Annotated in this window: 98 protein-coding genes and 8 pseudogenes; 53 read left to right on the top strand and 53 right to left on the bottom strand. The window is 67.4% G+C overall.

The features are described from left to right. Nucleotides 1-44: 44 nt before the first annotated feature. The gene (locus tag HGB39_RS20915) at nt 45-758 is read left to right on the top strand and encodes a GntR family transcriptional regulator (protein WP_005256056.1); all 714 of its coding nucleotides are present in this window, start codon (nt 45-47) and stop codon (nt 756-758) included. A 16-nt stretch (nt 759-774) separates the two neighbouring features. Here HGB39_RS20915 and HGB39_RS20910 read toward each other — a convergent pair whose 3' ends face one another. The 5 genes from HGB39_RS20910 to HGB39_RS20890 all read right to left on the bottom strand — a co-directional run bounded on the left by HGB39_RS20910 (nt 775) and on the right by HGB39_RS20890 (nt 6,014). Further along, nucleotides 775-1,659, bottom strand: coding sequence for a hydroxymethylglutaryl-CoA lyase (locus HGB39_RS20910; RefSeq protein WP_005571251.1), 885 nt, complete (start codon nt 1,657-1,659; stop codon nt 775-777). Nucleotides 1,660-1,687: 28 nt separating this feature from the next. Further along, nucleotides 1,688-3,013, bottom strand: a complete 1,326-nt coding sequence (locus tag HGB39_RS20905; RefSeq protein WP_005571248.1) for an SLC13 family permease — start codon at nt 3,011-3,013, stop codon at nt 1,688-1,690. 81 nt (nt 3,014-3,094) lie between these two features. Then, the gene (locus HGB39_RS20900; protein ID WP_005571247.1) at nt 3,095-4,315 is read right to left on the bottom strand and encodes a CaiB/BaiF CoA transferase family protein; all 1,221 of its coding nucleotides are present in this window, start codon (nt 4,313-4,315) and stop codon (nt 3,095-3,097) included. A gap of 183 nt (nt 4,316-4,498) precedes the next feature. Continuing rightward, complete coding sequence (locus HGB39_RS20895; RefSeq protein ID WP_005571245.1) at nt 4,499-5,146, bottom strand: IclR family transcriptional regulator; 648 nt, start codon at nt 5,144-5,146, stop codon at nt 4,499-4,501. A gap of 172 nt (nt 5,147-5,318) precedes the next feature. Continuing rightward, a complete protein-coding gene (locus HGB39_RS20890; RefSeq protein ID WP_005571243.1) occupies nt 5,319-6,014 on the bottom strand; it encodes a FadR/GntR family transcriptional regulator in 696 nt (231 codons plus the stop codon). A gap of 79 nt (nt 6,015-6,093) precedes the next feature. Here HGB39_RS20890 and HGB39_RS20885 point away from each other — a divergent pair, with 79 nt between their 5' ends. The 3 genes from HGB39_RS20885 to HGB39_RS20875 are packed head-to-tail and all read left to right on the top strand — an operon-like array spanning nt 6,094 to nt 8,935. Then, nucleotides 6,094-6,849: a (Fe-S)-binding protein gene (locus HGB39_RS20885; RefSeq protein ID WP_043792367.1), complete on the top strand. Its 756-nt coding sequence runs from the start codon at nt 6,094-6,096 to the stop codon at nt 6,847-6,849. Then, nucleotides 6,846-8,327, top strand: a complete 1,482-nt coding sequence (locus HGB39_RS20880; protein WP_005571241.1) for a LutB/LldF family L-lactate oxidation iron-sulfur protein — start codon at nt 6,846-6,848, stop codon at nt 8,325-8,327. The genes HGB39_RS20885 and HGB39_RS20880 overlap by 4 nt, the downstream gene beginning before the upstream one ends. Then, complete coding sequence (locus HGB39_RS20875; RefSeq protein ID WP_005571240.1) at nt 8,324-8,935, top strand: LutC/YkgG family protein; 612 nt, start codon at nt 8,324-8,326, stop codon at nt 8,933-8,935. Before HGB39_RS20880 ends, HGB39_RS20875 begins: the two co-directional genes overlap by 4 nt. A gap of 43 nt (nt 8,936-8,978) precedes the next feature. On the opposite strand, the gene HGB39_RS20870 is transcribed toward HGB39_RS20875, so the two are convergent. Continuing rightward, complete coding sequence (locus HGB39_RS20870) at nt 8,979-9,800, bottom strand: alpha/beta hydrolase (RefSeq protein ID WP_043792365.1); 822 nt, start codon at nt 9,798-9,800, stop codon at nt 8,979-8,981. Next, a complete protein-coding gene (locus tag HGB39_RS20865) occupies nt 9,797-10,813 on the bottom strand; it encodes a PHP domain-containing protein (RefSeq protein ID WP_005571238.1) in 1,017 nt (338 codons plus the stop codon). The genes HGB39_RS20870 and HGB39_RS20865 overlap by 4 nt, the downstream gene beginning before the upstream one ends. A gap of 157 nt (nt 10,814-10,970) precedes the next feature. Between HGB39_RS20865 and HGB39_RS20860 the strand changes: the two genes are divergently transcribed. Beyond that, nucleotides 10,971-13,040 carry a PhoX family protein gene (locus HGB39_RS20860; protein WP_005571236.1) on the top strand — a complete coding sequence of 690 codons (2,070 nt, stop codon included), beginning with the start codon at nt 10,971-10,973 and terminating at the stop codon, nt 13,038-13,040. Nucleotides 13,041-13,082: 42 nt separating this feature from the next. Here the strand turns inward: HGB39_RS20860 and HGB39_RS20855 are convergent, their stop codons facing one another. The 10 genes from HGB39_RS20855 to HGB39_RS20810 all read right to left on the bottom strand — a co-directional run bounded on the left by HGB39_RS20855 (nt 13,083) and on the right by HGB39_RS20810 (nt 27,404). Beyond that, on the bottom strand, nt 13,083-13,895 hold the full coding sequence (locus HGB39_RS20855; RefSeq protein WP_005571235.1) for an NmrA family NAD(P)-binding protein: 813 nt from the start codon (nt 13,893-13,895) through the stop codon (nt 13,083-13,085). A gap of 4 nt (nt 13,896-13,899) precedes the next feature. Then, nucleotides 13,900-15,849, bottom strand: a complete 1,950-nt coding sequence (locus HGB39_RS20850) for a hydantoinase B/oxoprolinase family protein (protein ID WP_005571234.1) — start codon at nt 15,847-15,849, stop codon at nt 13,900-13,902. Beyond that, nucleotides 15,846-17,948, bottom strand: coding sequence for a hydantoinase/oxoprolinase family protein (locus HGB39_RS20845; protein ID WP_064080193.1), 2,103 nt, complete (start codon nt 17,946-17,948; stop codon nt 15,846-15,848). The genes HGB39_RS20850 and HGB39_RS20845 overlap by 4 nt, the downstream gene beginning before the upstream one ends. Before the next feature lie 182 nt (nt 17,949-18,130). Further along, the gene (locus tag HGB39_RS20840) at nt 18,131-18,787 is read right to left on the bottom strand and encodes an SRPBCC family protein (protein ID WP_005256040.1); all 657 of its coding nucleotides are present in this window, start codon (nt 18,785-18,787) and stop codon (nt 18,131-18,133) included. Continuing rightward, a complete protein-coding gene (cutA, locus tag HGB39_RS20835; RefSeq protein ID WP_005569711.1) occupies nt 18,784-21,282 on the bottom strand; it encodes an aerobic carbon-monoxide dehydrogenase large subunit in 2,499 nt (832 codons plus the stop codon). Before cutA ends, HGB39_RS20840 begins: the two co-directional genes overlap by 4 nt. Further along, nucleotides 21,279-21,923 (bottom strand): (2Fe-2S)-binding protein, encoded by a 645-nt coding sequence (locus HGB39_RS20830; RefSeq protein ID WP_037203495.1) that lies wholly within the window; start codon nt 21,921-21,923, stop codon nt 21,279-21,281. The genes cutA and HGB39_RS20830 overlap by 4 nt, the downstream gene beginning before the upstream one ends. Before the next feature lie 2 nt (nt 21,924-21,925). Next, the gene (locus HGB39_RS20825; RefSeq protein WP_005569712.1) at nt 21,926-22,837 is read right to left on the bottom strand and encodes an FAD binding domain-containing protein; all 912 of its coding nucleotides are present in this window, start codon (nt 22,835-22,837) and stop codon (nt 21,926-21,928) included. 76 nt (nt 22,838-22,913) lie between these two features. Next, the gene (locus tag HGB39_RS20820) at nt 22,914-24,341 is read right to left on the bottom strand and encodes a uracil-xanthine permease family protein (protein ID WP_005569713.1); all 1,428 of its coding nucleotides are present in this window, start codon (nt 24,339-24,341) and stop codon (nt 22,914-22,916) included. Nucleotides 24,342-24,505: 164 nt separating this feature from the next. After that, complete coding sequence (locus HGB39_RS20815; protein ID WP_005569714.1) at nt 24,506-26,209, bottom strand: PucR family transcriptional regulator; 1,704 nt, start codon at nt 26,207-26,209, stop codon at nt 24,506-24,508. Between the two features lie 91 nt (nt 26,210-26,300). Continuing rightward, nucleotides 26,301-27,404: an XdhC family protein gene (locus HGB39_RS20810; protein WP_005569715.1), complete on the bottom strand. Its 1,104-nt coding sequence runs from the start codon at nt 27,402-27,404 to the stop codon at nt 26,301-26,303. A gap of 183 nt (nt 27,405-27,587) precedes the next feature. On the opposite strand from HGB39_RS20810, the gene HGB39_RS20805 reads away from it, so the two are divergent. Continuing rightward, nucleotides 27,588-28,775: a CaiB/BaiF CoA transferase family protein gene (locus tag HGB39_RS20805; RefSeq protein WP_005569716.1), complete on the top strand. Its 1,188-nt coding sequence runs from the start codon at nt 27,588-27,590 to the stop codon at nt 28,773-28,775. A gap of 23 nt (nt 28,776-28,798) precedes the next feature. On the opposite strand, the gene HGB39_RS20800 is transcribed toward HGB39_RS20805, so the two are convergent. Then, nucleotides 28,799-30,160: an amidase gene (locus tag HGB39_RS20800; protein ID WP_005569717.1), complete on the bottom strand. Its 1,362-nt coding sequence runs from the start codon at nt 30,158-30,160 to the stop codon at nt 28,799-28,801. A gap of 142 nt (nt 30,161-30,302) precedes the next feature. On the opposite strand from HGB39_RS20800, the pseudogene HGB39_RS20795 reads away from it, so the two are divergent. Next, nucleotides 30,303-31,469, top strand: a pseudogene (locus tag HGB39_RS20795) (MFS transporter); the annotation flags it as partial. A gap of 11 nt (nt 31,470-31,480) precedes the next feature. Here HGB39_RS20795 and HGB39_RS39920 read toward each other — a convergent pair. Continuing rightward, nucleotides 31,481-32,326: a hypothetical protein gene (locus tag HGB39_RS39920; RefSeq protein WP_005569719.1), complete on the bottom strand. Its 846-nt coding sequence runs from the start codon at nt 32,324-32,326 to the stop codon at nt 31,481-31,483. A 141-nt stretch (nt 32,327-32,467) separates the two neighbouring features. Further along, nucleotides 32,468-33,907 carry a proline--tRNA ligase gene (proS, locus tag HGB39_RS20785; protein WP_005569720.1) on the bottom strand — a complete coding sequence of 480 codons (1,440 nt, stop codon included), beginning with the start codon at nt 33,905-33,907 and terminating at the stop codon, nt 32,468-32,470. Nucleotides 33,908-34,193: 286 nt separating this feature from the next. Here proS and HGB39_RS20780 point away from each other — a divergent pair, with 286 nt between their 5' ends. The 3 genes from HGB39_RS20780 (at nt 34,194) to HGB39_RS20770 (ending at nt 37,419) form a co-directional block, all read left to right on the top strand. Beyond that, nucleotides 34,194-34,574, top strand: coding sequence for an SHOCT domain-containing protein (locus HGB39_RS20780; RefSeq protein WP_005256028.1), 381 nt, complete (start codon nt 34,194-34,196; stop codon nt 34,572-34,574). A 114-nt stretch (nt 34,575-34,688) separates the two neighbouring features. After that, on the top strand, nt 34,689-35,510 hold the full coding sequence (locus HGB39_RS20775; protein WP_005566739.1) for a class II glutamine amidotransferase: 822 nt from the start codon (nt 34,689-34,691) through the stop codon (nt 35,508-35,510). A 304-nt stretch (nt 35,511-35,814) separates the two neighbouring features. Next, nucleotides 35,815-37,419: an MFS transporter gene (locus HGB39_RS20770; protein WP_005256026.1), complete on the top strand. Its 1,605-nt coding sequence runs from the start codon at nt 35,815-35,817 to the stop codon at nt 37,417-37,419. Nucleotides 37,420-37,517: 98 nt separating this feature from the next. Here HGB39_RS20770 and HGB39_RS20765 read toward each other — a convergent pair. Next, a pseudogene (locus HGB39_RS20765) lies at nt 37,518-37,961 on the bottom strand (M24 family metallopeptidase); the annotation flags it as partial. A gap of 204 nt (nt 37,962-38,165) precedes the next feature. On the opposite strand from HGB39_RS20765, the gene HGB39_RS20760 reads away from it, so the two are divergent. Further along, nucleotides 38,166-38,591, top strand: a complete 426-nt coding sequence (locus HGB39_RS20760; RefSeq protein WP_005566743.1) for a hypothetical protein — start codon at nt 38,166-38,168, stop codon at nt 38,589-38,591. A gap of 341 nt (nt 38,592-38,932) precedes the next feature. On the opposite strand, the gene HGB39_RS20755 is transcribed toward HGB39_RS20760, so the two are convergent. After that, on the bottom strand, nt 38,933-39,544 hold the full coding sequence (locus HGB39_RS20755; protein ID WP_248950018.1) for a class F sortase: 612 nt from the start codon (nt 39,542-39,544) through the stop codon (nt 38,933-38,935). Nucleotides 39,545-39,636: 92 nt separating this feature from the next. Beyond that, the gene (locus HGB39_RS20750) at nt 39,637-41,001 is read right to left on the bottom strand and encodes an ice-binding family protein (RefSeq protein WP_210752881.1); all 1,365 of its coding nucleotides are present in this window, start codon (nt 40,999-41,001) and stop codon (nt 39,637-39,639) included. Between the two features lie 790 nt (nt 41,002-41,791). Between HGB39_RS20750 and HGB39_RS20745 the strand changes: the two genes are divergently transcribed. Continuing rightward, on the top strand, nt 41,792-42,055 hold the full coding sequence (locus HGB39_RS20745; RefSeq protein ID WP_005568967.1) for a hypothetical protein: 264 nt from the start codon (nt 41,792-41,794) through the stop codon (nt 42,053-42,055). 284 nt (nt 42,056-42,339) lie between these two features. Then, nucleotides 42,340-43,020: a TetR/AcrR family transcriptional regulator gene (locus HGB39_RS20740; protein WP_005568968.1), complete on the top strand. Its 681-nt coding sequence runs from the start codon at nt 42,340-42,342 to the stop codon at nt 43,018-43,020. Nucleotides 43,021-43,381: 361 nt separating this feature from the next. Here the strand turns inward: HGB39_RS20740 and HGB39_RS20735 are convergent. Continuing rightward, a pseudogene (locus tag HGB39_RS20735) lies at nt 43,382-44,218 on the bottom strand (formate/nitrite transporter family protein). An 844-nt stretch (nt 44,219-45,062) separates the two neighbouring features. On the opposite strand from HGB39_RS20735, the gene HGB39_RS20730 reads away from it, so the two are divergent. Next, nucleotides 45,063-47,108 (top strand): TerD family protein, encoded by a 2,046-nt coding sequence (locus HGB39_RS20730; RefSeq protein WP_005568969.1) that lies wholly within the window; start codon nt 45,063-45,065, stop codon nt 47,106-47,108. 128 nt (nt 47,109-47,236) lie between these two features. On the opposite strand, the gene HGB39_RS20725 is transcribed toward HGB39_RS20730, so the two are convergent. Continuing rightward, on the bottom strand, nt 47,237-47,893 hold the full coding sequence (locus HGB39_RS20725) for a maleylpyruvate isomerase N-terminal domain-containing protein (RefSeq protein WP_005568970.1): 657 nt from the start codon (nt 47,891-47,893) through the stop codon (nt 47,237-47,239). A 34-nt stretch (nt 47,894-47,927) separates the two neighbouring features. On the opposite strand from HGB39_RS20725, the gene HGB39_RS20720 reads away from it, so the two are divergent. Beyond that, nucleotides 47,928-48,590, top strand: coding sequence for a class I SAM-dependent methyltransferase (locus HGB39_RS20720; protein WP_005254368.1), 663 nt, complete (start codon nt 47,928-47,930; stop codon nt 48,588-48,590). A 17-nt stretch (nt 48,591-48,607) separates the two neighbouring features. Here the strand turns inward: HGB39_RS20720 and HGB39_RS20715 are convergent, their stop codons facing one another. Next, complete coding sequence (locus HGB39_RS20715) at nt 48,608-49,219, bottom strand: TetR/AcrR family transcriptional regulator (RefSeq protein WP_005568973.1); 612 nt, start codon at nt 49,217-49,219, stop codon at nt 48,608-48,610. Here HGB39_RS20715 and HGB39_RS20710 point away from each other — a divergent pair. Then, nucleotides 49,196-49,768: a DUF2867 domain-containing protein gene (locus HGB39_RS20710; protein ID WP_043790913.1), complete on the top strand. Its 573-nt coding sequence runs from the start codon at nt 49,196-49,198 to the stop codon at nt 49,766-49,768. The genes HGB39_RS20715 and HGB39_RS20710 overlap by 24 nt on opposite strands. A 14-nt stretch (nt 49,769-49,782) precedes the next feature. Here HGB39_RS20710 and HGB39_RS20705 read toward each other — a convergent pair whose 3' ends face one another. Continuing rightward, on the bottom strand, nt 49,783-50,718 hold the full coding sequence (locus HGB39_RS20705; protein ID WP_005254365.1) for an RNA polymerase sigma-70 factor: 936 nt from the start codon (nt 50,716-50,718) through the stop codon (nt 49,783-49,785). A 205-nt stretch (nt 50,719-50,923) separates the two neighbouring features. Between HGB39_RS20705 and HGB39_RS20700 the strand changes: the two genes are divergently transcribed. The 6 genes from HGB39_RS20700 (at nt 50,924) to HGB39_RS20675 (ending at nt 54,981) form a co-directional block, all read left to right on the top strand. Continuing rightward, nucleotides 50,924-51,409, top strand: coding sequence for a carboxymuconolactone decarboxylase family protein (locus tag HGB39_RS20700; RefSeq protein ID WP_005568977.1), 486 nt, complete (start codon nt 50,924-50,926; stop codon nt 51,407-51,409). Nucleotides 51,410-51,486: 77 nt separating this feature from the next. Beyond that, nucleotides 51,487-52,152 carry a HEAT repeat domain-containing protein gene (locus HGB39_RS20695; protein ID WP_081276521.1) on the top strand — a complete coding sequence of 222 codons (666 nt, stop codon included), beginning with the start codon at nt 51,487-51,489 and terminating at the stop codon, nt 52,150-52,152. A gap of 14 nt (nt 52,153-52,166) precedes the next feature. Continuing rightward, nucleotides 52,167-53,246, top strand: coding sequence for a MerR family transcriptional regulator (locus HGB39_RS20690; RefSeq protein ID WP_005575063.1), 1,080 nt, complete (start codon nt 52,167-52,169; stop codon nt 53,244-53,246). 221 nt (nt 53,247-53,467) lie between these two features. Next, complete coding sequence (locus tag HGB39_RS20685; RefSeq protein WP_005575062.1) at nt 53,468-54,103, top strand: hypothetical protein; 636 nt, start codon at nt 53,468-53,470, stop codon at nt 54,101-54,103. Then, on the top strand, nt 54,100-54,468 hold the full coding sequence (gene gvpJ / locus HGB39_RS20680) for a gas vesicle protein GvpJ (protein ID WP_005575060.1): 369 nt from the start codon (nt 54,100-54,102) through the stop codon (nt 54,466-54,468). Before HGB39_RS20685 ends, gvpJ begins: the two co-directional genes overlap by 4 nt. A gap of 90 nt (nt 54,469-54,558) precedes the next feature. Beyond that, nucleotides 54,559-54,981 carry a hypothetical protein gene (locus HGB39_RS20675; RefSeq protein WP_005575058.1) on the top strand — a complete coding sequence of 141 codons (423 nt, stop codon included), beginning with the start codon at nt 54,559-54,561 and terminating at the stop codon, nt 54,979-54,981. Nucleotides 54,982-54,985: 4 nt separating this feature from the next. Here the strand turns inward: HGB39_RS20675 and HGB39_RS20670 are convergent, their stop codons facing one another. Beyond that, nucleotides 54,986-55,765 carry a DUF899 domain-containing protein gene (locus HGB39_RS20670; protein WP_005575056.1) on the bottom strand — a complete coding sequence of 260 codons (780 nt, stop codon included), beginning with the start codon at nt 55,763-55,765 and terminating at the stop codon, nt 54,986-54,988. Nucleotides 55,766-55,888: 123 nt separating this feature from the next. Here HGB39_RS20670 and pip point away from each other — a divergent pair, with 123 nt between their 5' ends. After that, nucleotides 55,889-56,845 (top strand): prolyl aminopeptidase, encoded by a 957-nt coding sequence (gene pip / locus HGB39_RS20665; protein ID WP_043794202.1) that lies wholly within the window; start codon nt 55,889-55,891, stop codon nt 56,843-56,845. 28 nt (nt 56,846-56,873) lie between these two features. On the opposite strand, the gene helR is transcribed toward pip, so the two are convergent. Together helR and HGB39_RS20655 are read right to left on the bottom strand one after the other, a co-directional pair. Next, nucleotides 56,874-59,018: an RNA polymerase recycling motor ATPase HelR gene (helR, locus tag HGB39_RS20660; protein WP_005575052.1), complete on the bottom strand. Its 2,145-nt coding sequence runs from the start codon at nt 59,016-59,018 to the stop codon at nt 56,874-56,876. A gap of 4 nt (nt 59,019-59,022) precedes the next feature. Next, nucleotides 59,023-60,252 (bottom strand): glycosyltransferase, encoded by a 1,230-nt coding sequence (locus HGB39_RS20655; RefSeq protein ID WP_081276522.1) that lies wholly within the window; start codon nt 60,250-60,252, stop codon nt 59,023-59,025. Between the two features lie 344 nt (nt 60,253-60,596). On the opposite strand from HGB39_RS20655, the gene HGB39_RS20650 reads away from it, so the two are divergent. The 5 genes and pseudogenes from HGB39_RS20650 to HGB39_RS20635 all read left to right on the top strand — a co-directional run bounded on the left by HGB39_RS20650 (nt 60,597) and on the right by HGB39_RS20635 (nt 63,965). After that, nucleotides 60,597-60,881 (top strand): ClpB D2-like domain containing protein, encoded by a 285-nt coding sequence (locus HGB39_RS20650; RefSeq protein WP_005575050.1) that lies wholly within the window; start codon nt 60,597-60,599, stop codon nt 60,879-60,881. A 31-nt stretch (nt 60,882-60,912) separates the two neighbouring features. Next, nucleotides 60,913-61,563: pseudogene (locus HGB39_RS20645) on the top strand (DUF1345 domain-containing protein). Between the two features lie 71 nt (nt 61,564-61,634). Next, nucleotides 61,635-61,859, top strand: a pseudogene (locus HGB39_RS38880) (bile acid:sodium symporter); the annotation flags it as partial. A gap of 106 nt (nt 61,860-61,965) precedes the next feature. Beyond that, the gene (locus HGB39_RS20640; RefSeq protein ID WP_005575048.1) at nt 61,966-62,586 is read left to right on the top strand and encodes a bile acid:sodium symporter; all 621 of its coding nucleotides are present in this window, start codon (nt 61,966-61,968) and stop codon (nt 62,584-62,586) included. A gap of 113 nt (nt 62,587-62,699) precedes the next feature. Further along, nucleotides 62,700-63,965, top strand: coding sequence for a hypothetical protein (locus tag HGB39_RS20635; RefSeq protein ID WP_043794198.1), 1,266 nt, complete (start codon nt 62,700-62,702; stop codon nt 63,963-63,965). Nucleotides 63,966-63,980: 15 nt separating this feature from the next. Here the strand turns inward: HGB39_RS20635 and HGB39_RS20630 are convergent, their stop codons facing one another. Further along, on the bottom strand, nt 63,981-64,727 hold the full coding sequence (locus tag HGB39_RS20630) for a glycoside hydrolase family 25 protein (RefSeq protein ID WP_005575045.1): 747 nt from the start codon (nt 64,725-64,727) through the stop codon (nt 63,981-63,983). Between the two features lie 47 nt (nt 64,728-64,774). Further along, nucleotides 64,775-65,839 (bottom strand): agmatinase, encoded by a 1,065-nt coding sequence (gene speB, locus HGB39_RS20625; protein WP_054246475.1) that lies wholly within the window; start codon nt 65,837-65,839, stop codon nt 64,775-64,777. A gap of 108 nt (nt 65,840-65,947) precedes the next feature. Between speB and HGB39_RS20620 the strand changes: the two genes are divergently transcribed. The 4 genes from HGB39_RS20620 to HGB39_RS20605 all read left to right on the top strand — a co-directional run bounded on the left by HGB39_RS20620 (nt 65,948) and on the right by HGB39_RS20605 (nt 70,601). Then, the gene (locus tag HGB39_RS20620) at nt 65,948-66,568 is read left to right on the top strand and encodes a helix-turn-helix domain-containing protein (RefSeq protein WP_005575041.1); all 621 of its coding nucleotides are present in this window, start codon (nt 65,948-65,950) and stop codon (nt 66,566-66,568) included. A 93-nt stretch (nt 66,569-66,661) separates the two neighbouring features. Further along, nucleotides 66,662-68,119: an amino acid permease gene (locus tag HGB39_RS20615; RefSeq protein ID WP_005575039.1), complete on the top strand. Its 1,458-nt coding sequence runs from the start codon at nt 66,662-66,664 to the stop codon at nt 68,117-68,119. Next, nucleotides 68,116-68,916, top strand: coding sequence for a carbon-nitrogen hydrolase family protein (locus HGB39_RS20610; protein WP_005575037.1), 801 nt, complete (start codon nt 68,116-68,118; stop codon nt 68,914-68,916). Before HGB39_RS20615 ends, HGB39_RS20610 begins: the two co-directional genes overlap by 4 nt. Further along, nucleotides 68,913-70,601: a flavin monoamine oxidase family protein gene (locus tag HGB39_RS20605; protein ID WP_005575035.1), complete on the top strand. Its 1,689-nt coding sequence runs from the start codon at nt 68,913-68,915 to the stop codon at nt 70,599-70,601. The genes HGB39_RS20610 and HGB39_RS20605 overlap by 4 nt, the downstream gene beginning before the upstream one ends. Before the next feature lie 52 nt (nt 70,602-70,653). On the opposite strand, the gene ggh is transcribed toward HGB39_RS20605, so the two are convergent. Genes ggh through HGB39_RS20590 form a run of 3 tightly spaced genes read right to left on the bottom strand, consistent with a single transcriptional unit; the run spans nt 70,654 to nt 74,174 of the window. Continuing rightward, nucleotides 70,654-71,991, bottom strand: coding sequence for a glucosylglycerate hydrolase (gene ggh, locus HGB39_RS20600; RefSeq protein WP_005249245.1), 1,338 nt, complete (start codon nt 71,989-71,991; stop codon nt 70,654-70,656). Nucleotides 71,992-72,037: 46 nt separating this feature from the next. Then, nucleotides 72,038-72,865 (bottom strand): class I SAM-dependent methyltransferase, encoded by an 828-nt coding sequence (locus HGB39_RS20595; RefSeq protein ID WP_005575034.1) that lies wholly within the window; start codon nt 72,863-72,865, stop codon nt 72,038-72,040. Beyond that, the gene (locus HGB39_RS20590; RefSeq protein ID WP_005575031.1) at nt 72,858-74,174 is read right to left on the bottom strand and encodes an amino acid permease; all 1,317 of its coding nucleotides are present in this window, start codon (nt 74,172-74,174) and stop codon (nt 72,858-72,860) included. The genes HGB39_RS20595 and HGB39_RS20590 overlap by 8 nt, the downstream gene beginning before the upstream one ends. A 131-nt stretch (nt 74,175-74,305) precedes the next feature. Here HGB39_RS20590 and HGB39_RS20585 point away from each other — a divergent pair, with 131 nt between their 5' ends. From HGB39_RS20585 to HGB39_RS20565, 5 genes are read left to right on the top strand one after another with little or no spacing between them, the layout of a single operon-like run. Continuing rightward, nucleotides 74,306-74,512, top strand: a complete 207-nt coding sequence (locus tag HGB39_RS20585; RefSeq protein WP_005575029.1) for a heavy-metal-associated domain-containing protein — start codon at nt 74,306-74,308, stop codon at nt 74,510-74,512. 55 nt (nt 74,513-74,567) lie between these two features. Beyond that, nucleotides 74,568-75,458: a DUF8832 domain-containing protein gene (locus HGB39_RS20580; protein ID WP_005575027.1), complete on the top strand. Its 891-nt coding sequence runs from the start codon at nt 74,568-74,570 to the stop codon at nt 75,456-75,458. Continuing rightward, nucleotides 75,458-77,728 (top strand): heavy metal translocating P-type ATPase, encoded by a 2,271-nt coding sequence (locus HGB39_RS20575; protein WP_005575025.1) that lies wholly within the window; start codon nt 75,458-75,460, stop codon nt 77,726-77,728. Before HGB39_RS20580 ends, HGB39_RS20575 begins: the two co-directional genes overlap by 1 nt. Then, on the top strand, nt 77,725-78,045 hold the full coding sequence (locus HGB39_RS20570) for a metal-sensitive transcriptional regulator (RefSeq protein WP_005254339.1): 321 nt from the start codon (nt 77,725-77,727) through the stop codon (nt 78,043-78,045). Before HGB39_RS20575 ends, HGB39_RS20570 begins: the two co-directional genes overlap by 4 nt. A gap of 36 nt (nt 78,046-78,081) precedes the next feature. Then, nucleotides 78,082-80,169, top strand: a complete 2,088-nt coding sequence (locus tag HGB39_RS20565) for a heavy metal translocating P-type ATPase (protein WP_005575024.1) — start codon at nt 78,082-78,084, stop codon at nt 80,167-80,169. 26 nt (nt 80,170-80,195) lie between these two features. On the opposite strand, the pseudogene HGB39_RS20560 reads toward HGB39_RS20565, so the two are convergent. Continuing rightward, nucleotides 80,196-80,875 (bottom strand): annotated as a pseudogene (locus HGB39_RS20560) (DUF2252 family protein); the annotation flags it as partial. Between the two features lie 214 nt (nt 80,876-81,089). Between HGB39_RS20560 and HGB39_RS20555 the strand changes: the two are divergent. The 6 genes and pseudogenes from HGB39_RS20555 to HGB39_RS39915 all read left to right on the top strand — a co-directional run. Continuing rightward, nucleotides 81,090-82,124: an extracellular solute-binding protein gene (locus HGB39_RS20555; RefSeq protein WP_005575022.1), complete on the top strand. Its 1,035-nt coding sequence runs from the start codon at nt 81,090-81,092 to the stop codon at nt 82,122-82,124. Between the two features lie 42 nt (nt 82,125-82,166). Beyond that, nucleotides 82,167-83,225 (top strand): ABC transporter ATP-binding protein, encoded by a 1,059-nt coding sequence (locus HGB39_RS20550; RefSeq protein WP_005254336.1) that lies wholly within the window; start codon nt 82,167-82,169, stop codon nt 83,223-83,225. Then, a complete protein-coding gene (locus tag HGB39_RS20545) occupies nt 83,222-85,021 on the top strand; it encodes an ABC transporter permease (protein ID WP_005575021.1) in 1,800 nt (599 codons plus the stop codon). Before HGB39_RS20550 ends, HGB39_RS20545 begins: the two co-directional genes overlap by 4 nt. A gap of 20 nt (nt 85,022-85,041) precedes the next feature. Beyond that, on the top strand, nt 85,042-86,394 hold the full coding sequence (locus tag HGB39_RS20540) for a class-II fumarase/aspartase family protein (RefSeq protein ID WP_064080310.1): 1,353 nt from the start codon (nt 85,042-85,044) through the stop codon (nt 86,392-86,394). Nucleotides 86,395-86,409: 15 nt separating this feature from the next. Next, nucleotides 86,410-87,453: a LacI family DNA-binding transcriptional regulator gene (locus tag HGB39_RS20535; protein WP_005570716.1), complete on the top strand. Its 1,044-nt coding sequence runs from the start codon at nt 86,410-86,412 to the stop codon at nt 87,451-87,453. Further along, a pseudogene (locus tag HGB39_RS39915) lies at nt 87,420-87,932 on the top strand (recombinase family protein); the annotation flags it as partial. The gene HGB39_RS20535 and the pseudogene HGB39_RS39915, both read left to right, overlap by 34 nt. Nucleotides 87,933-88,138: 206 nt before the next feature. Here HGB39_RS39915 and HGB39_RS20525 read toward each other — a convergent pair. Further along, on the bottom strand, nt 88,139-89,824 hold the full coding sequence (locus HGB39_RS20525) for an FAD-dependent monooxygenase (protein WP_005570712.1): 1,686 nt from the start codon (nt 89,822-89,824) through the stop codon (nt 88,139-88,141). Nucleotides 89,825-89,861: 37 nt separating this feature from the next. After that, nucleotides 89,862-90,824 carry an MBL fold metallo-hydrolase gene (locus tag HGB39_RS20520; protein WP_005249229.1) on the bottom strand — a complete coding sequence of 321 codons (963 nt, stop codon included), beginning with the start codon at nt 90,822-90,824 and terminating at the stop codon, nt 89,862-89,864. A 192-nt stretch (nt 90,825-91,016) separates the two neighbouring features. Here HGB39_RS20520 and HGB39_RS20515 point away from each other — a divergent pair, with 192 nt between their 5' ends. Next, a complete protein-coding gene (locus HGB39_RS20515) occupies nt 91,017-91,172 on the top strand; it encodes a hypothetical protein (protein WP_005570711.1) in 156 nt (51 codons plus the stop codon). 42 nt (nt 91,173-91,214) lie between these two features. Here the strand turns inward: HGB39_RS20515 and HGB39_RS20510 are convergent, their stop codons facing one another. The 5 genes from HGB39_RS20510 to HGB39_RS20490 form a co-directional block, all read right to left on the bottom strand. Then, complete coding sequence (locus HGB39_RS20510; protein WP_005570710.1) at nt 91,215-91,790, bottom strand: dihydrofolate reductase family protein; 576 nt, start codon at nt 91,788-91,790, stop codon at nt 91,215-91,217. 204 nt (nt 91,791-91,994) lie between these two features. Beyond that, the gene (locus tag HGB39_RS20505; protein WP_005254328.1) at nt 91,995-92,480 is read right to left on the bottom strand and encodes an SRPBCC family protein; all 486 of its coding nucleotides are present in this window, start codon (nt 92,478-92,480) and stop codon (nt 91,995-91,997) included. Between the two features lie 3 nt (nt 92,481-92,483). Further along, on the bottom strand, nt 92,484-92,825 hold the full coding sequence (locus tag HGB39_RS20500; protein WP_005561850.1) for an ArsR/SmtB family transcription factor: 342 nt from the start codon (nt 92,823-92,825) through the stop codon (nt 92,484-92,486). A gap of 69 nt (nt 92,826-92,894) precedes the next feature. Next, a complete protein-coding gene (locus HGB39_RS20495; protein WP_005561849.1) occupies nt 92,895-93,410 on the bottom strand; it encodes a putative immunity protein in 516 nt (171 codons plus the stop codon). A gap of 111 nt (nt 93,411-93,521) precedes the next feature. Further along, the gene (locus HGB39_RS20490) at nt 93,522-93,788 is read right to left on the bottom strand and encodes a helix-turn-helix domain-containing protein (RefSeq protein WP_005254325.1); all 267 of its coding nucleotides are present in this window, start codon (nt 93,786-93,788) and stop codon (nt 93,522-93,524) included. A 96-nt stretch (nt 93,789-93,884) separates the two neighbouring features. Here HGB39_RS20490 and map point away from each other — a divergent pair, with 96 nt between their 5' ends. Beyond that, entirely contained in the window at nt 93,885-94,673 is a 789-nt protein-coding gene (gene map / locus HGB39_RS20485; RefSeq protein WP_005561847.1) for a type I methionyl aminopeptidase, read from the top strand. Nucleotides 94,674-94,796: 123 nt separating this feature from the next. On the opposite strand, the gene HGB39_RS20480 is transcribed toward map, so the two are convergent. Next, nucleotides 94,797-95,849 (bottom strand): YeiH family protein, encoded by a 1,053-nt coding sequence (locus HGB39_RS20480; protein WP_005561845.1) that lies wholly within the window; start codon nt 95,847-95,849, stop codon nt 94,797-94,799. A 101-nt stretch (nt 95,850-95,950) separates the two neighbouring features. Here HGB39_RS20480 and HGB39_RS20475 point away from each other — a divergent pair, with 101 nt between their 5' ends. After that, complete coding sequence (locus HGB39_RS20475) at nt 95,951-96,856, top strand: LysR family transcriptional regulator (protein WP_005561844.1); 906 nt, start codon at nt 95,951-95,953, stop codon at nt 96,854-96,856. A 7-nt stretch (nt 96,857-96,863) separates the two neighbouring features. Here the strand turns inward: HGB39_RS20475 and HGB39_RS20470 are convergent, their stop codons facing one another. From HGB39_RS20470 to HGB39_RS20460, 3 genes are all read right to left on the bottom strand, one after another. After that, nucleotides 96,864-97,595, bottom strand: a complete 732-nt coding sequence (locus HGB39_RS20470; protein WP_005561843.1) for a sulfite exporter TauE/SafE family protein — start codon at nt 97,593-97,595, stop codon at nt 96,864-96,866. Between the two features lie 49 nt (nt 97,596-97,644). Further along, on the bottom strand, nt 97,645-98,613 hold the full coding sequence (locus HGB39_RS20465; RefSeq protein WP_247607462.1) for a phosphotransacetylase: 969 nt from the start codon (nt 98,611-98,613) through the stop codon (nt 97,645-97,647). Between the two features lie 149 nt (nt 98,614-98,762). Next, nucleotides 98,763-100,133, bottom strand: coding sequence for an aspartate aminotransferase family protein (locus HGB39_RS20460; RefSeq protein ID WP_005254320.1), 1,371 nt, complete (start codon nt 100,131-100,133; stop codon nt 98,763-98,765). A 220-nt stretch (nt 100,134-100,353) separates the two neighbouring features. Here HGB39_RS20460 and ald point away from each other — a divergent pair, with 220 nt between their 5' ends. Both ald and pdxR read left to right on the top strand, forming a co-directional pair. Continuing rightward, nucleotides 100,354-101,475 (top strand): alanine dehydrogenase, encoded by a 1,122-nt coding sequence (ald, locus tag HGB39_RS20455; protein ID WP_005561841.1) that lies wholly within the window; start codon nt 100,354-100,356, stop codon nt 101,473-101,475. Nucleotides 101,476-101,578: 103 nt separating this feature from the next. After that, nucleotides 101,579-103,042 (top strand): MocR-like pyridoxine biosynthesis transcription factor PdxR, encoded by a 1,464-nt coding sequence (pdxR, locus tag HGB39_RS20450; protein WP_005561840.1) that lies wholly within the window; start codon nt 101,579-101,581, stop codon nt 103,040-103,042. A 61-nt stretch (nt 103,043-103,103) separates the two neighbouring features. Here pdxR and HGB39_RS20445 read toward each other — a convergent pair whose 3' ends face one another. From HGB39_RS20445 to HGB39_RS20435, 3 genes are read right to left on the bottom strand one after another with little or no spacing between them, the layout of a single operon-like run. Next, on the bottom strand, nt 103,104-104,708 hold the full coding sequence (locus tag HGB39_RS20445; RefSeq protein ID WP_005561838.1) for an amidohydrolase: 1,605 nt from the start codon (nt 104,706-104,708) through the stop codon (nt 103,104-103,106). Further along, entirely contained in the window at nt 104,708-106,204 is a 1,497-nt protein-coding gene (locus tag HGB39_RS20440) for a sodium:solute symporter family protein (protein ID WP_005254316.1), read from the bottom strand. Before HGB39_RS20440 ends, HGB39_RS20445 begins: the two co-directional genes overlap by 1 nt. Then, a complete protein-coding gene (locus tag HGB39_RS20435; protein ID WP_005561835.1) occupies nt 106,201-106,458 on the bottom strand; it encodes a DUF3311 domain-containing protein in 258 nt (85 codons plus the stop codon). Before HGB39_RS20435 ends, HGB39_RS20440 begins: the two co-directional genes overlap by 4 nt. Before the next feature lie 179 nt (nt 106,459-106,637). Here HGB39_RS20435 and HGB39_RS20430 point away from each other — a divergent pair, with 179 nt between their 5' ends. Continuing rightward, nucleotides 106,638-107,864, top strand: coding sequence for a PucR family transcriptional regulator (locus HGB39_RS20430; RefSeq protein ID WP_005561833.1), 1,227 nt, complete (start codon nt 106,638-106,640; stop codon nt 107,862-107,864). Here HGB39_RS20430 and HGB39_RS20425 read toward each other — a convergent pair. After that, entirely contained in the window at nt 107,814-108,569 is a 756-nt protein-coding gene (locus HGB39_RS20425; protein WP_005561832.1) for a sulfite exporter TauE/SafE family protein, read from the bottom strand. The genes HGB39_RS20430 and HGB39_RS20425 overlap by 51 nt on opposite strands. Before the next feature lie 163 nt (nt 108,570-108,732). Beyond that, nucleotides 108,733-110,541: a sulfoacetaldehyde acetyltransferase gene (xsc, locus tag HGB39_RS20420; protein ID WP_005561831.1), complete on the bottom strand. Its 1,809-nt coding sequence runs from the start codon at nt 110,539-110,541 to the stop codon at nt 108,733-108,735. Between the two features lie 199 nt (nt 110,542-110,740). On the opposite strand from xsc, the gene HGB39_RS20415 reads away from it, so the two are divergent. The 4 genes from HGB39_RS20415 to HGB39_RS20400 are packed head-to-tail and all read left to right on the top strand — an operon-like array spanning nt 110,741 to nt 114,996. Beyond that, nucleotides 110,741-111,574 (top strand): IclR family transcriptional regulator, encoded by an 834-nt coding sequence (locus HGB39_RS20415; RefSeq protein ID WP_005265605.1) that lies wholly within the window; start codon nt 110,741-110,743, stop codon nt 111,572-111,574. A gap of 10 nt (nt 111,575-111,584) precedes the next feature. After that, the gene (locus tag HGB39_RS20410; RefSeq protein WP_005265606.1) at nt 111,585-112,553 is read left to right on the top strand and encodes an AAA family ATPase; all 969 of its coding nucleotides are present in this window, start codon (nt 111,585-111,587) and stop codon (nt 112,551-112,553) included. Between the two features lie 10 nt (nt 112,554-112,563). Continuing rightward, the gene (locus tag HGB39_RS20405; protein ID WP_005561830.1) at nt 112,564-114,270 is read left to right on the top strand and encodes a cobaltochelatase CobT-related protein; all 1,707 of its coding nucleotides are present in this window, start codon (nt 112,564-112,566) and stop codon (nt 114,268-114,270) included. A gap of 42 nt (nt 114,271-114,312) precedes the next feature. Further along, nucleotides 114,313-114,996, top strand: a complete 684-nt coding sequence (locus HGB39_RS20400) for a phosphonatase-like hydrolase (protein ID WP_005561829.1) — start codon at nt 114,313-114,315, stop codon at nt 114,994-114,996. 78 nt (nt 114,997-115,074) lie between these two features. Here the strand turns inward: HGB39_RS20400 and HGB39_RS20395 are convergent. Further along, a pseudogene (locus HGB39_RS20395) lies at nt 115,075-115,343 on the bottom strand (pyridoxal 5'-phosphate synthase lyase subunit PdxS); the annotation flags it as partial.

The raw sequence follows: 115,343 nt of genomic DNA, 5'->3' as shown, positions 1-115,343 counted from the left end.
CCGAGCTCACAACTATGATTGCGGTCGAGATCAAAACCTGAGGAGTGGACTTGACCAGCTCGAATGCCCTTCGCGGCGATGCGCATTCCCGCCTGGCCGCTCACCGCGGCCTGCTCGAACGCACCAGCAGGACCACCCGGGTGGCCGGCATTCTGCGGGACGCGATCATCGACGGAACGTTCCGACCAGGGGCGCGTCTCTCCGAACCCGACATCTGCGCCGCCCTCGACGTCTCCCGCAACACGGTGCGCGAGGCCTTCCAGATCCTGATCGAAGACCGACTGGTCGCGCACGAACTCAACCGCGGCGTCTTCGTCCGCGTGCCCACGGCCGAGGACATCACCGAGCTGTACATCTGCCGCCGCGTCGTCGAATGCGCGGGCGTCAACGGATTCGACCCCGCCACAGGCGACCTGTCGCGCGTGGCCGAGGCCCTGGACCTGGCCGACGAGCGGTACGCCGTCGAGGACTGGACCGGAGTCGGCACCGCGGACATCCACTTCCACAGCGCCCTCGCGAGCCTCAACAACAGCAATCGCATCGACGAACTCATGCGCAGCGTGTGGAACGAGGCGCGACTCGTCTTCCACGTCATGGACGACGCCCACCGATTCCACGGCCCGTACCTCACCCGCAATCACGAGATCTACGACGCACTGGTCGCGGGCAACACCGAAGCCGCAGGTCAGCTACTCAAGACCTACCTCGAAGACGCCGAGGCGCAGATCCTGGGGGCGTACCGCCCCGTGAGCGGTTGACGAGTCCAGAGACTCCTCAACCACGCACGGGCGCGAAGCGCGAGAGCTGCGGTGAGGCTGCGAGGACACGCTTGACCAACGATGCTGCGGCGCTGACCTGCGCCTGATCGATGCCGGTTTCCACATCATGACTGTGAAAATGCGCGACCAGCTCCTCGGTCGCGAGGTTGCCGTGTGCGCCCGGCGCGAAGGGGCACCCGCCGTATCCGCCGACCGCGCTGTCGAAGTGTGCGATCCCCAGATGGCGTGCCGCCTGCAGGGCGGTGGTGAGCGCTTGGCCGTCGGCGTTGTGCAGATGCAGTCCGATGGTGATGTCGGGCAGTGCTTCGCACACGGCGCCCACCGCGGTGAGCACGTGCTCGGTGGTGGCGGTGCCCAGGGTGTCGGCCAGCCCCAGGGCGCGTATCCCCATGGCTGCGAACTGTTCGGCGACCTCTACCAACCGGGTGGGTGAGACGGTTCCCTCGAACGGGCAGACGAATGCGGTGGATATCCCGCCGAGGAACCGTTGCTCCGGGTAGCGGGCCACCGCCTGGGACAGGTCCTCGAGGGCCTGTGCAGCAGACTTGCCGGCGTTCGCTCGGCTGTGTGCGGAACTGGCCGATGCCGCGATGTGCACGACGTCGACTCCGGCTGCCACTGCACGGTGGACCCCGGTGGCGTTCAGTGCCAACGCGCTGACCTGTGTGGTGGCGCGGTAGGGCTGCAACCGGGCGATGAGTGCGTCGGCGTCGGCCATCTGAGGAACGCGGGTGGGCGAGACGAAGGACACGGCTTCGATCTGCCGGACTCCGGCTGCCACCAGCGCGTCGGCGATGGTGAGTTTGTCGTCGGTGGCGACGAGGACGTTCTCGTCCTGTAGACCGTCGCGCAGGACGACGTCGGTGATGGTGACGGGCATGCGAGAACCTTCTCGAGAGGGCAGGGGGTCAGAGCGAGGTGGGAACGACGATCAGGGCCCAGGCCACCAGCGGGGCGAGGAGCACGACCAGGCCGCAGTAGGCCAGGACGCTGCGCTGGAACCGTTGACGGTCTTCGACGTCGGCCTCGGCCACCACGATGGATCCGTTCGTGGCGAAGGGGCTGACGTCGACGACGGTGGAGGCGAAGGCCAGCGCGATGATGAATCCCAGCGCGCCGAGTTCCCCGGCGGCGAGCATGGGTGCGGCCAGCGGCAGCGCGATGCCCAGGGTGCCGATCGAGGAGCCGACCGCGGAGATGATCGCGGCGGCGTACAGCAGGATCAGCGCGGCGGCGAGAGGGGAGCCGAGGTGGGTGGCGGCGTCGCCGAGGAAGTCGAGGGTGCCGTTTTGTTTGAGCACCGTCATGTAGGTGAGCATGCCGCACACCAGCACGACGGCCGGCCACGCCACCTTGTCTTCGATCCGGGGCATCTTCTTCGGGGCCATCAGCAGCAGGACCGTGCTGATACAGATCGAGCTGACTCCGACGTCGACGTTGAAGGCCACCGAACCTACTGCCAGGAGCAGGATTCCGATGAGCGTCGCGACCCGTTCCCGGTTGAACGGGGTGTGGCCGATGACGTCGACGTCGGGCAGGACGGCGGTCGCGGAGGCGGTGCCAGATCCCGGGCTGGGATGGGGGCGGGTCGGTGCGCCTGCGCTGGCGCCGGTGATCTCGTCACGGTCTTCGGGCAGCTCGTGGAGCAGGTCGCGGCCGTAGATGGCGAACAGTACGGCGAGGAACAGGGTGTTCAGTGCGAAGGGAACGATGAACAGCAGCATCGGGTTCGCCTCGTACCCGGCGGATTTGATCAATCCGTTGACGAAGGCACCGTAGATCGTGATGGGCGAGAACGCGCATCCCAGAGCGCCGTGGTTGATGGCCATGCCCATCAGCAGGGGGTTGATCTTCTTTTTCCCGGCCAGCCGCATGGCGATGGGGGCGAGCATGCCTGCCGCCATCGGTGATCCCAGGGCCATCAGCGCGCCGGAGAGCAGGAACATCATCCACACCAGCGCCCAGCGCCGTCCGTGGACCAGGCGTAGGGCCGATTCGACGATGATGTTGATGGTGCCGTTGGCCTTGGCGATGGCGAACAGCAGGGTGATGCCGGCGACGATCAGGAAGATGTCACCGGGAAATGCGTCGACGATGTCGTCGATCGGGATCCCCGACACCCATCCGCCGACGAGGAAGGCGCCGGCGAAGGCGAGGATGCCCATGTTGATCGGCACCTTGGTGGCGATGGTGAAGATCAGTACGAGGGCGAGGATGGAGATGGCGTAGACCATGGGACCGTGTTCTTTCCGTGCGGGGCAAACGGGAAAGGTGCGGCTGCACCAGGGAGCAGAGGGGCGGCGGAAGCCCGCGGGTCAGATGACGCCTGCCGTGCGCAGTGCGTTCAGGCGCTCGGGCGTCAGGCCCAGCATCCGGCCCAGTACCGGCTCGGTGTCGGCACCGAGATCAGGCCCCAACCATCCGACTTTCGTTGCCTGGCCGTCGAACTGAGGTACCACGCCGGGGAAGCGCACCTCCTCGGACGAGCCGTCTTCGACGTCGACCTTGAACGGCTGGATCATCCCGCGGGCCAGATAGTGCTCGTCGGAGACGATGCGGGCAGCGTCGTAGACGTCGCTTGCCGGGACACCGGCGTCGGACAGTTCGGTGACCACGTCTCTCGTGGATCTGGTCGTCGTCCATGCCACGATCGCCTCGTCGAGAACGTCTTCCCGTAGGTAGCGTTTGGTGCCGTCGACCAGGTCGGGATCACTCGCCAGGTCCGGGCGGCCGACGGCGTTCATCAGCCTGGCGAAGACTCCGCTGGCGTTCCCGGCGATCAGAACCGAGCCGTCGGCACACGGGTAGGAGCCGCTGGGCACCACACCGGGAAGATTGCCGGCGGTGCGCTCGCGCACCATGGCATAGGCGTCGAAGTCAGCGGTCAGCGACTCCATCGCCATGAAGACCGATTCGTAGAGTGCGACGTCGGCGACCTTGGGTCGCGGGTGGTCGCCGCCGCGGGCTTTGGCCAGAAGCATCATCAACGCGCTGACCGCGCCGTAGAGACCGGCGAGGGTGTCGCCCAGCGGTGCTGCCGGACGCACCGGCTCACGGTCGGGATAGCCGGTCACATACCGCAACCCACCGAACGCCTCAGCGACGCCACCGAAGCCGGCGCGCTGCGCATAGGGGCCGTTCTGGCCGTAGCCGGAGATCCGGACCAGGGCGATGTCCGGGTTGGCTGCCTGTAACTGTTCGGGTCCGATGTTCCAGCGTTCGAGTGTGCCGGGGCGAAAGTTCTCGATCACGACATCGACGTTGGTGGCCAGGTCGAGCACCAGCTGCTGCCCCTCGGCGCTCTTCAAATCGAGCGTCACCGATCGTTTGTTGCGGGCGATGGTGCGATACATCATCGAGGTGGTGCCCCTGCTGCGACGCCAACCGCGCAGCTCGTCACCACCGTCGGGACGTTCGATCTTGATGACCTCGGCGCCGAAATCAGCCAGCAGCCGAGTCGCGAAGGGCGCTGCGATGAAGTTGCCCAGTTCCAGGACAGTGATGCCGTCGAGCGGACCTGTGGTGGCGTTGTTCATGACGCTCCGATTCCTGTCGGCGATGCGATCAACCTTCGTGATGACCCATTATTTGGGTCATTGTGGCCCGAATAATGGGGCAACCATAGTGCTCCGGGTCACAGAGCGCAACGATGCATGCCGGCCGGCACAGGTCGAGACGACAAGAAGAGACGCACCCGCCGCGGCGAGCCGGCGTCCGGGTCAGGAGTCGAGAAGTGACTTTTCGATGCGATGAGCGGCGTCGATGGCCGAGGGACCGAGGCGGGGGCCGGGATCGTCACCGAGCCGGTGCAGTGGGCCCGACACGCATACCGACGCGACGATCTCGCCGTGTACTCGTACCGGTGCACTGACCGAGCCGAGGCCGGGAACCCGCTCGGAGAGCGTCTGCCACCAGCCGCGGCGTCGCGCGACGGGGTCGTTGTCGAAATCGCCGGCCAGCACGTGACCGCTCGACCCTTCCGCCAGCGGAAATGTGGTGCCGACCGGCATGGTGGCCCGTAGTTCGTTCGACGATTCGACACTGGCGGCGCACAAGCGCAGGTCACCGCGCCGGACCCACAACTGCGAGGACTCACCGGTGCCCTCGCTCAGCTCCCGAAGCACCGGCATGGCGATATCAGTCATCCCCGCCGCAGTGAAGCGATACCCGAGCCAGTATCGGCCCTCGGCATCTCGCCGCAGGTAGCCATAGTGCGCGAGCTCGGCCACGAGACGTTGGGTGGTCGACTTCGACAAGCCGACAGTGCGCGCAAGCTCGCTGGTGATCATCGGTCGTAACTCGACGGCGTCGATGATGGCGAATGCGCGCGACAAGACACCGACCGTCTTGCGCTGCTCGTCCGCCATGGCCCGATTCTCCCCACGAAACCACGCCCGCGAACTGCATGGTGTTGCCGCTTGTGTCACACGATCCTAGCTTCGAGCACCAGCGACACGACGGATCACTGGTCTGGTCACCTCTCCAACTCGGCGGCGGTGCCGATGCTGTACTCGCCCAATCGCCGCCCGCCTCTACACGTCACCCACGCACGGGTGCGAAACGCCCGTAGAAGCCCTCGATGTGCTCCCGTACCAGGCCGGCGGCCTCGGCGCCGTGTCCGTCACGAAGGGCGGCGACGATGCCGCGGTGCTCGCAGCGGAGGTGGGTCGCGACCGCAGGCCAGTCGTCGAGGAGCGGAACGGCCTGCATGACGTAGCCGTGAATGGAGTCGCGGAGCGAAACCATCATCGCCTCGACGAGGACGTTGCCCGCGAGTCCGGCCATCGCGACGTGCAGGTCGGCGTCGAGCCGGTGGAACGCCTCGGGTGAGAGCCCCTCGTCGTCCATTGCGTCGAGCAGTGTGTCGATGGCCGAGAAGTCGAGGTCGCGGGCCTGCCCGGCGGCTTCCTGCACCGCCCACGACTCGAGCAGCGTTCGCGTCTGGACCACGTCGCGGATGGGCAGCGTGCGCGTCGCCATGTGCAGTCGGAGGGCCGCGCCGATGGATGCGGCCGGGTCGGCGGCCACGATCGCGCCTGCGTCCGGTCCGGACCCGACGGCGGTGCGGACGATGCCCATCGCCTCGAGCACGCGCATGGCCTCGCGGACGGACGAGCGTCCGACGCCGAGTTCCTCCGCGAGTGCGCGTTCGGCCGGCAGGCGACCGCCGACGGTGAGTTTGCCGGCCGCCAGATCCTGCTCGATGCGGTGCAGGACGACCTCGTGTGTGCGCACGATCAAAGTTTACCTGGTGTGGTCTGACCACAGTGCGCTACTGTGGTCAGACCACAGCCCAGCCCGGTTGGAGTACCCGATGAGAATCGCCCTGTTCGCCACGTGCCTGGCGGATGCCCTGTTCCCCGAATCCGCTGAGTCGACGGTCCGTCTCCTCGAGCGGCTCGGCCACGAGGTCGTGTTCCCGCCGAAGCAGACGTGCTGCGGGCAGATGCACGTCAATACCGGCTACCAGGCCGAGGCGCTGCCGCTCGTCCGTCACCACGTGGAGGCGTTCGAGAGCGGACCGTCCTGGGACGTCGCGGTGGCGCCGTCCGGTTCCTGCGTCGGATCCGTCCGGCACCAGCATGCGATGGTCGCCCGCCGGTACGGCGACGAATCGCTCGCGACGCGCGCCGAGGAGGTCGCGTCCCGGACGTACGAGCTGTCGGAACTGCTCGTCGACGTCCTCGGTGTCACCGACGTCGGCGCCTACTACCCCCACCGGGTGACGTACCACCCGACGTGCCATTCGCTGCGGATGCTGCGCGTCGCCGACAAGCCGCTGCAGCTGCTTCGCGCGGTGCGGGGGATGACGCTGATCGAGCTCCCCGCGGCCGAATCCTGTTGCGGTTTCGGCGGAACGTTCGCGCTGAAGAACTCCGAGACGTCGACCGCGATGCTCGCCGACAAGATGGGCAACGTCCTGAGCACGGGCGCCGAGGTGTGCAGCGCCGGCGACTCGTCCTGTCTGATGCACATCGGCGGCGGACTGTCCCGGCTGCGCAGCGGGGTCCGAACCGTCCATCTCGCCGAGATCCTGGCGAGCACCGAGAAGATCGGGAGCAACGCATGACCACGTTCCTCGGCTCACCCACCTTCCATGCGGGCACCGGAAACATCCGGGGCACAGAATCTTTCCCCGACGCGGCGCGGAAATCACTCGCGGACACCCAGCTGCGCGCCAATCTCGGCGCGGCCACCACCACCATCCGCAACAAGCGCATCGCCGCGGTCGCCGAGGTCGACGACTGGGAGGAACTGCGCCGGGCGGGCAGCGCCCTGAAGGCGGACGTGATGGCGCGGCTCCCCGAACTGCTCGTGCAGTTCGAGGAGAACGTCACCGCCCGCGGCGGCACCGTCCACTGGGCGCGCGACTCGGAGGAGGCGAACCGGATCATCACCGACCTCGTGCGGGCCACCGGCTCGGACGAGGTCGTGAAGGTCAAGTCGATGGCCACTCAGGAGACGGGCCTCAACGAGCACCTCGAGGAGAACGGGATCGCGGCGATCGAAACCGACCTCGCCGAACTCATCGTCCAACTCGGCGAGGACAAGCCGAGCCACATCCTCGTTCCCGCCATCCACCGCAACCGTGCCGAGATCCGCGAGATCTTCCTGAAATCGATGCCCGGCATCGACAAGGACATCACCGACGACCCGCGGGCGCTGGCGATGGCCGCGCGGGCGCATCTTCGGCGAAAGTTCCTCTCCGCGAAGGTGGCGATCAGCGGCGCGAACTTCGGGGTCGCGGAAACCGGGACCCTCGCGGTGGTGGAGTCGGAGGGCAACGGGCGGATGTGCCTCACCCTCCCCGACACCCTCATCACCCTCATGGGCATCGAGAAACTGGTCCCGACGTTCACCGACCTGGAGGTGTTCATGCAACTGCTGCCGCGGTCGTCCACCGCCGAGCGGATGAACCCGTACACCTCCATGTGGACCGGGGTGCATCCCGGCGACGGCCCGCAGAACTTCCACGTCGTCCTCCTCGACAACGGTCGCACCAACGTGCTCGCCGACGAGGTCGGGCGTTCGGCGCTCCACTGCATCCGCTGCAGCGCCTGCCTGAACGTGTGCCCCGTCTACGAGCGGGCGGGCGGTCACGCGTACGGGTCGGTGTACCCCGGCCCGATCGGCGCGATCCTCAGCCCGCAACTCACCGGGACCACCGGTCACGACGACCCGAATGCCTCGCTGCCGTTCGCGTCGACGCTGTGCGGCGCCTGCTTCGATGCCTGCCCGGTGCGCATCGACATCCCCAGCATCCTGGTGCACCTGCGCGCGGAACAGGTCGACTCCGAGCGGCACGGACTTCCGGGCGGCCAGGACCTCGCGATGAAGGCCGCGGGCTTCGTGATGGGGTCGGAGAAGCGGTTCGCCGCCGCCGAGACGGCGTCCAAGATCGGCCGGGTGCTGGGCGGCAAGAAGGGGCGCATCACGTCGCTGCCGTACCCGGGGTCGAAGTGGACCGCGAGCCGCGACCTCCCCTCACCGCCGAAGGAGACCTTCCGACAATGGTGGGCCCGCACTCACGAGGACACGACACGATGACCGCACGCGAAGAGATCCTGACCCGGATCCGGTCGGCGCTCGCCGAAGCGCCCGCCCCCGAACCCGTTCCCCGCGACTACCACCGGCAGCCCGCGTCGGGACCCGGGGACGTCGAGTTCTTCGCCCACACCGTCGACGACTACCGCGCGCAGGTCCACCGCGCCGAGGAGGGGACGGTCGCCGAGGTCGTCACCGGGCTGATCGCGGAGGGGGCGCGCGCCGTCGTCCCGCCGGACCTGCCGCTGTCGTGGCGGCCGCGACGTGACGTCGTCGTCGACGGGGAACCCGCCGAACTGTCGACGCTCGAACTCGACGCGCTCGACGTGGTCGTCACCGGCTGCACCCTCGGGATCGCCGCCACCGGGACGATCGTGCTCGACGGCGGCGCCGGTCAGGGGCGGCGGGCGCTGACCCTGGTCCCGGATCACCACATCTGCATCGTGCGCACCGATCAGATCGTCGACACCGTGCCGCAGGCCTTCCAGACCCTCGACGCGACCAAGCCGCTGACGTTCATCAGCGGTCCCAGCGCCACCAGCGACATCGAACTCAACCGCGTCGAGGGCGTCCACGGTCCGCGGACGCTGGACGTCGTCATCGTGCGCTGACGCGCCTGTGCGTGGCCCGCGAGTGCAGAGACTCGTCAACCACTCACGGGGCGCGGAGCGCCCTCGCGGCCAGATCGGCGGTGGCGCGGACGATCTCCGCGCCGCCGAACATCACGTCGTCGTTGTGTCCCGCCCCGGCCAGCACGACCGTTTCCACCGGGCCGAGCGCCGCATCGGCCACGCGTGCACTCTGCTCCGGTGGGACGACGATGTCGGCGGTGCCGTAGACGACGGTGGTGGGCACATCGATGCGTGCGACGTACTCCGCGACGGGGAATCGATCGCGCAGCAGCAGCCGGACCGGCAGGAACGGGTAGTGCGCTGCGCCGACGGACGCGAGGTCGACGAACGGCGACCGGAGCAGCAGGCCCGCCGGTGGATGCTCGGTGGCGAGTTCGGTGACGACGCCGGTGCCGAGGCTTTCCCCGAAGTAGAGCAGCCGCTCCGCCGGCACGCGACGCTCGTCGACAAGGTATCGGCGGGCCGCCCGGACGTCGAGTGCCAGCCCGTCCTCGCTGGGGTGACCGGGGTTGCCGCCGTACCCGCGGTAGTCGAAGAGCAGCGAGGCGAAACCGGCGGCGGCGAGGTCCGACGCCAGCAGCGCCCGGTCGGCCCTGTTGCCGGCGTTCCCGGCGGCCACGAGCACGGTCATCAGCGGATCCCCGCTCGCGGGTGGGACGTACCAGGCGCCGAGTTCGAGGCCGTCCGACGTGGTCAGCGTGACGTCCTCGGCCCCGGCGATCAGCCGGTCCGCGGGCGGCACCGGGGAGGGGTCGGGGTAATAGATCAGTCGTCGCTGCAACACCCACACGGCGGCGACCAGCAGAGCCACGACGACGAACGCCCCCACGCCGACGCGGATCATTGCCGAATCGGTGTTCCGGCCCACTCCAGCAACTCGGCGACGGGCAGGGTGTTGATCACGTCCGACGGCTCGACTCCGCGTTCGGCGGCGCGCTCGCAGGCGTAGCCCTGCCAGGCGAGCTGACCGGTGGTGTGCGCGTCGGTGTCGATGGAGAACTTGCACCCGCTGTTCAGCGCGAGGTCGATCAGGCGTCCCGGCGGGTCGCGGCGCTCGGGGCGGGAGTTGATCTCGACCGCGGTGCCGTACTCGCGGCACGCCTCGAATACCCGTTCCGCGTCGAACTTCGATTCGGGCCGCGGCCCCCGCGCACCCTCGACGAGCCGGCCGGTGCAGTGCCCGAGGACGTCGACGTGCGGGGACTTCACGGCCTGCAGCATCCGCTTGGTCGTCGTCGCCCGGTCGGTGTCCAGGTGCGAGTGCACGCTGGCCACCACGATGTCCAGGTCGGCGAGCAGGTCGTCGTCCTGGTCGAGGGAGCCGTCTACGAGGATGTCGACCTCGATGCCGGTCAGCACGCGGAACGGCGCGAGCTCCGCGTTCAGTTCGGCGACGACGCTCAGCTGGGAGAGCAGCTGCTCCGACGACATCCCGTTCGCGACCGTCAGTCGCGGCGAGTGATCGGTGATCGCGCAGTACTCGTGGCCCAGGGCGGCCGCGCGGCGCATCATCTCCCGGATCGGGCACCGGCCGTCCGACCAGTCGGAATGGGTGTGCAGGTCGCCGCGGAGCGCGTCGAGCAGCTCCGTGCCGCCGAGGCCGATCGGCTCGGCCGCATTGCGCAGGTACGTCAGGTACAGCGGCACCGACTCGGCGCACTCACGGATGATCGCCGCGGCCTCGGACCCGATGTCGGGCGGCGACACCCAGCCGCGCTCCTCCAGATCGGCCAGCGCGTCCTCGTCCGCGTACGTCAGCACGTCGGCCGCCCGCCGGAATGCGGCGATCCTCGGTGCCTCGTCACGCGAGCGCTCGAGCCAGAACGCAATTTCCCGCAGCGCTTCGACGGGGTCCATCTTTCAATGGTGCACGGCTGCCGGGCTGCTGGCTAGGAGCAATTTCTGCCAGAACTTAGGCTCCCCTCGTTGTCCACACGTTCATACAAATGTTCCCTTCGTCTCGCTTACGACTTCTACGGTGCCGGAGTTGTCCACATTCGAATCGGGAGCCACGGTGAGCTTGAAACCCCTCGCACTGTTCGTCAATCACGACGGAGTGTCCTCGCGCGCGTCCGTCACCTGTCAGTACAAGTGCGGAAACGCGTGCTCCCACGACGTGCCCAACACCTCGCACGGCGAGTACTTCCGTGACATCGCCCGTACCGCGCTGTCGCGGCGCGGGATGCTGCGCGGGACGGGGATGGCCGTCCTCGCCGTCGGCGCGGGCAGTGCGCTGGTGGCCTGCTCGGACGACTCCGGCAGCGGAAGCGTCTCCGGCACGGGCGGTTCTGACGGTTCCGCGCCCGCCGGGACGAACTTCGACGCCGTCGCCCCCAACACCGAGGACGCCCTCGTCGTCCCCGAAGGGTACGAGCAGGCCGTGGTGATCCGCTGGGGCGACCCGGTGCTGCCCGGGGCTCCCGCGTTCGACTTCGACAACCAGACGGCGCAGGCGCAGGCGCAGCAGTTCGGGTTCAACAACGACTTCGCCGGACTCCTGCCTGTCGAGGGCCAGCCGAACACCTTCCTGCTGGTGGTCAACCACGAGTACACCACCGAGCCGTTCATGTTCAAGGGCTACGACGCCGAGAACCCGTCACCGGAGCAGTTCCAGACCGCGCTCGCCGCCCACGGACTGTCCGTGGTGCAGGTGAAGGGCGAATCCGCCTCGGGCACGCTCACTCCCGACTTCGGACCGTACAACCGGCGCATCACGGCGACGACGGAATTCGTCGTCACCGGTCCCGCCGCGGGCAGCGACTTCCTGAAGACGTCCGCGGACCCGACGGGCACGAAGGTGCTCGGCACACTGAACAACTGTTCGGGTGGCGTGACACCGTGGGGAACGGTGCTGTCGGGGGAGGAGAACTTCAACCAGTACTTCGCGAACGCCGAACTGGTCACCGATCCGGCCGTTGCCGCACGGCTGAAGCGGTACGGCGTGGAAGGCGCTGCGTCCGAGCGCAAGTGGGAACGGTTCGACAAGCGTTTCGACCTCATACAGGAGCCGAACGAGGTCAACCGCTTCGGCTACGTCGTCGAGGTCGACCCGTGGGACGCGGCGTCCGCACCCGTCAAGCACACGGCACTGGGCCGGTTCAAGCACGAGGCCGCCACCATCCACGTCACCGACGACGGCACCGTCGTGGCGTACAGCGGCGACGACGAGCGCTTCGACTACATGTACAAGTTCGTCTCCAGCCGCAAGGTGATGGACGGCAGGAGTCAGGCCGCCGTGCGCCACAACATGACGCTGCTCGACGCGGGCACACTGTACGTCGCGAAGTTCAGCGGCAACTCGGCGGACGAGATCGACGGGTCGGGTGCGCTGCCGGCGAGCGGCACGTTCGACGGCACCGGCGAGTGGATCCCGCTGCTGCGCACCGGTGAGGACGGCCGGGGTGAGTCGCTCATCGACGGCATGAGCGCCGAAGAGGTGGCGGTGTTCACCCGTCAGGCCGGCGACAAGGTCGGTGCCACCAAGATGGACCGTCCCGAGGACTTCGAACCCAGCCCGACGACCGGCAAGGTGTACGTGGCGCTGACCAACAACACCAAGCGCGGCGTCGACGGGGCGGCAGCGGCCGACGAGGCCAACCCGCGGAACAACAACAAGAACGGCCAGGTCCTCGAACTCACCGACGACCACGCCGGCACCGCGTTCACGTGGAACCTGCTGCTCGTCTGCGGTGACCCGCAGGAGGCCGACACCTACTTCGGCGGCTTCGACAAGGAGAGCGTCAGCCCGATCTCCTGCCCCGACAACCTGGCGTTCGATCCGCACGGCAACCTGTGGATCTCCACCGACGGCAACGCGCTGAAGTCCAACGACGGCCTGTTCAGCGTCGTCCTCGAGGGCCCGAACCGGGGGGAGACCAAGCAGTTCCTCACCGTGCCCAAGGGCGCCGAGACGTGCGGTCCGATCGTCGGCGACGAGCGGGTCACGGTGTGCGTGCAGCACCCGGGGGAACTGGACGACGCCAGCGCCGACAACCCGGCGTCGCACTGGCCCGACGGCGGCGACGCGCAGCCGCGTCCCGCCGTCGTGGCGGTGTGGAAGTCGGGCGGCCGGATCGGCGTCTGACCCCAGGTGAGTGGCAAAGTGTGCCCCAGCACGCTTTGCCACTCACATGGCGGGGGTGGGCGGACGCCCGAGCAGCGACTCGAGCAGCGCGCAGCCCGCGAGGAACCCGTACCGATCGTAGAACTCGAACATCGCGGCCAACCGGGCGCGACCGTCGTCCGTCAGGTTCCGCCCGTGCCGCGACATCCATTCGTCGACGGACACCTGGTTCACCGACACCGGCCCTCCCGACCGGTCGCACAGATCCCGGACGCTGAGGGCCTCCGGGCCGCCGAGTTCGTAGGTGGCGCCGTGGTGGATGTCCGCGCCCTCGGCGAGGATGCGGGCCGCCACCTCCGCGACGTCCGCGAGTGCGACGAACGAGAACGCCGCGTCGGGACTGTAGGGCAGTTCGACGGTGGTCGCCGTGCCCGCCAGCACGGCCGCGAAATTCTCGGCGTAGGCGCACGGCTGCAGGACGGTCCACCGGAGCCCGCCGAACGTCCGGAGCGCGTCCTCGCACCGCGCCTTGTCGACGTGGTGGGGCATGAGCGGGGTGTACGGCCAGGCCACGGAGTGGTAGACGAGATGCTCGACGCCCACCGACGCTGCGGCGCCCATCGCGTTCCGCAGCAGCGCCGGCTCGTCGGGGTGCACGTTGGGGGCGATGAAGTACACGCCGCGGCAACCCGACAGCGCCTCGTCCAGTCCCGTACCCGTTTCGAGGTCGACGGCGAAGTCGCCGGGACGCCGGGCGGTGTGCACCACCCGGCGTACGTCGGCGAGCCCCTCGAGCGCCGCCACGACGGCGGCTCCGGTCTTCCCCGCGGCGCCGATGACGGCGATCTCGGCGCCGCGGGAGAGTGACTCGGTCATCGGATCACCGGTCGATGAAGTCGAACTCGGCGAATTTCGCACCGCCGGAGAGGCGTTCGTAGCCGGGACCGCGGTCGAAGAACGGCTCGTCCAGACCGCGGTCCGCGCGCATCTGCTCGCGCAGCGCCTCGGTGGCGTCGACGTCGGCGACCGGTTCCCCGGTCGCCGACGCGAGCACCACACCGTAGTCGACGCGTGCGCCCTCCGCGGACACCTTGCCCCACAGCACGTCCCGGACGACTTCCTCGATCGGACGGTCGAGCGGGTCGCCCCAGCCGCCGCCACCGGTGGTGCGGATGCGCACCACTTCGCCGGCCTTGATCGGTTCGGCGTCGGTCAGCGCGTCGAACTCGCGCTCGTTCGGGCCGCCCGGGTCGAGGACCACCGAGAAGGGGCGTCCGGCCTTGCCGCCCTTGACTCCCCAGCAGGAGAGGATCGAGCGGTCGGCGATGGACATGAAGTTCGCGTCCTTGAGCATCCGGATGTGCTTCTCGTAGCCGAGGCCGCCGCGGTAGCGTCCGGCGCCGCCGGAGTCCTTCGCCAGGCCGAGCTTCTCGACGATGAACGGGAACCGGCTCTCGGTGAATTCGGTCGGCAGGTTCCGTGAGTCGGGGACGACGTGGATGGTGTCCTCACCGTCCGCGTAGTGCCTGCCGCCGGACCCGCCGCCGAGCACCTCCCGCATCAGGTACGAGTGCCCGTCGAAGTCCTCGCCGTACACCCCCGTGTAGCGGATGGTCTCCTGGTCGGCGGGCATGTTCCCGTCGACGGCCTTGGCGACGACGCCGGCGAGCACGCCGAGCAGCCGCAGGATCACGAACGTCCGGGCGTTGGTGGGCGCCGGGAAGATCGGGGTGATCAGTGTGCCCTTCTCCGGGAACTTCATCTCGATCAACGGCACGACACCCTCGTTGACGTCGAGTTCCGCCATCCGCTCGGGACTGTCGGCGAGGTTGCGGAGGATCGGCGCGAGCCACTTGATGAGGAAGTTGCCGTCGGCGTAGTCACCGCAGTGGTTGATGGGACCCTTGGCCTGCGGGCCGGTGCCGTTGAAATCGAGGATGAGGCGTTCGCCGCCCTCGTCCTCGGGGCCGGTCTTGGTGAGCGTGATCCGCTGCCGGTGCAGCATGGGCTCGTCGACGCCGTCGTGTTCGGCGTAGTCCTCCCACGTGTACTCCCCCTTGGGGATTTTGCTGAGGATCTCCCGCCGGTACGTCTCGGTGGTCGCGTCCATCATCGCGTCGAAGCAGGCCTCGACGGTGTCGCAGCCGTACCGCTCGAACAGCTCGGTGAGGCGACGGGCGCCCATGAGGCACGCCGAGCACTCGGCGTCGAGGTCGGCGGCCAACGCGTCGGGCATCCGCGAGTTGCGGGTCATGATGCGCAGCGCCGCCTCGTTGGGCACCCCCTGATCCCACAGCTTGATCGGCGGGACCATCAGGCCCTCCTCGTACACCGTGGTCGCACCCGAGGGCATCGATCCCGGGCAGCAGCCGCCGATGTCGTCGTGGTGGCCGAACGCCTGCACGAACGCGACGACGGACGGTTCCGTATCGCCCGGCCGGGTGGCGAACACCGGGACGGTGACGCAGAGGTCGGGGAGGTGGCCGATGCCGCCTTCGGACAGGTAGACGTCGTTGTGGAAGTAGACGTCGCCGGGCTTCATCGTGTCGAGTGGGAAGTCCCGCGCCACCGGATGCACCAGCGCCGAATACGAACGGCCCGTGAGCTTCCGGAGGTTGCGGTCGTGGATGCCGGCACGGAAGTCGTGCGCGTCGCGGATCATGGGGGAGCGGGAGGTCCGCGAGATCGACGTCTCGACCTCCATCTCGACGCTGGCGAGGTAGCCGGCGACGATCTCCACCAGCACCGGGTCGGGCGTCGTTCCGTCGACCGGTGTCAGCCGGTAGGGCTTGACCGCCTGCACTGCAACGGGTTCGGTGGTGACGGTCATCGGTTCGCTCCGTTCGAGTCGGCGATCTTGGTGATGCGGATGTTTCCGAAGGTGTCGATCCGCGCCTGGAAACCGGGGTGCACGGGGATGGTGGAGCTGAATTCCTCGATCACCGCGGGACCTTCGAGGACGTCGCCGGCGCCGAGCCGGGCCCGGTCGTAGACCTGGGTGGTGACCCACTCGTCGAAGTACGCCGGACGGGTGCCGGTCACGGCGGATTCGGCTCCGGTCCCCGCCGCGATCTCGTTCAGCGTGGGGCGCTTGATCGGGCCGATGCCGCTGACGCGCAGGTTGACCCACTCGACGTGCTGGTGCGGGTCGCCGCGGAAGTCGTAGCCGTACAGCTCCTGGTGTGCCTGGTGGAACCGTTCGGCGGCCTCGTCCATCAACTCCTGCGTGACGGGACCTTCACCGACGGGCACCCGGACCTCGAAGGCCTGGCCGAGGTAGCGCAGGTCCGCCGAGCGCGCGTACTTGCGCTCCGCCTCGCCGAAGCCTTCGTCGGCGAGTGCGCGTTCCGCCTCGGCGGCGAGCGCGTCCAGCCCGGACTGCAGTTCCTCGATCTCCAACCGGTCGTGCCTGCAGACGTGGGTCTGCACGTAGTCGTTGCGGACGTCGACCGTGAGCAGACCGAATGCGGACACGTTGCCCGGGTTCAACGGAACGAGGACGTCCTTGAGCCCGAGGATGTCGACGAGCCGGCAGGCGAGCAGCGAACCGGATCCGCCGAACGTCACCAGCGTGAAGTCGCGGACGTCGAGACCGCGCTTGACCGTGATCTGCCGCAGCGCGTTGGCCTGGTTCCACGCCGAGACCTCGAGGATGCCGGTGGCGCACGCCTCGAAGTCGAGCTTCAGCTGGTGGGCGAGCTGCTCGACGCCCTTGCGGGCCAGTTCGGTGTCGAGGGGAATCTCGCCGCCGAGCAGGTGGGGTGGGATCCGGCCGAGCAGCACGTGGGCGTCGGTGATCGTCGGCTCACTGCCGCCCTTGCCGTAGCAGAGCGGGCCGGGGTCGGCGCCCGCCGACTGCGGTCCGACACGGAGCGTGCCCTCAGGGGTCTGCCAGGCGATGGAGCCACCGCCGGCGCCGACGGTGACGACGTCGATCATCGGGATCTTCGACGGGTACGCCCCCACCCGGCCCTCGGTGGTGAGCGCGGGTTCACCGCGGACCACGACGGTGACGTCGGTCGACGTTCCGCCGCCGTCGCACGTGAGGACCTGCTCGACACCCGCGACACTCGCGATGAGCGCCGCACCGAGCGCGCCGGCCGCGGGGCCGGACAGCACCGTCGTGATCGGCTGGTGCACGACCTCCTTGGCGGAGAGCACGCCACCGTTCGACTTCATCACGTAGAACGGGATGTCACGGGCTTCGCCCTCGTCGGAGGAGAACTCGCGCAGCCGGTTCGCGATATTGTTCACGTAGTTGCGGATGTTCGGCTTCACGGCCGCGTCGACCAGCGTGGTGATGGACCGCTCGTATTCGCGGTACTCGCGCAGCACCTGGCTGGAGATGCTCACCGTGGCCTCGGGGTATTCCTCGAGCAGAAGATCCCGGACGCGGTTCTCGTGGCTCGGGTTTGCGTACGAGTGCATGAGGCACACGCCGATGGTGCGGATGCCCCGCTCGGCGAAGAACCGGGCCGCTTTGCGGACGTCGTCCTCGACGAGGGGGCGGATCTCGCTGCCGTCGAACGCCAGCCGGCCGCCGATGGTGCGGACGCGGTCGGCGGGGACGATGCGGTCGGGCTTGACCCAGAAGTAGGAGTTGCCGTAGCCGTCGGGGACGGACTGGCGGGCGATCTCGAGGACGTGCTCGTAGCCCTCGGTGGTGATGAACCCGAGGTTCTCGACCTTGCCTTCGAGGAGCTTGTTGGTGGCGACGGTGGTGCCGTGGCTGACGGCACCGATCGCGTCGCCGGTCTCGCCGAGCTTGGCGAGCACCTTCTCGATTCCGGTGAGGAATCCCTGCGCCGGGTCGGCAGGCGTCGAGGGTGTCTTGGTGGTGACGACGGCTCCGGACTCCTCGTCCACAGCCACGACGTCGGTGAATGTTCCGCCGGTGTCGATACCGACCCGAATCTTTCTGGATTCCACGATTCCTCCTGGGCTCGTCTCGCGTACAGCAATTGCACCGCGTCCGCCGCCCGGTTTCTTTGTCACATATCGCCGAACTCACCGGTCCTCGTTCGGCGCTGCCCGCGACCGGAGGCCCCGGACAGACGACAGCACCCCGAACCGGACGGTTCGGGGTGCTGTGTGACGAGGTGTTCGCGACGCTACTTCGAGCAGGTGCCCCGCACGAGGATGCCGCCGACGAGAACACCGGCGAGGGCGATGCCCGCGCCGAGTGCGGCCGACGCGAGAACGGTTGCCGTGGAGGTGCCCTCGGGCACCCGCACCCGCGCTGCGGCCGCCGCGGGAACCGGGGCCGCCCCCGCGACGCCGGCGACCGCCGGAACCTCGCCCGGCGCCGCCGCGACCTCGGCCGCCGGGATGCCGTTGGCGATCACGCCGTCGATGCCCTTGAAGAACACCCCGGCCATCTTCTTCGCGACGCCGGTGATCATCCGCTGCCCGACGCCGCCGACCATGCCGCCGACGACGGCGTCCGCGTCGTAGCTGAGCAGGGTGCCGCCGTCGCGTTCCTCGAGCCGCACCGTCACGTCGGCCTTGACGGTGCCGGGGGCACCGGCTCCCGATGCCGTCATCACGAACGACTCGGGCCGATTCTGCTGCGACAGAATCACTTCGCCGTCATAGGTGCCCTTGATGGACGCGACACCCGCCGTGATGGACAACTTGTAATGGTTGTCGCTGAGCTGCTCGAGGGCCTGCACCCCGGGGATGGTCGCCGCGAGGACCCGTCCGTCCTGCAGATTGTCGTACACGGCCTCCGGTGGGGCCGTCAGTAGGGCGGTGCCGGCGATTCTCATTCGTTCTCCTTGCTCTGTGACGACGCGTGCGCGAGGCGAAGCTCGAACAACTCTGACGGGGATATCGGCATGGAGGTGATCGGGATGCCTTCGGCGTCCTCGATCGCTGCCGCGATGACGGCGGACGTCGGGATCACGCCCGCCTCGCCTGCGCCCTTCATCCCGAGGGGATTGAGGCCGGACGGGGTGACGGTGTGGTCCATCTCGAGCGAGTCGGGCATCTCGGTGACGAACGGCATCAGGAAATCCATGTACGACGCGTTGAGCATCTGGCCGTGCTCGTCGTAGACGATCTTCTCGTACAGCGCGCCGCCGACACCCTGCGCGACGGCGCCCATGACCTGGCCCTCGACGATCCGCGGGTTGATGACGTTGCCGCAGTCGTGGATCACGGCGTACCGCCGCACGTGGATCTCCGCCGTCACCGGATCGGTTTCGACGATCGCCGCGTGCACGCCGGATGCGAACGTCGACGTCGGCGGCGAGTAGTAGCCGGTTGCCTCGAGCCCGGGTTGTTCGCCCTCCCGGACCGGCGGAATCGTCATGTCCGTGTCGGCTTTCGCGAATCCGGTGGCCTGCCTCGACGCGTCGTCGAACGCGTAGCGCAGCGGGTTCGACAGCACGGCGACCACACCCAGCGAGATGGACGTGCCCTCGGCGCCGGGCAGCGTGCCGATCTTGCACACGTGCCCACCGCGCAGTTCCAGTTCGGCGGGATCGAGGTTCAGCGCCTCACCGGCGATCGTGCGGGCCTTCTCCGCCACCATCTGCGCGGCCACGTGGAACGCCGAACCCGACATCACGGCGCCGCGGGACGCGAACGTGCCGACGGCATAGCCGAATCGGCGGGTGTCGCCGGTGACGATCTCCACGTCGGTGACCGGCACGCCGAGATCGTCCGCGACGATCTGCGCGAACGCCGTCTGATGGCCCTGACCCTGGGTCGTCAGACCCGTTGCGGCCTTGACCTTCCCGGACGTCTCGACGAGAACGTGGGCGCCCTCGTACGGTCCCGGCCCGGTGCCCTCCACGTAGGCGCCGATCCCGATGCCCACGGCCCGGCCTTCCGCCGTGGCCTGCTTCTTGTACTCGGCGAACCCGTCCCAGTCGATGAGCTTCTTCAGCTTGTCGATCCCGGCCTGGTAGTTGCCCGTGTCGTAGATCAGCGGGCGGCCGTCCTGGAACGTGAGGTGGAAGTCGTACGGCATCTCCTCGGGCCGGATGAAGTTGTGTTCGCGGACCTCGATGACGTCCTTGCCGAGATATTTCGCGATCGCGTCCATCGCCCGTTCCATCGCGAACACGGCCTGCGGGCGGCCGGCGCCGCGGTAGGGCGTGACGATGACCGTGTTCGTGTACAGCGAGTACGCGTCCACCCGGAACGATTTCGGCTTGTACGGCCCGAGCACCTGCGTCGACGTGTTCAGCATGACGATGATGCCGTACGGCAGGTAGGCGCCGTTGTCGTGCCAGAACGTGAAGTCGAACGCGAGGAGTGTGCCGTCGTCGTCGAATCCGACCGTCACTTCCTGGATCTGGCCGCGCTCGTGCGCGCTCGACACGAAGTGCTCGCGCCGGTCCTCGACCCATTTGACCTCGCTCGAGATGCCCGCCGTCCCGAGCCGCCGCGCGGCCCAGGTGACCATGACCTCCTCCGGCCACGGGTGCACGATCTTGACGCCGAAGCCGCCACCGACGTCGGGTGCGATGCAGTGGACCTTGTTGTGCGCCATCTTCAGTCGTGCCGCGATCGCCGCACGGGCCGACGTGGACGTCTGCGTGGACGTCCAGAACGTGAGCGCCTGCTCGTCGGTGTCCCAGCGCGCGTAGACGCCCTTGCCCTCCATCGGCATCGACGCCGACCGCTCGATCTCGAGGTTCAGGGTCAGCCGGTGCGGTGCGTTCGCCAGTTCCGCGTCCACGTCGCCGAATCCGTGCTGCAGGTGCGCCGCGACGTTGTCGGGGACGTCCGCGTGCACCGCGTTGTCCGCCTGCCGCGCCACGTCGATGCCCACGACCGGTGGGAGCATCTCGTACGTGACGTCGATCTTGGCGCACGCGTCCTCGGCGATGTACCGGTTGTCGGCGACCACCATCGCGATCGCCTCACCGACATGGTTGACCTCGTCCTTGGCGAGCGGATACCCGTTGCGCGGGGCGGTGATCGCCGGATGCGGGATCAGGAGGGGCAGGTTCTCCGCCATCTCCGGGGAGTCGTCCACGAGGTCGTCGTACGTGTAGATCGCGTGCACACCGGGCAGATCGAGCGCAGCATCGATGTCGATCCCCGTGATGCGGGCATGCGCGTGCGGTGACCGGACGAACGCGGCGATGAGCGCGTTGTGGCCCAGATCGTCGAGGTAGCGGCCGTTGCCGGACAGGAGCCGGGCGTCCTCCGTGCGGGGAATCGGCTTGCCGAACAACTTCTCCGACGCGGCGGGCGCGTCGGCACCCTTGGTGGGCGCGGGCTCGGTGCGGGGTTTCGTGACGCTCATGCTCGCCCTGCCCTTCCACCGACCGGGTTGGTCGTGCCGCGGACCTTCGGATCGAGTGAGGCCCGCGACGACTCGTCGTCCTGGCCGAGCGGGAACTCGCCCGAACGTTCGCGCTTGATCTCCGCGGCACGCAGCACGGCCGCCCTGATGTTCTGGTATCCGGTGCACCGGCAGAGGTTTCCCGCGATCGCGTCGGTGGCCTCCTCGCGGGTGGGCGAGTCGTTCTCCTCGAGGAACGCGGCGATGGTGGTGACGAAGCCGGGAGTGCAGAATCCGCATTGCAGGCCGTGGCAGTCGATGAACGCCTGCTGCACCGGATGCAGGGTGCCGTCGGGCTCGACGAGACCCTCGACGGTGGTGACCGCCCTGCCCTCGAGGCTCGCCGCGAGCACCAGACAGGACCGCACGGGTTTGCCGTCGAGCAGCACGGTGCATGCGCCGCAGACCCCGTGCTCGCAGCCGACGTGTGTCCCCGTCTGGCGCAGATGGTGCCGGATCGCGTCGGACGCGAGCGTGCGCGACGGCAGCACCACCGTCTGCGTCACCGCGTTGAGCGTGAACGTCACCGCGACGTGCTGTTCGCCCGTCTCCTCCTGCAGTTCGGCGAGTTGCTCGTCGATGCTGCCCGTTGCCTTTGCCATGGTCACCTTCCTCCCGCCGACGCGTGCACGGCGGCACCGTCGAGCACTGCATCCTGCGCGGCCGCGAACCCGACCCGGGCGGTCAGCGCCGCCACCAGCTGCGACCGGTACCGCGCGGTGGCGTGAATGTCGGGCTCGGTGTCGATCCGCTCCCGCGCGAACTCGGACAGATTCCGCCACAACGGGTCCCGGTCGTCCGTCGCGGACGCACCCCGCAGCACATCCGTGTAGTCGACGACCTCACCGAGTTCGCCGGCCGACACGTACGTCATCCGGGCCTCCGCGACCGCACCGCCTTCGACCCGCACCTGCGCCGCGACCCCGACGAGCGCGTAGTCGCCGTGCCTGCGGGCGATCTCGTCGATCGCCGTCCCGACACCGGGCTCGGCGGCCGGGACGGTGACGCTCGTGGCGATCTCGTCCGCCTCGAGCGTGGTTTCGAGCGGCCCGGCGAACAGGTCGGTCGAGCGGATCTCCCGGACCCCGCGCACCGAACGCACGCTGACCGAGCCACCGAGCAGCGCGAGCACGGCCGGCATCTCGGCGGACGGGTCGGCGTGGACGATCGAGCCGACCGTCGTGCCGCGGTTGCGGATGGTCGGGTGTGCGACGAGACGCAGCCCGCGGCCGATCAGCGGCTGCACCTGCGCGGCACCGCGGTCGGCCTCGAGCACCGAGTGGGTGGCCAGTGCGTCGAACGTGACACCGAGCTCACGTGACGACGACACCGCGTCCAGCCGGGGGATGGATCCGATGTCGACGAGGTGCGCCGGCGCGGCCAGCCGCATGGACAGCAACGGGATCAGCGACTGCCCGCCCGCGAGCACCTTTCCCTCGTGAGCCACGTCCGCGAGGATCTGACAGGCCTCGTCGATCGACCGAGGTCGGTGATAAGTCAGTGGCGACGGTTTCATTCCTCAGATCCTGCCCGTATCGTACGCTCGACGTTTCGTGAACTAGTGACAAAACTCACGTCCCACCGATGGCAGATCACGTGAGCTGACCGACCCGATCGGGGGCCGTTCCGTCGTCCGCGGTCGGCTTCGGGGTGTGACCGCCTGCCCCCACGTGGTCGGCGTCCTTCGGGGCGATGACGCGGCACAGGTGGTACATCCCGATCACCACGATCGTGCCGAGCGCGATGCCGCTGAGGGAGAAGCTGTCCGTGAACGTCAGCTCCGTGTCACCGATCGCGATGATCAGGCCGGCGGCGATGGGCATCAGGTTGAGCGGGTTGCCGAAGTCGACGCCGTTCTCCTTCCAGATCTTCGCGCCGAGCAGGCCGATGATCCCGTAGAGCACCACCGTGATTCCGCCGAGCACACCGCCGGGGGTCGCGGAGATGACGGCACCGAACTTGGGGGAGAACCCCAGTAGCATCGCAATGACGCCCGCCGCGGCGTACGCGGCCGTCGAATACACCTTCGTCGCGGCCATGACGCCGATGTTCTCGGCGTACGTGGTCGTCGGGGATCCGCCGACGCTGGTCGCGATGGTGGTGGCCAGGCCGTCGCCGATCAGGGCGCGTCCCATCATCGGGTCGAGGTCGGTCTTGGTGATCTCGGCGACGGCCTTGACGTGTCCGGCGTTCTCCGCGATCAGGGCGATCACACCGGGCAGCACGAGGACGATGAACGTGAGACTGAACGACGGCGCGTGGATGCCCACGATGCCGTTCGCCTCGTCGGAGAACGGCGGCAGCCCGATCCACGACGCCGAGGAGACTCCGTCCCAGTTGACGCGGAAGTGTTCGGTGACCCCGCCGGCGACCGGGTCGTACGACGTGATCATGCCGGTCGTCAGGTCGAGCACCCACGACAGCACGTATCCGAAGAGCAGCGTCAGGAAGATCGCGACCCGCCCGAGGAACCCGCGGAGCGCGACGCTCGCCACCACCAGCACCACCATCACCGTCAACGCGACCCACTGGTCCTGCGGCCAGTAGGTTCCGGCCACGACCGGGGCCAGGTTGAACCCGATCAACATGACGACGGCGCCGGTGACCACGGGCGGCAGGATCTTGAACACCACCCCGCCGCCGAGGAAGTGGATCAGCACGCCGATCCCGGCGAGCACGAGACCCGACACCAGGATCGCCCCCGTCACCTGCGCGGAGGTGCCGCCCTGGGCGCGGATGGCGGCGATGCCGCCGACGAACGCGGCCGACGTCCCCAGGTAGCTGGGAATCCGACCCTTGACGACCAGCAGGAAGAAGAGGGTGCAGAAACCCGACAACATTACGGCCAGTTGAGGATTGAGACCCATGATGATCGGGAAGACGAACGTGGCCCCGAACATCGAGACCACGTGCTGGCCGCCGAGCCCGATCGTGCGACCCCAGCTGAGCCGTTCGCTCGGAGCCACGACCTCCCCGGGCGCGATGGTCTTGCCATCTCCGTGCAGTGTCCAGATAGGCATAGGGGGACCTTTCAGACAGGTGACGGTGCAGGGGTGCCGGCGGCCAGCTTCGATGATGTGCCGCATGTCACAGTTGCACCTCGATAGGAGGGAAACGTTATTACAGCGTCAGCCACCCGGCGTGAGAAGAATCTGCCAGTGCGTGCCCGGCGAAATTGGCAACTTTAGGAATTGATGCCGCGCATCGCCATGATCTTGAGGGCGAGCGACAGGTCGAGGCGCAATTCGGGGTGATCGGTGAACGACCCGAGCATCTTCTCCAGCTTCACCACCCGGTACCGCAGGGTGTTGTAGTGAAAGTGGAGTTGACGTGCGGTTTCGGCGATGTTGATGTTGGTGGCGAGCAGCACCTCGAGGGTGCGCCGCATGTCCTGCGCCTCGGGTGTGTCGGCGGTCAGTTCGCGGAGGGTCTCGGAGGCGAACGACTCGAGTTCCCGGTCGTCCTCGACGAGGCTCAGCAGCCGGTAGACGCCGAGGTCGTCGAAATGCGTCACGGCCCAGGCGCCGGTGATCTGCCGTCCCACCTTCAGCGCGGTTCGGGCCTGGCCGTAGAGGGCCGGGATGCCGTCCACCGAATCCGTCGGCCGGGACACCCCCACCCCGAAGGGCCTGCGCCCACCGCCGCCGTCGCCGCGCACGTACGCGACCAGTTCGTGGACCAGGTTCATCGTGTCGGTGCCGACACCCATCAGGATCACCGTCTCCGTCGCCAGTGCGGTGACGGCGGCGCCCGTGTCCCGGCCCGCGACGGCGCTCGTGAATGCCCGCGCCTGCCGCTCGACAAGCGGCATCCGGGTGGGCATCGACGGCTCGTCCTCACCGACCGGATCGGGTTCGATCACCACGACGACCACGGGACGGTCCAGGTCCCAGCCGAACGTCTTGGCGTGCGCGACGACGTGCTCGTGTTCGCCGCCGCGGCCGAGCAGCAGGTCCCGCACGAAGTTCGCGCGGTGCTTCTCCTCCACCGAGGACACGACGAGTTCGCGGGCGACCACCAGGGCGCACACCGCCGCAGCCTGCTCGACGAGATACAGGTCTTCGCTGCGCAGCGGGTGCCCGGTGCTGAAGTGCACCAACCGCCCGTGATCGATGCCGTTGGCCGAAATCGCTGACACTGCGATGAACTCGTGACCCAGCCGGTGCAGACCGAGCCCGCCCTCCGTCGAATCGGTGCGGACCCGGCCGGTGGAGTCGAGCGCCGCACTCGACGCCAGCCGGTTCAGCTCGGACTCGTCCCCGGCACGGCACAGCTGACGTCCGTCGGGTGTCGTGATCAGCACGGCCCCGCCCAGTTCACCGTGGACGGCGACGGCGAGTTCGGCGAATCCACCGCCGGCCATCACGACGTCGACGAGCACTCTCCGCAACCGGTCCGCCTCGAACACGGCGTCGACCTGCCGGGCCGACAACTCCGCGAGCGCACCCGCCAGCGGGTGTGCCTGCGAGTACAGGTCCTCGACCACGACGACGGGAAGCCCGAGTTCGTCGGCCGCGTCGGACATCTCGGCCGGCAGCGTCGCGGTGGGGTCGTCGAGCCGGACGGCGAGCCCGGAGACGCCCCGCCTGTCGAGCCGGGCGAGAAACGCGTCGATCGGCTCGACCAGCCGGCCGAGAACCGCGGACGTGGTGAGCAGCAACTGTCCGGTCCGGAGCCACGGTCCGATGTCCGGCACCGCCATCACGGCGACGTTCGACACCTCACGCGAGGTGCCGGTCGCGCCGGCGACCAGGGTCGGGGAGACGAGGAGATCGGACACCAGCACGTCGGCGAACGATTGCGGCGCAACGCCCGGACCAGGCCCGTCGCCGGTGTCGGCGGCTGCGCGGAATCCGGGAGCGGAACTACCGACATCCCTCGTCGTCACTGCAACACCCTGCTCACCTGATACGACACTCGCCCCGGACGGCGCGAAAGTGTGACCTTAAGTCGCGACCCGAATACCCGTCAAACGATGGTCACGCGGTGCACTCGAGCGGACGGCCGGTCCCGGCCGGCGCATCACGGTGAATCGGACCGCTCAGCTGCTGGAGCCCCCGCCCCGACGTGCCCCGGGTCGTCTTCATCATCTCGGCGAGGATCGACACCGCGGTCTCCTCCGGGGTGCGGGCACCCAGGTCGAGGCCGATCGGTGAATGCAGCCGCGCCAGCTCCGCCGCGGTCGTCCCTTGTTCGCGCAGCAAGGAGACCCGGCGTTCGTGCGTGGCCCGGCTGCCCATCGCGCCGATGTACGCGGCGTCCGATCGGAGGGCCAGGCCCAGCAGCGGGATGTCGAATTTCTCGTCGTGGGTGAGCACCGCGAGGACCGTCCGGTGGTCGACCGGCGCGGTCTCGAGGAACCGGTGCGGCCACATCACGACGACGTCGTCGGCGTCCGGGAACCGGGCGCGCGTCGCGAACACGGCGCGGGCGTCGATCACCGTGACGTGGTAGCCGGCGAATGCGCCCAGCGAGCACATGGCCGCGGCGAAGTCGATGGCCCCGAAGATGTACATCCGCGGTGGGGGCGCGAAGATCTCGACCATGCACACCGTCTCGGACTGCAGTTGATATACCAGCGACTCACCGGCGTCGAGACGACGGCGGACATCCTCGACACCGGTCTCGGGCAGGTCGAGGTCGCCCGCGAGTGCGTCCCCGGTGATCACGCTGCGCCGGGTCCGTGAACCGTCACCGGTCTCCGTCACGACGGCGATCGACTCACCGCCACGGATCCTTCGGGCCACGTCCGCGAAGTCCGGGAAGTCGCTGCTCCCGATGCGCTGAACGAAAACCTCGATGGTGCCGCCGCACGTGAGACCGACACCGATCGCGTCGTCGTCCGCGACGCAGAACACTTCCGTCCGGCTGCGCCCGTCGGCCAGCACGTCCCGCGCCGTCTCGTACAGCGCGCTCTCGACACACCCACCGGACACACTTCCGAGCACCTCACCGGATTCCGACACGGCCATCGCCGCGCCCGGTGCCCGCGGAGACGATTTCCAGGTGCGCACCACCGTGGCGAGGACGAAATTCTCGCCGCGGTCGAACCACGCTTCCAAGCCCGTCAGGATGTCGCGCATCGTCTCGTACTCCTCGGGTGATTCGTCGGGAACCTCACGCTAACCGGTGGCGACCGGCGGCCGCGGCACACAATGCGCCGAAATCCCCAGCGGCCGCTTGTGCATTCTCGCCATCGCTATCGTTCGGCGTCTCCGCAATTCTCGGACGGTCCCCCTTCCTTCACAGAGAACCGAGGATCCACCATGAATCAGTTGCTCAACGGGATCCGGGTCCTCGACCTCACGCGGGCCCTCGCCGGTCCGCTGTGCACGGCACTGCTGTCGGATTTCGGCGCCGACATCATCAAGGTCGAGGCCCGTTCCGGTGGCGACAGTTCCCGGCAGTGGCCGCCGTTCGACGGCAGCGACAGCCTGTACTTCGCGTCCGTCAACCGCGGCAAACGCTCCGTCGCACTCGACATGCGCAGCGAGCAGGGCCGGAAACTGCTGCGCCGCATGGCCGTCGACGTGGACGTCATCGTGGAGAATTTCCGTCCCGGCGTCCTCGCGGACATGGGACTCGACCAGGAGTCGCTCGCCGAGGACAATCCCGGGGTGATCGTCATGAGTGTCAGCGGTTTCGGCCCGACCGGACCCGAGCAGTTCTCACCGGGTCTCGATCAGGTGGCGCAGGGCATGTCGGGTCTGATGTCGGTGACCGGCGCCGGCGACCACACGCCGATGCGCGTCGGCGTCCCGATCATCGACACGGTGTCCGGTATCTATGCGGCGCTGGGCATCACGGCGGCACTCGTGTCCCGGGGCAATGACGGCGCCGGCCATCACGTGCAGACGTCGCTGCTCGAATCGGCCCTGTCGATCATGTCGTTCCAGGCGCAGAACTACCTGAGCACCGGACGCGTCGCGGAACCGAACGGAAACACACATCCCACCATCACGCCGTACGGCACGTTCGACACGGCCGATTTCCCCATCATCATCGCGACCGGCTCGGACCGGCACTGGGTGTCGCTGTGCCAGGTTCTCGGGGATCCCGAACTCGCCGACCGGCCCGAATACCGCACCGGCCAATCACGACTCGCACACCGCGATCGGCTCACCAAGGAACTTCTCGAACTGCTGTCGGTGCGGCCGGCCGCCGAATGGGTGACGTCGATTCGCGCGGCGGGCATCCCGTGCGGTCCCGTCCACACGATCGATCAGGCCTTCGCCGACCCCCAGGTGCAGGCGCTGAAGATGGTGCAGCCGGTAACCGCGCCGGACGGCGGTGAAGTGCCACTGGTCCGGGGTCCGTTCTGGGTGGACGCCGAGACCCTGCCGATCCGGAATGCGCCGCCGATGGTGCTGGGGCAGGACACGGCCGAGGTGCTCGGTGAATTCGGGCTGAGCGACGAAGACATCGAGGGCCTCCGGCGCGACCGGGTGATCTGACACCCGCGTCGGCCGTGGTCGCCTCACAACCGGGCGGCCACGGCCAACGCCACGTGCTCGCACCACGGCCGCGCGACGACCTGCACGCCGATCGGCAACCCGGACCGGGTGATTCCCACCGGAACGACGACGGACGGCAGACCCGTCACGCTGATCGCGCGGCAACTCGCCAGGGCCTGAGACCACGTGAGCGACTGCCCACCGACGTCGAACACTTCGTCGCCGAGCGGCGGCGCCGGGATCGAGGCGACGGGAAGGACGAGGACGTCGCCCATCTCGCCGAGCAGTCGGTGCACGAGTTGCGCTCGCTGCGCCCACAGACGCTCGACCAGGCGCCGGTCCACGTCCCGCGCGGCGGCGAGCATCGTGGCGATGTTGTTTCCGAAGTCTGTGCCGAGTTCGGTGATGTCGGTGTGGGTTTCGACCGCACGCAACCTGCCGAACAGATCGGAGCCCTCCGACAGCGCCCCGCCCTCGTACGGGCGGGCACCGAGATGTCGGGCAGCACCGGCAGCGGCCGCGGCGATCTCCTCGCCGACGGGCACGGTGCCCTCACCGGGCGCCCACGTGATGTCGAGGCGTGAGAGGTCCACCGAAGCCGGGTCCGTCCAGTGATACTGCCGGGACGAGAGCACCCGCAGCACGAGCGCCGCGTCGTCCAGGGTCCGCGCCATCGGACCGATCGTCTGCAGCGTGCCGTGCATGGTCGCCGGATTGGTCAGCACGTGATCGCCCGACGGGACGCCGGGATACTGTCCGTCGGGGTCCACCCTGCCGATCGTCGGGCGCACCGAGCGCAGCCCCGTGCAGTGGGCGGGCCAGCGCACCGAGCCGCCGAAGTCGGTGCCGAGACCGACCACGCTCATCCCGGACGCGACCGCCGCCGCCTCGCCGCCGCTCGACCCACCAGGTGAGCGGGGAACACCGTCGGGCCGGAGCGGATTCACCGTGTACCCGAACAGGTCGTTGTGGGTGAGCCCGCTGGCCCCGAACTCCGGGGTGTTCGTCTTCCCGACGAGAATCGCGCCGGCCGCCCTCATCGCGGCCACCGCGGGCGCGTCGACACGCGGCACGTTGTGCTCGAGCGCGCGCGACCCCGCCGTCGTCCGGACACCCGCGGTCGCGATCAGGTCCTTCACGGTGAACGGGACCCCGGCCAGCGGACCGACGTCCTCCCCTCGGCCGATCCGGGTGTCGAGGTCGTCGGCGGCCCGGATCGCCTGATCCTCGGCGACGGTGACGACGGCGTTCAGCTCCGGGTTCCGGGCCTTGATGTGCGCCAGGTGGTCGTCGAGCACCTGACTCGCGGAGACTTCCCGGTTCGTCACCGCGCGGGCGATCGTCCGCGCGTCCGAGCCGACCCAGCTGCCGTCGTTACCCCACACATGTCCTCCTCGGCTCGTGCTCAGGGGTCGACGCTAGACATCCCCACACCCGCCGCACACGGCCAGTGTGCACAGGAATGCGTCGCCCGAGCTGTGAAGAGTTGATACTTCGCCGCGCTACGGGCTCTGGGAGGATCAGGTGATGCTCTCGCCCTGGGTCCGCCTCGCCGCCGCGCTGTTCGCGGTCAGCTGGGGTGCCAACCAGTTCGCCCCGATGCAGCTCGTCTACCGCGAACATCTCGGTCTCGGAAACGGCGCCTTCACCGCGATGCTCGCGTCGTACGTCGTCGGGCTGGTGCCCGCCCTGCTGTACTTCGGCCGCGTGTCCGACCGGTTCGGCCGGCGCGCGGTGATCCGCCCGATGATCCCCGTGGGCATCGTCTCCTCGCTCGTGCTCATCGCGGGCGCCGCCGTCCCCGACCTGCTCTATCTGGGCCGGGTGCTGGCCGGACTCGCCTCCGGCATGGCGTTCGGCGCCGGAACCGCCTGGATGAAGGAACTCAGCTCCACCGCGCCCGCCGGGGCGGGTGCACGCCGCGCCGCCGTGTCGTTGTCCGCGGGATTCGGCTGCGGGGCCCTGTTCGCCGGCGTGATCGCGCAGTGGCTCCCCGCCCCCGAACTGCTCCCGTACCTGGTGCACGTCGCGTTGATGGTCGGTGCCCTGGCGCTGGTGTGGGCTGTGCCCGACGTGCGGGTCCGCGCCACCGACCTCACCGCCAAACCCCTGTCGGTGCTGGCGACACCCCAGTTCCGGTGGGGCATCGCCCCCTGGGCGCCGTGGGTGTTCGGTGTGGCGACCGTGTCGTTCGCGATCCTTCCGCCGCTCGTCTCCGAGTCGCTGCGCTCCACGTCGGTGGCGTTCACCGGGCTCATCGCGGCGCTGACCCTGATCACCGGGGCGGTGATCCAGCCGTGGGCCAAACGGTGGTCGCAGCAGGACGACGCCGCCGCCGGGGTCCGGGTCGGCATCGCCCTCGGGGTGCTGGGCTTCGGCGCCGCGACCGTGGTCGCATACACGGACGGTGCGCTGTCCGTCGCCGCGATCGTCGTCGCGGCGTTCCTCCTCGGATCCTGCTACGGCATCCTGCTCGGTTCCGGTCTCGCGTCCGTCGAAAAATTGGCACCCGCAGACGAACTCGCGCAGACCGTCGCGGTGTTCTACTGCCTGATCTACATCGGCTTCGCAGTCCCGTTCGTCATCTCACTCCTCGCCCCGCACCTCGGCTACGCCACCTGCTTCGTGGGGGCGGCACTGCTGATGCTGCTGTCCGTGGCAGTGGGCCGGAGGGTGAAGGACCGGCACCTCACCTGGGGAGGGTCCTACCGTTCGGTCGCGCCGCACTCGCCGCACGCGGGCACCAGCGCCTCACTGCGCGGCCGTGGCGCACCGGCCCGCGACCGCACCGGGAGCAGCGGCGGCCACGGCCAGTGCTGGCCGAGGCGGCCCCGGGCGCGCAGGAAGCCGAGGCCGAGCACGAGCCCGAAGATCAGGTGCCCGACCAGCGACAACGTGATCGTCGTCGGCGTGAGCGGAAACATGTCGTGCTGTCCGTGCGGCGACAGGGCGACCGTTCCGATGAGCCCGACCCACACCGGGAACACCGCGAAGGTGACGAACGCGAGGAGGACGACACGGCGCGACCGATGCTGGAGGCCGAGTGCGAGGGCGATGAGGAAGAAGGCGATTCCGATGCCGCCGCCGTCGCCGAGGTACCGCCACAGGTAGCCGACGATCGCGCCGGTCCGGGTGTCGGTTCCCGAGTGCAGCCACGTACCCATTTTCGGAATGAAGTCGCCCCACATCCCGAGCAGATACACGGTGTCGAGGCGGAAGACGTCGTAGGCCAGACACGCGAACATCCCCCAGCCGAGGCCATGGCCGACGATGCGGTCGATCGGGTGCGGAGCGAACACGCACAACACGGCGAGGGTGGCGGCGAGCGGAATGATCACCAGCGCACCGGTGGCATTCATCGGCACGACGCCGAACACCTGCGCCGAGATCGCGAGCAGTGGTAGGGAAGCGAGCAACAGGTACAGGCCGATCCGGGCGAAGGCCCAGTGGTGCCGGACCTCTTTGTGGACGGATTCGACAGCGGGCATGGCGGCGCCCGGCGGATCGTGTTCGTGAACGTCGGGGACGGTGGTGCCGAGGATGCGGGGCATAGCGGGGTTCCTTTCGGTCGAGGGCCGTCTCTCTCCGAGTGGTCAGCTTTCGAGATCCCCAGCGTCCGTCGAGTACCCGGCATGCGAATAGTCCCCCGAGGGGTGGCGAAAGCCACCCCTGCACACACCGTGTGCGCCCCGTCAGTAGGCGCGCCCGAAGATCACCCGCCTGCCGTACGCCGACGCCGCGCCACATTGCACGCACACACCTGTCTCCGGCTCGCCGCCGAGGGGAACACATCGCGGGGTGGCAGCGGCGAGGGACTTGATCTCCTCCTCGCACGCGGCGATCCCGCAGTGCAGTGCCAGTGCCCACCCCGTCGAGACCGCGTCCGCGAAACCGTCCCAGTTGTCGACGGTCCGAGTGTGGCTGTCGCGGAACGCGGTCGCACGAGCGAGAAGGAAGGCCTGAAAGTCGTCCAGGACCCCGGGCATGGTCTCGGGCAGGGAGTCGATCGGCACGGACTGCTTGCCGTCGTCGCCGAGCCGTTTCACCATCATCACCGTGCCGGCCTCCAGATCTCGCGGCCCGAGCTCGAGCCGGACCGGGACGCCGCGCAACTCCCACTCGTTGTATTTGAACCCCGGGGTGAGCTGGGGGCGGGCATCGACATGGGTCCGCACCCCAACCGACCGCAGGCGGCGGGCAAGCTCGTCGGCCGCTTCCTCGACCGCAACGTTGCCGCCACGGGTGATCGGCACGATCACCACCTGGTGGGGCGCCAACCGCGGCGGGAGCACCAGGCCCTTGTCGTCGCCGTGAGTCATGACGATGCCACCGATCATCCGGGTGCTCATACCCCACGATGTGGTGTGACACAACTCCTCTCGTCCCGACTCGCTGGTGAAACGGATGTCGAAAGCCGACGCGAACTTGCTGCCCAGGTAATGCGAGGTGCCGGACTGCAACGCACGGCCGTCACGCATCATGCCCTCGATCGTGTACGTCGCCACGGCACCCGCGAACCGTTCACCGGGCGTCTTCTCGCCCGGAACGACCGGGATCGCGGCCAACTCACGTGCCACCTCACGATAGATGTCGAGCGCCAGCATCGTCTCACGGCGGGCGGCAGCCTCGTCGACGTGCGCGGTGTGGCCCTCCTGCCACAGAAATTCTGTGGTGCGCAGAAACATTCGCGGACGCAACTCCCACCGAACCACGTTCGCCCACTGGTTCAACAGCAGCGGCAGGTCGCGGTGCGAGCTGATCCACTTGGCCATCATCTCGCCGATGATCGTCTCCGACGTCGGCCGCACCACCAGCGGTTCTTCGAGTTCCTTCCCGCCGGCATGGGTGACCACCGCCAGTTCCGGGGAAAACCCTTCGACGTGTTCGGCTTCCCGGCCCAGATAGCTTTCCGGAATCAGCAACGGGAAGTACGCATTCTCGTGACCGGTGTCCTTGATGCGGCGGTCGAGTTCGGACTGCAACAGTTCCCACAGCCGGTACCCGTACGGTCGGATCACCATGGTGCCCTTGGCCGGACCTCGATCCACAAGGCCGGCCTTGAACACCACCTCGTTGTACCAGGCAGCGAAGTCCTCACTCTGGGCTGTCACACCGCGCTCATCCCGTGCCATGCCAGCACAGACTACTCGGGCGGATCAGCCGTTTCACCGTCCGCGGCCGAGTCCGATCGCAAGATGCCCGGAGTACTTCGCCGAGATTCCGGTCGGCGTCGTCCAGTGGTCACCGCGCGCGGGCTGGATCGACCCCTCGCTTGCCCCGGCGGCCGTGATCTGCGCAAAACCACCAACCAAAGGCGCCCGGGAGGTGGATGCTTGCTTCGTGAACGTGCACGTTTGATTTCTGCTCCGCACCCAGGCAGCCCATATGCGCGGCCGCCGCACTCGAAGGAGTCACACCATGTTGGATTCATTCTGGGACCTGTTCTGGTACACGCTGATGGTGTTCGCGTTCGTCGCCTACCTGATGATCCTGTTTCAGGTCCTCGGTGATCTGTTCCGCGACCGCGGCATGTCCGGTCTCGGCAAGACGCTGTGGATCATTTTCCTGATCGTGCTGCCGTACCTGAGTGTGTTCGTCTACCTCATCGCCCGGGGCCGCGGCATGGCGGAGCGGCACCTCGAGGCGCAGAGCGCGGCGAAGCAGGCGACCGACCATTACATCAGGGAGGTGGCCGGGAAGTCGGCTGCCGAACAGATCGCCGACGCGAAAGCACTGCTCGACGCCGGCACCATCACCCAGGCCGAGTTCGACACCCTCAAGGCAAAGGCGCTCACCTGACACGCGCGGCGCAAAACGGCAGGCAGGCGACGATCCGGTGCGGCGAGAACCGGTGCCCGTCGGGGCTGTCGCAGACAGGGTCGGCTCTGCTTGAATTGATGTATGTGCCGGTGGATGGCGTACTCGGGTGAGCCGATCCTCGCGGAAGACCTGCTGTTCCGCCCTAAACATTCGCTGATCGATCAGAGTCTGCACTCGCGTCTCGGAGCGACGACCACGAATGGTGACGGGTTCGGGGTCGGCTGGTACGGCGAAGGCACCGAACCGGCGGTGTACAAGAGCATCGAACCGGCCTGGAACGACAGCAATCTGCGGGAGATCACCAGGCAGGTGCGAACGCCGATGCTGCTCGCCCACGTGCGGGCCTCGACCGGGACGCCGGTGCAACGCAGCAACTGTCACCCGTTCCGGCACGGGCAGTGGTTGTGGATGCACAACGGCGCGCTGCGCGGTTTCCACGAGATCAGACGCGAGTTGGTGATGGCCGTCGACCCGGCCCTGTTTCCCGACATCGAGGGGTCCACGGACTCCGAAACCTTGTTCTTCCTCGCCCTGACGTTCGGTCTCGTCGACGACCCCTTCGATGCCGTTGCGCGCGCGGTCGGCTTCGTCGAAGATGTGGGCCGCACGCACGGGGTCGAGGATCCGGTGCAGATGACCGTCGCGACCACCGACGGTGCATCGCTGTGGATCTTCCGCTATTCGAGTGAGCGGCAGTCGAGGTCACTGTTCTTCTCCACCGGCATCGCGAAGCTGCGCGCCCTGCACCCGGAGGTCGAGGTACTGCACCACCTGGGCGAGGAGACCCGTTTCGTGGTCTCCGAGCCACTCCGCGACCTCGAAGGTGCGTGGAACGAAGTGCCGGAATCCTCGGCCGGGGTGGTCCGGCCCGGCGACGACGAAATCCGGCCGTTCGAACCGATCGCACCGACCTGAGTTCGCGCAGCGCCGAGACGACCACCTGATTGCACGATATCCGTTGAGCCGACCGACCGACATCGACAATGGCGCCTCCGAGTTTTGCGTGGCCGGTGCCCCGCCGGGTTCTTTGTTCTCTAGGTAGGTCGCCCCCACACATGAGACACTCGGTGTTGCGGGATGGACGTTGCGATCGCGTCTACCCCATTCCCACCCGGGCCCGAGGACCTGGGCGGGTGTGCGCCCAGGAGGTGGCCGTGACGTCTTGGGTAGCTCGCCGTGGATTGCCGCCCTACACGACAGCCGGGACGGTGGGTCTGCGATGACCGAAGGACCGACGACCAGCGATCCCTCCGAGAAAGCAGTGGGCCCTTCCCGCCTGCTCGGACTCCTGCTGGCGATGGCGATGTTCGTGCTCGTCGTCGACACATCGCTGATGAACGTGTCGATCTCGTCGGTGGTTCGCGACCTCGACACGACCGTCAGCGGCGTCCAGGCGGCGATTGCGCTCGAGGCGCTGGTATCTGCCGCATTCATCCTGATCGGTGGCAAGGTCGGCGATCTCATCGGACGCAAACGGGCGTACGTGCTGGGTCTGCTCGGCTACGCAGTCGGTGCGTCGGCGATGGCGCTCGCGCAGAGCCTGACGGCGATCATCATCTTCTGGGCCGTACTCGGTGGAATCGGCGCGTCACTTCTGCTGCCCGCCATGCAGTCCCTCATCCACGGCAATTTCGAAGGAGCGGCCCAAAAGAAGGTCTACGCCCTGGTCGGGGCGGCGGCCGCGATCGCCGCCGCCGTCGGACCGCTGCTCGGCGGTTTCATCACCACCTACCTCTCGTGGCGCGTCGGGTTCGTGCTCGAGGTCGTCATCATCGCGGTCGTGCTCTCCGGCATCAAACTGGTCCGCGATGTGCCGTACACGGGACCCCGGGTGATCGACCTGGTGGGGGCGGCCCTCTCCGTTCTGGGCATGGGCGGGATCGTGCTCGGAATCCTGGTATGGCAGGAGGGCGGCGAATCCGTCGGTGCGCTCCTGATACTCGGTGCGATCGCGATGGCCGGACTGACGTACTGGCTCGTGCGGCGCAAACGTCAGGGGAAACCGACACTGCTGGACCCGGATCTGTTCCACTCCAAGGTCTTCCGACTGGGCATCACCGGGCAGATGCTCCAGCAGATCGCCCTGGGCGGCACGATGATCGCGCTGCCGATCTACCTGCAGATGGTGCTCGAATACAACGCGATGCAGGCGGGATTGTCCCTCGCACCCCTCTCGCTCAGCATGTTCGCAGTGGCGGTGCTCGCGGGCAAGAAGGCGGGCGACCGACGCCCGAGCAGCATCATCCGCTGGGGATTCGTGCTTCTGACGATCGGGATCGCGGCGCTGATCCCGATCGTGCCGCGGGCCGAGTTCGGCTGGGGCCTGGTGATCCCGTTGGTGATCGCCGGATCCGGGTTGGGGTTGCTGGTGTCCCAGCTCAACAACTACACACTGGCACCGATCGAGGAAGAGCGGATCAGCGAGGCCGCCAGTGTCAATTCCGCGGCAGGATCGTTCGGGCTCTCGTTCGGGCTGGCGTTCGCCGGCGCCATCATGCTGGCAACGCTGTCCCTCACCTTCACCTCGATGGCGGAATCGAGCACCGTGCTCCCGCCGGCAGAGCAGCAGCAGGTGGCGCAGGTGCTCGAGGACGATGCCGAAGTCATGAGCAACACCCAGCTCGAACAGCTGCTCGTGGACCAACCCCCGGAGATTCAGGACGAGATCATCCGCATCAACACCGACGCACGACCGCTCGCCCTGCAAATCGCTTTGCTCATCCCCATCCTCGCCGGTCTCATCGGGCTGTTCAACTCGTTCCGCATGAGGCGCATACCGGAGCCCGCAGCACCGCCTTCCGGCCAAGGGCCAGCGGGGGACTGACTCGCATCTCCCCACCTGGACAGATTCTCGCCGCCGCAGGCTTCGCCGCTCCCTGACAGGAGAACAAGAGGATCACCGTCGGTCTCGGTGTCGGGTGCTCATCGGCTCAGGTCCAGGAGCTGCTCGAAGAAACCACCGATTCCCCGGGCACGATTGACGAGGTGGATCTCGAGGATCCAGTGGCACGGCCGACCGGCAGCATCGAGCCGACGCATCGGCCCGGCTGATCCCGGCTTGATGTAGGAGTCGGTCTTGTGACCGGCGATCTTCTCGTGCGGGAACTCGCCGACCAAATGCCCGGCGATCGAGGAACCGAACTCCCATCCACTCTGTCGGGCAAGGTCGACGACATGGGCATAGAGCTCCGCCCCGGTGACGTCGGGATGTGCATGAAAGTAATCGCGGCCGCGCTGCCACACCGGCTCGAGAGCGTCGCGGAGTGCGATCTTGGCGGGGTCGTCACCGAGGACGTAGGTGCGACCGAAGTCCGCTTCCCACGCCTCGAAGATCGGGCCGAAGTCGAGGAAGGTGATGGCGTCGGCGAAGAGACGCGTTCCCGTTCGGAGACAGCGGAGGAAGGCACGAGAACCGATCCTAGTCGGCACCCAGAATTGCCAGCACCGTTGACACCGATCGTCTTGCCTGGTCAAGCCGGACGATCCAGCGCTGTCCACTTGGCTCGGACCTGGTGCAGACTGTCTGAGATCACGCTCGCCGGACCGGCGGGACCAGGAGTGGAGGAGCCAGTGACCGCAGCGCATGCCGTGTCGATCGCGGTGACCTTCACCTGGCTGGGGATGGTTGTCGCCATCTCGTTCCTCGAAGCGCCGCTGAAGTTCCGCGCACCCGGGGTGACGGTGCGGCTCGGGCTGGGGATCGGCCGGCTCGTGTTCCGTGCTCTGAACATCACCGAGATGGTGTGGGCGGCACTGCTCATTGTCGGACTCCTCATAGACGGACCACCTGCCCGGGTGGTGGTGGCAGGAGCGACGGCCGTCGCGGCGCTCCTGGTGCAACTGGTCGGTGTCCGACCCCGGTTGTCGCGACGATCCGACCGCGTCCTCGCCGGTGAAGACGTCCCCCGTTCTCACGCGCACTACGTCTATATCGGCCTGGAAGTGGTCAAGGTCGGTGCGTTACTGGTGACCGGAATCTTGTTGCTCGGCGTCTGAGGCGGCGACCTCCCGATAGCTACAGCTGGCGTATCCACCCGACTGGGATGACCGCGCGCCGCATGTACTGAGCATGCGCGTTCCAGGATTATCGTCCTGCGTGCTCACTTTGGTTCGTGTTCAATGACATTCGCCTGCTAGGGAGGCGCGTGCCACGGCCGGTTCTTGCGCACCTTGCTCCGGACGTCCGGGCTGCGGCGACAAGATTGATCGACTACATCTTGGCGTGCCGAGAACCTGCGCGGGGTCGTACCCCACAGTCCCGTCGAGTCCACAGCGTGCCTCCACAACCGACCACGGTGGCCGAATGCTCACCTCCCGTGGACTTCCCGGTTGCCAGATCATTTCTGGCCGGCAGCGGCCGGAGCTTCCCCGCTGTCGGTATCAACCAGAGAGGTGTAGGCCACGATGTTGGACAGGTAGCTACGGGCGTCCGCGTCGTACTCTCCCCCACAGGTGACCAGTTGCAGCGTTTCATCACCGTGCGAGCCGTAAACCTCCTCGGCCGGGAACTCCGTCTTCGGATACGTCTCCACCTTGGTGACCGCGAAATGAGCGATGGTGCCGTCGGCCAAGCTCACCTCGATCGAGTCTCCCGCCTCGAGGTCTTTCAATCGGTAGAACACCGCCGGACCCTCATAGGAATCGACGTGCCCCAGGATCACTGCCGAACCCAGCTGGCCCGGAGCCGGCCCGAACTTGTACCACCCCGGCTTGTCGAAATCGGTGGGCACTTCGACTGTTTCGTCGGGATTGAGTCCAAGAGTGATGAGTGTTTCGTCCACCCCCAGCGCGGGGATCCGCAGCGCGACCGGTGCCGGGCCGGACGCCCCGTCGGAGGGTGCCGGCACGGTGTCGGTGACGGATGGCTGTCCGAGCTGGGGATCTCCCGACTCCTGATAGCTGCGCAAGGCGAGGACAGCGGTCGCGATGAGTATCAGGACCGCTGCCACCACCCACCAGCGTTTCACTCTGCCCATCGCCCCCTCGGGCCCTGGCCACTCGGGGCCCGGGACGGGGTCCGACCACTCGGGGCTCGGGCCGCTCATCGCTGCCTCCTGCGCAGTCGCGCCCCCTGGCCTGCCGCTATGCCCGGTCCGGCCAGAGCAAGCACTGCAAGGGATCGGAGAAGCACGCTGTCACGGGAGTGTGGAGTGGTGCCGCCGGCCCCCGTTTCCGGATGCCCCTTGGGGATGATGTATCCGTTGCCGCCAGGGCCGCCCTTGCCTCCGCCGCCGGGTCCGCCTGGTCCGCCTTGTTCGCCGGGTCCGCCTTGTTCGCCGGGTCCGCCCTGCTCACCCGGGCCACCTTGTTCGCCGGGTCCGCCCTGTTCACCAGGTCCACCAGGACCGCCGGGGGGAGCGGGGGGAGCGGGCGGAGCCGGAGGAGCCGGAGGAGCCGGAGGAGCCGGAGGAGCCGGAGGAGCCGGAGGAGCCGGAGGAGCCGGAGGAGCCGGAGGAGCCGGAGGGCCGGGGGGTGCCGGAGGGCCGGGGGGTGCCGGCGGGCCGGGAGGGCCGGGGACACCGGGGATGCCGGGGATGCCGGGGATGCCGGGGATGCCTCCGCCGGGGGGGATCGGAATGGGGATGGGGATCGGAATGGGAATCGGAATGATGGGACCGTTGGTGACGGTCGTAGTGGTGGTCGGCGGTGCCGTGGTCGTGGTTGTCGTGGTCGGCGGTGCCGTGGTCGTAGTTGTCGTGGTCGGCGGCGGTGTCGTCGTGGACGTCGGCGGCACCGTGCCGCAGTTGGGTCGGGTGATGGTGTTGGTGTCCAGAGTGACTGCGCCGTTACGTGCCAATACGCGTCCGTTCACGGTGGTGCCGGTCTGCACCGAGATCGAGGTCAACGCCATGATGGTTCCGACGAAGGTGGTGTTGGTCCCCAGGGTCGCTGAGCTACCCACCTGCCAGAACACGTTGCAAGGTGAGGCTCCGTTGATGAGAGCGACCGTGCTGTTCGACGCGGTGATCAACGTGGATCCGGCCTGAAAAATGAACACCGAGTTGGGATCACCCTGCGCATCGAGGGTGACGGTGCCGGTCAGTCCCATCGGGCCGGCCGTGTTGTAGGTGCCGTCCACCAGAGTCAGGCCACCGAGATCGGGGGGCGCCGCGGTGGCGGGCGTCCGTCCTGCCGCATCGTTGTATGCCGTCGTCAGGTCGGATTGAGCCTGCAGCGCAACGGCATCGGCAACGTGTTGCGTGCCGTTGATCACCGTCCCCGGCGGAAAACCGGTGACCGCGCTGCCCGGACTGACACCCAGGTCCCCGGAGATGATCGAAGGGCCGGTGTTGGTGACCGTTTGGCCCGCCAATATCGCGAAGGAGGTGGCTGTCCCCAGTCCGACCGGAGGATGAGCCGCTGACGCGACTCCACCGAAGACGATCACAGCCGCGGCGGTCGCCATGGCCGCCCCCGCAACAAACCAGCGACGCCGAGAACGCGCCTGGATCGAAGTATGCACCGATGTCACGAATTTCCCCTCACCGTGGAGCGGTTGATGGCAGGAATCATTCGCAAACCACCCGGTATGTGTCAACGACCGGCGCGGTGTGTCGGTTATCAATTAATTTACTCCCGAATGGCGAATCCGCGCTTTGCGGGAATTCGTCGATTTAGAACTGTAGGCCGAAGAGGCGTGACCGCCGCCGTCACGGCGGAAAGTAATTGTTCTTCACAAGAACCAGAAGCACGCGCCTGAGCAGGAGAACCCCGAATCATGCCTGGCAGTGCGCGTTTTGCATTCGGTTGGACGTACAGCAAGGTGCGCTTTTTCATGTTGGCTGGACGTACAGCAAGGTTCGTTAATTTATACTGGTTGGACGTTCGATAAGTATGATTGAAATATTGTTACCAAGCTACATTGCATGCCATTTCATACCGGCGGTACGGTACTCGGCGACAAACAATTACAGGGACGGTAATTCCTCGCGTTTTTCGGACCGATGTCACCATTCTCGTATTTGTCTATTTTTCTGGTACCAATTTACATTGCGATCACTCGTGCTATCTTTCAATGTGTCAGCTTCAAGTTCCGTCCGCTCTGGTCGTAAATGTGGGCAACAGAATTTTTCCGATACTTCGCGTAACGCTCAACATGTGCCTGCAAAGTCAGCCCTCCCGGACTGAACACGCGAGGGTGCGGCACCGAGGCCGCCGATCTCGTCGAACAGCTACCTCATCGGTACGTCAAGGAGATGAAGATGGGCAACGAGCACTCCGCAGGAGCATGCGACACCGTTCTGCAGATCGCGGTGCCGGATTGTGATTCGGATCCGCTCTTACCGAGGACTACAGCCGAGGCCGCTCCAGTCTCCGTCGGTGCAACGAAACTCCCGCAGTTCTCCGCGCGCGTGGACCCGGAGTTGCTGCGGCGGGTGAAGATCGAAGTCGCCACCCGCGGGACGACTTTGCAGGCGGCGACGGCCGAAGCATTCAGGCTGTGGCTGTCGTCGAAGTAGCCCCGACCGGGACGTCCGATCTCGCCTCCGGCCCCGAGCCGCACAGATTTCATCGGCACGGATCGTCTCGACGCCGGCAGGGCAATCTCGAGTATTTTCGAGCCCCGGCGATCGTGCACTGTTGCTCGGCGGCACCGCCAATGGGACACCGGGAGTGACGCCACAACACGCTGGCCGCTGGAGCCGCAGCTGACGCTACGGTCCGACTGGGCACACCGTGACGTGGGACACGGTGGCGGTCCGGATTCGTCTCGTCGAGAGGATCGAACGCATACGATCCGGGAATGCAAAGGCTTCCCGCTGATGTTCGCCGTGGACAGCTCATCGAGGCGGCGCTCGCGGTCACCGCGCAACAGGGTGTCGCTGCGCTGACCATCCGTAATGTGGCCGAGGCCGCCGGGGTGTCGCTCGGGGTGGTGCACTACCACTTCGAGCACAAGGAAGAACTTCTCACCGAGATGGGGCAGTGCCTGATCCTCGAGATCAGTGAGGCGATGCGCCTGGCCTTCAGTCAGCTGGTCGGTCCTCTGGAACTGCGCGGTATTGCGGGTCTTCGGGAACTCCTGGGGGCCGGAATTCGCGGTCTGTGGCCGATCATCGAAGCCAGTCCCGACCATCAGTTGCTGACCTACGAGATCACCGCGCAAGCCCTGCGCCAACGCGGGGCCGGCAATGACTCCGCCGGAGCAATCGCGACCCACCAGTACCGCACCATGGACACCGAGGCCGTCGCGTTCCTCGACCTATGTGCACACCGGGCCGGCGTCACCTGGAGCACTCCGGTCGACCAGATCGCACGCTTCGCCCTGGCTGCGCTCGACGGAGTGGTACTGCGCTGGCTCGTCGACCGTGACAGCGGCGCCGCCCTCACCGCACTCGACGACCTGGTCCAGATCATCGCCAGGAAGGCCCGCCAGGATTGCTCACCTGATCACCATCTCGAAACAGCAGGCGACCCCTCATAACCGGACGGCAACCGCTGAGCCGTCGAATTCGGATACGTCGCGCGGGGGGTTCAATTCTGCTTCCTCGCAGCCGGACCGGGTTCCCCGTGAGAGCAGTCAGACCACGACGAGCAGCTGCCGTGCATCTGCGGGTGCACCAGCCCGAATGAGACCCCTCGACTGTGCGCCCGGGCGCACGGTGAGCCCCCGTGGCTCTGCCACGCTGTTCGCGAGGGTTCACCGCCGCCTCGACGAAGCAAGGAAGCGTCGTGCGTTCCTGAAACGCTCGCCGTGCCAGGATCGGTAGGTGATCGCGACCCGGCACAAAGCGAAGACAAGTGCCGACGCAGTGGATGCCCCGTCGGCACGTGTCGAAGCCTCTTCAGAGTGTCTCGAGCTCTGCTTCCCTGTCGGCAACAGGGGTGCCGGAGGTGTGCCGGTGCGCGAGGTACAGGGCCAGGCCGGTGAATACCAGTCCGCCGATCATGTTGCCGAGCACGGTAGGGATTTCGTTCCAGATCAGGTAGTCGAGGAGTGTGAAGTCGCCACCGAGCAGCAGGCCTGAGGGGAACAGGAACATGTTGACGACGGAATGTTCGAATGCCATCGCGAAGAACAGCATGACGGGCATCCACATCGCGATCACTTTGCCGGGGACGTCGGTGGCGATCATCGCCCCGGCAACCCCGGTGGAGACCATTTAGTTGCACAGCACGCCGCGGACGAAGAGCGTCAACATGCCCGAGGCACCGTACTCGGCGTAACCGAGTGTGCGCGACTCGCCGATATGTCCGATGGCCTCGCCGATCTGGTTGGGGTCGGCCGCAAATCCGTAGGTGAAGACGATCGCCATCATCACAGCGACGGTGAATGCACCGAGGAAGTTGCCGAGGAACACCAGACCCCAGTTCCGGAGAACCCCGAATCCGGTCACTCCCGGCCGCTTGTCGAACCAGGCCATCGGGGCGAGCACGAATACACCGGTGAGGAGGTCGTAGCCGAGCAGATACAGAATGCAGAACCCGACCGGAAAGAGCAACGCACCAATGAGCGGTTGACCTGTCTGCACGCCGACCGTGACCGCGAACACCGCGCCGAGTGCGAGTATCGCACCGCCCATGTAGGCGCGAATCACGGTGTCGCGTGTGGATATCAACACCTTGGACGCACCGGCGTCGATCATCGCCGTGACCAGGTCGGGTGGTTTGACGTAGGACAACGTGGCTCTCCTTGCGGGACAGTGCCGAACCGGATGATTCGGCCTTTCGAGCGACCGTAGGAAGCACGCGTTACCGCTCGAACCCGACGATGGTCCGGGCAGTAACGATCCGCTCACGGGGACCGGGACACATGTGTGATGAACCAGGCTCGAAGGCGCACTGCCGGTGGCCCTGCATCACGCCGACGCAGCGTGCCGTAGGAGAACGACAGGACCGCATTGTCGGTCTCTATGTCGGGTGTGCTCACCGGCGCAGATCCAGGAGCTGCTCGAAAAGCCCACCGATCCCTCGGTCCCGGTCGACGAGAGTGGTAGAGCTCCACCCCGGTGACGTCGGGATGTGTATGAAAGTAGTTGCAGCCGCGCTCCCACATCGACTCGAGAGCGTCGCAGAGGGCAACCTTGGCGGGGTCGTCACCGAGGACATCGGTGCAACCGAAGTCCGCTGGTCGGTGCGTTACTGATGACCGGGATCTTGTTGCTCGGCGCCTGAGGCGGCGACCTGGGACGGAGACCTCCCGATAGCCACAGCGGGCGACTCTGCTGGACCGGGGCTGGTCGCCTGCCGTAGGCGCCGAGCCTGCGCGTTCCAGGATTATCGTCACGCGTGCTCACTTTGGTTTGTGTGCAATGTCATTCGCGTAGATGACATTGAACAGCCGGGACACACGGCATGCCGGCGCTGCGCGGACACGCGGCGACGAAATGTTTGCCAGGTGGTGTCCGCGACTGAAACGAACCGATTAGTATCCGCAGTTGATGCGACGGACGTCGGTAGTCGGCTCAGGCTCTGTCCGGCCGCGCAGCGTTGGTGCGGTTTCGGGTCGAATGAGGGTGGTTTCTGGTGGAGTTTCCGATGCTGTCCAAGGGACAGAACTTGTCGCTGCCCGCTGAGGTGGAGCAGATCGATGTGGTGCTCGGGTGGACCGAGTCGGAGGTCGAGATCGATGCGTCGGCTTTGCTGCTGAACTCCGGCGGCAAGGTTCGCTCCGACGACGATTTCGTGTTCTACAACCAGCCCGAGTCGACGGACGGGTCGATCCGGTTCCTGGGTACGAGCGGCACCGAGGAAGGTGCGCAGGCGCGGATCGCGATCGACCTGTCCACTGTGCCGGAGGACGTGCACACCGTGGCCCTGGTCGGCAGTGTCGCCGACGGCAGGTTCGGTGATCTCGGAAAGCTCGCTCTGCGTGTCGTCGATGGGGCCGGGTACACGTTGGCGGAGTACGTCACCGCCGATGCCACGACCGAGTCGGCGTTCGTGTTCGGCGAGGTGTACCGCCGCAATGCCGAGTGGAAGATCCGGGCGGTCGGGCAGGGCTGGGAGTCCGGACTGGCAGGTTTGGCGACGGATTTCGGTGTCGACATCGACGACGAGCCGGAACCGGAACCCACAGGTACCCCCGATACCTCGTCCGACCTTGCCGAACCCGCCGTGCCGGCGTCGCACGGGTCCGCCGGCGACGGCCCGCAACTGGTGCCCGAACTGCCCACCACACCCATCACACCGGCGACACAGAGGAAGGCGAGAACCCGGGGCGTCCGCACCGCCAAGCGGGTGGTGCGCAAGTCGAAGCCGGTCGAATTCACCCTCGCCGAACAGGACACGTGGCAGCCGGCGCGGTTGTTCTCGGTCATCGGGGTCGGGACCGGGGAGGAACAGGAGCGGCGCGCTACCTCGGCGCTGATCGCCACCATGCAGGCCGTGCGCCCCTTCGCACGCGCGGTGTGCGCCCGGATGGGGGCCCCGGTCGGTGTCTTCGAAGGCTATGTCGAGGTCGCGTACGAGCGGGGTGAGACGAAGGTGGTCCCCGACGCGGTGCTGAAGGTCTCCCGCGGCACCAGGGTGTGGACCGGCCTGCTCGAGGTCAAGACCGGCAACGGCAAGCTCGAGAAGGAGCAACTCGAGAACTATCTCGATGTGGCGCGGAAGAAGAAGTACGACGTGGTGGTCAGCCTGTCGAACGACGTTCCCGCCAGTGCCGGGGAGTTGCCGGTGGAGGTCGACCGTCGCAAGCTTGCCAAGGTCGCGCTGCGCCATTTGTCGTGGGCGGAGGTGGCGCACGAGGCACGGATGTTGCTCTCGCACGGCGGTATCGACGATGCCCTGCAGGCCTGGATCCTGGCCGAGTTCCTGCGCTACCTCGATCACCCCCGCTCCGGGGCGGCCGAGTTCGTCGACATGGGCCGGCACTGGGTGACCGTCCGCGACGCGGTCACCGCCGGCACCCTCCGCGGAGGCGACCAGAAAGCCACCGCCGTGGCCGACACCTGGGTGTCCCTCTCACGTCATCTCGCGCTGCGGCTGACCGCCGAACTCGGTGTCACCGTCAAACACATCCTGCCCCGCCGTCACGGCAGCGACCCGGCAGCCCGCAATGCGGCGGTAGCCGAAAGGTTGGCGACCGACGGGGTGTTCGAAGCCGTGCTGCGGATCCCGGAAACGGCCGGGGATTTGGTGGTGATCGCGGATGTGCGGACCAACAAGATCCGCTGCCGCACCACCGTGGAGGCACCGAACGAGGGAACCTCCGGTCGCCGGCTGTCGTGGCTACTCAAGCAACTCAAGGACGTACCCGGCGACGTTCAGGTCGAAGCGGTGTTCTCCGAGCGGGGCAACGAAGCCTGCGAGCACCTCGACACGGTGCGAGCGGACCCGAAGGTACTGACCACTGGGCGATCCGGAGACATCGTCTCCTTCTCCCTCGAACAAACCTTCCCGATGGGCGGCCGGCGGTCGGGCACCGCGGCGAGCTTCATCACCAGCGTGACGTCATCGACCGACGAGTTCTACGGCACAGTGGTTCAACAACTGCGGGAATGGGTTCCGGCCGCGCCGAAACAGAATGAACCGCCGAGGTCCGACACCGCACAATCCGAAGGCGAGTAAGTGGATCGAGTCGGTGCCAGTGTTAGACAGCCATTCGCACGGCGTTCCCGGGTTGCTGGCTTAGAGTCCTCGAACGCGTATCTGCTGCTCAGGCTTGCCCACGCGGAAGGTCCCAGTCGGCTGGACGATCATCCGAGGATGAGCGGGAGTTTCGTCGCCAGCTCACCCAGTTGGTCCTTCTCCGCGTCGGTCGGGGCTCGTCGTCCGGTGCCGACCAGTAGTGCGTCTTTGTCGGAGAACGAGGCGGGGAAGGCGGTCCCGGCGATCTTCTCCAGCAAGTCGCGGGACCGGGCGAGGCCGTCTGCGGGCGGTTCCGCCGCACCCCGGAGGTGGGCGATCAGGTCGAGGTGGTGCAGCGTCGACTCCAGGACATACGCGGAGAGGTAGTCGCGTGCGGTAAGGACCTCGTCGCGGGTGCTGACCCGCAGGTCCGGGACGACGAGTTCGCCGGCGCGGCCGGCAGCGGAGCCGACGTCGTCGAAGTGGTATTTGAGCAGCCGTGGCTCCTGGTACGCGGCGGCCAGTCGGACGATCAGCGCGTCGAGCGGGTCGTCGCCGGTCGGGGGTGTGTCGGCGAGGTCCCAGTAGGTCACGGCGTCGCGCGTCGGTTCCGTGTCGGCGGGGGTCACGAGGGTGATCAGGACGTCCTGCGCGTCGATGATCAGGTGGCACACCAGATCCCGCACGAGCCAGCCGCTACAGCCGGACGGCTGTGCGAAGTCCTCGTCCGGAAGTTCGGCGACCGTTGTGAGCAGCGCCGACCACGAGCGTGAGAAAAGATCCACATCGGCACGGTAGTGCGGGCGTACCGTCGATGGCATGACCGAGGAGAACCAGGTTGCGCCGTGGGACGACATCTACCGAGGCGACGCGGAGGTATTTACGGGACCGGTGCCGTGGAACATCGGTGAGCCGCAACCCGAGATCGCCGGGCTGATCGCGGAGGGCAAGTTCCGCAGCGACGTGCTGGACGCGGGCTGCGGGCATGCCGAGACGTCCCTCCACCTGGCGGCGCAGGGGTACACGGTGGTCGGTCTGGACCTGTCGCCGACGGCCATCGCGGTGGCTCAGGCGGCCGCCGCCGATCGTGGACTGACGACGGCCACGTATCAGGTGGCGGACATCAGTTCGTTCACCGGTTTCGACGGCCGGTTCTCCACGATCGTCGACAGCACCCTGTTCCATTCCCTTCCCGTCGACCGGCGGCGGGACTACCTGCGCGCGGTCGCTCGGGCGGCCGCGCCCGGCGCGTCCTACTACATCCTGGTGTTCGCGAAGGGCGCCTTCCCCGAGGGCGAAGGACCGAACCCTGTGACCGACGACGAGCTGCGCGAGGCGGTCGCCGAGTTCTGGACCATCGACGACATTCGCCCGGCTTTCATCCACGCGCTGCTCGGCCCGGAGCAGGCCGCGAACTGGGAACACGACGAGAAGGGGCGGTCCATGCTCCCAGCGTGGCTGCTGTCGGCTCACCTCGACTGATCGCCCGGCGGAAACCCCTACCCGACAGAACTATTCGTACCGGACGGGCGCAGGAGGAATTCTCCGGCAAGTTGGATGGCTTCGCGTTTGGTGTACCCGGGGTGGTCCGCGACGATGAAGTGGCGGCCGATCGCAAGTCCGAACATGAGGGTGCTGCGTGCCTCGATTTCGTCGGGGTCGGTGACGAAGGTGCCGAACATCTTTCGCAGAAAGTTCATCCGCTCGTTGTCGATGGCGTGCAGGCGCGTCGCGACGGACCGGTCGTGGTGGGCCCAGGCCCGGATCGCGAGATCGATCCGTTGAAAGTCCTCCGAGTAGGTCAGTTGCCCCACGCGCCGGATTCTGTCGGCGGGGGTGCCGCCTTCGGCATCGGCCTGGGCGATAACGGCTTTGGTGCAACGGCGTTCCCACTCGTCGAGCAATTCGGTGAGCAATGCGGGACGGCCGTCGAAGTAGCCGTAGAACCCGCCCTTCGTCACGCCAAGTTCGGCGGCGAGAGTCTCGACTCGGACGGCGTCGGGCCCTCCTCGTGCGAGGGCGTCGAGGCCCGCCTCGATCCTGCGGGCTCGTGTCGTGCGGGCGACGGCGGGAATCGGGCCACCTACATCGAGCAGCCCTGGCGTATCCACGAATTCACGAGAGACTTCGCCGTCGAGGACGTGTGGTCGTTCCGCACTCCCGGAGCCGGGCCCGACGACTTCCCGACGATGCTCGCAGCGATGCGGGCCGCGGGAGGACCAGCGAAGCAGCCCCGGCTGGTGAGGTTCCTGTTCGCTGCTCGATGGAAACTCGGGGCACTCTTCGGCTGGGACAATCCGTCAACTGGTGTCGGTGAGCGGGTTGCCTCGCTCCGCGACCGCCTGCCCAGCGACCTCCGCGCCGCTCCGCGCGGCCCGGACGACGAAGGCATGCCCCTCACAGCGGTGTACGAGCTCGACACGGAGTCCGCCCGCGAGCTGGCGAACAAGACCGTGCACACCGTGATGCATCTCGGCTGGGCGAGAGGAGCGAACGGCGATTACGAACTGCAGATGACCGTTCTCGTCAAACCCAACGGATGGTTCGGGCGGCTCTACATGACCGCCATCGCGCCTTTCCGGTACCTCATCGTGTACCCGGCCCTGACCCGGCAATGGGAACGAGCCTGGCGCGACCGCCACCATGCCGAGGAAAGGTAAGGAGGCTTGCGACCTCAGCGGCTCACCGCGGTTTCCCGCTCGACGCGCGACAGCTTCTCGGGGTTGCGCACGATGTAGAGCCCGGTGATCTTGCCGTCGTCCATCCGCACCGCCACGACGTCGTCGATCTCCCCGTCCAGCCGGACGATCAGCGCGGGGGAGCCATTCATCTGCACCGGCTCGACCGACACCGTGCCGTCGATCCGGGGCAGGCCGGCCGCCAGCAGGCGACCCACCTTGTCGGCCCCCACGATGGGCCGCAGCACGGCCTGCTTGACTCCGCCACCGTCACCCAGGAGGACGACGTCCGGTGCGAGCAGGTCGAGCAGGCTCTGCAGATCGCCCGTCTCGAGCGCCCGCTGGAACGCCTCGAGTGCGTCTCGGGACTCGGCCGGGGATACGACGCCGCGCGGCCGGCGCGCCGCCACATGGGCCCGCGCCCGGTGCGCGATCTGGCGGACGGCGTCCGGGCTCTTGCCGACGGCGTCCGCGATCTCGCCGTACTCGAGAGCGAACACCTCGCGCAGCACGAACACGGCCCGCTCGGTCGGCGCGAGCGTCTCCAGCACCAGCAACATCGCCATCGAGACGCTGTCGGCCAACTCGACATCCTCGGCCACGTCGGGCGCGGTCAGCAGCGGCTCGGGCAACCAGGGACCGACATAGGACTCCTTGCGCCTGCTGAGTGTCCGCAGCCGGACGAGCGCCTGGCGAGTGGTGATCCGGACGAGGTACGCACGCTGATTGCGGACCGTGTCGAGATCGACGCCCGCCCACCGCAGCCAGGTCTCCTGGAGGATGTCTTCCGCGTCGGCGGCCGATCCGAGCATCTCGTAGGCAACGGTGAACAGCAGGTTGCGGTGGGCGACGAACGCCTCGGTGGCGGGATCCGAACGATCGTCCTGGCTCCCGCCGCGATCGTCGGGTGTGGTCTGCGACGTGCCGGCCATGGGTGGCTCCTTCTCACTCTCGACTGTGTCACACACCAGACACCGGGCCCCGCCGTTTTGTGACACCAGATGGCAGCCGACCCGTGTTGGCCGCTGCCAAATTACGTGACTTCGAAGTCGCGGCGTGAGCGATTGTCACAAGGATCGGGTCGCCGGCATCTCATGTTCGTCCAGAGCAACACAACACACGAGTGAGGACGAAGTCATGGACGCCCGATTCAACCTGTTCGACAACGAGATCGCCATGAAGTTCGGCAAGCGGTTCGCCAATGCCGCCCTGGTGATCGACCAATCGCCGCTGCCGAAGGCCACCCAGCACCTGGTCGAGATCCGGGCCAGCCAGATCAACGGCTGCGGCTTCTGCACCGACATGCACACCAAGGACGCCACGGCCGCCGGCGAAACCCCGGTCCGGCTCAACCTCGTCGCGGCCTGGCGTGAGGCCACCGTGTTCAGCGAGGCCGAGCGGGCCGCGCTGGCGCTCAGCGAGGAAGGCACCCGGCTCGCCGACGCCCACGACGGCGTGTCCGACGAGACCTGGGCCCAGGTGCGCAAGCACTACGACGACGACCAGGTCGCCGCACTGGTCTCCCTGGTCGCCCTGATCAACGCCGCCAACCGGATCAACGTGATCGTGCGCAACCCGGCAGGTTCCTACGAGCCCGGCATGTTCGCCAACATGACGAGCTGACCGGCAGACGACAGCCCCCTGACAACGAGTACTTGACCCTGACACAGTGACAAGGACTCGAATGGTCGACGAAGGAGGTGGTTGTCGTGAACACAACCAACCACGGTGGGCCGAATGCCCACCTCGTCGACGCTCTGGCCGCAGCCGACCCGTCGGGTCGGCTGCGGGCGGCGCTCACTGCAGGCACGCACCCCGATCCCCGTCTCACGGACACTCTCGTCGATCGGTGTGCCGTCGAACCGGATTTCTTCGTCCGCGACATGCTGACCTGGGCGTTGTGCCGCCTGCCGAGCGAGCTCACGGTGCCGCGACTGGTCCGAGAGCTCGGGGCCGACTCCGCGCAGGCCCGCAGTCAGTCGCTGCACACCCTGTCCAAGATCGGGGACCGGCTCGCCTGGCCCGCGGTGTCGGCACTGCTGCACGACGAGCACGACGAGGTCGCGCGCAGTGCGTGGCGGGCGGCCGTGGCACTCGTGCCGCCCGGCAACGAGGCTGCACTCGCGGCCGATCTGGCGATCGAACTCGGACGGGGTGACCAGCACCTGCAGCTCAGTCTGAGCCGTGCGCTGGTGGGACTCGGGGACGCTGTCCTCCCGGTCCTCGACGCGGCCGGGACCAGTCCCGACCCGCACATTCGTGCGCACGCGGATGCGACGAGGCGACTCTGCCACGATCCCGACAGTGGGTTCACCCTCGCGGTCGAGACGGCGAAGCGCGTCGCGGTCGCCGGTCCGGACACGTAGCAGGAGGAGATGGGATGTTGATCGGTGAGGTCTCCCGGCGGTGTGGTGTCAGCACACGGATGTTGCGGCACTACGACACGTTGGGGCTGGTGAAGCCCACGGGCCGCACGTCCGGCGGCTACCGCGAGTACTCCGCCGACGACATCCGACGGCTCTTCCACGTCGAGAGCCTCAGGACCTTGGGGCTGTCGTTGAACGAGGCCAAGCGGGCACTGGACGAGCCCGATTTCGCACCGGCCGACCTGGTGGGAGACCTCATCCGACACACGCGCCGGCGGATCGCTGCCGAGGAGGAACTGCTCGGCAAACTCGAACGCGTCGACGCCGCCTCGCCGGCGGAGTGGGAGGATGTCCTGCGCATCGTCGGTCTGCTGCGTGCGCTCGAGTCGGAATCCGCGGCCCGTCGTCAACAAGCGATCCTGTCTCAGGACGGAACTGCGGCGCTGCCCGTCGAAGCGCTGGTCGAGGCCATTCTGTCGGAGGACGACCCGAATGTGGCCGGAGCGCTGCAGTGGTCGTTGGCGCGGGTCGCCGGCCCGGGACTCGAGGTTCTGGCCGACGGTCTCGACGCGCAGGATGCCGACGTCCGGCGTCGCGCCACCGCCGCGATAGCGGCAATCCACACCGCGGAGGCAACGGCACATCTGAGACGAGCACTCGATGATCCAGAGGTTGCGGTCCGCGGGTACGCGGCACTCGCTCTCGGCTCTCGCGGAAACGTCGACGCGATCCCCTCCCTGATCGAGTTGGTCGTCGAGGGGCGGCGCGATGTCGAGGCTGCCGAAGTGCTGGGCCTGCTGACGACGGTCTCGGCCTCGGCCGACGCCATCGTCGAGGTCATGCAAGACACGCTCGACAACACCGAGGACGCGCCCACGCGGTTGCGGATCACGCAGGCCCTTGCCGAGATTCCCGGCACCGCGGCGCGGCGGGCACTCGACCGGCTGGCCCACGACGGCGACCGGACGATCGCGTCCACCGCGGCCGCGATCCTGAACACGCTGGACCGCGGACGAAGCCGGCGCCGCCGATCGGGCATCGGGACGGGAGTGATGGTGGACGAGACACGGTCACCCAAAGTTACTGGAGCATGACAGCATTCGTAGCCGACCCCGAGTCGGTGACGGTCCGTGGCGGTGACCGAATTTTCCCAGCCCCATTGCGGCCTTTGACCGATTGACGGCCATCCGTTGCGGGTAGTCGGGTTCGGGGTTGGTTCGCACCGGACTGCCGATCCGGGGTACGCCGGGCGGCCGGCTCCGGGCGCTCGGCGTCGACCGATGACGGCCGATGCGGGTGAAGGGAGTCGACGATGATGACCCGACTGCAAATCGCGGCAGCGGTGGTCGTGGGCTATTGGCTGGGCCGAGGGCACCGGAAGAAACTGGGACTGCTGCTCGCGGCGGCGGGTGCCGGCCGCCTCGCCGGCGGACCCCAGGAAATGGTGGACCGGGCCTCGAAACTGCTGCAAACCTCGCCCGAATTCGCCGAGCTCAGTGAATCGGTGCGTGGCCAACTCCTCGACGCCGTGAAAGTGGCGGCCATGACCGCCGCCACCGCCCGAGTCGACGCACTCAACAATCGGCTGCTCTCCGGCAGCGATGCGGTCCTGGAGACCGCCGAAGACCTGGTCGAGGACACCGCGGATATGGCCGGAGACGTCACCGACGACACCGTGGACACGGTGGACGAAGCCGCCGACGACACAGTGGACACGGTGGACGAAGCCGCCGATGACACCGCGGGCAGAATGCACAAGCTCGTCGACGACACCGTGGGTGTGGTGGGCGCGCTGGGACGCAGGAAACGACCGAAGAAGACACCGCCGCCGGACGACGTCGACGACGAGACGGCAGAGGAGGCCGAGGAACGACCGGCGCGGCGACCGCCCCGCAAGCGGAGCACCCCGGCGAAAACCTCCGGTAGTCGAAAGCGAGGAGCACAGCGATGACCACAGCAGGTGGCGGCCCGAGTTCCAGCAGCCTCGCCGATGTCATCGACACCATCTTGGACAAGGGCCTGGTCATCGACGCCTACGTGCGGGTCTCGCTGGTCGGTATCGAACTGCTCACCATCGACGCCCGCGTCGTTGTCGCCAGTGTGGATACCTACCTGCGCTTCGCCGAGGCGGTGAACCGACTGGAGATCGGCAGCGAACCGAAGGGCCTGACCGACCTCGTTTCCGATGTGAAGGGCAGCGGCAGCACGAAGTCCAAGACCAAGGGCGCGCTCGAGGCCGTGGGGGAGACGCTCGGTGACCTGCTCGGCGGATCGGAAGCCGAACGCGAACCCGAGCCGCGCCGGAGGCGAAAGTGATCGGACGCTGACGTGGCCGCGCCGGCGCTCAGGCTGATTACATATTGCTGTTCCCGATAGGAGACGCCCACAGCCGGGTACGTTCGTGGCATGGGTGACGAGGCAATCGACCCCGAAGTGGCTTATGAAGCCCTGTCCGCCGGCGCACGCCTCGCTCTGCTGCGAAACCCCGAAGGCATCATGCCGCCGCAATTCATCGGGCAGGTGATGGCCGTATGCGGGGACGCGTGCGTCGCGGGGATCAGTGGTGGAGTTGATTCGGTACCGCAGATGGCGGTTCTCCAAGGGCCACTCTCCGAATACCTCTCCCAGTGCAGGTATGTGCTGGATGCGTGGTGGAACTCCCTGACGCCGCGACTCCGGGCGGTCATCAGGTGTCGCGAGGCGGTACCCGAATCGCTGACACTGCAATTACCCCAACACACGCCCTGGACCGCGGTGTCCACGCCGTGTTCTCACCTGTTGGTGCGGGACTATCTCGAATTGCAGGCAACGGGACTCGAACTGATGTAGGCGGTCACTCGGGGATCTTCTCTCCGGAAATTTCGCCTGGTTCGTATTCGTCGTGGCGGCGTAGCCAACTCATGAAGGGGTCGTCGCCGCGGCGAGGTTGCGGTTCCCAGTCCTCCTGACGGCCGCGGGCAGTGAGGTCGAGCCAGTGATAGGTGCCGAGGAGGATCTCGGTGGAGCGCGCGTAACCGGAGTAGGTGTGGAAGATGCGCTCACCCTGACGGAGGAAAGCACTGACGCCGTGCTCTTCGCCGCACCAGCCTTTCCACGCGGGGTCCGACTGCACGAGTTCGGCCTCGTCCTTGTAGTTGTATTCGACCGGTGCAACCGACGCGTCGAGGGTGACGTGGAAGTCATAGTTGAAGTCGCTGCCGTGCGAGGAGTACCAGGGGAAGGTCCAGCCCATTCGCTGTCGGTACTGCTCGAGTTTGTTCAGCGGTGCGCGTGACACGGCCGCGAACGAGGTGTCCCGGGCGTAGAGGTGCCGGAGGTTGCCGACGTTGTCCATCGTGAACGAGCAGGAGGGGCATCCCTCGTCGGCGTCGGGTTCGAACATGAAGTGGTAGATCAGGAGTTGGCCGCGGCCGTCGAACAGGTCGGCGAATCCGGTCCTGCCGTCGGGGCCGTCGAATGCGTAATTCTCGGTGATCTCGACCATCGGCAGCGCGCGCCTGGCGGCGTTGACCCGATCGCGGTGGCGGGTCAGCTCCTTCTCCTGTGCGAGTAACTCGCGGCGCGCGATGAGCCATTCCTCGCGGGTGGTGACCTGCGGATCGGACGCTGTCATCGTTCGTCTCCTCTCGAAGGGCACCTGCAATCGTCGCAGGCGACTCTCGGCGGTGGCTACCACCGAGACCGGGAACGACTGATTCGCGGTTCGGCTCCTCGTGCAGGATGCGAAGCTGAGTTGGTGAGTAGCGCTCTCCATCCTGCGGTGGAACCGTACGAAGCCGGGTTTCTCGACGTTTCCGACGGCCATTCCCTGTATTGGGAGACCACCGGAAATCCCACGGGGACGCCGGTGCTGTATCTGCACGGAGGGCCGGGATCTGGATGCACTCCCGTCGCACGACGCTTCTTCGACCCGAATGCTTTTCGCGCGGTGCTGTTCGACCAACGCGGATGCGGGCGCAGCCGCCCGCTTGCCGCCGGCCCCGACACCGACCTATCGACCAACACGACAGCACATTTGATGGAGGACATCGAACGCCTGCGTAAGCGTCTGGGGATCAGGCGTTGGGTCGTGGCCGGGGTGTCCTGGGGTGTGACCCTGAGTTTGGTCTACGCCCAACGACATCCCGAGCGTGTCCTCGCGATGGCGCTCGGAGCGATCACGTCCGGATCCCGAACCGAGATCGACTGGATCACCCGTGACATGGGTCGGATCTTCCCCAGGGAGTGGGAGGAATTCATCGCTCCCGTGCCGGTCGGCGGACGGCACGGGGATCTGGTGGCCGCGTATGCGCGCCTCCTCGCCGACCCCGACGCGGCAGTGCGCGAGGAGGCGGCGAGGAGGTGGTGTGCGTGGGAGGACACCCACGTTTCGTTGATGCCGGGATGGACTCCGAGCCCCCGATACGAGGACGCAACGTTCCGGATGATCTTCGCCAGGTTGGTGACGCACTACTGGAGCCACGAGTGCTTCCTCGTCCCGAACCAGATACTGGACGGAATGAGCCGTCTGGCAGGTATCCCGGCAGTTCTGGTCCACGGCCGCTTCGATGTTTCGGGACCGTTGGACACGGCCTGGAAGCTCTCGCGGGCCTGGCCGGAAAGTCGACTCGTCGTGGTTGACGATGCCGGCCACGGTGGAGGTGGGTTCAGCTCCGCGCTGGTGGCCGCCTTGGACTCCTTAAGCCGGCCATGATCGCGGCCTCAGAGAGCGTCGGTCCACGTCACGTACTCGTGAGGATGACGAGTTGCTGGGTCGCCCGGGTCATGGCGACGTAGCGGTCGACGGCCCCTTCGATCCCCGTGCCGAAGGTGTCCGGGTCGACGAGGACGACCAGGTCGAATTCGAGCCCCTTCGACAGCTCCGGGGTCAGCGACCGGACGCGGGATGTTACCCGGAACGTCGGATCGCCTATGACGCAGGCGATCCCGTCGGAGTTCGAGTCGAGCCAGGTGTCGAGGATCGAGTGCAGATCGGAAGCAGATCCGTGTACGACGAAGATGTCGTTGCTGCGGATGGAGGTCGGCACGTTGGCGTCCGGGAGGACGGCTCGGATGACCGGCTCGGCTTCCGCCATGACCTCTTTCGGCGTCCGGTAGTTGACGGTCAGCGAGGCCAGTTCGATCCGGTCGAGCCCGATCCGCTCGAGCCGTTCCTGCCACGACTCCGTGAATCCGTGCCGGGCCTGGGCCCGGTCGCCGACGATGGTGAAGCTCCGAGACGGGCAGCGCAGCAACAGCATCTGCCACTCGGCGTCCGTCAGCTCCTGCGCTTCGTCCACGACGACGTGCGCGAACGTGCGGTCGAGCAGGTCGGGGTCGGTGCTGGACATCGCAGCTTCGTCCACCAGCATTTCCTGCAGGTCCTTCTGCCGCAGCTGCGTCATCAGACTTTCGCCGTCGTCGTAGGCATCCGCTGCGATGAGGTCGTCGATGACCTTGGACCGCTGCTCGCGTTCGGCGGCGACGACGGCGTCGTGGCGACGCCGGCGTCGTGATTCCTCCGGGTCGCCGAGCCGCTGCCGTGCTGCGTCGAGGAGTGGCAGGTCGGACACCGTCCAGCGCTGGGCGTCCGGGCGTTGCAGCTTCCGAATGTCGTCGGGGCTGAGCCAGGGAGCGCACTTGCGCAGGTAGGCGGGCACCGACCACAGGTCGGCGACGAGGTCGGCCGCCTCGATCAGGGTCCACGCGTTGTCGAGGGTCGTGCGTAATTCGTCGTTCTGCTGCAACGATTTCCGGAGCTGGGCCACCGGAATGTCACCGTCGTACTTGTCGATCAGGATCGTGAGCAGCAGCTCCCAGATCTGCTCGCGCGCCTCGTTGTGCGGAGTACCGGGTTCCGGCGCTTCGAATGCCTCGGCCCAGTCGTCGGCGCTCAGCCAGATGTCGGACCACTCGGTCGCGACCGTCATGCCCTCGGTGGGCGGCTCCTCGTAGAACGCGACCGCCGCGTCGATGGCCTTCACCAGATCCACGGACGACTTCAGGCGGGCCACGTCGGGGTCGGTTTCGACCTTCGCGGTGGCGCCCTCGGCGACGAGGTCCCGCAGGGTGCAGAGCTGCACTCCCTCCTCTCCGAGGCTGGGCAGGACATCGGCGACGTAGGCCAGGTAGGGCTCGTGCGGACCGACGAACAGCACGCCGTGACGGAGTCGGGGGTCGGAGTAGAGCAGGTACGCAGCGCGGTGCAGCGCGACGACGGTCTTGCCCGTACCCGGGCCGCCGTCGACGACGAGGGCGCCACGCGATCCCGCGCGGATGATGGCGTCCTGGTCGGCCTGGATGGTGCCGAGCACGTCCCGCATCCGGGCCGACCGGTTGGTGCCCAGGCTGGCGATGAACGCGGACTGGTCGTCGAGCGCTGCGTTCCCCGCGAACCCGTCCGGGGTGAACACCTCGTCCCAGTAGTCGCTGATGCGGCCGCGGGTCCAGCGATACCTGCGCCGGCGGGCCAGGCCCATCGGATTGCCGTGGGTCGCACCGAAGAACGGCTCGGCCACGGGGGAGCGCCAGTCGACGAGCAGCTGATTGCCCGCCCGGTCCATCAGGCCGAGTCGTCCGATGTACACGGGCTCGGGGTTGTCCGCGCTGACGAAGTGCCCGAGGCACAGGTCCAACCCGTAGCGGCGCAGGGCACGCAACTCGGCGTTCAGCCGGTGGACCATCATGTCCCGCTCCATCGCCTCCTGGCCCAGCCGGCGGGGCGCCTTGCGTTCGGTGTCGATGCGGTGGTCGAGGTCGGCAATCGACTGCTCGAGGCTTTCTGCGATGGCCGCGAAATGCAGCTCGTCGTCGGCGATCAGCGTCGGGTCGGCCTTGGGTGCGAGGTGGTCGGGAAGGTCGAACGCGTTGGTAGTCAGATTTTTCATGTCATCAGCTCCGATCTGCGGTTCGGGCGATCGTGTCGAGCAGCAACGTCGCGGCGACGGCCGCCCCGTCGGTACGGATCGTGCCCGCCACGGCAGCCGCTCGTGCTCCGGTCTCGGGGGTCAGGGCCGCCGTGAGCGCGGTCGTCAGGGACTCGACGGTCGGAACCGGACCGTCGTGCGCCGCGCCGATGCCCAAGTCGGCCACCCGGCCGGCCCAGTACGGCTGGTCCGCCGCCTGCGGCACCACCACCTGAGGTGCGCCGGCCCGGGTCGCCGTCGTCGTCGTCCCCGCGCCGCCGTGGTGCACGACGGCGGCCACCCGGCCGAATAATGCCTGCTGGTTGACCTCGCCGACGACGAAGCAGTCGTCCAGATCGTCGATCAGGGCCAGATCGGCCCAGCCGCGCCCGACGAGTGCGCGGCGGCCCTGCGCGCGGATCGCCTCGATGGCCACCTGGGCGGCGTCCGTCGCCGCGTGCAAGGGCATGCTGCCGAAACCCACGAACACCGGTGGTGTGCCTGCGTCCAGGAACGCCACCACGTCGGCCGGGAGTGGGCGGTCGTCGGCCAGGATCCACGCGCCGGTCTGCACGACGTCGAGGTCCGGCGTCTCCTGCCACGGGTCCAGGGTCGGGTCCGTCGCAAGCCACGGCCGGTCGCCGATGACGTAGTCGCGAACGTTGTCCACCGGGGGCAGGCCGATCGACGCCCGGTTGGTGTCGAGCGCCTCACCGAACAGCGCATCGATGCTCTGAGCGTCCAGGTCCCACAGCATCCGGTTGTCCGCCACGTCCGGCGGGAACGCCCGGCCCGGGTACGCCAGCGGCCGCCGATGCGGCGACGGCAGGGTGAGCTGCTGGAACGTCACGGACACGGAACGGATGCCCAGCTTCTCGGCGACCGACAGCGCTCCGGCCGCGGCCGGCATCGCGCCGGTCGCCACCAACGCGTCGCATCCCTCGGCGGCCGCGGTGACCGCCTCGAACTGGCCGGCGATCAACTCGGCCGCGCGCCGGGGCAGGTCCGCCGCCGACGGCGCCGCCGTCGTCAGCGCGCGCGCCGACCGGCCGACGGGCACCATCGGCACACCGACCCCGGCCAGCCGCTGCGCGAAGTCCTCGTCCGGCGGCGCGCACACCCGCACCTCCGCGCCGAGTTCCCGCAACCGCACCACGAGACCCACCAACGGTTCGACATCCCCACGTGACCCGTACGTCGACAACAACACACGCAATTCGCGACCCCCATTTCCGCAGGTTCTGGCTTCGGCCGGTAATTGTGCGGCACCACCCGGGCCTTGCCGCAAGCCCCCCGGTGCGCTATAAATTGAAAGTGGAAAGGGGTTGGTACTCCTCTCCACTTCCTCGTCCGATCCGGACACATTCCCAGACATCGTCGGCGCGTCGTGGATCGAATGCGTTCGCACACAGTCCAGCTCGCCGATCACGGTAACGCGGCCCGGCCGCAGGGGATGCCGGGATAGACTTCTCGGCACACGCCGCTGGTACGCCCTGGCCTGCCGTCTGCCCTCTCGGGACCAGCCCCTCGCCGGGCGCGCCGTGGTGCGGCGCGCGAATCATGTTGCGTCTCAACACTCACGAGGCCGCGGCGATGTCCACGCTCGTCACACTCACGTCGCTCGACAACCGAGAACCTGCATTGCCGGCATGCGAACGAATAGGGGTTGACGAGATGCGGCAGATCGTCGAGTTGATCCTCGACGGCACACGCCGGATGCTGAAGGCGCAGGACATCGGGTTGGACGTGACAACGGCAGCCGAGGACTACCTCGCCGCGGAAGGTACGAACCCGAGTTCGGTTCCCGGCCGGCTTGTCGATCGGCGTCGGGAGCGCCGCAGGTGACGGCGCGGCGCCTTCCGGAGAGGGGTAGGCATTGCACGTGCCTCTCCCGACTTCCGCCATCCCGAGAGTGGCCGCCGGCGGTGGTGGTCGGTGTCGCTGCGGGTATTCTCGGCGGCGTGTCGACCACAGCCGCGTTGGGGTCTCTCATCGGTATCGCCGCCGCGGCCGCCGTGTTCGTCGTATCCGGTTGGGCAGTGTTGTGGCCGATGGATGCGGCGGCAACTCGCCGCAACGTGGGACGCGAGGATTTCCGTCCGATAGTCGACGAATTGGTCGTGGTGACAGCGGCTTCAGGAGGTCTCGGAGCAATCATCGCACTGCAGGTGGCGGCGGATCCTCGGCGGGAACCCCGCACGCCGCCGTGGCCCTGATCGGGGTCTTCCTGGCGTGGGCTGCCCTACATCTGATGTATGCGGCTCGATACGCCTTCCTCTACGACGAGGAATCAGGTCCTGAAACAACGACGGGCGGTATCGATTTCAACTCCACTGCCCCGCCCGCGTTTCGCGACTTCTTCTACTTCAGTTACAACCTCGGGATGACCTACCAGGTATCCGATACCGACGTCTCGAGCCCGGAGATTCGGGCCGTGGCGCTCCGGCATTGCCTGTTGTCCTATGTTTTCGGTCCAGTCATCCTCGCGACGACGATCAACCTGGTCGCCGGGATCCTCACCAGGTGAGGATCCGGATTCGCTCGCGGATCCGACTGACCGACAGCCGCACGAGTAAGGCCGCCGTGTATCGAATCGCGATGCACGAGACACGATCGACGGCACGGGTTCACGCAGCGGTGCTGGTCGCGCTGGTGCTGCCGGCCTCGGGCCCGGCTGTGCCTTGGGTGGACGGTGCGGATCGCGTCGCCATCGGCGTTCTGTTCTTCCTCTACGGCGTGCGCATCGCACCGCTGGATGCGATCGCCGGACTGACGCACTGGCGCCTGCACCTGACCGTGCTGTCCTTCACCTTCGTGGTCTTCCCGCTCAGCGGATTGGCACTGCGACTGCTCCCGAGCTCTGTGCTGGATCCCAGCTTGTACCGCCGGACTGCTGTTCACGTGCCTCGTTCCCTCGACCGTCCAAGCGTTGATCGGATTCACCGCGGTTTCCGGAGGGAACGTTCCCGGTGCCATCGCCAGCGCATCCGCATCCAACCTCTTCGGCATGTTCCTGACGCCCGCGCTCGCGTTCACGATGATGTCGACTTCAGGACAGATGGGTGCGCCCGGTGCCGCCGCACTGGGAATCGGATTGCAACTGTTCCTGCCGTTCGTGCTGGGTCAGATCCTCCGCCGGTTGATCGGCGACTGGGTGGCACGCCACGGTTCCGCACTGAGGTACGTCGGCCGCGAATCCGTCTTGCTCATCGTGTATTCGGCATTCTCGGCGGGCGAACGTGACGGAGTATGGCACTCGGCCCCGTCCACCGCGTTACTCCGACTGGTCCTGCTGTCCACGATGCTCGTGACGGCCATCCTCTGGCTCACGCGATTCACCGCCGACCTGATGCGGTTCGAACGCGCAGACGTGCGGGCCATCCAGTTCTGCGGAACGAAGAAGGCTCTCGTGACCGGGCTGCCGATGGCGGCTGTCCTGTTCGCCGGGCAGCCCGTCGGGCAGATCATCCTGCCGCTGATGGTGTTTCATCAGGTTCAGCTCACGATGTGTGCATGGCTGGCGAATCGATACCGGCACCGTGTCGCGTGATGCCCGCACACCGACCGACGGTGGCGGATTTCGGGGCTCGCGAGAACCGAGCATCCTGCCTGTTCCCCGGTGTTAATGTTGATCTACTCGGCCCCACCGAAAGGTGCACCTCGATGAGAAGATTCACTCGAAGAGTCGGTGGAACCATTGTGGCGCTGACGCTCACCGCCGCCGCGTTCGTCGTGTCACCGCCACCGGTGTACGGATTCGCCGAGGATATTTGCTACACCGAGGACGGTGCGCCACCGCACAACTGCGCTCCGCTGCCACCTGAATGCCTACTCGACGATCCCAACTCGCCGATCTGCGGCGCCGAGGCGTTCCTCCGTTACGGGTTCACGTTGCGCCGCCCGCTCGGCGGACGGAGTCTCGTGCATTCGGATTCGACGTATATCATCGCCCGCACCGTCGGCTTCTCCGAGCAGGATGCCTACTGGATCGCGGCGTACGACGAAGCGACCGACCTCGGCACGTTCGCCCCACGCGACATCTTCGGCCGACTCGTCCCCGACGCCGGCGCATTGACCACCAAGGACATCAGCGGACTGGTGCGCACCCACTTCGCCACCGGCGGGTTCCTCTTCCACTTCCTGCCCACGATGCGCGGACCGGCGGATCCCCTGCCCAACGGCTTGCAACCGGATGTCGACGATCCACGGCACGAGGTCATGCTCACGCACCTACGGAATTGGGCCCTGGCCGGGCCGGGAAGTGGCGCACCGTTGTGCACGGGAGGTTTCACGAACCCCTCGGAGGACGGCGACTATGCCACGGGTGCAACGTGTTACGGCGATGCGAATCCCGTGCAGATCAACGGCACCTACAGCCTGGAGACTCCGGCCGCCATCCCGTTCACCAACATGACCGGGCAGCAGGTCATCTCCGATACGGTCCTCTCGTCACAGTTCGACTCCTGGATCGGCGAGAATTCCTGGAATGCACGGACCGGCATCTACATTCACGCACTCGGCGATCGCATCTCGCACCATGTCTGCACCGACGCCGGCACGATCACTCCGCCGGGACCGGCCGGGCCGGACTTTCGGATCGATCTGAACCAGCCCACCTGCGACCAGGGTCCACATGCCGTCCGCCACGAATACGAGACGGGCGTGGATTTCGCCGGGCTCGACCCGGAAGACCGGACCACCGAGGCGGCCCTGTCGATGGTGTACGACGAACTCGTCAACTTCGCGCGGGTGCGCGGAACGCTGGACGAGCGCGCCACGACGCCGACGACCAAGAATGCACTCCTGACCGACGGCCTCGTGCCGGCGCTCGAGATTCGGGAGCCGGTCGAGCGGTTGAACGCCGTCACCGACGTCGGCTGCCGAGTCGGCGTCCCGGCGTTCCCCGGAAATCCGGTGTGCCGGGATTGATCGTGCCCGTCGGCGTCAGCTGCCGAAGGGGGATGCGCTGTTGGAGTACCGCGCGAAGTCGCCCTGCGCCCCGCTGTAGACGTTGAGGTCGACGTCGCCGTTGACTCCGGGGATGCGACCGGTGCTGGTGTACTGCCAGAACGTCCAGTTGCTCCAGCCGCCGGGGAGGGGGCCGGGCGTGTTCTGACCGTTGTAGTCGGCGATCCACAGCGGGTATCCGGCGAACTCGTTGGTGTTCGCCATCGCCGTCCGCCAGAAGTTCGGGTACGTGTAGATGATCGGCTGACGTCCGGTGAGCGATTGGACCGTGTTGAGGTAGCGGTGCGTCCAGTCGATCAACGCGGCGGGCGGCAGCCCACCGGATTGCTCGAGGTCGAGGACCGGAGGCATGTCACCCGGACCGTTGATTCCCAGCACCACCGTCGAGTAGAACGCGGCCTGCGCTTCCGGCGACTGGGTGGGGTCGGCGTAGTGGTACGCGCCGCGGGCAACGCCGGCCACGCGCATGGCGAGGCAGTCCTGGACGAAGAACGGATTGACGTAGTTGAGACTCTCGGTGGCCTTGACCATCGAAAAGTCGTGGCCGGCGTTGCGGACGGCGAACCAGTCGATCGGTGACCCGCCCGGGTGTTGCCACGAGGCCACGTCCGGACCTCTGACAGGTTCGGCGGCGGCATGCCCCGGCACCGCGGCCGCGAGCGCACCGGCGAGCAGTAGTGGTGCGATCTTGGAGAACCTTCGGACCTTCACCCCGATAGCCATGCGCCCGAGGGTAACGTCTTCCCGCTGCCCGCACGTGGCAACGGACGTCACTTCGTCACGAACGCCGCCTGCCGGAGCGCCTCGCCGCGCGCAGCCCGGCCCGGGGCCGACGACGCGTTGATCGCGAGCACCGACAGCAACTCGTACGCGACGTGCGCTGCCGCGATGCCGGTGATCTCGGCGTGGTCGTAGGCGGGTGCCACCTCCACGATGTCGGCGCCGACCACGTTCAGGCCGACGAGTCCGCGCAGCGTGTTCAGCAACTCGCGGGACGTCATGCCGCCCGCCTCGGGTGTTCCGGTGCCCGGCGCGTGCGCGGGATCGAGGACGTCGATGTCCACGGACACGTAGACCGGTCCGCCGTCGAGCCGTCGACGCATCCGTTCGACGATGCTGGCGACGCCGTCCACCTCGTAGTCGTCGGAGCGGATGACCTGGAAACCGAGAACGGCGTCGTCCTCGAGGTCCTTCTTGCTGTACAGCGGGCCACGGATGCCGATGTGCTGCGAACGCTCGAGGTCGATGAGCCCCTCCTCGCTGGCCCGCCGGAACGGGGTGCCGTGTGTGTAGGGGGCGCCGAAGTAGGTGTCCCACGTGTCGAGGTGCGCGTCGAAGTGCAGCACGGCGATGGGACCGTGATCGCGGGCGAGGGAACGCAGGATCGGCAGGGCGATGGTGTGGTCGCCGCCGAGCGTCAGCACGGTCGAGCCGTCCTTGCGCAGGTCGGTGACGGCGCCGTCGACGGTGGCGAGGGCCTCCTGGATGTCGAACGGGTTGACGCCGATGTCGCCGAAGTCGGCGACCTGCTGCGCCGCGAAGGGGTGCACGTCGAGTGCGGGGTTGTACGGACGCAGGAGCTTCGACGCGGCGCGGATGTGGCCGGGGCCGAAGCGTGCGCCCGGACGGTAGCTCACGCCGGAGTCGAACGGGACGCCCATCACGGTGACGTCGGCGCGGGACACCTCGTCGAGCCGGGGGAGGCGGGCGAACGTGCTGGGTTCGGCGTAGCGCGGCGTGCGGGTGGCGTCGACGGGGCCCTGGATGCGGGTCGCGTCGACGGGGCCCTGGATGCGGGTCGCGTCGATGGGGCCCTGGATGTCGTCTGTACTCATCGGAATCCTTCGGTGTGTGCCGGAGACGTGGCGTCGTCGTATCGTTTCCTTGGAACGCATTCTTGTCAACACCTGTTTCCTATACGAGACACAACGAAGGATCGATGCATGGCGAACGAGCTCGCAACCGAAGGTGCGTCGGGCGTCGACGAGCCCAGGATCGGCCCCCGGCTCAAGGCGGCCCGGCGGGCCCAGCGCCTCACCCTCGACGACCTCGCCGCGAGCTGCGGCATCACCAAGGGCTACCTGTCGAAGATCGAACGGGACCACGCGAGCGCATCCGTCGCCACGCTGGTGCGGATCTGCGCCGCTCTGAACATTCCCGTCGGGTCGCTGTTCGAGAGCTCCGCCGCAGGTGAGGTGGTACGCGCCGACAACTACCCGCCGATCAGTTTCGGCGGGGAGCGCATGGCCGAGTTCCTGCTGACACCGTTCGGCGAGCGCCGCATCCAGTCGCTCCTGAGCCGGATCGAACCCGGCGGCGGGAGCGGCTCGGAAACGTACGAACTGCCGGTCGACGTCGCCTTCGTCTACGTCGTCTCGGGCCGGATCCGCATTTCCTTCAACGGTCCGGGGGCCGGGGAGGACGTGTCGCTCGCGACCGGGGACGCGTTCACCTTCTCGCCCCAGTTGCCGCACAGCTTCCGCGCGCTCGGCGACGACACCGCGACCGTTCTGTGGATTCTGGCCCCCGCACTTCCGGACGACGTCCGGCCCACCGCCCGCTAGGAAACCGTCAGGCGGTTTAGGAAACATGTGTTGACAGTCACGGCTCGCCCGTTCATTGTTGTCCACATCACTCCACCGCTCAGGAGCTCAACGTTGGACATCACCAAGATTTCTCCGCGCCCGCCGGGACTGGCCGGCGCACTCCGCGCCCGCAAATCGGTCGAGGCGATCGTGGCGCGCAACGACCAGGAACCCGGTCACGGCCTCAAGCGGTCGATGGGCCTGGTGCACCTCACCGCACTGAGCATCGGTGCGTCGCTGGGAACGGGCATCTTCGTCATCCTCGGCGAGGCGACACCCAAGGCCGGCCCCGCCGTCGTCCTCGCCTTCGTGCTCGCGGCGTTCACCGCCCTCTTCTCCGCTCTCTCCTACGCGGAACTGGCAGGCAGCATCCCCGTCTCCGGTAGCTCCTACTCGTACACCTACGCGACGATGGGCGAACTCTTCGCGTGGATCTGCGGCTGGTGCCTGATGCTCGAGTACGGCGTGTCGGTCGCGGCCGTCGCCGTCGGCTGGGGCGAGTACATCAACGAACTACTCCACGGCATGTTCGGCATCGCACTACCCGCCGCGATCAGCGAATCACCGGGCGCGGGCGGCATCGTCAACGTGCCCGCCATCGTCATCGTGCTCGTCGCGGTGGCACTGCTGACTCGGGGAGCGTCCGAGAGCGCCCTGGTGAACACGGTCATGGTCGCACTGAAGATCCTCGTGCTCGTGTTCTTCTGCGCTGTCGCGTTCACCGCGTTCCGCGCCGGAAACTTCACGCCGTTCATCCCCCTCGGCGCGGCAGGCGTGACCGCCGCGGCATCCCAGGTGTTCTTCGCCTACATCGGGTTCGACGCCGCCTCGACCGCAGGCGACGAGGCGAAGAACGCGAAACGCGATCTTCCCCGCGCGATCATCCTCTCGCTCCTGATCGTCACGATCCTCTACTGCCTGGTCGCGATCGCCGCCGTCGGCGCGATGCCCTGGCAGGACATCGCGGGTGAGGGCGCCGCACTCGCGACCATCCTGAATGCCGCGACCACCAGCACCTGGCCCGCCATCCTCCTGTCGGCGGGCGCGGTGATCGCCATCGCCAGCGTCGTCCTCGCGGTGATGTACGGGCAGACCCGGATCCTGTACGCGATGTCGCTCGACGGTCTCGTTCCGCGGGTCTTCTCCCGCGTCAACCCGCGCACCCGGGTGCCCGTCGTCAACATCGTGGTCGTCGGCGGTGTCGTCTCCGCGCTCGCGGGATTCGTGCCGCTGGGCGAACTGGCCGACGCGACGAGCATCGGCTCGCTGTTCGCGTTCATGCTCGTCAACATCGCCGTGATCATCCTGCGCCGCCGCCATCCCGACCTGCACCGCAGCTTCCGGACCCCGCTCTTCCCGCTGATGCCGGTCCTCGGCGTCGTGTTCTGCGCGCTGCTGCTGTTCGGTCTCGGCGTCTCGACGTGGGTGGCGTTCGCTCTGTGGATGGCAGTCGGGCTCGCGATCTACTTCGCCTACGGAGTCCGCAAGTCCGAACTCCGCAACAGCCCGGAAACGGTGACGGCACCATGAGGGCAGCGCTGTTCCAAGGTCCCGAACTCTCCTTCGACGTCGCCGCGAACCTCTCCGCTATCGCGTCGGCCGCGCAGACGGCGGCGGCGTCCGGGGCATCGATCCTGGTCTGCCCGGAGATGGCGGCCACCGGCTACAACATCGGATCCCTGATCGCGGAGCGGGCCGAACCCGCCGACGGACCGATCGCGGCACGGATCGCAGAGATCGCACGCGAGTCCGGGATCGCCGTCGTCTACGGATACCCCGAGGCCGACGGGGGCGTCGTCTACAACAGCGTGCAGGTGTTCGACCCGTCCGGGACGTCGCTCGCGAACTACCGCAAGACCCACCTGTTCGGCGAGCTCGACCGGTCGCACTTCGCCGCCGGCGACGAACTGGTGGTCCAGTTCGACCACGCCGGAATCCGGTGCGGACTCCTGATCTGCTACGACGTCGAGTTCCCGGAAGCCGTTCGCGCGCATGCCGACCGGGGAACACAGTGGCTCGTCGTCCCCACCGGCCTGATGAGCCCGTACGAATTCATCGCGGAGAGCGTCGTCCCGACCCGTGCGTACGAGAGTCAGCTGTTCGTCACGTACGTCAACCGGTGCGGCACCGAGGCCGACCTCGACTACTGCGGGTCCAGTTGTGCGATCGCGCCCGACGGCACCGAACTCGCCCGCGCAGGCCGCCACGAGGAGCTGGCGATCGTCGACCTCGAACTCGACGTCCTCCACCGTTCCCGCCGTGAGAACACCCATCTCGACGACCGACGCGTCGACCTCTACCCCTTCATGCAGGAGAAGACTTCATGACGATCCCCGTCACCCCGGACAGCACCGCCGCGGACACCGATCCCCGGCCGCTCACCATGTTCGGTCCCGACTTCCCGTTCGCCTACGACGACTACATCGCGCACCGCTCGGGTCTCGGCGCGGTGCCCGCCGATCGCCACGGCACCGAGGTGGCGGTCATCGGCGGCGGACTGTCGGGGATGGTCACGGCGTACGAGCTGATGAAGCTCGGCCTGAAACCGATTGTCTACGAGGCCGATCAGATCGGTGGCCGGATGCGGTCGCAGCCGTTCGACGGGCACCCCGAGGTGGTCGCCGAGATGGGCGCGATGCGGTTCCCACCGTCGTCGACCACCCTGTTCCATTACCTCGACGCCATGGGACTGCGGACCGAGGCGTTCCCGAACCCGCTCGCCGACAGCACCCCCAGCACGGTCATCGACCTCAAGGGCGAAAGCTACTACGCGCAGCACCTCGACGACCTGCCGCCCGTGTTCCGGGAGGTGTCGGATGCGTGGCAGCGCACGCTCGAGGATCACGCCGAGCTGATTCCGCTCCAGCAAGCGATCCGCGACCGTGACACCGCCGAACTCAAGCGCATCTGGAACGACCTGGTGGTCCGGCTGGACGATCAGACGTTCTACGGTTTCCTCGCCTCGTCCAAGCACTTCGCGTCGTTCCGGCATCGGGAAGTGTTCGGGCAGGTTGGTTTCGGAACGGGCGGCTGGGACACCGACTTCCCCAACTCGATCCTCGAGATCCTGCGCGTCGTCATCACCGCCGCCGACGACCACCACCGCGGCATCGTCGGCGGGTCGCAGCAGCTGCCCCTGCGGCTGTGGACCGACACCCCGTCGGGGATGGCGCACTGGCCGGACGGCACGTCGGTGCGCGCGCTGAACGGCGGAGCCACCCGTCCCCGCGTCACCGAGGTCCGGAGGACCGCACCACACCAGGTGACGGTCACCGACTCGTCCGGGGAGATCCGCACGTACCCGGCCGCGGTCTTCACTGCGCAGAGCTGGATGCTGCTCAACAACATTCACTGCGACGACGACCTGTTCCCGATCGACCACTGGACCGCGATCGAGCGCACCCACTACATGGGGTCGACGAAGGTGTTCGCCCTCGTGGATCGTCCGTTCTGGAAGGACAAGGATCCGGTCACCGGCCGCGACCTCGTCAGCATGACCCTGACGGACCGGATGAGCCGCGGCACCTACCTCCTCGACCACGGCGACGACAAGCCCGGTCTGATCTGCCTGTCCTACACGTGGTCCGACGATTCGCTCAAGCTGCTGCCGCTCGACGCGACGGAGCGGATGAACCTCATGATCAAGTCGCTCGAGGAGATCTACCCGGGAGTCGACTTCCGCAGTCACATCATCTCGACTCCGGTCACGCTGTCCTGGGAGACCGAACGCGACTTCATGGGTGCGTTCAAGGCGAACCTCCCCGGCCACTACCGGTACCAGGAACGGCTGTTCAGCCATTTCGTCCAGGACGAACTCGACCCGCGGCATCGCGGTATCTTCCTTGCCGGCGACGACATCTCGTGGACCGCGGGCTGGGCGGAGGGCGCCGTGCAGACCGCGCTCAACGCCGTCTGGGGCGTGATGCACCATCTGGGCGGCGCCACCCCGGCCGACAACCCCGGCCCGGGCGACCGGTACGCCGAACTCGGCCCGATCCGGCTCTGCGACTAGCGCCCGTGAGTACTTATTAACGTCCCGCGGTTAATAAGTACTCACGGGAGCGTCAGCCCAACCAGTCCAGGACCGCGGCGGCCGTCCACGACTGCTGCATGCTGCCGAGGGGCTGACCGGTGAACGGTTCGTAGTATTCGGCGAAGCTGCCGTCGCTCGCCTGCCGCAGCCCCTCGGACCGCAGCAGGTGGGCGCGCTCGGCCCACCCGCGCCGGGCGAACGCCCAGGAGAACAGCCACGTCATCACCGGCCACACCGGACCGCGCCAGTACTCGCGCGGGCGGAAGTCGCCCGACACCGGCGACGTCGACGGCGGCACGGCGTACCGGAGGTCGGGGTGGCCGCAGAATTTCGGTCCCTCGAACGTACGGAGCAGGGCGCGTTCGGCGTCACGGCTCAGGCCGCCGCACAGCAGGGGAGAGAACATCGCGAGGGTTTCGGTGGAAATCCACCGGCCGCTGCGCAGATCGAAATCGCGGGCCGCCCCGGACCGTTGGTCGGTGGTCGTGAGGACGCCCTGCCGGAACCGGGCCGCCCACCCGTGCAGTTCCCGGACGTCGGAGTTCGGCATCGAATGTTCCTCGCCGATGGTCGCGAGCACCTCGCACGCCATCGAGAACACGGCGCTGACGAACACGTCCTCCACCGCGAAGCTCATGGCGGTGGCCAGTTCCGCGTCGTCGTAGCGGACGGTCTTCATCTCCTCGAGCAGCCACAGGTAGCGGTCGTATTCGCCGTTGGACGGCCGCTGTCCGGTGTCGGCGACGTGGGACAGATCCTCGCGCAGATATGTGGGCATCACCCCGGCCACGACGTTGGCGTACGAGTGGTCCCAGCGCGGCGAGTTGTCCATGCCGGACTCCCAGCCGTGGTACAGCGCGATCCGGCCGTTGCCGTCGAGGTCGCGGGCGTTGGCCAGCCAGCGGTGCCAGCGCACGAGGTCGGGCCAGCGCCGGTCGAGGAACTCCTCGGCGACGGCGCGGGTGCTGCGACCGTGCCTGCGCGAGTGGTCGAGGATGCGCTGCACCGCGATGGCGTGCACGGGCGGCTGGGTGATCCCCGACGTCTGCGTGCCGCTCGGCGCGTGCGCCGCGAGGGTCCCGCACTCCCAGCGCCCGGGGCCGGGGAAGTATCCGTCGACGCCGTTCGCGAACACGATGTGCGGGATCATCCCGTTCTTCCACTGCGCCGAGAGCAGGGTGTCGAGTTCGACGACGGCCCGCTCCACGCTCAAGGGCGCCAGGCCGACCGCGACGAACGCCGCGTCCCAACTCCACATGTGCGGGTACAGGCGCGGCGCGGCACTCGTCATCGTGCCGAGGTCGTTGCCGCGAAGCAGGTACGCGGCACGTGCCGCGAGCTGTGTCGGGGTGAATCCGCGGTCCGCCATTGCACCATTCTGCTGCGGGCCGGCCCACATCGCTCGTCGGACGGGTTCAGCCGGCGAATCCGCAGAGGGTCAACGTCGGACGCGAGTTGCGCAGCGGCCGCAGTTCCGACACCTTGCGGAGCAGGGTCGACCCCCACAGGCCCCGGCCGAGAGGCAGCGTCACCTCACGGGTGAACGCAAGGTCCGGCACCTGTCCGGGCAGGTCCGCTGCATCGCCGGCGGAGAGGTGGAACGGCATCGGCGGGACGGAGTAGTCGCCGTGAATTCGCATTCCTTTCTGCGTCTTGCGGCTCAACCATTTCGGTACCGAGTCGAACATCATCCGGCCGCTGGGGAAACGCCGGGCGCAGTCGCCGATCAGGGACAGCGACTCGTCGGCGGGCAGATACATCAGCAGGCCCTCCGCCGACACGAACACGGCCCGGCCGGTGTCGACGTGGTCCATCCACGAGCGGTCCAGCGCGGACACCGCGAGTGTGGTGACGTTCGGCTCGTCCGGCAGCAGTTGCCTGCGTAGCGCGACCACCTCGGGCAGGTCGATCGACACCCACCGGACGTCGGGATCACCGATCCGCCGGTAGCTGGTCTGCAATCCTTCACCGAGAGCGACGACCGTTCCGCCGGGGTGATCGGCGAGGAACGCCCGTATCTCGTCGTCGAAGGCCCGAGCGCGCAGAGCGTGGGATTGGCTCGGCTTCCCGAAGTTCTCGTACGGATAGTCGAGGGTCTCGTAGAGCGTCACGGCGAGCGGGTCGACCAGCGTGCCGTCGGGACGCGACGCCTCGACGGCACGGTTACGGAGGGTCCACATCATCGTCGCGGGAACACCGGTCAGGGTGGTCGCGTCCACCCGTTTCCGGTTATCGTCAGCCACGCGGCACCGGCTCTGCCACTTCGAGCTTGGAGTGCTTGCGCGAGTAGACGAAGTACACGATCAGGCCGAGGATCAGCCAGATCCCGAACCGCAGCCAGGTCTCCCACGGCAGCGACAGGATGAGCCAGCCGGAGAACACGACGCCGATGATCGGGATGACCGGCATGAACGGAAGCGTGAACGTGCGGGGGACCTCCGGGCGGGTCCGCCGGAGCACCGCGACCGCGATGCAGACGACGATGAACGCCGACAGGATTCCGATGTTGGTGAGTTCCGCGACGGTGTTGATCGGGAAGAACCCGGCCAGCAGCAGCGAACCGATCCCCACGATCCACGTCACCCGCGTCGGCACCTTGCGCACGGGGTGCGTCTTCGCGAACCATTCCGGGAGCAGGCCGTCCCGGCTCATCGCGTACCACACACGGGTCACGCCGAGCATGAAGGTGAGCACGACGGTGATGATGCCGACGATGGCCCCGACCGCGATGATGTTCGCGACCCCGGGCATGCCGACCGACTCGAACGCGGTGGAGAAGCCGCTCTCGGGGCTGATCTCGGTGTACTTCTGCATTCCGGTCAGCACGAGGGTGACCAGGACGTACAGCGTCATCGCGATGCCGAGGGAATACAGGATTGCCTTCGGCAGGTGCTTGGTGGCGTCCTTCGATTCCTCGGCGGCGGTGCTCATCGCGTCGTATCCGAACACCGCGAAGAACACGGTGGCCGCGCCGGTGAAGACGGCGGCGGTGCCGAACGGGAAGTAGGGGGTGTAGTTGGCGCTGTCGATGTGGAAGACGCCCAGCGCGATGATGAGAACGACCAACGCGGCCTTGATCGCCACCGCGATCGTCTCGAATCGACCGACACTGCGGATTCCGCGCGAGAGCACCCAGGCGGTGCCGAGGCAGAACAGGGCCGCGAAGACGTCGAACACGTGCCCGTCACCGGTGCCCAGCGCGCCCATCATCCAGTCGGGCAGGCTGATGCCGACCTGGTCGAGCAGGAACCGGAAGCACCCGGACACGCCGATCGCGACGACGGCCGCCACCGCGATGTATTCGAGCAGCAGGTCCCAGCCGATGAACCAGCCGACGATCTCGCCGAGCGCCACGTAGCCGTAGGTGTAGGCCGATCCGGCCTTGGGGATCATTCCGGCGAACTCGGCGTAACACAGTGCGGCCGCGGCACTGGCGACACCCGCGATCAGGAAGGAGATCAGCACGGCCGGACCGGTGACGGAATGCGCGACCGTTTGTCCATCGACATTGCCGGGCTCCGTTTCCCAGTGGGGTGAGATGCGGTATCTCACTCAATCACCTTCCCTGGCCCACGTGGGCGAGGAACACGGACTCGGTGGTCGCCGTCACCCTTGCGCAAATACGGTAGGGGGGTATGGTAGTTCTCAGACACGACATCGATACCCCGAAGAGAGGCAGACCCGTGAGCACCTCGAGCGTCACCGTCACCGGCATGACCTGCAACCACTGCGTGTCCTCGGTTACCGAGGAGATCAGCGCACTCCCCGGCGTCACCTCCGTGAACGTCGATCTGGCCACCGGCAAGGTCGTCATCGACAGCACCACCGACCTCGATCCGAGCGCCGTCGCGGGCGCCGTCGAAGAAGCCGGATATTCCGTCGCCGGCTGAGCCGGGCACTCGAACACGCCGGTCGAGCCGGCCACTCCACCACAGGAGCCCCATCATGAACGCAACCGGCAAGTTCGCCGGATTCACCGTCGGCCTCGTCGTGATCTTCGGCGCCGCGCTCGCTCTCGGGTCGGTTGCCGGTCCGGACGTCGCCGAGCCCGCCACACACACGGCCGAGGACGACGGCCACGGAGCGGGAGGCCACGACGCCGCCGCCGACCCGACCCCGGGCGGACTGACGCCCACCGCCGACGGCTACACCCTCGAACTCGCATCCGACCAGGTCACCGCCGGTGCCGCGGTCCCGGTGCAGTTCCGGATCACGAACCCCTCGGGGGTACCCGTGACGGACTACACCGTGGAGCACGAGAAACTGCTGCACCTGATCGTCGTCCGCCGGGACCTCGCCGGGTTCCAGCACGTCCACCCGACGCTCGACGCGACCGGAACGTGGAGCGTCCCCCTCGACCTCGCCCGCGGCGGCGACTACCGCGTGTTCGCGGACTTCACCCCGGCAGGCGGCGAAGGCGTCACCCTGGGCACGGACCTGCGCGTCGCGGGCACCTACGACCCGCAGGAACTGCCGGCTCCGGCACCGACCGCCACCGTGGACGGGTACACCGTCACCCTCGGCGGCGCGCTGCGACCGGGAGAGACGTCGAACGTGACCCTCTCGGTGAGCCGCGACGGACAGCCCGTCACCGATCTGCAGCCCTACCTCGGCGCATACGGTCACCTGGTGGCGCTGCGCACCACCGACCTCGGATACCTGCACGTGCACCCGGACGGACATCCCGGCGACGGCGTCACCGCGGCGGGACCCGGGATCGACTTCGCCGTCACCGCACCCAGCGCGGGCGATTACCGGCTGTTCCTGGACTTCCAGCACGCCGGCGCCGTCCACACCGCGGAATTCACGGCCACCGCCGGACCGGAGGACAAGTGATGACCCGCTCGACCGACATTGCTGCACCACCCGATTCCCAGATCGAACTGGCCATCGGCGGAATGACCTGCGCGTCGTGCGCCAACCGCATCGAACGCAAGCTGAACAAACTGGACGGCGTCACCGCGACCGTCAACTACGCGACGGAGAAGGCCCGCGTCCATTACGACGCCGCCGACGTCTCGCCCGAAGACCTCGTCGCCACGGTCGAGCAGGCCGGGTACACGGCGCGACTGCCCGAGGTGAAGCCCCCGGCCCCGGAGGAAGAGGACCCGGCGGCGGAACTGCGGCAGCGGCTTCTCGTGTCGGCGGTGCTGACGGTTCCCGTCATCGCGATGGCGATGATCCCGGCGCTGCAATTCACGAACTGGCAGTGGCTCTCGCTCACCCTCGCGGCCCCGGTCGTGGTCTGGGGTGCGTGGCCGTTCCACAAGGCTGCCTGGACGAACCTGCGGCACGGCACTGCGACCATGGACACCCTGGTGTCGATGGGCACGCTGGCCGCGTTCGGCTGGTCGCTGTACGCCCTGTTCTGGGGCACCGCCGGTATGCCGGGCATGACGCACCCGTTCGAGCTCACGATCGCGCGGGTCGACGGCACCGGCAACATCTATCTGGAGGCCGCCGCCGGCGTCACCACGTTCATCCTCGCCGGCCGTTTCTTCGAGGCCCGCGCCAAACGCCGGGCGGGAGCGGCACTGCGGGCGCTGCTCGAACTGGGTGCCAAAGAGGTTTCGGTGCTGCGTGACGGCACCGAACAGCTGATCGGCATCGACCAGCTCGAGGTCGGCGACCTGTTCGTGGTCCGTCCGGGCGAGAAGATCGCCACCGACGGCGTCGTCGTCGAAGGTTCGTCGGCGGTGGACGCGTCGATGCTGACCGGTGAATCCGTGCCGGTCGAGGTGTCGCCGGACACCGAGGTGGCGGGTGCGACGGTCAACGTTGGCGGCCGAATCGTGGTTCGCGCCAGCCGGATCGGAGCCGACACGCAGCTCGCGCAGATGGCGTGGATGGTCGAGGACGCGCAGACCGGCAAGGCCGAGGTGCAACGCCTGGCCGACCGAATCTCCGGCATCTTCGTCCCGATCGTGATCGCGTTGTCGGTCGCGACCCTCGGTTTCTGGATCGGCACCGGCGGTTCGGTCGCCGCCGCGTTCACCGCCGCGGTCGCCGTCCTGATCATCGCGTGCCCGTGTGCGCTCGGACTCGCCACCCCGACCGCCCTCATGGTGGGCACGGGACGCGGGGCCCAGCTGGGCATCCTGATCAAGGGGCCCGAAGTTCTGGAATCGACGCGGCGGGTCGACACCGTGGTCGTCGACAAGACCGGCACCGTCACTACCGGCACGATGTCGCTGCACGACGTGGTCGCCGCGGACGGCCAGGACGCGGAGCAGGTTCTGCGGTTCGCGGGCGCCCTCGAGGACGCGTCCGAGCATCCCATCGCACGGGCGATCACCCGCGCGGCACGGGACCGGTTGACGACGCTGCCCGACGTCGAACAGTTCACCAACCTCGCCGGACTCGGCGTCCAGGGCATGATCGACGGACACGCGGTGGTAATCGGCCGCGCGAAACTGCTCCGCGACTGGTCGCTGCAGCTCACCACGGAACTCCAGCGCGCCGTCGACGCGGCGGAGTCGGAGGGCAAGACCGCCGTCGGGATCGGCTGGGACGGCCAGGCGCGCGGCGTGCTCGTGGTCGCCGACACCGTGAAGCCGACGTCGCGCGAGGCGGTGGCGCAGTTCCGCGAGCTGGGTCTCACCCCGATCATGCTCACCGGCGACAACACGTCCGCGGCCCGGGCGATCGCCGCCCAGGTCGGCATCGGCGACGTCGTCGCCGAGGTGCTGCCCCAGGACAAGGTCGACGTGATCAAGCGTCTGCAGGCCGAGGGCAAGGTCGTCGCGATGGTCGGCGACGGGGTCAACGACGCCGCCGCCCTCGCTCAGGCCGACCTCGGTCTCGCCATGGGAACCGGCACGGACGTGGCCATCGAGGCCAGCGACCTCACGCTGGTACGCGGCGACCTCCGGGCCGCGGCCGACGCGATCCGGTTGTCGCGCAAGACGTTGAGCACGATCAAGGGCAACCTGTTCTGGGCCTTCGCCTACAACGTCGCGGCGTTGCCACTGGCGGCGGCGGGCCTGCTCAACCCCATGCTGGCCGGTGCCGCCATGGCATTCTCATCGGTGTTCGTCGTGAGCAACAGCCTGCGACTGCGCCGCTTCCAGCCCCTGACCACTCCCACCCGAGGGGAATCACAATGACCGAGCAACCGACCACCGACCACGACCACGCGGCCGGCCACGGATACATCAGCGCCAAGGACGACTACCTCAAGCGCCTGCGCCGCATCGAAGGCCAGGCGCGGGGCCTCCAGCGGATGGTCGAGGACGAGAAGTACTGCATCGACATCCTCACCCAGGTCTCCGCGATGACCAAGGCGCTGCAGGCCGTGGCGCTGGGGCTGCTCGAAGACCACATCAGCCACTGCGTCGTCGACGCTGCCGTCGCCGGCGGCACCGAGGCCGACGCGAAGATCAAGGAAGCCACCGACGCCATCGCACGACTGGTGCGTTCCTGAAACCAGACCACGAGAGCAGCTTCCGAGGGAGCAGGCATGTCTCACGATCATCAGCAGCAGGAAGTGGAACAGGTCCGGAACACCGGACACGCCGGGCACGACGCACACGGTGACCACGCGGATCGGCACGCCGGTCACGGGGCGCACGGTGAGGTGTTCCGACAGAAATTCTGGATCAGCCTCGCGCTGTCGGTGCCGGTGGTGGTGTTCAGCCACATGTTCGCCGACCTCCTCGGCTACACCGTCCCCGACTTCCCCGGTGCGTCGTGGATTCCGCCGGTGGTCGGCACCGCGATCTTCTTCTACGGCGGCGCACCGTTCCTCACCGGCGCGTGGAGTGAGCTGAAGTCGCGGCGGCCCGGCATGATGCTGCTGATCGGCATGGCGATCACGGTCGCGTTCCTCGCGTCGTGGGTGACGACCCTGCAGATCGGCGGATTCAACCTCGACTTCTGGTGGGAGCTGGCGCTTCTCATCGTCATCATGCTGCTCGGACACTGGTTGGAGATGCGGGCGCTGGGGTCGGCGTCCGGTGCCCTCGACGCGCTCGCCGCGCTGCTTCCCGACACCGCCGACAGGGTCACCGACGACGGCGTCACCGAAGTGCCCGTCTCCGAACTCGCCACCGGCGACCTCGTGCTGGTGCGGGCCGGAGGCCGCATCCCCGCCGACGGCACCGTCGAGGACGGCCGTGCGGAGGTCGACGAATCGATGATCACCGGCGAGTCCAATCCCGTCCCACGGTCGGTCGGCGACACCGTGGTCGCCGGCACCGTCGCCACCGACAGCGCGCTGCGCATCCAGGTAGGCGCCGTGGGGGAGGACACCGCCCTCGCCGGCATCCAGCGACTGGTCGCCGACGCGCAGTCGTCCTCGTCCCGGGCCCAGGCCCTCGCCGACCGCGCCGCGGCGTTCCTGTTCTACTTCGCCTCGATCGCAGGGCTTCTCACGTTCGTGGTGTGGTCGCTGCTCGGCAACGTGGACGAGGCCGTGGTGCGGACCGTCACCGTTCTGGTGATCGCCTGCCCGCACGCCCTCGGCCTGGCGATACCCCTCGTGATCGCCATTTCCACCGAGCGTGCTGCGAAGGCCGGTGTCCTGGTGAAGGACCGGCTAGCCCTCGAACGCATGCGCAACGTCGACGTCGTCCTGTTCGACAAGACCGGCACCCTGACCCAGGGCAGGCACGCCGTCACCGGGGTGGTCACCACCGCGGGTGTCACCGAAACCGAACTGCTCGCGCTCGCCGCCGCCGTGGAGGCCGACAGCGAGCACCCGGTCGCGCGGGCCATCGTCGCCGAGGCGGCCGCGAACGTGCCCGCGGACGAGCGGCGCACCGCATCCGACTTCCGGTCGCTGCCCGGACGCGGGGTGCGCGCGAACGTCGGAGGCGTGGAAGTGGCCGTCGGCGGACCGGCGATGCTCGCCGAACTGAACGTGACGGTTCCCGGTGACGTTGCGGCGCAGACGAAACGGTGGGTCGAGCGCGGCGCCTCCGTCCTCCACGTGGTCCGCGACGGGCGGGTGCTCGGCGCGGTGGCGCTCGAGGACGCCGTCCGAGAGGAGTCGCGGCAGGCGATCGACGCCCTGCACGAGCGCGGTGTGAAGGTCGCGATGATCACCGGAGACGCTCGTCAGGTGGCCGACGCCGTCGCCGCCGATCTCGGCATCGACGAAGCGTTCGCCGACGTGCTCCCGGAGAACAAGGACGCCGAGGTGGCCGCACTCCAGGCGCGCGGTCACCGGGTGGCGATGGTCGGTGACGGCGTCAACGACGCGCCCGCACTCGCCCGCGCGGACGTCGGCGTCGCGATCGGCGCCGGCACGGACGTCGCCATCGAATCGGCCGGTGTCGTCCTCGCCGCCGACGACCCCCGCGCCGTCCTCTCGATCATCGACCTGTCGCAGGCGAGCTACCGCAAGATGTGGCAGAACCTGGTGTGGGCCACCGGATACAACGTCATTGCCGTCCCCTTGGCCGCCGGCGTCCTCGCGTTCGCCGGGGTCGCGATCTCGCCCGCGGTCGCGGCGATCCTGATGTCCGTTTCCACCATCGTCGTCGCCCTCAACGCGCAGCTGCTGCGGCGACTCGATCTGGATCCGGAACGGCTGAGCCGGAACTGACCGCAGCCTGCCTCGACCTTGCCGGATCATGCCCCCTGGTGCGCGGCGATCCGCCCGTCGTCGATCGCCTTCCGTAGCGCTGTGGGGTCGCGTTCGTTCTGGTCGGCATAGGTCTCGGCGAACGCAGTGAGCGCCTTCTCGCAATCGTCGTCCGAATCGAGGTACCCGCCGATGGCGAACCGGTCTCCGGCGCGGGCATGCGCATATGCGAGCGCCCTGGCACACAGTCGCCCGTAGAGGGCCATGGTGTCGGGATTCATAGCTTCGATGAGGCGGATCGCCAGCCGAGGAGGATGTCGCCGGCCACCTGCATCAGCCGTTGCCCGGTCACGACGCGTTCGCCCTGGTTCGTGAAGGCCGGGCCGTCCAGGTATTCGGCGAGAACCGACGGTTGCGCCTCCTTGGCCTGCAGGAACAGCGGGTCGCCACCGGGGCCGCGGAGCAGGATGATCCAGGCCCCGGTGCCGACACTGCCCACCCCGACGACTTTCCGTGCCGTCAGCACGTACTCGAATCGGTCGAACAGGACACGTCGGGCGGGCTGCAGGCTGTCGCGGGCCCGGGATTTGTCGAGCGTCTTCCGCACCCGTTTGCGGGTCGAGGAGTCCAGGACGTCGCGGTACTCGTCCAACTGAGCGGCGGCATCGATGTGGGAGTACCAGGCCGCGAGCCCGCCGCGCTCGGCCTGGTAGGTCATGGTTTCGCGTTATTCGTCACCGCAAGCACGGGTGGTTTTCGGTATTCACTGCCGCCGAAGTCCGGGTTGACAGTCGCGATGGAGGGTGGTTATCTAGGTCACAGATCGCGTGGTAGATCGATCTACCACATTCTTACGAAGCCGGATCACCTCCACATCTCGGGAGCTCCGGCTCAGCACAGCGAGGCGGCCGGAGGTCGTGCTCGGAAGGTAGGAGCACTCAATGAGGATCCGGCTGATAGCCGCCCTGGGCGTCATTGTCGCCCTGGTCCTGGGCCTGTCCGCGTGTGGACTGTCCTCGGGACCGAACTCGGTGGCCCTGACCATCTACACCTCACGGCCGAAGGTCATCGCCCAGCAGGTCGTCGACGCCTTCGAGGCCGCCCATCCGGAGTACAAGGGGCGGGTGCAGATGCTCACGCTCGGTGCCAGCGAGGTCTTGCAACGTGTCCGCGCCGAGAAGAACCGCCCGCAGGCGGACATCTGGTGGGGCGGAACCTCCCAGCAGTTCGGGCAGGGCGTCGACGCCGGTCTACTCACCCCGCCGCCGGCGGAGGTAATCGACCGGGTTCCCGAGCAGTACCGCGGGGCGGACAATCTGTGGCTCGGTGAGATGCGGATGGCCGAGGTCATCTTCTACAACAATACGATGCTCACCCCCGAGCAGGCGCCGAAAGACTGGGGTGACCTGGTCGAACCCGACATGCAGGGGAAGATCTTGCTCCGTGACGTCGCCGCGTCCGGCACGATGCGCAGCATCTTCTCGGCTTTGATCGGCCGTGCCGCGGCCGAGACCAGCGCACCTGATGCCGGCTACGACTTCCTGCGGGCGCTGGACCGCAACACCAAGGACTATCCGGCCAACCCGAGCGATCTTTACCTGCGCATCCAACGGCAGGAGGCCCCGGTCAGTATCTGGAATCTGCAGGACATCCTCGTCCAGCGCAGCAAGGGCGCTCCGTTCACTCCGGTCATGCCCGCCTCTGGCGCCCCTGTTCTGCTCGATGGGGTCGGCAAGATCAAGGACGGACCGCACGGGGAGACCGCCGACACCTTCCTGGACTTCCTCCTCCAACCGACCACTCAGCAGATGTTGGCGGACAAGTCCTTTCAACTTCCGACCGTGCCGCTCGAGCAGCCTCCGTCCTGGCTGGCCGAGGTCGGACTCAACGAGATGCCGGTCGACTGGCACACGATCAACGAATTCGAAGCCGGATGGATGGACTACTGGGTCCAGAACATCAAGAACCGCAGCTGAACTCGACCCCGTACCCCACCTCTTTTCACTGGAGCATTCGCCGTGATACCGATCAAACTCGACGACATTCACAAGAACTACGGCACAACCACGACCATCCAGATGGACACCACCATCGCCGCCGGTGAGCTGTTCACCCTCCTGGGCCCCTCCGGCTGTGGGAAGTCGACGCTGCTGCGGATCATCGCCGGCTTCGTTCCCCCGACCAGCGGCCGGGTGCTTTTCGGGGACAAAGACGTCACCACCATGCCGCCGAACAAGCGGGACACCGGCATGGTGTTCCAGAACTATGCGCTGTTTCCGCACATGAGCGTCGCCGAGAACGTCGCGTACGGTCTCAAGGCCCGCAAGATCGACAAGACCGGCCGCGGTCGGCGTATCACCGACGCCCTCGCGCAGGTCGGTCTCGCCGGGTACGAGGACCGCCGCATCGAGCAACTCTCCGGTGGACAGCAGCAACGCGTCGCCCTGGCCCGCGCGGTCGTGATCTCGCCGTCGGTGCTGCTGCTGGACGAGCCCTTGTCGAACCTGGACGCCAAGCTGCGGGAGGAGACCCGCACCCAGATCCGCCGCGTGCAGACCGACGCGGGAATCACCTCGATCTACGTCACCCATGATCAGGCCGAGGCGATGGCCATGAGTGACCGGATCGCGGTCCTCGACGCCGGCCGGGTCCACCAGATTGCCTCCCCACAGACGATTTACCACCGCCCCGCAACGGAATTCGTTGCCCGCTTCATCGGCCGAAGCAACGTCTCCGCAGTGGTGGTGCTCGCGGTCGATGCCGACTCCGCCCGGGTGGGCCTCGCGGACGGAACCGAATTGACCGCGCCGTTGCCGGACTTCGGGCCCGTCACTGCCGGGGACCGGCTCGCGGTGTCGCTGCGCCCGGAGAACCTCGACTTCGTCGCCCCCGAGCACGGACTGTTCAAGGGCCACATCACCGAGGTCGAATTTACCGGCGCCACCAGCACCTACACGGTGGCCTCCGGGGACCAGACCCTGCATGTCACCACCGCGGACCGCGTGGACCGACCCCAGGTCGGCGACAACGTCTGCGTCGGCGTGACCTCCGGGCAGCCCTGGCTGGTGCAGTCATGAGCACCCCCGCCGCGATCGATCAACCTCCGCTGCCCCACACCGCCGCCGCGTCCGCACCGCCTCGTCCACCCCGCAGGTCACTGCGGTCGAGACTGCCCGGGAGTTCCTCGGACCGGTTCGTCTACGTCCTCGCCGCCCCGGTGCTGGCGATCCTGGCGTTCTTCGTCGTCATCCCGATGGCCTACACCGCGATCACCAGCACCGGCGGTGACGGTGCCGCCGACAACTACGGCACCTTCCTCTCCGGCGCGTCCGGCACCGCGCTGATGCTGTCGGTCGGGATCTCCGTCGCGTCGGTCCTCGGGTGCGGCCTGGTCGGGTCGGCGCTGGCGATCCTGCTCAACCGCTTCGACTTTCCCGGCCGCTGGGTCCTCGAGACGGTGGCGATCCTGCCGATGGCGCTGCCACCGCTGATCGGTGCCGTCTCGTTCGTGCTCCTCTACAGCGAGACCGGGATCGTCCCCCGGGCGCTGTCCCAGTGGTTCGGTGTCGACCCCGCGACGGTGTCGGTCAGCGGCGTCGGCGGCGTGTTGCTCGTGCACGTGTTCACCATGTACCCGTTCTTCTACCTCCCCGTCGCCGCCGGGCTTGCCGGCATGGACTCCTCGCTCGAGTCCGCCGCCTACAACCTGGGCGCGAGCCGGTCGCGGGTATGGCGGACGGTGCTGCTGCCGATGCTCACCCCCGCCCTGGTCTCCGGTGCCCTGCTGACGTTCATGATCTCGATGGCCTCGTTCACCGCCCCGCAGCTCTACAACGTGCAGACCCTGACCATGCAGATCGTCTCGACCAAGACCGTCGGCAACCAGGAACTCGCGGCCGCGCAGGCCACCGTCCTGGCAATGGTCTCGATCCTGTTCCTGATCGGCATGAAGTGGTACCAGGGCCGGCGCACCCACCGCAGCCTTTCCAAGGGAATTCAGCGTGACCGCACCGTCAGTGCCGGGCCGATCCGGATCGTCGCCGGAATCGGGACCACGGTCCTGACCGTGCTGCTGATGGCACCGGTGCTGACCATCGTCCTGGTCTCGTTCTCGGTCGACAGCTCGTGGACCACCCAGGTCATCCCGCCGACCTACACCCTCGGCAACTACACCACCCTGTTCACCGACCCGGCCAGCCTGCTCCCGATCTCGGTCAGTGTGCAGATGAGCTTCCTCGCCACGATCGGCGCCATCACCATCGGTGCCTGCGCCTCCTACGTCGTCGCCCGCTGGCGCGGGCCCGGCCGCAACACCGTCGACATCATGGTCATGCTGCCCTGGGCGCTGCCCGGAACGGTCATCGGCGTCAACCTCGTCAACGCCTTCAACGAACCCCAGCCCAGCAACCTCGGATTGTCCCTGGTCGGAACCCTGTGGATCCTGCCGATCGCCTACTTCGTCCGCTTCGTGCCGCTGGTGTTCCGGTCCACCAACGCCGCCCTCGACACCATCGACCCCTCCCTCGAGGAGGCCGCCCGCAACCTCGGCGCCGGCCCACTGTCCGTGCTGCGCACCATCACCATCCCGCTGGTGTCGAAGGGCATCCTCGCCGGAGCCCTGCTCGCCTTCGTCGACGGCGTCGGCGAATACGTGGCCTCGGTGGTGATCTACCCGGCCAGCTACCCGCCGCTGTCGGTGGAGATCTACAACCGCATCTACTCCTCCGAATTCGGCACCGCCGCCGCCTACGGAACGCTGCAGATCGCCCTCATCCTGGCCGTGCTCATCATCAACAGCCGCCTGCAGGGCGACCGGCGCGGCCGCCGCGGCAAAGCCGCCGCCGTCGCCGCACCCGCGGTGCCCACCACCTGAACGAGAAGGCGACACCGATCATGAAGAAACGCTTCACCTCCGCGCGAGTGCCCGGCACCGGCATGGAGCAGCTGTTCTCCACACCCGCACGCTGGCAGGCCTGGCTCGACGTCGAGGCTGCCCTCGCGAGGGCCCAGGCCGACCTCGGGCTCATCCCGGCCGACGCCGGGAAGGCCATCACCCGGGCCTGCGATCTCGACAGACTGGACTCAGACCGGATCAACGGTGAGATCGACCGGACCAGCCACCCCTTGATGCCCCTGATCGTCGAACTGGGTAGAGCGGCCGACCAATACGGCGGTTGGGTGCACTGGGGAGCCACCACCCAGAACATCACCCAAACCGGGGACACCCTGCTGTTGCGGCGCGCCCACACGATCATTCGCGGCCAGATCACCGACATCCTCACCGTGCTCGCCGAGCTCACCGAACGCGGGGCGGAGATGATCATGGCCGGCCGCACCCACGGCCAGCACGCCGTCCCCATCACCTTCGGATTCAAGACCGCCGGGTGGATCGACGAATACGTCCGGCACCTCGACCGTCTCGATCAGATCAGCCCGCGCCTGTTCGTCGCCCTCCTCGGCGGCGCCGCCGGCACCTCCGCCTCCCTCGGTGAGGATCCCGACACCCTGCAACGGGCCGTGGCCACCAACCTGGGCCTGACCCCAATGGCGGTGCCCTCGCGCAGCATCAGCGACCACTTCGCGGAGTTCGTCACCGTCCTCGGCCTGATCGCCACGACCAGCGGCAAAATCGGCCGCGAAATCTACCAACTCATGAAGACCGAATACCACGAGGTCGAAGAACCCGTCCCCGCCGGAACCGTCGGCAGTTCGACAATGCCCCACAAACGCAATCCGCAACTGTGCCAGGACATCATCGGGATGACCTCCGAGATAAGGGCACTCGTGCCGTTGGCCCTCGAATCGGCAATCAGCGAACATGACGCGGACAACGCACCCTCCGCCCTCTTCGACGTCGAGCAACACGCGTGCGAACTGACCGCGGAAACGTTGTCGCGCATCCACCTGATCGTCTCCGGTCTCCAACTCGATCCGCGACGGATGCGCAGCAACCTCGACCTGTCCGGCGGAATGATCGCCTCCGAGGCCATCATGCTGCGCCTCGGCGAAACCATCGGCCGTCAACTCGCACACGAAGTCGTCTACGACGCCGCGCAGACCGCGAGCACCACCGCGACCTCGTTCACCGACGCACTCGCCGTCGATCCCCGCGTGACCTCCCAACTCGACACCGACACCATCAAGAATCTTCTGCAGCCCGACTCCCACCTAGGATTAGCTCCCGCGATCGCTCACCACCAAGCGATCCGCGCCCGTGAGATCGTGGTTTCACGAGGCGAGAATTGACCGGAGGTAGAACCGATGCCCGCGACCGACGACCGCCCCAAACCGGCGACACTGCTCGACGTCGCCGAGCGCGCCGGCGTGTCGCGGGCCACCGCCTCGCTGGTCCTGCGCGGAACCGGGCGGGTCTCCCAACCCACCCGTGACCGCGTCCTCCAGGCGATGACCGACCTCGGCTACATCTACAACCGCGGCGCCGCGTCACTACGGACCCGGGACAACAACGTCATCGGGGTACTGGTCACCACCGTGACGAACCCGTTCTTCGCCGAAGTCATCATCGGCCTCGAAGAACGCCTGGGCGAACTCGGCTATGTCTGCCTGATCGCCAACACCCTCAACGACACCACCCGACAAGACCAACTGATCACCTTCCTCCAGGAAACCAGCGTCGCCGGCGTCGTCATGGTGCCCGCCTTCGGCACCGAACCCGCCGCCATCGACACCCTCACCGCCCGCGACCGGCCCCTGCTTTTCCTCACCCGCCGCATCGGCGACACCGGCAACCTCTACATCGGTACCGACGACATCACCGGCGGCCGCCTCGCCACCGACCACCTGATCTGGCACGGCTGCAACACCATCACCTACCTCGGCGGCCGGGAAGACGCCATCGCCCGCCACGACCGCATCCACGGTGTCCGCGAATCCGCCGCCAACCACGGCTACGCCCCGGACTCGTTGTCCTTCATCGCCTCGCCCACCAACGCCCGAGGTGGACTCGCCGCGGCTCGCGAACTCCTGCAATCCGGTACACCGATCGACGGCATCATCTGCCACAGCGACACCGTCGCCCTCGGCGCCTACCGAGCCTTCCACGACGCCGGACTAGCCGGCACCGTCAAGGTTGTCAGCTTCGACAACGTCGACAACGCCGAACTTATCGAACCACCCCTGACCACCCTTTCCTCGAACCCCCGACAACTCGGCCGCACCGCCGCCCAACAGATCTACGACGAACTCAACGACGAAGAAGGCGCCGACACCACTCTCGTCGAACCCGAACTGATCATCCGGCGCTCCTGCGGATGCCACTCCCCCCGGCCCATGGCGAACCCCTAGACGACCGGCAACAGCTGGAAAATGGTGAACAGCCGCGGCTCGGGATCGTCGAAATACATCGTATTAGGCGCCGCAATCGCTGGTACTGGATCAGGACCCACTCGTTCATCACCGCTCTATGCCTGAAAATCCGGCTGAGAAAGGCGAATTCGATCGGCCAGGCGCTTCGAACTATGTCGAAAAACCTCGACGTGGGTATTTCGACGCAAGTTGATCGGCTATGCCAGAATTTCAGCGCAGACCAGAACCCCGACCATCAGGTCGATGCGTTACGCCGCGCCGGGGTGGCTGCGGAAAACATCCACGTCGACCACGCGGGAGGGACGAAAGCGTCACGGCCCGAACTCGTTCTGGTGCTGAAGCGATTTCGTGGAGGCGACGTCCTGGTGATCACTCGGTTGGATCGGCTCGGGCGGTCGATGCTGCACTTGATCACGCTTGGCACCGATCTGCGTGAGCGGGGCATCGGACTGAATGTGCTCGAGCAGGAGATCGACACTGCCACTGCCGAGTGCCGCGCGATGTTCGGGATGCGCGGCCCGGGCAAGGGCGGTACCGGCACGCTGTCGGGCAACGGCGACAAGGTCGGATCGACAAGACCGTGCCGGTGTACTTCTCCACCGACGACACTTCGACGTCCGCAAGGACTGGGGCACCCCCATCTCGCCCACCTACGACCCCCCGTTCACCCTTCCACGGAAACCTCCGCGCGAACAGCTGCTGCGACGACTCGATCTGGATCCGGAGCAGCTGGCACGGAGGTGATCACGGCGACGACGGGTTCGGTGATTCGGTGCAGCGCAGAGACCAGTTCGTCGACCGTGTCGGTGACCGCCGCGATGTAGGCGTCGGGGCGGATGACCCACACCTCGCCGGGCTTCGCGTCCACCGCGGCGGTGAGGACGCCGGTGCTGTCGATCTCCGACAGCCGGACGAGGCGGATCGGTGTGTGCACCGCTGCAAGGGCCGCGCTTCGGATCTCGTCGACGTCCACACCGTCACCCACGAGGAGCAAGATTCCGTGCCGGGCGATGTCGCGGAGCCGGGTACCGGCACTACCGCTCAGCGTCACCGGGGTGTCGGGCACGAGGATTCCCGGCGCCGCGGCCGGGGTGCAGCCACGCTCGGGGCGCCCGGCGAACAGCCGTTCCGGATCGATTGTGGTCAAGGGTGATTCGACGTACCAGAACGGCTCGGCGAGGCGACCGCTGTCGACCTGCGCCCGGGCCTGCGGGTCGGTGACCGCCGCGGTGAGCACGTCGCACCGGTGCCGGTGCTGGTCCTCGGACTGCGGGACGAGGAAATCCATCGTCGCCGTGGTGACCGCGATGTTCTCGACGGCCGCCGCGTGCCGCTCGGTGTGATACGTCTCGAGCAGCGACTCGTCGGCCCAGCCGCGCAGGACGAATGCGAGCTTCCACGCCGCGTTCTCGGCGTCGGCGACACCAGAATTCAGGCCGCGTGCCCCGAACGGCGACACGATATGCGCGGCGTCGCCGGCCAGCAGCACCCGGTCGACGCGCATCCGATTCGCGACCCGGGAGTGGAAGCGGTACACCGATTTCCACACGATCCGGTAGTCGGTGTCGCCGATGATCTTCCGGATCCGCGCGTCCAGTGCACCCGACTTCTCCTCGGCCTCGAGGTCGTACTCGCCGGGCACCTGCCAGTCGATGCGGAACGTCGAGTCCGGGCACGGGTGGATGAGCACCTGCCTGCCCGGGTTCCACTCCGGGTCGAAGTAGAAGCGGCGTTCGTCGGCCCAGCCCGGGATGTCGGCGGCGATGTCGCAGATCAGGAACTTGTCGTCGAACGAGCGACCGTCGAACGTGACACCCAGTTGCCGCCGGATCGCGCTGCCCCGCGACCCCACGGCCACCACCGCGAAGTCCGAGGTGACGGTCTCCTCGCCGGAGCCGGTGCGGCAGGTGATGGTCACGCCGGTCTCGTTCTGATCCACCGACGTGGCCTCGTATCCCCACCGGACGTCGATCGACGACGTGGCCGCGATCCGCTCGTCGAGCAGTTCCTCGGTCCGCGCCTGGGAGATGTTGACGAACGGCGGGAACGACGAGATGCCGCGGTCGACGAACGTCTGCGCGAACAGTTCGTGGTCGCGGTGGAACGTGCGGGCGCACCCCCACGTCACGCCCTCGTCGGCCAGCTGCCTGCCGACGCCGATCGCGTCCCACACCTCGAGGACGTCCCGCTGCTGGCAGATGGCCTTCGATCCGATCGGGTCGCGTTCGGCCCGTGCGTCGAGCAACGTGACCGGGATGCCCCAGCGTGCCAGCAGCAACGCCGTCGTCTGCCCCACCGGGCCGTTGCCCACGACGGTGACCGTGCCGCCGCGGGTGTGTCGTCTTCCCATGATCCTCGCCTTGTCAGTGGTGAAACGGTGACGGACTTCAGCCCTGCAACTGGTCCCAGACCTCGCGGTCACGCTCGGCGGTCCAGATGACGGGCCGTTCGATGCCCGACAGCTCGTCCCACACGCGGGAGACGTCGAACGGGAGGCAGTGTTCGAAGATCGGCCAGTGCCCGTACTGCTCGTTCAGTGCGGCGTGGGTGGCTTCGAACGCTTCCTTCAGGGTGCCGCCGCGCTGCTGCACCGCCCCGACCTCGGCCAGCATGACCTCGATGAAGTGGCGGGTCTGCTCGATGGCGGCGTCGACGGCCTCCCGCCCGTGGGAGACGGCGCCGCGTCCGCCGATGAGGACCTCCGCGCCGAGCGCCTTGATCCGGTCGAGGGTGCCGGTGGACCAGTCGCGGTGGAAGGCGTCGCCGGTGTAGAGCGCGGCCTGCGCCTCGACGAGGTCGCCGGCGAAGAGGATCTTCTGCTTCGGCAGCCACGCGGTGATGTCGCCTTCGGTGTGTCCGCGGCCGAAGTGCTGGAGCACGAGGTCGCCGCGGCCGCCGCCGAGGTCGATGGTGAGCTTGTCGGCGAACGTCAGGGTGGGCCAGGTCAGCCCGGGCACGGAGTCGGCGGCCTTGGCCAGGCGCGGCATGCGTCCGAATTCGCTTGCCCAGTCTTCCTTTCCACGCTCTTCGATGAGGGCGCGGGTGGTCTCGTGCGACACGATGGTCTCGGCGTCGAACGCGGACGCGCCGAGCACGCGGACGGCATGGTAGTGCGAGAGCACCAGGTACCGGACCGGCTTGTCGGTGTGCTCGCGCAGCTTGCGCAACCAGTCCTGGGCGGCCACCGGGGTGGCGAGCGCCTCGAAGCAGACGACGAAGTCCTCGCCCTCGATGGCACCGATGTTGGGATCCCCCTCGGCGGTGAGGGCGTACACGCCGTCGGCGAGGACCTCGAGGGTCTGCTCCTTCTCACCGAGGTCGGCCGACGAAGCGAAGCTTGTGGGGCTCATGCGATCCACCTAACTAATCAAAGGTTTGATTGATGGTGGCCACAGTAACCCGGATCACAAAATAATGAAAGCCTTGATCAAAAATTGGCCTGGGCACCCCGCGACCCGGCCGACCGAGCGGGACGCTGGTTCGATCTGACGTAACGAGCGTCCCGTTCGTCGCGAGGCATGAGCGTCGCGCCACGACGGAGGGTGAACACGCATGGAGCGGCCCGAGCCCTGTCGATACGCGGACGGGCGAGTGTCCGGATCGTCGACGGGGTGACCGAGGAATACCTCGCCAGCGCCAGGAAGACGATGGACGCCGAGTCGGCGGCCCAGGAGCTGGTCGAGCGGACCGGGGGATGACGGTGTGGCGCGGTTATCCTGCCGCGGGCAGGTGAGTGCAGGTCAATGGAGGGTGGGCCGGTAGATGAGTTCTTGGATGTGACCGTCGAGCGTCCGGTTCTCGAGCAGCTCCAGGTCGAAGTCGGCCCCACCCCGGAAGATCGGGTCCAGCCCGGTCTGAGCGGTGATGACAGGGAAGAGCGTCACCTGCAAGCGATCCACCAGGCCGGCGGCCATCAGCGCCCGATTCATCGACAGGCTGCCGTGCGAGCGCAACGGCACCTCGGACTCCTCCTTGAGCCTGGCTACGACGTCGACGGCGTCACCGCTCACGACGGTCGCGTCCGGCCAGTCGAGGGGTCCTTCCAGTGTCGTCGACACCACCGTTGCCGGCAGGCTCCTCATCCGAGTGACCCATGGATCGCGCACGTCGGACTCCTCGGTGCTCGCGGCCAGCATCTGCGCGAACACCCGATACGTGTTGGCTCCGAAGACCATCCGCTGCTCCGCGCCGTACAGGTCGAGACGATGGTCGAGCAACTCGGGGCCTTGCTTGCCCCAGTAGCCGGTCCAGTCGCCGCCGGCGGCGCCGTAGCCGTCGAGGCTGGAAAAGACGTCGAAGGTGTAGGTCGCGGTCATGTCGTTCTCCTCGAGTGCGGTGTCGATCGGTGTAGGTACAGACTGGGCACCACCGCGAAACTCATCGGCGCCGGATTGACCACAGCGTTGTGCTGGCCTACGACGCGTGGTCGCAACAGAAGTGCCGCGACCTTCGTGCCGGCTCGCCGCCTCGCCCGTGGAAGGCGAGGCGGCGAGATGGCCCTGTGCGGTGAACCGACAGGCTCACGCCTTGATGAGGTCGTCAATCTGGCCGATCGCCTGCGAGGCACCCTCCACCACGCCCATGTCGAGCACCTGCTGGAGGCCTTCGGCGGTTGCGTAGGTGCTGACGTAGGTGGCGATGGTGCTGCCGTCCTTGTCCTGGAAGGAGAACTCGTTGGTGGACACTGGCATCGATTCGATCGGCGTGAAATCCGCGTCGGCGAATCCGTCGGTGAAGGTGAAGCCGGTCGGCTCGTCGACGGAGATGATGTTCCAGTAACCCGCATGCTTGTCGCCCTCGGGACCGGTCATGTAGTAGGTGACCCGCCCGCCGGGGGCGAACTCATGGTCGACCACTGTCGCCGGGTACGTCGGTGGACCCCAGATCTTTTCGAGCTGACGAGGATCGGCATAGATCTGCCAGATCCGCGCTCGGGGGGCGGCGAACTCGGCAGTGATGGTCAGGGTCAGTGCATCGATGTCGTGGCTGACATGGGTGACAGGCATCGTTCATTCCTTCCGTTGGGGTTGCGTTGCGATCAATTCGTCGATGCGTGCGATACGCCCACGCCAGACCTGTTCCAGCTCGGCCAGCATGGACGACACTGCGCGGACTGCTTCCACATCGCCCGTGGCGAGTTGTTCACGGCCGCTGCGTCGTTTGACGAGTAGGCCGGACTTCTGGAGGACGGCGACGTGCTTCTGTACCGCAGCGAAACTCATGTCGTAATTCGCTGCCAGTGCCGAGACGGAATGCTCGCCGGCCAGCACGCGACGCATGATGTCGCGCCTCGTTCGGTCGGACAGCGCGTGGAACAGGGCATCGGCCTGATCCTCATCTGTTTCTGACACACCCAGAACATACAACCGATTGGTTGTATGTGCAAGACTGCTTCAACTTTCGGATGCGAGTGGGTGCCCTCAGCAGTCGAACACCGACCAGCAGATGTCGTTCCGCAACCGCTGGTCGTCGAGTACGAGCTCGCGAATCGCCTCAGGGAGCTGGTCACGCTGCCACCTGCACTCACGTCGTCCGGCGGCCTCGCCCTCACCCTCCGGCGCGGCAGCGCGTGCGGCTTTGATCGCATAGGCGGCAGCACCGAGTTCGTGCGCTGCGACATGCGCGACGGCTCCGGCCTGCCCGGCAGCGTATGCAGCGTGCCGTGCCGCTCCGCGCAGGTCCCTGGCCGCGCCCATCGCATGGCCGCCCGCCGCGCGGGCCTGCATCATCTTGACCTCGCCACGCACCCACGCGCGGGCACGCTCGATCGCCTCACGCGGTCGTGTGTCCTCCGGCCGAGCCGACTCGAACAGGTTGAGGACGTGCTCCGCGCACAATGCCGCCCATAGGGCCAGAAGCTGATGATCCGAGTCGGTGAGCGTCCCACCGCGCCGAATCGTGACGAAGCGAGGGTCTCGGACCTTCGGGAGGATCATGGCTAGAACTTCTATCACTTGCATCCGGCCACAGCACCCGAGGGCTGCGCATGCCACCCGCCTCGGATCTGAATCCTGTGTGCGGGCAGCGCTGGTCGAGCTGGAAAATTGTTACCCGGTTTGCCGGAGGCCGGTGTGGGCAAGGCAGATGTCGGCGAGCTCGTCGAGCGACAGGGGAAGCACCCGGGCGAGGGCCGCGACAGTCGTGAATGCGGGTGTCGCCATCCGCCCGGTCTCGATCTTCCGAAGAGTCTCCGGAGAGATCCCGGCCTCCTGCGCGACCTCGGCGAGGGTGCGATCACCCCGCGCCTGCCGTAGCTGATGACCGAGGCGCTTGCCTGCGGCCAGCTGTTCCGGGGTCAGAGGGAGACGCACCATGCGAGCAGTCTAACCCTGCAGCGGTATGAAAATCCCAGCCCGCGGTCTAGAGTGGTATTTTAATACCGAGTTTGCACGTACGAAGAGGAGTAGTTGGTGCTGGAACTGAAAACACCCCGCGAGGTCGCTGCGATGGACGTCACCGGCACATTCATCGCCGAGTTGCTCGACGATCTCGAACACCGCGCCGAACCGGGCGTGAATCTGCTCGAGCTCGAAGACCGAGCCCGCCAGTTGATCGCCCAGCGCGGCGCCACGTCGTGCTACTGGGACTATGCGCCGTCATTCGGGCGCGGACCGTTCCGCAACGTCATCTGCCTGTCGGTCAACGACGCGGTACTACACGGCCTGCCGCACGACAACGTGCTGCAGGACGGGGACCTGCTGAGCATGGACATCGCAGTGTCCATCGACGGGTGGGTCGCCGATTGTGCCCGCAGCATCCTCGTCGGCAATCCACGACCCGAGGACGCGCGCCTCATCGAAGCCACCGAAAAGGCCCTGGCAGCCGGAATCGCCGCCGCGTTACCCGGCAACCGACTGGGCGATGTGTCTGCGGCGATCGGCGCGGTCGCCGCCGAGTACGGGTACCCGGTCAACACCGAGTTCGGTGGTCACGGGCTCGGGCGGACCATGCACGAAGATCCGCACGTATCGAACACAGGACGTGCGGGCCGAGGACTCACACTGCGCCCGGGGCTGACCCTCGCCCTCGAACCGTGGTTCGCCGCCGGCACGGACAAGATCGTCTACGACCCCGACGGGTGGACCATCCGCTCGGCGGATGGATCGCGCACCTCGCACAGTGAACACACCATCGCGATCACCGACGGCGCGCCGCTCGTGTTGACGCGCCGGGAACAGGTCGCTGCAACTGCACTGTGATTGTCAGGCCCCCGGACGACGGCCCCCGCCGAACGAACGGGACGCTCATTCGATCTGACGCGACGAGCGTCCCGTTCGTCGCGGCGGGGGAGGCGACGGGGGCGAAGGGGGTGGGTAGCGGTATCACCCCGCGAGCAGGACCCCGACCAGGGCGATCGACGCGACCCAGACGGTGGAGATGCCTGCGAGCACGAAGGGTCGTGCGCCGACCTTCTTGATCGTGGCGATCTGAACGCCGGCGCCGAGGGCGAACATCGCGGCGGTGAGGAGGGCGGTCTGCACGATCTTGGCCTCGGCGAGCAGGCCCGTGGGCAGCAGGCCGGACGACCGCAGGCCGACGCAGGCGAGGAAGGCGAGGACGAAGAGCGGGACGAGCGGCGGCCGCTTCACGTCGGCGTCGGTGCCGGCGAGCCTGCGCTGGCGCACGCTGAGGACGGCCATGACCGGGGCGAGCATGAGGACGCGGGCGAGTTTGACCACCGCGGCCACGCCCAATGCGGCACCACCGATCGCGCCGCCCGCGGCGACCACCTGGGCGACCTCGTGGATGGATCCGCCCGCCCACAGGCCGGCGTCGGTGTCGGAGAGTCCCAGCGCCCGCGACAGCAGTGGGATCGCCGGGATCATGAGCGTGCCGAAGATGACGACGAGCGCGACCGCGGTGATCACCTCTTCCTCGTCGGCGTCCACGACACCGTCCACCGCCGCCACCGCGGCCGCGCCGCAGATCGAGAATCCGCAGGCGATGAGCAGCCGCTGAGTCCAGCTGAGGCCGAGCAGCTTGCCCGCGAACATCGTTCCCACGATGCCCAGACAGACGATCGACACCACCACGACGATGACGCCCCAGCCCAGTCCGAGGATGTCGCTCAGCATCAACTGGAGTCCGAGGAGGGCAATCCCCACCCGCAGCAGCTTCTTGGCGGAGAACTGCAGGCCGGGGCGCAGGCGTTCGGGCAGGTGCACGACGTTCGACAGCACGGCGCCGAGCACGATGGCGATGAGCAGCGGGCTCACCGTCGGAAGGAACCGGCCGACACCCATGGCGACGGCGGTGGCGACGGCGCACAGCGCCAGACCCGGCAGGAGAGTGGCCGTGGCGGTCTGCAGTCGCGGCAGCGTTGCCGGGCTCTCGACGCGCTGTTCCTCGGACTTCTCGCTCAGTTGACTACTCATGGATCCACGGTCCGTCACCGCGGCCGTCTCCGGTAGCCGTCATCTCGACATGAACACATATCAGTGTGATATGTCTTGCGCCAGGGTCATATACTCGATGCATGTCCCGCAGATGGCCCGAGTTCCCCGTTCTCGAGTTGCTCGTCGGCGTCGACGACCACGGAAGCCTCAGTGCTGCCGCCAGACTCGCCGGAATGGCGCAGCCGAATGCCAGTCGCGCCATCAAGCAACTCGAGCGTCAGTTCGGCATGACGCTGCTGCAGCGCAGCCCGACGGGCTCGATACTGACACCGCAGGGAACCGTGATCGCGCACTGGGCGCGCCGGGTGCTCTCCGATACGCGCCGGCTGCTCGACGTGGCCGAGGGACTGCGCGCGGAACGCGCCGCCGAGTTGACGGTGGGTGCCAGCATGACGGTCGCGGAACACCTGATGCCAGGATGGCTGGGGCAGTTTCGCCGCTTGCACTCCGACGTGACCATTCACCTGCAGGTGCACAACTCGACTCAGGTGTTCGAGCGGATCAACAGCAGGATCTGCGACGTCGGGTTCGTCGAATCGCCGACGGTGCCGCGACCGTTGAAGAGTCTCACGGTGGCGCGTGACCGGTTGGTCGTCGTCGTTCATCCCATCCACCCGTGGGCCCGGCGACGGAAGGCGCTGACCGTCGCCGAGTTGGCGCTGACACCGCTCTTGGTCCGCGAGCCGGGATCCGGCACGCGAACCACCCTCGACGTGGCATTACAGGAATACGACCGGGCGGCACCACTTCTCGAGCTGGGCAGCGCCGCCGCAATTCGCACCAGCGTGCTGGCCGGAGTCGGCCCCGCGGTGATGAGTACCCTCGCGGTGGCGGAGCAGGTCGGCGCCGGAGAACTGAAGGTGATCGACGTCGACGGCCTCGAGCTCGACAGGGTGCTGCGCGCCGTGTGGCGGGGCGCGCGTCAGCTCGACGGTCCCGCGGGAGAACTGGTGCGTCTGGTCCGACGGGTCGGTGCCGAGCCCTGAGCGGCCGTCATCCGAGAAGGCAGGTCGCCGCACCGGCCGCGATCACCAGCACGATGACCGCGGAACGAAACACCCCCGGCGGAAGTCGGCGGGCGATCGCCAGCCCGGTGACGTTGCCGATCAGCGCGGCGATGACGAACACCGGGAGGCGCGGCCAGAACATCGACTCCGTGATCTCGTCGTGGAACCACAGGACAGCGAGAGCCATGACGTTCGCGACGATGAAATAGCCTGCGAGATCGGCGATGAAAGCCATCGGTGGCAACCGCGCGCGCATCAACAACAGGACCGGTGGCGGTCCGTTGAGCGATGTCGTCGTTCCGAGGTAGCCACCCACGGAACCGGTGAGGAGGTGCGCAGTCGTGGACGGCGCACGCGTGACTTCCGCCCGGTTGGGGAACGCCATCGCGAGCCCGCACAGCATCACCACAACTCCCGCTGCGGGCTTCAGATACTGCTCCGGCAGCAGACCGAGGGTGACCGCGCCCAGCCAGGCGCCGGGCAGACTGCCACCACCGAGCAGCGCCACCCGTCCCCACGTGATGTGTTCTCGCAACTGGTACGCGGCGCCGATCCGCGTGATCAGGCCCGCCACCAGATTGACGAATACCACTTCGGGAACGGCGAATCCGACCATCAGCATCACCGGTGTCGCGATCAGTGCCGTCCCGAACCCGGTGGCGCCGCCGATGACGGACGCGATGCCGATGCACAGGGCACCGATGAGGAGCATCGTCATCGCGACTCCCTTCTCGATCCGGCGGCACGTTCCCGTGCAGGTGTGAAGTTCAGGTGGCCAGGGATTGGACTGCGCTCACCAGAGCCATCAGTTCGATGTCGCTGCCGGTGCATCCTCGGGACAGGTCGTTCCACGGTGCGGCCAAGCCTTGCAGGATGGGACCCAAGGCTATTGCACCCCCGAGCCGCTGGGCAATTTTGTACCCGATGTTGCCGGCATCGAGATTGGGGAAAACCAGCACATTGGCCCGGCCGGCGACCCGCGAACCGGGCGCCTTGGACGCGCCGATCTCGGCGACCAGCGCGGCATCGAATTGCAGGTCACCGTCCACATGCAATTGCGGGTCCCGGACGCGCACCAGGTCCGCGGCCTCGCGGACCTTCGCCACTCGCGGGTGGCTGGCGCTGCCCTGGGTGCTGAACGACAGCATCGCCGCGATCGGAGTCTGCTCGGTGAGCTGGAAGTGGGTGGCGCTGGCAGCCAGCGCGATGTCGACCAGTTCCTCGACCGTGGGGTCGGGTACGACGGCGCAGTCGGAGAACGTCAACTGTCTGCCGTCCGACAGCAACATCAGAAACGAGCTCGACAGGATGCTCGAACCCGGCGCGAGACCGACGATGCGCAGCCCGGCCCGCAGCACGTCGGACGTCGGCCTGCTCGCGCCCGCGACGCAGGCGTCGACCACTCCGGCGCGCAGTGCCGCCGCGGCGAGGCACACCGGGTCGGACAGCGCCGACTCGATCCGGTCGGGGTATTTGGCGAATCCCGATTCGACGGCGTCGCGGATCGCGGGGTCGGCAGCCGCCTCGGCGAGGTCGACGACGAGTTCCTCGGCCAGGGGGATATCCGCGGCCTCGGCGATGCGCCGGATGACGTCCCGCCGCCCGAACAGCCGCGGGGAAACGACACATTTGTGGTGCAGATGGTGGGCGGCACGGATCGCGCGTTCGTCTTCTCCGTCCGCGAGACCGACGACGCGATTCGCCCCACGCAACGTGGCGATCCAGTGGTCGATCATCGACGAATCATTCAGTCGTACAACGTCGGTGGGTGGTACAGCGGTGACGCCCGGGGCCATGGCCTCGCTCTCCCATCACTACGAAGAGGGGTGGCGGTCGTCGATCGCGACGACCGCCACCCGCTGGAAATCGGGGAACGTATCGTTCCCTACGGCTGGATTGCCTTTTCGATGTCGGTGAGCATGCTGTCGATTCCGTGGAGCAGTTCCGAGAGCACCTCGTCGTCGGCGACGAGTGGCGGCGAGATCATCAGCATCGTGGCACCGCGGTCGTCGCCGCGGAGGATCACCTTGGTGCGGGCGAACGCCTCCGGCAGCACCTTGCGCAACACCGTCAGCGACTCCTGCTCGGTGAACTCCCGGCCGCTGTCGCTGTCGGCCATCAATTCGATCGCGTAGAAGAAGCCGGTGCCGCGCACGTCCTTGACGCAGCGGTGCGAGCTCATCAGCGAGTCGAGTGCCGACCGCAACTTCGGGCCGCGCGCGGAGACGTTGCCCAGCACGTTCTCGTCGCGCATCGCGGTGATGTTCGCGACCGCCACCGCAGTCGACACCGGGTGTCCGCCCCACGTCGCGCCGTGCGTGAACACGCCGCCCTTGGGTGAGTCGTAGAGCTCGCGAACCAGCTGCTCACGCACGATCAGGCCGCCGAGCGGCGCGTATCCGGACGTGGAGCCCTTCGCGAACGTGATCATGTCGGGAACCACACCGGTGAGCCCGTGCCCGAACCAGTGTCCGAGGCGGCCGAACGAGCAGATCACCTCGTCGGAGACCAGCAGGATCCCGTGCTTGTCGCACAGCGCGCGCAGCGCGGCCCAGTATCCGTCCGGCGGGACGAGGGCGCCGCGCCCGTTCTGAACCGGCTCGGCGAACACGGCGGCGATGGTCTCGGCGCCCTCTTCCTCGATGACGGCTTCGATCGCGGCGATGCAGTCGAGCTCGTTCGCCGGGCCGCAGTCGCCGAGGTAACCGAGGGTGTTGGGTACGGAGCGGACCCCGGGCAGCAGCGGTCCGAACGGATCTTTGATCTTGGGCAGCTGTGTCACCGAGAGGGCGCCGAGAGTGGTTCCGTGATACGCCATCTCGCGGCTGATGATCTTGGTGCGCTGCGGGTTGCCCTGGCTGCGGTGGTACTGCCGGGCGAATTTGACGGCCGTCTCCACGGCCTCGGAACCCGAGTTGACGAAGAAGGTCGTCCCGAGATCACCGGGCGCCAGGTCGGCGATGAGCGCGGACGCCTCGATCGCGGGAATGTGGGCGCTGCCCCAGTTGGAGGCGTACGCCAGCGTCCCGATCTGCTCGCTCGCCGCCTTGGCGATGTCGTCGCGGCCGTGACCGATGTTCACGCAGAACAGGCCTGCCAGACCGTCGAGGAAACGGTCCCCCTCGGTGTCGATCAGATAGCTTCCCTCGCCACGAACGAACACCGGGAAGTCGCTTTCCCAGGTGTCCTTGCGGGTGAAATGAGGTCCGAGGTGCCGGCGGGCCCGTGCTCGCAATTCGGTGACGTCCACGACCATCTCCTTCGTTGTCGAATGGCTGTGATCCACAACATACCGACGGGGCAGACCGCAGGTCAGGGCCAGAAGAGCGGTATTCGATGGGTCCAGTCTGGTCCCCGTAGACGGCGCTCAACTGGTCCTTCTGGTCCCATGCCAGAGTGATCCAGACTTCGGTATCGCTCGGGCACCACGACATGTGGTCGGAGCGGCGAACAGCCCCAGCTAACGGAGGTCTCAGATGAGGATCGGTATCCCCAAGGAAGTCAAGAACCACGAGTACCGGGTGGCGGCCACTCCCGCCGGTGTCCACGAAATGGTCGCCCACGGGCACGACGTGTTCGTGGAACGCGGTGCGGGGGAAGGCTCGTCGATCGGTGACGACGCCTACGGTGCCGCCGGCGCGAAGATCCTCGACTCCGCCGACGCGGTGTGGCAGAGCGCGGAACTGCTGCTCAAGGTCAAAGAGCCCATCGCCGAGGAATACCACCGGATGCGTTCGGACCTCACGTTGTTCACCTACCTGCACCTCGCTGCGGGTGAAGAGTGCACCCGGGCACTGCTCGCCGCCGGCACCAATTCCGTTGCGTACGAGACCGTTCAGCTTCCCGACGGTTCGCTGCCCCTGCTGTTCCCGATGAGTGAGGTCGCCGGCCGGCTCGCACCGCTCGTCGGTGCGCAGGCACTCATGCGACCGGAGGGTGGCCGCGGCGTACTGATCGGCGGCGTGTCCGGTGTGTTGCCGGCTCGCGTCGTCGTGATCGGTGCGGGTGTATCGGGCATGAACGCCGTCGCCGTCGCCGCAGGCACCTGGGCCGACGTCGTCCTGTTCGACAAGAACGTCGACAAGTTGCGCGCTGCCGACCGGATGTACCAGGGCCGGATCCGCACCCTCGCCGCGAACTCCTACTCGATCGAGCAGGAAGTCATGCAGGCCGACCTCGTCATCGGTGCCGTGCTCGTCCCGGGCGCCAAGGCACCGAAGATCATCTCGAACTCGCTGGTCTCACGGATGAAGCCGGGCAGCGTCCTCGTCGACATCGCGATCGACCAGGGCGGTTGCTTCGAGGATTCGCGTCCCACCACCCACGCGGAGCCCACGTTCAAGGTTCACGACTCGGTGTTCTACTGCGTGGCGAACATGCCGGGAGCGGTGCCCCACACGTCGACGTACGCACTCACCAACGTGACCTTGCCGTACACCCTGCAGATCGCCGAGAAGGGCCTCGCCCGCGCGGCCAGGGAGAATGCCGCACTCCGCGCCGGTGTCAGCACCGTCGCCGGGCGCCTGACGAACGATGCCGTCGGTGAGGCACTCGGGATCGAGTCGGTCAGCGTCGACGACGCGCTCAACCTGGTTTGATTTCGCCGCCGGCCCGGCATACTGAGAAGTGCTCGTTCGAGAACTGCTCGGCGTGCCGGGTCGGCCTACCTCTGGCCACTCTTGGATCCACAGGAGGCGATGCGTGCCGAGAACACTGATCGAGGTCGACCGCAATTCCGCCGAACCGCTCTACCGCCAGGTTCGACGGGCGATCGAGCACGGCATCGCCAACGGGCTGTTCGATCCACGACACCGCCTTCCGAGTTCGCGTGAACTCGCCGTCGATCTCGCGATCTCCCGGAACACGATCAACCTGGCGTATCAGGAACTGATCGCCGAGGGACTCGTTCAAAGCCACCAGCGCTCGGGCATGTTCGTGAATCCCGACATGATCGAGACGCTCGCAACGGACGCCCGCGCGACCATCCCGCGCATCGACTGGTCGTCCCGCATCCGGCGCTACCCCGACGCCGACGTCCCGCACATCGAGAAGAACGTCGACTGGCACAGCTACCCGTACCCGTTCCTGGCCGGGCAGATCGACATCCGCAGCTTCCCCGCCCGCGCGTGGGTGCGCTGTCTCCGCGACGCGCTATACCAACCCCACGCCTACGCGAGCCTCCAGGACAGCGTCGGTGCGGACGACCCGATGCTGATCGACATGATCCGCCAGCATCTGCTGCCCTCGCGCGGCATCGAGGCGAGTGCGGACGAAGTTCTGGTGACGGTCGGTTCCCAGCAGGGCCTGGATCTCGTCGGCCGGGTGCTGCTCGGACCCGAGGATCGGGTTGCCATCGAAAACCCCGGCTATCTCGATGCGCGACACATCTTCCTGCGCACGGGCGCCCAGGTGTACGGCATCGACGTCGACGATCGCGGCCTGCGCCCGCCGGAGACTCTCCGCGGCACGGACCTGATGTATCTGACACCGAGCCATCACCATCCGACCAACGCGACGCTCGGCATCGACCGTCGTCAGCGTCTGTTGCAGCTCGCCGCGGAGTCCGGCACCGTGATCGTGGAGGACGACTACGACAGCGAGTTCCGCTACCACGGCAGCCCCAGCCCGGCGCTCAAGGCGCTCGACTCGAGCGGCGACGCCGTGTACCTCGGTACGTTCTCGAAGTTCCTGGCCCCCGGTCTGCGTCTGGGCTACCTCGTCGGACCTGCCGACCTGGTGCGCGAACTGCGGAAGGCCCGACGGTACGTGCTCCGTCATCCCCCGGGTCACCAGCAACGGGCCCTTGCCATGCTCATCGACAGCGGGGAGTACCACCGCGCGCTGCGCCATCACCGCACCCAGATGAAACACAAATGGGAGCGTCTGTGTGCGGCCGTCGACAAATATCTCCCGTGGCCGCAGGAACCCTATCCGCCCGGTGGCGTCAGCTTGTGGATGACCGGCCCGGAGAACCTCGACTGCCGGGTACTCGTGCGCGAGGCGGAAGCCCGCGGTGTGCTCATCGAACGGGGCGACATCTTCTTCACGCAGCCGGTCCCGCCCCGCAACCACTTCCGCATCGGCTACGGGGCGATCCCACTGCGCTCCATCGAAGAAGGCATCGCCCTCCTCGGCCAGGCGTGCCAGGCGAGTTTCCGCCGGTAGCGGGAACCCGCCCTCGCCTGATCGGCGGGGGCGGGTTCCGGTTCCGTTTCAGCTGTTCGGGTCAGCGCATGTCCGCCGACTCTCCGTCGATCATGACCATTGTGGGGCGGGGTATTTCGGTGGTGCCGTTCGCGAGATCCCCGAGGCTGCCGTCGAGCGCCACCAGGTCCGCACGACGGCCGGCCGTCAAGGTGCCGACACGGGTCTCGTCGTGGACCAGGTACGCGCTGTCGATGGTCATGGCCCGGATCGCGCGATCCACTCCGATCCGCTGGTTTCCGCCGAGCACCGTGCCGCCCCTCGTCATCCTGGTGACCGCGGTCCTGATGGTCGCCAGCGGATCCATCGGAGTGATCGGGCAGTCCGAATGCAGTCCGAATCGCAGCCCCAGCTCGTCGGCGCAGGCGAGGGGATCCATTTCGGCGGCACGCTCGGCACCGAGGAACCGGTCGCGGTGGCGGTCGCCCCAGTAGAAGACGTGGTTGACGAAGAAACTCACCCCGAGTTCGGCTTCCCGGATCGCGGCGAGGTCGCTCGGTGCGCTCACCTGGCAGTGTTCGATGCGGTGCCGTCCCACCCGGCCGTCGGTGGCTTGTGCCCTCCGCAGCGAGGTGATCGCGGCACCGACCGCCGCGTCGCCGTTGGCGTGCACGGCGACCTGGCCACCCGCACGATGCACCTGCAGGATCATCTCGTCGAGCTGCGCCTGAGGGTAGAGCAGGTCGCCGTGATGGCTGGGGTCGCATGCGTACGGCGTGCGGAGTGCGGCGGACAGCCCCTGGATCGATCCGTCGGCCCAGAACTTCGCGCCGCCCAGCCGGAAGCGTGCGCCGGCCGCGGGTGCGTGCTCGAACGTGACTCCCCGGTCGTCGAGGGCCTCGAGCGCCAGGTCACCGCGCAGGAACCCGACGACGTGCACCGGCAGCTCACCCGACGCGTCCAGCGAGCGGTAGGCGGTCAGCTCCTGCTCGCCGGCCGAGAGACCCACCCCGAGATCGTGGATCGTGGTGATACCCCGCGACCGCGCCGACAGCAGGCTGCGAAGCAAGGCGCCGTTGACCTCCTGCTCGGTCAACGCGGGAACCGCCGCGGTGAGCCTCGCCACCGCATCGATTTCCCACGCCATCCCGGTCAGTCGACCGTCGGCGCCGCGAGGGAAGAGCGGGTCGTCCACCGGCACCGTGGATTCGTCGATGCCTGCGGCCGCGAGTGCGGCGGTGTTGGCGACGGCGAAGTGCCCGCAGATGTGCAGGACGATGACCGGACGATCGGTACTGACGGCGTCGAGATCCGTCCGGGTCGGATGCCGCTCCTCGGCGATCTGGGTGTCGTCGTAACCCCACCCCCTGATCCATCCGCTGCCGGTGGCCGCGGCACGCAGCGCCTGCTGGATGTCGGCGATCGACCGGCACGGTGGTGTCCGGCAGTCCGCCCAGCCGTCGGTGAGGCCGGCGTAGGTGGGGTGGATGTGCGATTCGATGAGACCCGGGATCACCGTGGCCCCGGGCAGGTCGAGGCGGCGGGCGCCGACTCCGGCGCGATCCGCCATGTCCTTCCTGGTGCCGGTGGCGATCACGTCGGCTCCGTCGACAACCAGCGCCTCGACCGTCGGCGACGACGGGTCCTGGGTGTGGATCGAATCGGCGGTGAGCAGTGTCCGGGACATCAGGCACCCACTTCGCTGCGTGCGGCCACGGATCCCGCGGCGGTGCCGGACGTTCGGCCGTCGGCGCGAAGGCCGCGGACGGGATCGGTGGGTGGCCAGAACACCCGCGTCGACACCACGAAGAGGATGTTGAGGACCAGGGCGGCCGCGCCGAGATTGACACCGTGCTCGGCGAGCCAGGCGGACACCGGGCCGTGCTTGTCGAGATACAGCCACAGCACCACGACGTCGCCGAGCACCACGCCCATGGCGAGGGCAGCGGGTCGCAGTTTCCATCCGAAGACCATCGTCGCGAAGACCACCGCGGCCTGGGTGACGCCGTAGTACGCCGTGTTGACCAGGGTGAGCAGGAGCTGAGGTGTCGCGAGGGTGAGCAGGAGCGAGATCCCGAGGTACGCCACGACGACTCCACGCACCCAGACCCGTTGGCGGGATTCCGGGATCCCGGGAATGATGTTGCGCGACACGATCGCGCCGATTCCGAGGGCCGCCCCGCACAGGACCACGATCGCGCAGAGGGCCGCGCCGCCTGCGACGACGCCGGTCAGCCAGTCGGGCAACAGTTGTCGCGACAACTGCAGGAGCACCTGGTCGGATTCCGTGCCCTCGAGCTTCGTGGGCAGCAGCGTGATCGCCCCGAAGGCGGCAGCGACGAGGAACGGGTACATGAGCATGTACAGCGGATTGAACTTGGCGACCCGCTTGATCGTCGCCTCGGACTTCGCCGCGAGCACGGCCTGCACGATGATCGGGAAGATGAAGAACCCGACCGATTGGAACACGATCGTCGTCAGGACGAACGTCAGTGACGACCCGGTGACCGTGGAGTGTGAGGCCGAGCCGCCACCACTGGCTGCCGCCGCGGCGAACAGTTTTTCGGTGCCACCCGTCTCGATCACCGCCGCGAGTCCGATCAGGACGGCGCCGAGCAACAGGGCGGTGTCCTTGACGTACGACACGAACGCGGGGGCGCGCACCCCGGACAACATGAGGAACAGCAGCGCAAGGGCTGCGCCGGCGAAGACCGCGACGGTTGGGTCGATGGAGATACCCAGACCGGTCAGCGCGATCTGCAGTCCGGCGAGCTGAAGCTGGCCCCACGGGATGAGGAATACGACCGAAGCGATGGCGATCGTCAATTCCAGCCCACGCGACCGGAAGTGGCGCCCGGCCACATCGGGCAGGGTCATGGCGCCGTATCTCTTGCCCGCGCGCCAGAGATAGGGCGCGAAGAAGTATCCGATCGGGTAGGCCAGCAGGATGTACCCGATGAACCAGACGCCGTAGCTCGCCCCGTGCGCGTACACGCCGCCGGGGAAACCGATCAGGGTGCCGATGCTGTACGCCTCGCCCGCTCCCAGGATGAAGACCAGCAGCGGACCGAACGACCGGCCCCCCACCAGGTAGTCGGAGATCTCCTTCTTGCTGCCGCGCCGCGACAGCACGCCTGCCCCGAGGGCGAGGACGAGCACGAGGGTGAAGAAGGCCGCGGTCATGACTGGTCTCCCGTCCGAGCGCTCGTAGCGGCCGATTCGGCGCGCTCGGCGGCTTCGAAGTCCTTGCGGTCGAATAGCTTCCAGGCGAGATGGAGGCACAGCGAGGTGAGCGGCATCCACAGGAACAACCACGCGAACAGGATGGGGACTCCGAAGACCGTGGCCGTGGATCCGGCCAGGGCGACGATGCCGCCCAGAACCCCGGCGAACGGGACACCTATCGCGAGTAAGGCGCTTTTTGCCTCGTTGGACATGATTGTTTTGTCTCCTATTCCGACTGCGTCCACCGGCGTCGCGGGTTGGGTCCGGTGCCGGTCGACGTGCACTCTGGCACTAGTGTGGGCTGAATCACTCCCCTCGGGCCATGGGCGAATCCCGGAAAACGTCGCGGCGGTTCGTGAATTTCACGGGAGTGCGGAAAACGAGGGAGAGGGTGCCCGAGTCCGTGGGTGAAGACACGATCCAACGGCTGTGCCGGCAGGTCTCGGAGGAGATCGAATCGGTAACCGACCGAGCAGTGGGTCAGATCCGCGCCGAGTTGCAGTCGTACGCCGCCGTACCGATCGACGAGCAGCGCGGATACATCAGGCGGCAGCTCGCTGCGACGTTGCGCGCCCTCGCGGAGAGCGAGCCTCTCGCCGACGACGTCCTCGAGCGTTCGCGTCAGCTCGGGCGGCGCCGGGCAATGCAGGGATTGCCACTGTCCGACGTCATCGAGACGTACCACATCGCGTCCCGCGAATTGTGGAACACGATGGTGGCCACAGCCGCCGAGCCGACAACCGACCTGCTGCGCGCAGGCGGCATGATGTGGGACCTCGTCCATACCGCCACCAGCGCGGTCGCCGTCGGACACACCGACGCGACCCGAAGCGAACAGGCCATCCGCGCGGGGGTGCGATACCGGTTCTTCGAGGCCCTCGCGAGGTCGGTCGACGGCGACCACCGCGATGTGCGCGAGCTGGCAGAGGCGCTGGGTTTCACCGCGCAGCACGAGTTCCAAGCGGTGTGCATCGCCGCGGAGGAGTGGTCGGAAGCGCAGCTCGAACGGCTGCAACGCACCCTGGACACGATCCCGGGCACCACTCAATGCAGCGGGCACGACACCGTCATCATCGCCCTGAGCCAGCGCGCACCGGTCGACGCCATCATCCGCGAGGTCCGGCTCGGTCACCCGGGCACCACGGTCGGAGTCGGATTGGGCCGCCCCGGCCTGGCCGGCGCGGCGATGAGCATCACGGACGCGCGCCGGGTCCTGCATCTGGCCTCGCCTACCGGTGAGGTGGTCCGTTTCGCCGACGAGTGGGTTGCCGCCACCCTGGCGGATCATCGCGACGAGCTCGCCACGCTGCTGGAGCCGGGTGTCGCCGTCGCCGCGGACCATCCGCACCTCGTCGAGGCGGTATTGGCGTTCGCCCGCAACGAGTTCTCCATCAGCGCGGCCGGACGGGACATCCACCTGCACGCGAACTCGATCACCTACCGGCTCGACCGCTGGCAACAGCTGACCGGCTGGGATCCCCGGACTCTCGACGGCCTGCAGCGGTCGGTGTCGAGTCTGAGACTGTTCCAGCGTGATTCGCGCGATTCGAGTTCCCGGGAAACGCGGTCAGCGCAACGCCACCTGCACGAGGACGGCGGCGCCGAGGAAGCCGAGTAGCCACAGCACCCGTTGACGGACCTGCTGGGCGGTGGTGCGGTCGAACAGCCATTTCCCCGCGGCGGCGCCGAACATGCAGAGCGGCGTGAACAGGACGATCTGCGCGAGGACGGGCACGGTGAGGAGACCACCGGCGGCCGACCCCGCGGCGCCGAACGCGTCGATGACGAGGAAGAACACGACGAGCGAGGCGCGTCCGGCCGCCACGTGGGTGGACGCGGAGAAGTACATCAGGACGGCGGGCGGGCCACCGAGCGCGAAGCCGCCGTTGAGGAGACCGGACGCCACACCCGTCACCGTGGTCACCCCGGGGCCGGGCAGCGACTGTCGGTCGGGGACGGCGGCCATGGCGACGGCGGAGCCGATGATCGCGACACCCAGCAGCACGCGCACCAGGTCACCGGACAGCTGCGTGAGCGCCCACATCCCCAGCGGCATACCGATCAGGGTGCCGGCGAACAACCAGCGCAACGACTTCCAGTGCACCTGCCGCCACACCTGGGGCAGCATCGCCGCGCTCGCGACGACCTCGAGGACGAACACGGTTGGGATCACCGACGTCGGCGGGAGCAGGACGACGAGTCCCGCGACCCACACCATCGCGCCACCGAAACCACCGAAACCGCGGACGACACCGCCGGCCACCACGACGCCGAGCGCGAAGAGGAGGGCAGGCAACGACAGATCCCACACCGTTGCCGCCATACCCTGTTGCACCGCTTTCGTTCGCCGTTGTCTCCGTCAGAAGTGTGGGGGGTAGCGGCGGTGAAGCGACAGGTCCAGACGACGTCGAATCGTCGGTACCAGGACGGCACGGGACGTGGCCCCCGGCGTCTGCGCCGGGGGCCACGTGCTCGCAGGGAGCGGACTACACGTAGTCCTTGTACTTGTCGAGCAGGCGAACCGGCTTCGACAGCGCGTCGCGGCGGAAGGGGTCGCCGAGTTCGCGGGTGCACATGATCTCGATGACCGTCGTCTTGCCCTCGTTCATCTGTGCGGCGACCGCGCGCTGCAGTGCGGGACCGACCTCCTCGAGCTTGTCCACGACGATGCCCTCGGCGCCCATCGCCTGCGCGATCCCGGCGAAGGACTCGCTCTCGAGCTCACCGGCGACGAAGCGGCGGTTGTAGAAGTCGACCTGGTTCTTCTTCTCCGCACCCCACTGCCGGTTGTGGAAGACGACGGCGGTGACCGGGATGTCGTGCCGGACAGCCGTCATGATCTCGCCCAGGCTCATGCCCCAGGCGCCGTCACCTGCGTAGGCGATGGCGGGCCGTTCCGGTGCCGCCGCCTTCGCGCCGATGACGGTCGGCAGCGCGTAACCGCAGTTGCCGAAGCTCATCGGGGCGAGGAAGCTGCGCGGCTTCTCGAACCGCAGGTAGCTGTTGGCGACGGAGTTGATGTTGCCGATGTCCGTGGACACCATCACGTCTTCCGGCATCGCCTTCTCCAGCTCGCGCAGCACCTGACGCGGGTGCAGCCAGTTGCCCTCCTCGCCTTCCTGTTCGGCGATCATGTCGAGGCTGAACGGATCGCGCTCATGCGTCCATTCGTCGAGTTCCTTCTCCCACGCGGCCTTCTCGGCGTCGATCTTCTCGCCGCGTGCCGCGCGGTTGGCGTCGCAGACGAGGGCCTTGCCCTCGAGCCGCTCGGTGAGCGCGACGGCAGCGGGCTTCGCGTCGCCGCAGATTCCGACGGAGATCTTCTTGACCAGACCGAGCATCTTGTGGTCGGCGTCGATCTGGATGATCTTGGCATTCTTCGGCCAGTAATCCATGCCGTGCTGCGGGAGCGTTCCGAAGGGGCCGAGGCGAGTACCGAGGGCGAGCACCACGTCCGCCTGGCTGATCAGCTTCATCGCGGCCTTGGATCCCTGGTAGCCGAGCGGTCCGGTCCACAGCGGGTGGCTGGCGGGGAACGAGTCGTTGTGCAGGTAGCTGTTGACGACGGGGGCGCCGAGACGCTCGGCGAGTGCCTTGCACTCCTCGACACCGTCGGCCATCACCACGCCGCCGCCGGACACGATGACCGGGAACTCGGCCTGCGCCAGCAGTTCCGCCGCCTCGTTCAGGCTCGTCTCGCCACCGGGACCGCGGTCGAGGCGGGTGGGCTGCGGGATCTCCGTCTCGATCTCACCGTAGAAGTAGTCGCGCGGAATGTTGAGCTGCGTCGGGCCCATCTCGGACATCGCGCGGTCGAAACAGCGGCCGGTGAACTCGGCCATGCGCTTCGGGTTGTTGACGTGCCCCTGGTACTTCGTGAACTCCTGGAACATCGGCAGCTGGTTGGCTTCCTGGAAGCCGCCCAGGCCCGTTCCCATGGTGCCGGCCTCGGGAGTGACGATGACGACGGGGCTGTGCGCCCAGAACGCGGCGGCAATCGCGGTGACGCAGTTGCTGATACCCGGACCGTTCTGCCCGATCACCATGCCGTGCCGCCCACTGACCCGGGCATACCCGTCGGCCATGTGTCCCGCGCCCTGCTCGTGCACGACCGGGACGAGCCGAATCCCGGCGGGAGCGAAGATGTCCATCGCATCCATAAAGGCGGATCCCATGATGCCGAACATGTCGGTGACGCCGTTGGCGACCATCGTCTCGACGAACGCCTCCGACGGTGTCATCTTCTGTACACCGGAGACAGCGGTGCGATCGGCACCGTTCTTCTTCTTGCTCATGTGTGATCCTCCTTCAGGGGCGCGCCGGAACCGGCAGAGAATGTCAAAAATCGGAACGTTTCGTTCGTGATTTTGTGATCTGGAACGACAGTAGGCCACGTCACACACTTCGTCAATGAATGTTCCTAAAACTGGAACGAGATGTATGATTTTTCGATACACGATGCGAATGCGTCGCCGTTTCGGCCAAGGAGGAACCGTGGGTGAGATTCACCGGATCGACGAGTCGAACGGACACCCGACTACGGAGCTACCCGGAGACACACCGACGCTCCGCCTGTTCGCACTGCTCGAGATGATCGCCTCCAAGGACCAGCTGTTCACGTTGCAGGGGCTCGTCGAGGAGACGGGCATGGCCAAGCCGACCCTGCACCGCATGCTCCAGCAACTCGAGGGCGCCGGACTCCTCACCCGGCAGAACAACGGCAGGCATTACGGCACCGGCGTGCGCCTGCGACGCTTCGCCGAAAATCTGCTGCTCAACGACACCCACCACGGCGCACGACACGCCATCCTCCGGAACCTCGTCGCGGAACTCGGCGAGAGCTGCAACGTGACCACCCTGTCGGGTAGCGAAGTGGTGTATCTCGACCGCGTGGAAACCTCCGAGCCCCTTCGCTTTACACTCCATGCGGGATCGCGGGTGCCCGCGCACTGCTCGGCCAGCGGCAAGATGATCCTGTCGCAGCTCAGCCCTGCCCAGCGACGGCGACTTCTCGCGCGAATGCCGCTCGAGAGGTACACCACCAAGACGGTCACCGACGTCGAGCTGATCGAGACCGAACTCAAGCAGGTCCGCCGTGACGGTTACGCCATCGACGACGAAGAGTTCCTTCCCGGCCTCGTGTGCGCTGCGGTACTCGTCCCCTGTGCCACAGGCAATTCCAACCTCTGCATCGCAGTCCAGGCCCCGGTCATGCGACTCACCCCCGACAAGGCGCTCAAGCTTCTGCCCGCGTTGCGGCGGGCGGCCGACGCCATCGGTGAGATCGAGAACGAGGTCACGGACGACGGTTCGCCAGACCTGAACTGAAGGAGGGCGCATGCCCGAAATGACCACTGCGGCACCCAGCCACGTGCTGTCCGCACGCGAGCTGTTCGGACTCGACACCGACCTGACGGTGCGCGCCTTCCGCGAACCCGTCGACCACGTCCCCGACATCGACCCCGCGTACCGGTTCGATCACGCGGTGACGACGGCCCTGCTCGCCGGGTTCGGCCGCAACCGCCGGGTGATGGTGCAGGGTCTGCACGGCACCGGCAAGTCCACGCACATCGAGCAGGTCGCGGCGCGTCTCAACTGGCCGTGTGTGCGGGTCAACCTCGACGGGCATCTCAGCCGGCTGGACCTGATAGGCCGGGACGCGGTGGTCCTGCGAGACGGTAAGCAGGTCACCGAATTCCAGGAAGGAATCCTGCCCTGGGCACTGCAGCGACCCGTTGCCCTCATCCTCGACGAGTACGACGCCGGCCGCCCCGATGTCATGTTCGTGATCCAGCGTCTCCTCGAACGCGACGGGAAACTCACCCTCCTCGACCAGAACAGGGTCCTGACTCCGCATCCGGCCTTCCGGTTGTTCGCCACGGCCAACACCGTCGGCCTGGGCAATCTCAACGGGTTGTATCACGGCGTGCAGCGGCTCAATCACGCGCAGATCGATCGCTGGAACATCGTCGCGACGCTCGATCACCTGCCCGCGGAACAGGAAATCGAGATCGTGTCCGCGCGGGTGCCGTCACTGAGCCGGGACCTGATCGGGTCGATGGTGGCCGTGGCCAACCTGACCCGGAGCGGTTTTCGAGTCGGCGACCTGTCGACGCTGATGTCGCCGCGCACGGTGATCACCTGGGCCGAGAACATCGAGATCTTCCACGACCCGGCACTGGCATTCCGGTTGTCGTTCGTCAACAAGTGCGACGAGGCCGAGCGGCCCGTCGTCGCCGAGTACTTCCAGCGATGCTTCGATTCGGAACTGGAGCGGTCGGCGATGCTCGCGACGAGCACGGCCTGAGCGGGCAGTCATGACAGAACTGCCCGAGCGCCCCGCGTCGGTCCGCCGTCAGCAGGAGGTGCACGAACTCTGTGCCGGCACGATCCGTGCCCTCGCGGGGCAGAGTGAGTTGCACTTTCGCGGACCGGAACTCCACCGCGGACATCGGCGCGTGCCGATGCCCGCCCCGCATCTGCACCCGTCCTTCGACGGCGCCGACTTCGCGTCCTTCCGCGGCGCGGCGGACGGCATGGCGTCGCGTCTCCTCCACACCGACCCCGTCCTGCATCGCAGCCTGTGCCCGGACGGCACCGCGGATCGCCTGATCTTCGAGATCCTGGAACAGTTCCGCGTCGAATCGCTGGCCGCCGACGCGTGGGGTGGCTTGCGCGCCAACCTCTCCCACCGCTTCACGCAGTGGTCACAGGACTACGCGGCGTCCGGGCTGACCGAGACCGTGCACGGGATGCTGCTGTTCACGGTGACGCAGATGTGCCGGGCCCGGATCACCGCCGAGCCGATACCCGAGGCCACCGAGGACCTGATCGAATCGACCCGATTCGCTCTCGCCTCCGTTCTCGGCGGCCACCTCCCGTGGCTGCGTCGAACCCGTCTCTCGCAAAACGACTTCGGGGTCCACGCACAGGCAGTCGCCGAGCTGATCGGCCGTCACCTGGAGTCTCCGGTCGACACGGACGTCTCGGCCGACGACCGGAGCGCCGGCCGGGCGGCGTTCTCCCTCCTGTTCGACTTCGAACCCGACGACGACGAGGCCGTCCGGACCGCGGAGTCGGGGCGCAGTCGCGCGCTGGGGGAGGACGGAGACGGGTACCGCGTGTTCACCCGCGCCTACGACGAGACACGACAGATCGCGTCCCTCGTCCGGCCCGAACTGCTGCAGGAGTACCGCCGGCGGCTCGACCTCGGCATCGACCTGCAGCACCTCAACGTCCGGAAGCTCGGACGGCAACTGAAGGCCCTGCTCTCGAAACCGGTCACCGACGGATGGGAAGGCGGCCGGGAAGAGGGATACCTCGACGGTCGCCGGCTCGCCCAGCTCGTCACCTCGCCCACCGATCGCAGACTCTTCCGGGCCGAACGCACCGAGCCGCAGACCGACACGACCGTGACCTTCCTCATCGACTGCTCCGGTTCGATGAAGGAGTTCGGCGAACCGGTTGCGGTCCTGGTCGACGTGTTCGCCCGGGCACTCGAACTGGCCGACGCCCGCTGCGAGATTCTGGGTTTCACGACCGCCGCTTGGAACGGGGGTCGGGCCCGCCGAGACTGGCTCCGGTCCGGCCGTCCGCGCAACCCGGGACGCCTCAACGAGGTCCGGCAGCTGGTGTTCAAGGACGCCGAGACTTCTTGGCGCCGAGCCCGTCCCGCGATCGCGGGACTGCTGAAGAACGACCTGTTCAAAGAGGGCGTCGACGGTGAGGCCGTCGACTGGGCGTGCTCCCGGATGCGGGGCACCCAGGGCCGGAGGCTCCTGTTCGTGATCTCGGACGGAAGCCCCCTGGACGGCGCCACCGCGCTGGCCAACGACGAGTTCTACCTGGACCACCACCTGCAGGACGTGGTCGAGCGACACGAGGACGAGCGGGCCGTCGAGGTGTACGGACTGGGAGTCGGGCTGGATCTGAGCCCGTACTACGACCGCTGCCGGACGCTCGATCTGTCGTGCGGTACCAACAGCGACGTCATTGCCGACGTGCTGTCGATGATCGCCCACTGACAGCATCACCTGCCAGTGGCTCAACAGTGAGGAGTCACACCCATGACCGAACACGGGGTTTCCCTGGTCACCTTGGACATTGCCGGAACGAGCGTCGACGAAGGCGGCGCCGTGTACGTCGCGTTACGCGACACCGTCGAGAAGCACCTCGACGAACCGATTCCGGACGATCGGTTCGACCGGTGGAAGGGCACGGGCAAGCGGCAGGCCATCGAGGGACTGCTGCGGGAGAGCGGCGTGCCGGTCGAGAAGGATGTTTTGGACGCCGTCGAATCCGATTTCACCGCAATGCTTCTGGCTGCGTACCGCAAGACGCCGCCCACCGCACTGCCCGGGGTTCACGACGCCTTCGGTGCGTTGCGGCAGCGCGGCATCAAGATCGTTCTCCAGACCGGCTATTCACGCCAGATCGCGGAACCGCTGCTGGAGCAGGTCGGGTGGGAGATCGGACGGGACATCGACGGTGTGATCACGAGCGACCAGGTGCGGATGAGCAGGCCGTCGCCCTATCTCATCTTCCGCGCCATGGAACTCGCCGGAGTGCAGAGCGTCGACGAGGTGCTGGTGGGTGGTGACACCCCGAACGATCTCCGGGCCGGGACGAATGCCGGGGCGCGCTACGTGGTGGGTGTTCTGACCGGCGCCCACGACGCGGCGGCGCTGCGTCCGGAGCCCCACACGCACATCCTGGAGAGCGCGGCGAAGCTTCCCGACCTGCTGGCCTGAACGACGACTGTGGGCCGGTTCTGCTGCACGACAGCAGAACCGGCCCACAGTGGTTTCGGAGGAGCGGGATTACCTACGTCACCAGCCGCGTTCGGCGAGCCGGTGCGGGACCGGGATGTCGTCGACGTTGATCCCGACCATCGCCTCACCCAACCCGCGGGAGACCTTCGCCAGCACGTCCGGGTCGTCGAAGAACGTGGTCGCCTTCACGATCGCCGCGGCCCGCTCCGCCGGATTACCGGACTTGAAGATGCCCGACCCGACGAACACACCCTCCGCACCGAGCTGCATCATCATCGCCGCATCCGCCGGGGTGGCGATGCCACCGGCAGTGAACATCGTCACCG

The sequence above is a fragment of the Rhodococcus opacus genome (assembly GCF_012396235.1).
Classification (GTDB): Bacteria; Actinomycetota; Actinomycetes; order Mycobacteriales; family Mycobacteriaceae; genus Rhodococcus_F; species Rhodococcus_F opacus.
This window is presented reverse-complemented; position numbering and strand designations above follow the sequence as displayed.

What these genes read in the sequence shown, in the direction of transcription:
- HGB39_RS20480 (WP_005561845.1), bottom strand. Translation starts at nt 95,849, where the DNA reads ATGAGTAGTCAACTGAGCGAGAAGTCCGAGGAACAGCGCGTCGAGAGC.
- HGB39_RS20885 (WP_043792367.1), top strand. Translation starts at nt 6,094, where the DNA reads ATGAGAATCGCCCTGTTCGCCACGTGCCTGGCGGATGCCCTGTTCCCC.
- HGB39_RS20770 (WP_005256026.1), top strand. Translation starts at nt 35,815, where the DNA reads ATGACCGAAGGACCGACGACCAGCGATCCCTCCGAGAAAGCAGTGGGC.
- HGB39_RS20700 (WP_005568977.1), top strand. Translation starts at nt 50,924, where the DNA reads ATGGACGCCCGATTCAACCTGTTCGACAACGAGATCGCCATGAAGTTC.
- HGB39_RS20440 (WP_005254316.1), bottom strand. Translation starts at nt 106,204, where the DNA reads ATGACCGCGGCCTTCTTCACCCTCGTGCTCGTCCTCGCCCTCGGGGCA.
- HGB39_RS20825 (WP_005569712.1), bottom strand. Translation starts at nt 22,837, where the DNA reads ATGAAACCGTCGCCACTGACTTATCACCGACCTCGGTCGATCGACGAG.
- HGB39_RS20435 (WP_005561835.1), bottom strand. Translation starts at nt 106,458, where the DNA reads ATGTCCAACGAGGCAAAAAGCGCCTTACTCGCGATAGGTGTCCCGTTC.
- HGB39_RS20470 (WP_005561843.1), bottom strand. Translation starts at nt 97,595, where the DNA reads ATGACGATGCTCCTCATCGGTGCCCTGTGCATCGGCATCGCGTCCGTC.
- helR (WP_005575052.1), bottom strand. Translation starts at nt 59,018, where the DNA reads ATGAAAAATCTGACTACCAACGCGTTCGACCTTCCCGACCACCTCGCA.
- proS (WP_005569720.1), bottom strand. Translation starts at nt 33,907, where the DNA reads ATGGCACGGGATGAGCGCGGTGTGACAGCCCAGAGTGAGGACTTCGCT.
- HGB39_RS20685 (WP_005575062.1), top strand. Translation starts at nt 53,468, where the DNA reads ATGACCCGACTGCAAATCGCGGCAGCGGTGGTCGTGGGCTATTGGCTG.
- HGB39_RS20650 (WP_005575050.1), top strand. Translation starts at nt 60,597, where the DNA reads ATGTTGCGTCTCAACACTCACGAGGCCGCGGCGATGTCCACGCTCGTC.
- HGB39_RS20900 (WP_005571247.1), bottom strand. Translation starts at nt 4,315, where the DNA reads ATGAACAACGCCACCACAGGTCCGCTCGACGGCATCACTGTCCTGGAA.
- HGB39_RS20510 (WP_005570710.1), bottom strand. Translation starts at nt 91,790, where the DNA reads ATGACCGCGACCTACACCTTCGACGTCTTTTCCAGCCTCGACGGCTAC.
- HGB39_RS20720 (WP_005254368.1), top strand. Translation starts at nt 47,928, where the DNA reads ATGACCGAGGAGAACCAGGTTGCGCCGTGGGACGACATCTACCGAGGC.
- HGB39_RS20525 (WP_005570712.1), bottom strand. Translation starts at nt 89,824, where the DNA reads ATGGGAAGACGACACACCCGCGGCGGCACGGTCACCGTCGTGGGCAAC.
- HGB39_RS20490 (WP_005254325.1), bottom strand. Translation starts at nt 93,788, where the DNA reads ATGGTGCGTCTCCCTCTGACCCCGGAACAGCTGGCCGCAGGCAAGCGC.
- HGB39_RS20545 (WP_005575021.1), top strand. Translation starts at nt 83,222, where the DNA reads ATGAGCACCCCCGCCGCGATCGATCAACCTCCGCTGCCCCACACCGCC.
- HGB39_RS20445 (WP_005561838.1), bottom strand. Translation starts at nt 104,708, where the DNA reads ATGTCCCGGACACTGCTCACCGCCGATTCGATCCACACCCAGGACCCG.
- HGB39_RS20575 (WP_005575025.1), top strand. Translation starts at nt 75,458, where the DNA reads ATGACCCGCTCGACCGACATTGCTGCACCACCCGATTCCCAGATCGAA.
- HGB39_RS20465 (WP_247607462.1), bottom strand. Translation starts at nt 98,613, where the DNA reads ATGATCGACCACTGGATCGCCACGTTGCGTGGGGCGAATCGCGTCGTC.
- HGB39_RS20460 (WP_005254320.1), bottom strand. Translation starts at nt 100,133, where the DNA reads ATGGTCGTGGACGTCACCGAATTGCGAGCACGGGCCCGCCGGCACCTC.
- HGB39_RS20570 (WP_005254339.1), top strand. Translation starts at nt 77,725, where the DNA reads ATGACCGAGCAACCGACCACCGACCACGACCACGCGGCCGGCCACGGA.
- HGB39_RS20425 (WP_005561832.1), bottom strand. Translation starts at nt 108,569, where the DNA reads ATGGCGGCAACGGTGTGGGATCTGTCGTTGCCTGCCCTCCTCTTCGCG.
- HGB39_RS20895 (WP_005571245.1), bottom strand. Translation starts at nt 5,146, where the DNA reads ATGGCGGACGAGCAGCGCAAGACGGTCGGTGTCTTGTCGCGCGCATTC.
- HGB39_RS20610 (WP_005575037.1), top strand. Translation starts at nt 68,116, where the DNA reads ATGAGGGCAGCGCTGTTCCAAGGTCCCGAACTCTCCTTCGACGTCGCC.
- HGB39_RS20555 (WP_005575022.1), top strand. Translation starts at nt 81,090, where the DNA reads ATGAGGATCCGGCTGATAGCCGCCCTGGGCGTCATTGTCGCCCTGGTC.
- HGB39_RS20840 (WP_005256040.1), bottom strand. Translation starts at nt 18,787, where the DNA reads ATGAGAATCGCCGGCACCGCCCTACTGACGGCCCCACCGGAGGCCGTG.
- speB (WP_054246475.1), bottom strand. Translation starts at nt 65,839, where the DNA reads ATGAGTACAGACGACATCCAGGGCCCCATCGACGCGACCCGCATCCAG.
- HGB39_RS39920 (WP_005569719.1), bottom strand. Translation starts at nt 32,326, where the DNA reads ATGCCCCGCATCCTCGGCACCACCGTCCCCGACGTTCACGAACACGAT.
- HGB39_RS20605 (WP_005575035.1), top strand. Translation starts at nt 68,913, where the DNA reads ATGACGATCCCCGTCACCCCGGACAGCACCGCCGCGGACACCGATCCC.
- HGB39_RS20745 (WP_005568967.1), top strand. Translation starts at nt 41,792, where the DNA reads ATGAAGATGGGCAACGAGCACTCCGCAGGAGCATGCGACACCGTTCTG.
- HGB39_RS20410 (WP_005265606.1), top strand. Translation starts at nt 111,585, where the DNA reads ATGCCCGAAATGACCACTGCGGCACCCAGCCACGTGCTGTCCGCACGC.
- HGB39_RS20805 (WP_005569716.1), top strand. Translation starts at nt 27,588, where the DNA reads ATGAATCAGTTGCTCAACGGGATCCGGGTCCTCGACCTCACGCGGGCC.
- HGB39_RS20405 (WP_005561830.1), top strand. Translation starts at nt 112,564, where the DNA reads ATGACAGAACTGCCCGAGCGCCCCGCGTCGGTCCGCCGTCAGCAGGAG.
- HGB39_RS20690 (WP_005575063.1), top strand. Translation starts at nt 52,167, where the DNA reads ATGTTGATCGGTGAGGTCTCCCGGCGGTGTGGTGTCAGCACACGGATG.
- HGB39_RS20630 (WP_005575045.1), bottom strand. Translation starts at nt 64,727, where the DNA reads ATGGCTATCGGGGTGAAGGTCCGAAGGTTCTCCAAGATCGCACCACTA.
- HGB39_RS20810 (WP_005569715.1), bottom strand. Translation starts at nt 27,404, where the DNA reads ATGCGCGACATCCTGACGGGCTTGGAAGCGTGGTTCGACCGCGGCGAG.
- HGB39_RS20540 (WP_064080310.1), top strand. Translation starts at nt 85,042, where the DNA reads ATGAAGAAACGCTTCACCTCCGCGCGAGTGCCCGGCACCGGCATGGAG.
- HGB39_RS20520 (WP_005249229.1), bottom strand. Translation starts at nt 90,824, where the DNA reads ATGAGCCCCACAAGCTTCGCTTCGTCGGCCGACCTCGGTGAGAAGGAG.
- HGB39_RS20775 (WP_005566739.1), top strand. Translation starts at nt 34,689, where the DNA reads ATGGCGTACTCGGGTGAGCCGATCCTCGCGGAAGACCTGCTGTTCCGC.
- ald (WP_005561841.1), top strand. Translation starts at nt 100,354, where the DNA reads ATGAGGATCGGTATCCCCAAGGAAGTCAAGAACCACGAGTACCGGGTG.
- HGB39_RS20880 (WP_005571241.1), top strand. Translation starts at nt 6,846, where the DNA reads ATGACCACGTTCCTCGGCTCACCCACCTTCCATGCGGGCACCGGAAAC.
- HGB39_RS20620 (WP_005575041.1), top strand. Translation starts at nt 65,948, where the DNA reads ATGGCGAACGAGCTCGCAACCGAAGGTGCGTCGGGCGTCGACGAGCCC.
- HGB39_RS20475 (WP_005561844.1), top strand. Translation starts at nt 95,951, where the DNA reads ATGTCCCGCAGATGGCCCGAGTTCCCCGTTCTCGAGTTGCTCGTCGGC.
- HGB39_RS20870 (WP_043792365.1), bottom strand. Translation starts at nt 9,800, where the DNA reads ATGATCCGCGTCGGCGTGGGGGCGTTCGTCGTCGTGGCTCTGCTGGTC.
- HGB39_RS20750 (WP_210752881.1), bottom strand. Translation starts at nt 41,001, where the DNA reads ATGGCGACCGCCGCGGCTGTGATCGTCTTCGGTGGAGTCGCGTCAGCG.
- xsc (WP_005561831.1), bottom strand. Translation starts at nt 110,541, where the DNA reads ATGAGCAAGAAGAAGAACGGTGCCGATCGCACCGCTGTCTCCGGTGTA.
- HGB39_RS20905 (WP_005571248.1), bottom strand. Translation starts at nt 3,013, where the DNA reads ATGGTCTACGCCATCTCCATCCTCGCCCTCGTACTGATCTTCACCATC.
- HGB39_RS20400 (WP_005561829.1), top strand. Translation starts at nt 114,313, where the DNA reads ATGACCGAACACGGGGTTTCCCTGGTCACCTTGGACATTGCCGGAACG.
- HGB39_RS20830 (WP_037203495.1), bottom strand. Translation starts at nt 21,923, where the DNA reads ATGGCAAAGGCAACGGGCAGCATCGACGAGCAACTCGCCGAACTGCAG.
- HGB39_RS20865 (WP_005571238.1), bottom strand. Translation starts at nt 10,813, where the DNA reads ATGGACCCCGTCGAAGCGCTGCGGGAAATTGCGTTCTGGCTCGAGCGC.
- HGB39_RS20820 (WP_005569713.1), bottom strand. Translation starts at nt 24,341, where the DNA reads ATGCCTATCTGGACACTGCACGGAGATGGCAAGACCATCGCGCCCGGG.
- HGB39_RS20910 (WP_005571251.1), bottom strand. Translation starts at nt 1,659, where the DNA reads ATGCCCGTCACCATCACCGACGTCGTCCTGCGCGACGGTCTACAGGAC.
- gvpJ (WP_005575060.1), top strand. Translation starts at nt 54,100, where the DNA reads ATGACCACAGCAGGTGGCGGCCCGAGTTCCAGCAGCCTCGCCGATGTC.
- ggh (WP_005249245.1), bottom strand. Translation starts at nt 71,991, where the DNA reads ATGGCGGACCGCGGATTCACCCCGACACAGCTCGCGGCACGTGCCGCG.
- HGB39_RS20850 (WP_005571234.1), bottom strand. Translation starts at nt 15,849, where the DNA reads ATGACCGTCACCACCGAACCCGTTGCAGTGCAGGCGGTCAAGCCCTAC.
- HGB39_RS20740 (WP_005568968.1), top strand. Translation starts at nt 42,340, where the DNA reads ATGCAAAGGCTTCCCGCTGATGTTCGCCGTGGACAGCTCATCGAGGCG.
- HGB39_RS20495 (WP_005561849.1), bottom strand. Translation starts at nt 93,410, where the DNA reads ATGATCCTCCCGAAGGTCCGAGACCCTCGCTTCGTCACGATTCGGCGC.
- HGB39_RS20505 (WP_005254328.1), bottom strand. Translation starts at nt 92,480, where the DNA reads ATGCCTGTCACCCATGTCAGCCACGACATCGATGCACTGACCCTGACC.
- HGB39_RS20580 (WP_005575027.1), top strand. Translation starts at nt 74,568, where the DNA reads ATGAACGCAACCGGCAAGTTCGCCGGATTCACCGTCGGCCTCGTCGTG.
- HGB39_RS20535 (WP_005570716.1), top strand. Translation starts at nt 86,410, where the DNA reads ATGCCCGCGACCGACGACCGCCCCAAACCGGCGACACTGCTCGACGTC.
- HGB39_RS20875 (WP_005571240.1), top strand. Translation starts at nt 8,324, where the DNA reads ATGACCGCACGCGAAGAGATCCTGACCCGGATCCGGTCGGCGCTCGCC.
- HGB39_RS20670 (WP_005575056.1), bottom strand. Translation starts at nt 55,765, where the DNA reads ATGACAGCGTCCGATCCGCAGGTCACCACCCGCGAGGAATGGCTCATC.
- HGB39_RS20705 (WP_005254365.1), bottom strand. Translation starts at nt 50,718, where the DNA reads ATGGCCGGCACGTCGCAGACCACACCCGACGATCGCGGCGGGAGCCAG.
- HGB39_RS20635 (WP_043794198.1), top strand. Translation starts at nt 62,700, where the DNA reads ATGAGAAGATTCACTCGAAGAGTCGGTGGAACCATTGTGGCGCTGACG.
- cutA (WP_005569711.1), bottom strand. Translation starts at nt 21,282, where the DNA reads ATGAGCGTCACGAAACCCCGCACCGAGCCCGCGCCCACCAAGGGTGCC.
- HGB39_RS20780 (WP_005256028.1), top strand. Translation starts at nt 34,194, where the DNA reads ATGTTGGATTCATTCTGGGACCTGTTCTGGTACACGCTGATGGTGTTC.
- HGB39_RS20855 (WP_005571235.1), bottom strand. Translation starts at nt 13,895, where the DNA reads ATGACCGAGTCACTCTCCCGCGGCGCCGAGATCGCCGTCATCGGCGCC.
- HGB39_RS20565 (WP_005575024.1), top strand. Translation starts at nt 78,082, where the DNA reads ATGTCTCACGATCATCAGCAGCAGGAAGTGGAACAGGTCCGGAACACC.
- HGB39_RS20675 (WP_005575058.1), top strand. Translation starts at nt 54,559, where the DNA reads ATGGGTGACGAGGCAATCGACCCCGAAGTGGCTTATGAAGCCCTGTCC.